The sequence below is a fragment of the Flavobacterium panacis genome, from assembly GCF_024649945.1.
In the GTDB taxonomy this organism is placed as follows: domain Bacteria; phylum Bacteroidota; class Bacteroidia; order Flavobacteriales; family Flavobacteriaceae; genus Flavobacterium; species Flavobacterium panacis.
The window spans coordinates 57,672-173,014 of the sequence record NZ_JANKMS010000006.1 but is presented as its reverse complement, the minus strand read 5'-3'; the positions used below and the strand labels follow the sequence as shown (position 1 = coordinate 173,014).

General features: G+C 34.5%; 82 protein-coding genes (2 of these 82 cut by a window edge). 20 read left to right on the top strand and 62 right to left on the bottom strand.

The features are described 5' to 3' along the window. From NQQ59_RS14290 to NQQ59_RS14165, 26 genes are all read right to left on the bottom strand, one after another. Nucleotides 1–343, bottom strand: partial view of a hypothetical protein gene (locus NQQ59_RS14290; protein ID WP_144219571.1) — the start only. 746 nt of this gene lie to the left of the window's left edge; only the first 343 of its 1,089 coding nucleotides appear in the window; the start codon lies at nucleotides 341–343; the stop codon falls past the left edge of the window. Nucleotides 344–357: 14 nt separating this feature from the next. Then, nucleotides 358–1,926 carry an MGH1-like glycoside hydrolase domain-containing protein gene (locus tag NQQ59_RS14285; protein ID WP_144219570.1) on the bottom strand — a complete coding sequence of 523 codons (1,569 nt, stop codon included), beginning with the start codon at nucleotides 1,924–1,926 and terminating at the stop codon, nucleotides 358–360. Between the two features lie 227 nt (nucleotides 1,927–2,153). Next, the gene (locus tag NQQ59_RS14280; protein ID WP_144219569.1) at nucleotides 2,154–4,604 is read right to left on the bottom strand and encodes a glycoside hydrolase family 95 protein; all 2,451 of its coding nucleotides are present in this window, start codon (nucleotides 4,602–4,604) and stop codon (nucleotides 2,154–2,156) included. A gap of 229 nt (nucleotides 4,605–4,833) precedes the next feature. Then, nucleotides 4,834–6,252, bottom strand: coding sequence for an acetylxylan esterase (locus NQQ59_RS14275; RefSeq protein ID WP_144219568.1), 1,419 nt, complete (start codon nucleotides 6,250–6,252; stop codon nucleotides 4,834–4,836). Between the two features lie 225 nt (nucleotides 6,253–6,477). Beyond that, nucleotides 6,478–9,258 carry a glycoside hydrolase family 78 protein gene (locus NQQ59_RS14270; RefSeq protein WP_144219567.1) on the bottom strand — a complete coding sequence of 927 codons (2,781 nt, stop codon included), beginning with the start codon at nucleotides 9,256–9,258 and terminating at the stop codon, nucleotides 6,478–6,480. A gap of 208 nt (nucleotides 9,259–9,466) precedes the next feature. After that, nucleotides 9,467–11,332, bottom strand: coding sequence for a six-hairpin glycosidase (locus NQQ59_RS14265; protein WP_144219566.1), 1,866 nt, complete (start codon nucleotides 11,330–11,332; stop codon nucleotides 9,467–9,469). 173 nt (nucleotides 11,333–11,505) lie between these two features. Further along, nucleotides 11,506–12,423 (bottom strand): glycoside hydrolase family 43 protein, encoded by a 918-nt coding sequence (locus tag NQQ59_RS14260; RefSeq protein WP_144219565.1) that lies wholly within the window; start codon nucleotides 12,421–12,423, stop codon nucleotides 11,506–11,508. Nucleotides 12,424–12,693: 270 nt separating this feature from the next. Continuing rightward, nucleotides 12,694–14,265, bottom strand: a complete 1,572-nt coding sequence (locus NQQ59_RS14255; protein ID WP_186296652.1) for a glycoside hydrolase family 28 protein — start codon at nucleotides 14,263–14,265, stop codon at nucleotides 12,694–12,696. A 229-nt stretch (nucleotides 14,266–14,494) separates the two neighbouring features. Next, entirely contained in the window at nucleotides 14,495–15,898 is a 1,404-nt protein-coding gene (locus tag NQQ59_RS14250) for a glycoside hydrolase family 140 protein (protein ID WP_144219564.1), read from the bottom strand. Between the two features lie 260 nt (nucleotides 15,899–16,158). After that, nucleotides 16,159–19,311 carry a DUF6298 domain-containing protein gene (locus NQQ59_RS14245; RefSeq protein ID WP_257698334.1) on the bottom strand — a complete coding sequence of 1,051 codons (3,153 nt, stop codon included), beginning with the start codon at nucleotides 19,309–19,311 and terminating at the stop codon, nucleotides 16,159–16,161. A gap of 278 nt (nucleotides 19,312–19,589) precedes the next feature. After that, a complete protein-coding gene (locus NQQ59_RS14240) occupies nucleotides 19,590–21,296 on the bottom strand; it encodes a polysaccharide lyase (protein WP_144219562.1) in 1,707 nt (568 codons plus the stop codon). 44 nt (nucleotides 21,297–21,340) lie between these two features. Next, complete coding sequence (locus NQQ59_RS14235) at nucleotides 21,341–22,030, bottom strand: DUF3826 domain-containing protein (RefSeq protein ID WP_144219561.1); 690 nt, start codon at nucleotides 22,028–22,030, stop codon at nucleotides 21,341–21,343. 205 nt (nucleotides 22,031–22,235) lie between these two features. Further along, nucleotides 22,236–23,948: a polysaccharide lyase gene (locus NQQ59_RS14230; RefSeq protein WP_144219560.1), complete on the bottom strand. Its 1,713-nt coding sequence runs from the start codon at nucleotides 23,946–23,948 to the stop codon at nucleotides 22,236–22,238. Nucleotides 23,949–24,040: 92 nt separating this feature from the next. Next, nucleotides 24,041–26,017, bottom strand: coding sequence for a RagB/SusD family nutrient uptake outer membrane protein (locus tag NQQ59_RS14225; protein ID WP_144219559.1), 1,977 nt, complete (start codon nucleotides 26,015–26,017; stop codon nucleotides 24,041–24,043). An 18-nt stretch (nucleotides 26,018–26,035) separates the two neighbouring features. Then, nucleotides 26,036–29,437, bottom strand: a complete 3,402-nt coding sequence (locus tag NQQ59_RS14220; protein WP_144219558.1) for a SusC/RagA family TonB-linked outer membrane protein — start codon at nucleotides 29,435–29,437, stop codon at nucleotides 26,036–26,038. Nucleotides 29,438–30,157: 720 nt separating this feature from the next. Continuing rightward, the gene (locus NQQ59_RS14215) at nucleotides 30,158–31,144 is read right to left on the bottom strand and encodes a pectinesterase family protein (RefSeq protein WP_144219557.1); all 987 of its coding nucleotides are present in this window, start codon (nucleotides 31,142–31,144) and stop codon (nucleotides 30,158–30,160) included. A 198-nt stretch (nucleotides 31,145–31,342) separates the two neighbouring features. Further along, nucleotides 31,343–33,358 carry an aceric acid hydrolase gene (locus tag NQQ59_RS14210; RefSeq protein ID WP_144219556.1) on the bottom strand — a complete coding sequence of 672 codons (2,016 nt, stop codon included), beginning with the start codon at nucleotides 33,356–33,358 and terminating at the stop codon, nucleotides 31,343–31,345. Between the two features lie 296 nt (nucleotides 33,359–33,654). Continuing rightward, nucleotides 33,655–36,105: a pectate lyase family protein gene (locus tag NQQ59_RS14205; protein ID WP_144219555.1), complete on the bottom strand. Its 2,451-nt coding sequence runs from the start codon at nucleotides 36,103–36,105 to the stop codon at nucleotides 33,655–33,657. Then, a complete protein-coding gene (locus tag NQQ59_RS14200) occupies nucleotides 36,102–38,432 on the bottom strand; it encodes a DUF5703 domain-containing protein (RefSeq protein ID WP_144219554.1) in 2,331 nt (776 codons plus the stop codon). The genes NQQ59_RS14205 and NQQ59_RS14200 overlap by 4 nt, the downstream gene beginning before the upstream one ends. A 254-nt stretch (nucleotides 38,433–38,686) precedes the next feature. Continuing rightward, on the bottom strand, nucleotides 38,687–40,120 hold the full coding sequence (locus NQQ59_RS14195; RefSeq protein ID WP_144219553.1) for a sialate O-acetylesterase: 1,434 nt from the start codon (nucleotides 40,118–40,120) through the stop codon (nucleotides 38,687–38,689). 238 nt (nucleotides 40,121–40,358) lie between these two features. Further along, the gene (locus NQQ59_RS14190) at nucleotides 40,359–43,793 is read right to left on the bottom strand and encodes a glycosyl hydrolase (protein WP_257698330.1); all 3,435 of its coding nucleotides are present in this window, start codon (nucleotides 43,791–43,793) and stop codon (nucleotides 40,359–40,361) included. Between the two features lie 415 nt (nucleotides 43,794–44,208). Beyond that, nucleotides 44,209–47,538: a glycoside hydrolase family 2 TIM barrel-domain containing protein gene (locus NQQ59_RS14185; RefSeq protein ID WP_144219552.1), complete on the bottom strand. Its 3,330-nt coding sequence runs from the start codon at nucleotides 47,536–47,538 to the stop codon at nucleotides 44,209–44,211. Nucleotides 47,539–47,755: 217 nt separating this feature from the next. Next, nucleotides 47,756–48,880: a glycoside hydrolase family protein gene (locus NQQ59_RS14180; RefSeq protein ID WP_144219551.1), complete on the bottom strand. Its 1,125-nt coding sequence runs from the start codon at nucleotides 48,878–48,880 to the stop codon at nucleotides 47,756–47,758. Between the two features lie 270 nt (nucleotides 48,881–49,150). After that, entirely contained in the window at nucleotides 49,151–50,833 is a 1,683-nt protein-coding gene (locus tag NQQ59_RS14175) for a glycoside hydrolase family protein (protein WP_144219550.1), read from the bottom strand. Nucleotides 50,834–51,035: 202 nt separating this feature from the next. Then, complete coding sequence (locus NQQ59_RS14170; RefSeq protein WP_144219549.1) at nucleotides 51,036–53,222, bottom strand: alpha-L-rhamnosidase-related protein; 2,187 nt, start codon at nucleotides 53,220–53,222, stop codon at nucleotides 51,036–51,038. A gap of 359 nt (nucleotides 53,223–53,581) precedes the next feature. Further along, nucleotides 53,582–54,400: an AraC family transcriptional regulator gene (locus NQQ59_RS14165; RefSeq protein WP_144219548.1), complete on the bottom strand. Its 819-nt coding sequence runs from the start codon at nucleotides 54,398–54,400 to the stop codon at nucleotides 53,582–53,584. Nucleotides 54,401–54,500: 100 nt separating this feature from the next. Between NQQ59_RS14165 and NQQ59_RS14160 the strand changes: the two genes are divergently transcribed. Together NQQ59_RS14160 and NQQ59_RS14155 are read left to right on the top strand one after the other, a co-directional pair. Further along, nucleotides 54,501–55,715, top strand: coding sequence for an MFS transporter (locus NQQ59_RS14160; RefSeq protein WP_144219547.1), 1,215 nt, complete (start codon nucleotides 54,501–54,503; stop codon nucleotides 55,713–55,715). A gap of 349 nt (nucleotides 55,716–56,064) precedes the next feature. Beyond that, nucleotides 56,065–57,435 (top strand): phosphatidylserine decarboxylase family protein, encoded by a 1,371-nt coding sequence (locus NQQ59_RS14155; protein WP_144219546.1) that lies wholly within the window; start codon nucleotides 56,065–56,067, stop codon nucleotides 57,433–57,435. Between the two features lie 470 nt (nucleotides 57,436–57,905). Here the strand turns inward: NQQ59_RS14155 and NQQ59_RS14150 are convergent, their stop codons facing one another. The 3 genes from NQQ59_RS14150 to NQQ59_RS14140 all read right to left on the bottom strand — a co-directional run bounded on the left by NQQ59_RS14150 (nucleotide 57,906) and on the right by NQQ59_RS14140 (nucleotide 63,220). Continuing rightward, nucleotides 57,906–59,486 carry a sodium:solute symporter gene (locus tag NQQ59_RS14150; protein ID WP_144219545.1) on the bottom strand — a complete coding sequence of 527 codons (1,581 nt, stop codon included), beginning with the start codon at nucleotides 59,484–59,486 and terminating at the stop codon, nucleotides 57,906–57,908. After that, complete coding sequence (locus NQQ59_RS14145) at nucleotides 59,483–60,547, bottom strand: Gfo/Idh/MocA family protein (RefSeq protein WP_144219544.1); 1,065 nt, start codon at nucleotides 60,545–60,547, stop codon at nucleotides 59,483–59,485. The genes NQQ59_RS14150 and NQQ59_RS14145 overlap by 4 nt, the downstream gene beginning before the upstream one ends. A 153-nt stretch (nucleotides 60,548–60,700) precedes the next feature. Next, nucleotides 60,701–63,220 (bottom strand): L-rhamnose mutarotase, encoded by a 2,520-nt coding sequence (locus NQQ59_RS14140; RefSeq protein WP_144219543.1) that lies wholly within the window; start codon nucleotides 63,218–63,220, stop codon nucleotides 60,701–60,703. A gap of 445 nt (nucleotides 63,221–63,665) precedes the next feature. Here NQQ59_RS14140 and NQQ59_RS14135 point away from each other — a divergent pair, with 445 nt between their 5' ends. Both NQQ59_RS14135 and pelA read left to right on the top strand, forming a co-directional pair. Next, on the top strand, nucleotides 63,666–65,327 hold the full coding sequence (locus NQQ59_RS14135) for a glycoside hydrolase family 28 protein (protein ID WP_144219542.1): 1,662 nt from the start codon (nucleotides 63,666–63,668) through the stop codon (nucleotides 65,325–65,327). A gap of 13 nt (nucleotides 65,328–65,340) precedes the next feature. Continuing rightward, nucleotides 65,341–66,525 (top strand): pectate lyase, encoded by a 1,185-nt coding sequence (gene pelA, locus NQQ59_RS14130; RefSeq protein ID WP_222104896.1) that lies wholly within the window; start codon nucleotides 65,341–65,343, stop codon nucleotides 66,523–66,525. Nucleotides 66,526–66,954: 429 nt separating this feature from the next. Here the strand turns inward: pelA and NQQ59_RS14125 are convergent, their stop codons facing one another. The 4 genes from NQQ59_RS14125 to NQQ59_RS14110 all read right to left on the bottom strand — a co-directional run bounded on the left by NQQ59_RS14125 (nucleotide 66,955) and on the right by NQQ59_RS14110 (nucleotide 70,700). Beyond that, on the bottom strand, nucleotides 66,955–67,791 hold the full coding sequence (locus NQQ59_RS14125; protein WP_144219541.1) for an amidohydrolase family protein: 837 nt from the start codon (nucleotides 67,789–67,791) through the stop codon (nucleotides 66,955–66,957). Nucleotides 67,792–67,797: 6 nt separating this feature from the next. Further along, nucleotides 67,798–68,595 (bottom strand): SDR family oxidoreductase, encoded by a 798-nt coding sequence (locus tag NQQ59_RS14120; protein ID WP_144219540.1) that lies wholly within the window; start codon nucleotides 68,593–68,595, stop codon nucleotides 67,798–67,800. A 218-nt stretch (nucleotides 68,596–68,813) separates the two neighbouring features. After that, entirely contained in the window at nucleotides 68,814–69,827 is a 1,014-nt protein-coding gene (locus NQQ59_RS14115) for a zinc-binding alcohol dehydrogenase family protein (protein ID WP_144219539.1), read from the bottom strand. Nucleotides 69,828–69,845: 18 nt separating this feature from the next. Continuing rightward, a complete protein-coding gene (locus NQQ59_RS14110; RefSeq protein ID WP_144219538.1) occupies nucleotides 69,846–70,700 on the bottom strand; it encodes a fumarylacetoacetate hydrolase family protein in 855 nt (284 codons plus the stop codon). 367 nt (nucleotides 70,701–71,067) lie between these two features. Here NQQ59_RS14110 and NQQ59_RS14105 point away from each other — a divergent pair, with 367 nt between their 5' ends. The 7 genes from NQQ59_RS14105 to fucP all read left to right on the top strand — a co-directional run bounded on the left by NQQ59_RS14105 (nucleotide 71,068) and on the right by fucP (nucleotide 79,062). After that, the gene (locus NQQ59_RS14105; protein ID WP_144219537.1) at nucleotides 71,068–72,216 is read left to right on the top strand and encodes an ABC transporter substrate-binding protein; all 1,149 of its coding nucleotides are present in this window, start codon (nucleotides 71,068–71,070) and stop codon (nucleotides 72,214–72,216) included. Then, the gene (locus tag NQQ59_RS14100) at nucleotides 72,213–73,355 is read left to right on the top strand and encodes a CaiB/BaiF CoA transferase family protein (protein WP_144219536.1); all 1,143 of its coding nucleotides are present in this window, start codon (nucleotides 72,213–72,215) and stop codon (nucleotides 73,353–73,355) included. Before NQQ59_RS14105 ends, NQQ59_RS14100 begins: the two co-directional genes overlap by 4 nt. A 206-nt stretch (nucleotides 73,356–73,561) precedes the next feature. Next, nucleotides 73,562–74,701, top strand: coding sequence for a CaiB/BaiF CoA transferase family protein (locus tag NQQ59_RS14095; RefSeq protein WP_144219535.1), 1,140 nt, complete (start codon nucleotides 73,562–73,564; stop codon nucleotides 74,699–74,701). Nucleotide 74,702: 1 nt separating this feature from the next. After that, nucleotides 74,703–75,926 (top strand): extracellular solute-binding protein, encoded by a 1,224-nt coding sequence (locus tag NQQ59_RS14090; RefSeq protein WP_144219534.1) that lies wholly within the window; start codon nucleotides 74,703–74,705, stop codon nucleotides 75,924–75,926. A gap of 2 nt (nucleotides 75,927–75,928) precedes the next feature. Next, nucleotides 75,929–77,002, top strand: coding sequence for a Gfo/Idh/MocA family protein (locus tag NQQ59_RS14085; protein WP_144219533.1), 1,074 nt, complete (start codon nucleotides 75,929–75,931; stop codon nucleotides 77,000–77,002). Nucleotides 77,003–77,112: 110 nt separating this feature from the next. Next, complete coding sequence (locus NQQ59_RS14080) at nucleotides 77,113–77,556, top strand: MaoC/PaaZ C-terminal domain-containing protein (protein ID WP_144219532.1); 444 nt, start codon at nucleotides 77,113–77,115, stop codon at nucleotides 77,554–77,556. 201 nt (nucleotides 77,557–77,757) lie between these two features. Continuing rightward, nucleotides 77,758–79,062 (top strand): L-fucose:H+ symporter permease, encoded by a 1,305-nt coding sequence (fucP, locus tag NQQ59_RS14075; RefSeq protein ID WP_144219531.1) that lies wholly within the window; start codon nucleotides 77,758–77,760, stop codon nucleotides 79,060–79,062. Between the two features lie 394 nt (nucleotides 79,063–79,456). Here the strand turns inward: fucP and NQQ59_RS14070 are convergent, their stop codons facing one another. The 4 genes from NQQ59_RS14070 to NQQ59_RS14055 form a co-directional block, all read right to left on the bottom strand. After that, nucleotides 79,457–79,951: a hypothetical protein gene (locus tag NQQ59_RS14070; RefSeq protein WP_144219530.1), complete on the bottom strand. Its 495-nt coding sequence runs from the start codon at nucleotides 79,949–79,951 to the stop codon at nucleotides 79,457–79,459. Nucleotides 79,952–80,298: 347 nt separating this feature from the next. Beyond that, a complete protein-coding gene (locus NQQ59_RS14065; protein ID WP_144219529.1) occupies nucleotides 80,299–81,705 on the bottom strand; it encodes an efflux transporter outer membrane subunit in 1,407 nt (468 codons plus the stop codon). Nucleotides 81,706–81,723: 18 nt separating this feature from the next. Next, on the bottom strand, nucleotides 81,724–84,894 hold the full coding sequence (locus tag NQQ59_RS14060; protein ID WP_144219528.1) for an efflux RND transporter permease subunit: 3,171 nt from the start codon (nucleotides 84,892–84,894) through the stop codon (nucleotides 81,724–81,726). Nucleotides 84,895–84,899: 5 nt separating this feature from the next. Continuing rightward, nucleotides 84,900–86,054: an efflux RND transporter periplasmic adaptor subunit gene (locus NQQ59_RS14055; protein ID WP_144219527.1), complete on the bottom strand. Its 1,155-nt coding sequence runs from the start codon at nucleotides 86,052–86,054 to the stop codon at nucleotides 84,900–84,902. 265 nt (nucleotides 86,055–86,319) lie between these two features. Between NQQ59_RS14055 and NQQ59_RS14050 the strand changes: the two genes are divergently transcribed. The 4 genes from NQQ59_RS14050 to NQQ59_RS14035 all read left to right on the top strand — a co-directional run bounded on the left by NQQ59_RS14050 (nucleotide 86,320) and on the right by NQQ59_RS14035 (nucleotide 89,979). Beyond that, nucleotides 86,320–87,366 (top strand): sensor histidine kinase, encoded by a 1,047-nt coding sequence (locus NQQ59_RS14050; RefSeq protein WP_257698323.1) that lies wholly within the window; start codon nucleotides 86,320–86,322, stop codon nucleotides 87,364–87,366. Next, nucleotides 87,363–88,097, top strand: a complete 735-nt coding sequence (locus NQQ59_RS14045; protein WP_144219525.1) for a LytR/AlgR family response regulator transcription factor — start codon at nucleotides 87,363–87,365, stop codon at nucleotides 88,095–88,097. Before NQQ59_RS14050 ends, NQQ59_RS14045 begins: the two co-directional genes overlap by 4 nt. A 19-nt stretch (nucleotides 88,098–88,116) precedes the next feature. After that, nucleotides 88,117–88,410: a DUF3861 domain-containing protein gene (locus NQQ59_RS14040; protein WP_144219524.1), complete on the top strand. Its 294-nt coding sequence runs from the start codon at nucleotides 88,117–88,119 to the stop codon at nucleotides 88,408–88,410. Between the two features lie 342 nt (nucleotides 88,411–88,752). Next, complete coding sequence (locus NQQ59_RS14035; RefSeq protein WP_144219523.1) at nucleotides 88,753–89,979, top strand: PQQ-dependent sugar dehydrogenase; 1,227 nt, start codon at nucleotides 88,753–88,755, stop codon at nucleotides 89,977–89,979. Nucleotides 89,980–90,124: 145 nt separating this feature from the next. On the opposite strand, the gene NQQ59_RS14030 is transcribed toward NQQ59_RS14035, so the two are convergent. From NQQ59_RS14030 to NQQ59_RS13945, 18 genes are all read right to left on the bottom strand, one after another. Next, nucleotides 90,125–90,739 carry a thioredoxin family protein gene (locus tag NQQ59_RS14030; RefSeq protein ID WP_144219522.1) on the bottom strand — a complete coding sequence of 205 codons (615 nt, stop codon included), beginning with the start codon at nucleotides 90,737–90,739 and terminating at the stop codon, nucleotides 90,125–90,127. A 3-nt stretch (nucleotides 90,740–90,742) separates the two neighbouring features. Further along, nucleotides 90,743–91,222 (bottom strand): TlpA family protein disulfide reductase, encoded by a 480-nt coding sequence (locus NQQ59_RS14025; protein ID WP_144219521.1) that lies wholly within the window; start codon nucleotides 91,220–91,222, stop codon nucleotides 90,743–90,745. Nucleotides 91,223–91,323: 101 nt separating this feature from the next. Next, on the bottom strand, nucleotides 91,324–91,878 hold the full coding sequence (locus tag NQQ59_RS14020; RefSeq protein WP_144219520.1) for an SMI1/KNR4 family protein: 555 nt from the start codon (nucleotides 91,876–91,878) through the stop codon (nucleotides 91,324–91,326). A gap of 4 nt (nucleotides 91,879–91,882) precedes the next feature. Beyond that, nucleotides 91,883–92,536 (bottom strand): hypothetical protein, encoded by a 654-nt coding sequence (locus NQQ59_RS14015; protein ID WP_144219519.1) that lies wholly within the window; start codon nucleotides 92,534–92,536, stop codon nucleotides 91,883–91,885. A gap of 47 nt (nucleotides 92,537–92,583) precedes the next feature. After that, on the bottom strand, nucleotides 92,584–93,708 hold the full coding sequence (locus tag NQQ59_RS14010) for a hypothetical protein (RefSeq protein WP_144219518.1): 1,125 nt from the start codon (nucleotides 93,706–93,708) through the stop codon (nucleotides 92,584–92,586). A gap of 14 nt (nucleotides 93,709–93,722) precedes the next feature. Then, nucleotides 93,723–96,206 carry a DUF1963 domain-containing protein gene (locus NQQ59_RS14005; RefSeq protein WP_257698320.1) on the bottom strand — a complete coding sequence of 828 codons (2,484 nt, stop codon included), beginning with the start codon at nucleotides 96,204–96,206 and terminating at the stop codon, nucleotides 93,723–93,725. 42 nt (nucleotides 96,207–96,248) lie between these two features. Beyond that, the gene (locus NQQ59_RS14000; protein ID WP_144219517.1) at nucleotides 96,249–96,899 is read right to left on the bottom strand and encodes an Imm19 family immunity protein; all 651 of its coding nucleotides are present in this window, start codon (nucleotides 96,897–96,899) and stop codon (nucleotides 96,249–96,251) included. Further along, on the bottom strand, nucleotides 96,896–97,429 hold the full coding sequence (locus NQQ59_RS13995) for a hypothetical protein (RefSeq protein WP_144219516.1): 534 nt from the start codon (nucleotides 97,427–97,429) through the stop codon (nucleotides 96,896–96,898). Before NQQ59_RS13995 ends, NQQ59_RS14000 begins: the two co-directional genes overlap by 4 nt. A 3-nt stretch (nucleotides 97,430–97,432) precedes the next feature. Then, nucleotides 97,433–98,020, bottom strand: a complete 588-nt coding sequence (locus NQQ59_RS13990; protein ID WP_144219515.1) for a hypothetical protein — start codon at nucleotides 98,018–98,020, stop codon at nucleotides 97,433–97,435. A 5-nt stretch (nucleotides 98,021–98,025) separates the two neighbouring features. Continuing rightward, nucleotides 98,026–98,778 carry a DKNYY domain-containing protein gene (locus tag NQQ59_RS13985; RefSeq protein WP_144219514.1) on the bottom strand — a complete coding sequence of 251 codons (753 nt, stop codon included), beginning with the start codon at nucleotides 98,776–98,778 and terminating at the stop codon, nucleotides 98,026–98,028. A 10-nt stretch (nucleotides 98,779–98,788) separates the two neighbouring features. Beyond that, the gene (locus NQQ59_RS13980) at nucleotides 98,789–99,703 is read right to left on the bottom strand and encodes a hypothetical protein (protein ID WP_144219513.1); all 915 of its coding nucleotides are present in this window, start codon (nucleotides 99,701–99,703) and stop codon (nucleotides 98,789–98,791) included. A 37-nt stretch (nucleotides 99,704–99,740) separates the two neighbouring features. Beyond that, entirely contained in the window at nucleotides 99,741–100,463 is a 723-nt protein-coding gene (locus NQQ59_RS13975; RefSeq protein ID WP_144219512.1) for a DUF1963 domain-containing protein, read from the bottom strand. A 61-nt stretch (nucleotides 100,464–100,524) separates the two neighbouring features. Then, nucleotides 100,525–101,055 (bottom strand): hypothetical protein, encoded by a 531-nt coding sequence (locus tag NQQ59_RS13970; protein ID WP_144219511.1) that lies wholly within the window; start codon nucleotides 101,053–101,055, stop codon nucleotides 100,525–100,527. Between the two features lie 2 nt (nucleotides 101,056–101,057). Continuing rightward, nucleotides 101,058–101,864 carry a DKNYY domain-containing protein gene (locus NQQ59_RS13965; RefSeq protein ID WP_144219510.1) on the bottom strand — a complete coding sequence of 269 codons (807 nt, stop codon included), beginning with the start codon at nucleotides 101,862–101,864 and terminating at the stop codon, nucleotides 101,058–101,060. Between the two features lie 27 nt (nucleotides 101,865–101,891). Then, a complete protein-coding gene (locus NQQ59_RS13960) occupies nucleotides 101,892–103,244 on the bottom strand; it encodes a DUF6138 family protein (RefSeq protein ID WP_144219509.1) in 1,353 nt (450 codons plus the stop codon). 26 nt (nucleotides 103,245–103,270) lie between these two features. Further along, nucleotides 103,271–103,777, bottom strand: a complete 507-nt coding sequence (locus NQQ59_RS13955; RefSeq protein WP_144219508.1) for an SMI1/KNR4 family protein — start codon at nucleotides 103,775–103,777, stop codon at nucleotides 103,271–103,273. A gap of 21 nt (nucleotides 103,778–103,798) precedes the next feature. Further along, a complete protein-coding gene (locus NQQ59_RS13950; RefSeq protein ID WP_144219507.1) occupies nucleotides 103,799–104,503 on the bottom strand; it encodes an SMI1/KNR4 family protein in 705 nt (234 codons plus the stop codon). 29 nt (nucleotides 104,504–104,532) lie between these two features. Continuing rightward, entirely contained in the window at nucleotides 104,533–105,129 is a 597-nt protein-coding gene (locus tag NQQ59_RS13945) for an SMI1/KNR4 family protein (RefSeq protein ID WP_144219506.1), read from the bottom strand. 287 nt (nucleotides 105,130–105,416) lie between these two features. Here NQQ59_RS13945 and NQQ59_RS13940 point away from each other — a divergent pair, with 287 nt between their 5' ends. Continuing rightward, nucleotides 105,417–106,337, top strand: a complete 921-nt coding sequence (locus tag NQQ59_RS13940; RefSeq protein WP_144219505.1) for a DsbA family protein — start codon at nucleotides 105,417–105,419, stop codon at nucleotides 106,335–106,337. Between the two features lie 133 nt (nucleotides 106,338–106,470). On the opposite strand, the gene NQQ59_RS13935 is transcribed toward NQQ59_RS13940, so the two are convergent. From NQQ59_RS13935 to NQQ59_RS13925, 3 genes are all read right to left on the bottom strand, one after another. After that, a complete protein-coding gene (locus NQQ59_RS13935; RefSeq protein WP_144219504.1) occupies nucleotides 106,471–106,890 on the bottom strand; it encodes an NUDIX domain-containing protein in 420 nt (139 codons plus the stop codon). Between the two features lie 119 nt (nucleotides 106,891–107,009). Continuing rightward, nucleotides 107,010–107,693, bottom strand: a complete 684-nt coding sequence (locus NQQ59_RS13930) for an SMI1/KNR4 family protein (protein WP_144219503.1) — start codon at nucleotides 107,691–107,693, stop codon at nucleotides 107,010–107,012. A gap of 50 nt (nucleotides 107,694–107,743) precedes the next feature. Further along, the gene (locus NQQ59_RS13925) at nucleotides 107,744–108,220 is read right to left on the bottom strand and encodes a CinA family protein (RefSeq protein WP_144219502.1); all 477 of its coding nucleotides are present in this window, start codon (nucleotides 108,218–108,220) and stop codon (nucleotides 107,744–107,746) included. A gap of 195 nt (nucleotides 108,221–108,415) precedes the next feature. Between NQQ59_RS13925 and NQQ59_RS13920 the strand changes: the two genes are divergently transcribed. From NQQ59_RS13920 to NQQ59_RS13910, 3 genes are read left to right on the top strand one after another with little or no spacing between them, the layout of a single operon-like run. After that, the gene (locus NQQ59_RS13920) at nucleotides 108,416–108,886 is read left to right on the top strand and encodes a hypothetical protein (RefSeq protein ID WP_144219501.1); all 471 of its coding nucleotides are present in this window, start codon (nucleotides 108,416–108,418) and stop codon (nucleotides 108,884–108,886) included. A gap of 14 nt (nucleotides 108,887–108,900) precedes the next feature. Beyond that, entirely contained in the window at nucleotides 108,901–109,293 is a 393-nt protein-coding gene (locus NQQ59_RS13915; protein ID WP_144219500.1) for a hypothetical protein, read from the top strand. A 36-nt stretch (nucleotides 109,294–109,329) separates the two neighbouring features. Beyond that, nucleotides 109,330–109,605, top strand: coding sequence for a PrgI family protein (locus NQQ59_RS13910; protein WP_144219499.1), 276 nt, complete (start codon nucleotides 109,330–109,332; stop codon nucleotides 109,603–109,605). 72 nt (nucleotides 109,606–109,677) lie between these two features. Here NQQ59_RS13910 and NQQ59_RS13905 read toward each other — a convergent pair whose 3' ends face one another. From NQQ59_RS13905 to NQQ59_RS13895, 3 genes are all read right to left on the bottom strand, one after another. After that, nucleotides 109,678–110,046, bottom strand: a complete 369-nt coding sequence (locus NQQ59_RS13905; RefSeq protein WP_144219498.1) for a SpoIIAA family protein — start codon at nucleotides 110,044–110,046, stop codon at nucleotides 109,678–109,680. Nucleotides 110,047–110,477: 431 nt separating this feature from the next. After that, nucleotides 110,478–112,409 carry a metallophosphoesterase family protein gene (locus tag NQQ59_RS13900; RefSeq protein WP_144219497.1) on the bottom strand — a complete coding sequence of 644 codons (1,932 nt, stop codon included), beginning with the start codon at nucleotides 112,407–112,409 and terminating at the stop codon, nucleotides 110,478–110,480. Nucleotides 112,410–112,527: 118 nt separating this feature from the next. Then, the gene (locus NQQ59_RS13895) at nucleotides 112,528–113,178 is read right to left on the bottom strand and encodes an HAD family hydrolase (RefSeq protein WP_257698316.1); all 651 of its coding nucleotides are present in this window, start codon (nucleotides 113,176–113,178) and stop codon (nucleotides 112,528–112,530) included. Between the two features lie 183 nt (nucleotides 113,179–113,361). On the opposite strand from NQQ59_RS13895, the gene NQQ59_RS13890 reads away from it, so the two are divergent. Then, complete coding sequence (locus tag NQQ59_RS13890) at nucleotides 113,362–114,531, top strand: DUF4861 family protein (protein ID WP_144219496.1); 1,170 nt, start codon at nucleotides 113,362–113,364, stop codon at nucleotides 114,529–114,531. A 232-nt stretch (nucleotides 114,532–114,763) separates the two neighbouring features. Here the strand turns inward: NQQ59_RS13890 and NQQ59_RS13885 are convergent, their stop codons facing one another. Next, a protein-coding gene (locus tag NQQ59_RS13885) for a LacI family DNA-binding transcriptional regulator (protein ID WP_144219495.1) crosses the window boundary here: on the bottom strand, nucleotides 114,764–115,343 show its 3' portion. It continues 428 nt past the right edge of the window; only the last 580 of its 1,008 coding nucleotides appear in the window; its start codon lies off the right edge, out of view; it ends in the stop codon at nucleotides 114,764–114,766.

Sequence of the window (115,343 nt, the reverse complement as noted above, 5' to 3'; positions counted from 1 at the left end):
ACTCTTTATAGGACATATTGAACTTTGCCGTATGTTCAGTCTTGAAAAAAACTCTTGGAAATACAATATCTTTCCATTCAAAAAATGTCTCATTGAGCTCTATTCCTTCCTGTGAAAATATTATTTTTTTATGAAAATTGGAAAGTGTCCTTATCGCTTTTATACTATAAAAAATGACAAATAAAACTGCTACAACCGGTAACACCAGATGAGAAAACGTAAATGTAATTCTTTCAAAGTTTGTTCGAGAAAAAAGATAAACACCTAATACCACAAAAATCAGATTCCATAGAATCTGAAATACGCCTCCTTTGATTGAATAATTTAATACTGTTTTCTCCAAATTTTATTCTTTAATTAATTTGCTATCACTTTTTCCAATCTTTCAGAAAAAGCAATTTCTTTTCCGTTTTTGAAAACTCTAAAACCTTTTCCTTTTTTATATTTTTCTCCCGTTTTATCCCAAAGAATGGTAATAATATTGCCATGATACAAAACATTATCCAGACAAAACCAATCCCATTTTTCTTGTGGAATCAAAGGATTTACTTCAATTTTTTCATCAGCTCTCGGGCGTAAACCAACCAATCCTGTAATCATTAAGTCATTGAAAGTCGAGTGATTGTAATAACGGCTTCTTTCTCTGTCGCCCATTAACCAATAACCAGTAGTTTCATCCAAATATTCGCCAAGATAAGGTTTTCCTCTATAATACTGCGACTGAACATACAATTCCATTTGTTTGAAATAATCTGGTTTTCCAACAAAATCTTGGTTGTAATCGTTTAGAACATTCGCCATAGCCGTTAAAGTCTGTGAACTTGCAAATGGCCAGATAGCACCATCCCACTCGCAGGTTCCTGTTCCGTGAGTTCTAAAACGCGGACTTCTTCTTTCTGCTGTTGTCAAACCAAACGGAGCCGAAAATCCTTTTTCATCTTTCACTTGTTCCCAAGCTTTTTCAAATCCTTTTCCTTTTTCTGGAAGATTGAAATACCACGGAATAAATCCGATTGCCTCGCGAACTTGTGCCAAAGTATCTTTTTGAGTTAAAGTTTCAAAGAATTCGCTTTTTGAATCCCATAATTTCGTTTCCACTAATTGCTTCAACTCATCAGCTTTAGCTTTGAATTTTGCTTCAACATCTTTATCGCCTTTCATTTCAGCCATTTTAGAAATCGCTACAGCATTTCCATACATATAACTGTTGATCGTTGGTCTTGCATTTTGTACTTTTCGTCCGCCGCTTAAAGATTCTTCCATTCCATCTTTTACATCGTGCTGCCAAAACAAACCATCTTTACGCTGACGGTCCTTTTCCCAAACGGCATAATCTGTAACCATGTCCGGGTACAAATCCAATAAGAATTTCTCATCTTTATTTACCAAATAACGATTGTATAAAGCATCTGCTGTCCAACTGCTGAATTTATACAATTTGTTCATCGGTTTCCCGTCGTTTCCTCGGTACCAAAGTTTCACATCCTGCTCAATGTATTTGGGATCGTGAACCCATCTGAATTCATTGATATGATGTCCCAAAGCACAACTGATCATATTGTATTTATCCGCATACGAACGGTCAACTAAAAACTCCGTAATCGCAAATCCTTGTGGAGTATTTTTGATGTGTTTACGAACGCTCCACCATCTGAAATAATAGATTTCTTCAAAGTTTTGCTGCGGACATTCAAACAACGGAATATTCTTTTCCATCCAAGTCCAAGCACTGTCATTCGGAATGGCAAATTTTAAATTTTCATCTTCCATCGTGTTGAAATAATCAACATAATGTTTGAAATCTTTTTCTTTTAAAATAGCCGATTTTCCTAATTGAGAAGATCCTGCACCAGATTTGCAACTCGTGTTTAAACACGCAATTACGATGGAAAGGGCTATTATTTTATGTTTGAAATTTGTCAACATGATTTTTTCTAATTTATATTTTTTCTCACAGTTTTGTCATTTCGACGAAGGAGAAATCACACTAGTTTGTCTACACAGTTTGGCTTTTCTGGCGAGTTTCGAGTGTGATTCCTCGTTCCTCGGAATGACAAACTAGACTTGCTATTTCATACCTACAAGGTTTTGGAAACCTTGCAGGGACGACCTAACTTTTATATTTTCTTACATCACTTATATGGTTCAAAAAATTACTTTCCCGTAAAAGTATACGTCTGCCCTGCTTTCATATTCACATCGTAAATATTGTAATTAGGCAGTTTTACTTTTTCTAGTTTTGCTTCACTTGAAATAATTGGCTTCTTTACTTCAACATCATAAAACAACGGATTTGTGTTTTTTCCTTTTGCTTTTTTAATTGAAGAACCACTCAAAGTATTTTCTACTTTCAATCGACAGTTTCCACCAATTTTCGAATATATTTTTAAAGTCGAAACTTTATTGTTTTTCCAAGTCATATCAATTACGAAACCACCTCTTGCGACTAAACCTTTTATGCTTCCGTCTTTCCAAACTGTTGGTAAAGCAGGCAATAACTGAATTGCATCTTCCTGACTTTGCATCAACATTTCGGCAAAACCTGCTGTACAACCAAAGTTTCCATCAATTTGAAAAGGCTGATGCGCATCTAACATATTCGGATATGTTCCTCCTCCTTTTCTCTGATCTGCTGTAACTAAATGCAATTGATCTTGAATCAATTTATAAGCATGATTTCCATCTAATAATCTCGCCCACAGATTCACTTTCCAACCCATTGACCAGCCTGTAGATTCGTCTGTTCTGTAAATCAACGATTGTTTGGCCGCTTGAAATAATTCTGGTGTTTTGATTGGCGAAATCTGATTACTCGGATACAAGCCGTACAAATGCGAAACGTGCCTGTGATTGTCTTTAGGATTATCCCAATCATCCTGCCATTCTTGCAATTGATTGTGTTTTCCAACTTTCATTGGAGGCATTTTTGCCAAAGCATCGCTTACTTTTTTTACATAAGCAGCATCTGGTGAAACCAATGCAGAAGCTTCCATAACATGCGTAAACAAATCAAAAATCAACTGATTATCCATCGTTGTTCCTGATGCGATTGTTGCTTTTCCTGTTCCCCCAGCGTGCGTATTTTCAGGAGAACTTGATGGAACGACAACCAAATATCCTGTGTTTGGATCTACAATCATAAAATCCAAAAAGAAATCAGCAGCGCCTTTCATGATCGGATAAATTTCTGCCAAATATTTTTTATCTCCTGTATATAAATATCTTTCCCATAAATCCTGACAAACCCAAGCACCACCTGTCGGCCACATTCCCGAAGCAGCTGAATCTACTGGAGCGGTTACACGCCAAATATCGGTATTATGATGCAAAACCCATCCGCTGGCATTGTACATCATTCTAGCCGTTTCTGCTCCAGTTACACTTAATTCTTTTGCCATTTGAACAAACGGTTCGTGCATTTCCTGAAGATTCGTCACTTGCGCTGGCCAGTAATTCATTTCAGCATTAATGTTTGTCGTGTATTTACTGTCCCAAGGCGGCGTAACCATATCGTTCCAAATTCCTTGTAAATTCGCTGGCTGTCCGCCCGGCTGAGAACTTGAAATTAAAAGATAACGTCCAAACTGGAAATACAAAGCTGCCAATTGCGGATCGAATTGTTTAGAGAAATCTCTAATTCTCTCGTTTGTTGGTTTCTTAATCAAATCATTCGAACCTAAATCTAAAGAAACTCTGTTGAAAAATTTTTGGTAATAATCAACGTGTGCTTTCTTAATCGTCTCAAAATCTTTCACTTCAGCTTTCGCTAAATAATCTTTACTTTTTACAATTTCATCTCCAGAAATATCCTGGTAGTTTTTGAAGTTTGTTGCAATCGAAATATATAAAACCACTTCATCAGCTTTGTTGATGCTCAAAACACCATTGCTTGCATCGATTTCTCCGCCTTTGTTTTTAGCTGTAAGTCTTCCTTGAAATTTTACTTTTCCTTTTACATTTTCAAAGTTCGTTCCTGTTCCAGAAAGTATAATCTGATTTCCTTCTGTTGAAGCCACCGTTTTATCAATCGGACTGTTCATGAAAACATTACAAGTAATCTGACCTGGTTTATTTGCAGAAAGTTTTACCACAATAACTTGATCTGAAAATGCGGTTAGAATTTCTCTTGTAAATTCAACGCCATTTACTTTGTATTTTACTTTAGCCGTAGCATTGCTGATGCCTAAATCTCTGTAATAATCCGTATATTTTTGATGTCCATTGAATGAAATATAAACGCTTCCAAAAGTCTGATACGGCATTCCATCATTGGTCTGCGACATGATATCTTTCGTAGCCAAATCTTGCGCTTCATCAAATTTTCCGTCAAAAATAAGCTGTCTTACTTTTGGCAAAGCTTCAATTGATTTTGTATGTGCATTGCTGTTTGGAGAACCTGCCCAAATGGTTTCTTCGTTCAATTGCAGACGCTCAACCGCTGGATCACCAAAAACCATTGCGCCCAAACGTCCGTTACCTAATGGTAAAGCTTCGTTCCAGATTGCTGCTGGTTTATCGTACCATAATTTTAAGTCGTTTTGTGCCGTTGCAGCAAACGAAAAAATTCCAAAACAGATTGCTATTAATTTAAATTTTAACTTCATACTTATATTTTTTTTCGCCACGAATTACACTAATTCGCACTAATTTCTTTTTTATTCTTTGCCACAGATTAAAAAGATTAAAGGGATTATTTTTATCTACTGAATCTGCGAGAGTAAAAAATTCTCCCGCAGATTTAGGAGATCAAACAGATTTTAATCAGTGGAAATCCTTTAATCTTTTTAATCTGTGGCAAAAAAAACAATTCGTGCCAATTCGTGTAATTCGTGGCTATTTTTTAGTTTCGTAAATCTTCAGATTTTTTTCTCCGAACATTTCATATAATTTGTTGATGTCTTTTAGAGCATTTTTCGGCAGTTTTTCTCCTTTATCTCCAAAAACAAAAAGCTTTTCTTTTGGTTCAATTACACAAGTCGATTCGTCGATTTCGCCTTTTTCGTTCTTTACTTTATTCAAATCTAAATTTAAATATTTTGCCATAAACGGATACAGAGCCATACGTTTTGAGATTCCGAAATCGTGTCCTTCTTTTGCAAAATGAGCATTTTCAACCAAATCTTTCTTACCGTATAATTCATAAGTTCTTTGAATGAACGGAAACTCCAATTCTGGAACTGCTAATGTCCAGTCTTTTCCATCCGAAACAATCAATTGTGGTTTTGGAGCCATCATAGCTGAAATTTCAGCATTGTTTGTTCCGTTTCCGCACAAGTGGATTCCACGTCCGCTTTCGCATGGACATCCGCCTGAAAAGTGAGACGAAACCATTACAACTGGAGCTGAAACTTTTACTCGGTCATCAATCGCTGCTAAAAACATCGTGTGCGATCCTCCGCCAGAACCTCCAGTAACTCCAACTCTTGTCATATCAGCATTTTTTACGGTTGCCAAATAATCCAAGAAACGAATTCCTGTCAATACCTGAACTGTAGATGCAATGCTGTTTCTGTGCGTTTCTTCAGGAAATTGCAACAATGATTCTCCCCAAGCAAATAAGTCATACCCCACCACAATTGCTCCCATTTTGGCCATCATGGCACATCTGTACTGCTCGTCTTTTCTGTATCTTCCGTCGCCAAAATGTCCGTCAGGAGTTAGAATAACAGCTGCTTTTTTATTTAATGGATACGGTTTATAAATCGAACCCGTTGCGTAAACCCCTGGTAAAATTTCCAAAGCTATATTTTCAACACTATAATCTTTGTAAATTCTCTTTGGAGTTAAAAGTGGCTTAGATTTCGGTGTAGGGGGCGCCTTATCCAAACCAAATGATTCAATCATACAAGCTTTTAACTCCATTTTACGTTTTTCCCATTGTTCTTTCGTCGAATAAAGGCTTTCTAAGTAAAACAAGCGTTCTTTTCCTTTATCGACTGAAACTTTATGGTTTTCATATTTACGAATGATATACGTTCCATCCGGCTGTTTGAAATACATCAATTCGAATGGAGCCAAAATATTGGTCAACGAAAGCGGCAGATTTCCTGGTTCAATTCTCCAATCGGCATAATCCAGTTCTTTTCCTTTTAATAAACCTCTGTCATCGTTGATTGTTACTTTAAAAAGCGTTTCGATTTTCTTTAAAGTTTCTGATACCGGTTTTCTAAAATTGGTATCAGAAGTGCTTTGTGCATTCGCAAATGTCAAAGCGAAAATGGAAACTAAGATGATGTATTTTAAATTTTTCATTATTAAATGTTTTTTGAATTGCCTCCAGTTTTAACTGGAGGAAAACAAATTGATTTTCAAAAATTGGCTTTAGCCGAACTTACTCATTTGGCTGAAGCCTTCTGACTTGCTTTATTTTGAAACCTCCAGTTAAAACTGGAGGCAATTGATTTTTATTTTTTCTGAGCCTACCTACAATTCATAACTCATAACTCATAACTCATAACTCATAACTCATAATTCCGATTACAACTTACATTCTATTGTATAAGTTCCTGAACCCAATTCTAAAACCGGTTTTTTATCTTTTTCATTAAAACCTGCTCTAACCTTTTTATCATCGATTTTTATTTCAGAATCTTTAGAAACAGGCAATTTTATTGTTGCTGTTGTATTCACAGGAATTTGAACATTCAAGATAAATTTGCCGTCTTTTTTCTCCCAAGAAGAAGCAATTTTTCCATAAACCGATTGATAATCCGCTTTCGCGAAAGTCATATCGCCAACTACTTCCGGCTGAATGAAGAAATGCTTGAAACCTGGTTTTTCAGGATCAGACATAATTCCGGCTAAACTTTGGTAAAACCATTCTTCAATTTGTCCTAACATAAAGTGATTCCATGAATTTCCTTTTCTCGGATCCCATTGTTCGGTTAAAGTGGTCAAGCCAAATTTAATCTGAAAACCATAACCCGGCGCATCATAATGATTGTGCATTCTGTACATGGTTTCGTTTTCGCCATTTCTTGCTAAAGTTTGAAATAAGTAACGATTTCCAACATCTCCCGTTGTCAAACGATCTCCTTTTTCTTTGATGTCAGCCAGTAAATTCTGCATTACCGCTTCTTTGTACTGCGGTTCTACGATATTCATAAAAACTGGAACCGAATTACTAAACTGACTGTTCGTTCCGTATTGTTTCGTTTCTGGATTGAAAAATTCTTTGTTGAAAGCTGTTTTTATTTCAGAAGCCAATGTTTCGTATTTCTCAAAATCATCGGTCTTGCCTAACAATTTAGCCGCTTTAGCTGTCAAATACGCTCCGTAATAATAATGTGAAGTCGCCGAAAGTGCAATCGGACTGTTTTTTGAATATCCAGCTGCATGGGTTCCGTAATCGTACCAATCGCCTAATCCGTGAGAAACGATGTGATTGGTAGATTTTGTTTCTAGATAATCGACATACTTTTTCATGATTGGAAAATATTTCTCTAATAATGAAGCGTCTCCGTAATATTCGTAATACATCCAAGGCAAAATCACACCTGTAACTCCCCATTCTGGAGAATCTGTAAAATCGCCGCCAAAAATCACATATTCTGGAACAATCGTCGGAATTAAACCGTTGTCTCTTTGTGAATCTGAAATGTTCTGCATTGTTGCAGGAAGAAAAGTCTGCAAGTTATAATTGAACATTAAACCTGGACCATTCAACTGAATTTCTTCTAGCCATCCTAATTTTTCTCTTTGTGGACAATCAGTGAAAACGCTTTGAAAATTACTTTTTATCGAGTTGTTAATCAACTCGTGCGTTTTATTAAAAATCTCGTTTGAACATGCAAAACTTCCCGCTTCTCCAGCTGAATTGTAAATGAAATTCGATTTTAAATCTACTAAAGTTGGAAGATCTTTATTCTTAGTGTCTTTATAATTAATGTTTTCAACTTGAACATATTGATAACCGTAGAAACTGAATTTTGGTGTCCATTCTTCTACTCCATTTCCTTTTAAAGTATAATCGTAATAATAAGGTTTTCCAGATCTTCCCTGCGCAATTGTGCCTTCTTCATTTAATCCTTCCGCAACCCAAACACGAATCGATTGTCCTCTTTTTCCTTTTACTTTGATGGTTGGAAATCCAGAAAGATTTTGTCCCATGTCAAAAACATAGAAATTTGGTTTCAACTCTTTTACGGTTTTAACTTCATATTCTTTTTGGATTGTAACTGGCGGTGCAGTCTGCGGTCTTAAAACTCCTTTTGGAGCTTCTTGAATAACTACTTTTTTCCAATCTCTATCTTTGAAACCTTTTTTATTCCAGTTTTTTTGTTCTAGGTTAGAATTGTAATCTTCTCCACCAAAAATACTATTATAAGTAATCGGACTTTTGCTGTATTTCCAACTTCCATCTGATTTTACAATTTCTTCTGAACCATCATTGTATTTGATTTTCATTTTGAAGAATAAAGTCGGCGGACCAAAACTCACGAAAAATTTGGTATATCTTTCAGCCAGCGTATTGTACATTCCGTTTCCTAACAGAACGCCAATTACGTTATCGCCTTTTTGAAAATCTTTTGCGCTTAATTCGTAAACATTGTAATTAACCGTTTTATCATAATCTGTCCAAAGTGGTGCAAATTGGCTATTCCCTACTTTTTTTCCGTTGATAGTCAATTCGTAATGTCCTAAACCAGAAATATAAACAACCGCTTCTTTGACTGCTTTTTCTACTTCGAAAGGTTTACGCAACATAATACTTCTGCGCGCCAAAGAATCTGAAGCATTGATAAACGAATTCTTTTTTTCTCTGTTGAAAGTCGCTGTATGATACGTTCTTCCTTCAGGCAAATGACTGTCTGCTTTTGTAATCGCACCAATCCAAGTTGGGTTTAAATCTGATACTAACAGCGCTGTTCTAAAAGAAGCATTTCTACTCCATTTAGAAATTTTTCCATCTTGATTCCAAACTTTTACTTTCCAGAAATATTTGGTTTCATTTTTTAATGGTTTTCCGTTGTAAACAATGTGCAAGTTTTTATCGGTATTAACTCTTCCGCTGTTCCAAATATCGCCATCGTCCATTTTTAGTTTTTCTTCCGAAGAAGCTACTAAAATCAAATAAGCGACTTGCGATGCATCAGATTCTTTTGAAACTAATTGCCAGCTAAATTTTGGTTGATTCTCTACAACTGCTAATGGATTTTTAGCCATTTCTGTTGTTAAACGTACAGGCAGAATTTGTCCTTTAGAAACTAAGGTTACCAAAAGAGAAAATGCTAATACAATGTTTTTAAAATTCTTCATCTTTACTTGTTTGTCTGCTAATTTTGTTTCTCGCAGATTTTGCAGATTGAGCTGATTTATTTTTTTTCGCCACGAATTCACGAATTAACTCAAATTCATCTTTGTGTTTAATTTCTCGGATTTTAAACCGAATTATTAATTTGTGAAATCACATAATAAATTACGTTTCTATGGTAAAAATAATTCGTGAATTCGTGGCTATCTTTTTTTATAATTTTTTAGTTACCAAAGATTCGATATTGAATACTGCTTCTGGGATTTGTTTTCCGGTTTGAGGCAAGTCGTCGTAATCGTCTGTGTCTGGCGCTGTGTCTGGATTTGGATTATGTCTTTGTTCTCCTGTTCGGAACATAATTCGCTCGAAACCATCTGTTGGCGCGTAAAATATCTTTGTTGATTCTTTCTCGTCGTTTACTTTTACTGTGTATTGACGGTTTTTAGCATCTAATTTTACAACAACTTTATATGTTTTGTTTGCTTCATATTTAGCTATTGTATTGAAACGAGCTCCGGTTTTTACTTTCAATTGTCCGTCGCTGTCGAAAGTCAATCTTACGGATGGCAAACCTTGTTTATTTTGAAATTCAATCTGCAATAAACCATGATTATTCTGTTCTGGCATTACCGTGAAAACAGCTTCTAATTTTGATGTGAAAGGAATAACTCTTTCCGCACGAGAATAATCAAAATAATCCTGATCTCTTAAAGTCAGCCATTTTTTACCATCGGCTTTCTTTTCGATTTTTGTAGATGCCCAAGAAAGATCGTAGGTATTCCAAAGTTTCAATTCTTCTCCGTTTGGAAGATTATTGAAAACATCATTTGCGTGTTCTGTCACCACCGAAGTAACTGGAACTGGAATCGAAGCTACCCAAATATCTTCTTTGTTCACACTATATCCCACCCAAATTTTTCCGTCTGGCGGAGTTCCGTCTCCTTCTGTGATTCCGCGTACGTATTGAGGACCGGCAGATTTATAGTTTCCTCCATAACGCATCGGACTAACTTCGCCGTGAACTAACAATAAATCTTTATAATTCAATCCGTCATCACTTGTCGAAATTGCCAAAGGCCAACGATATTCTGAAGGATTGTAAAGCGTTGCATAACGATTGTCTGATGTCTTTTGTCCCCAGATTTTAGCATTGCTGTTTACAAAACCTGGCGCACGCAAAGGCATATAATCCCAAGATTTTCCCCCGTCTCTACTGATTGAAGTTAAAGCATGTTTCCATAAACCAACTACATTTCCGTTTGCTAAATGATAATAACTAAATGCTTTGTACGGTTTCTGTAACGGAATCAATTCATCATCGCGATCGGCTTCTTCTACCCATTGCTGTAACATCAACGGATTAGATAAGATTTCTTCGCAAGCTTTTTTGAATCCCTTGTCTTTTGATGTTGTATAAAATGGGAATTTCGATTTCGATTTGTCCCAAGTTTTATTGTATCTGATGAAATAGATCTCGCCAAAACTTCCGTCTTTTTTGATTTCACGAATCACACGTCCAATTCCTTTTCCGTCGTTTGGATCGTCTTTTTCATCCATCGCAATTCCGTAATAAGCTAAAGCAAAAAGTCGTTTGTCTTTTGACGTATAAAAGCCCATTCTTTGGTGCATAATCGCATCCAAATCTTTGGCAACGCCTTCTACTCCATCTTTTTTCCATCCGTCAGGAATTCTGTAAATTAGGAAAATAACTTCTGGTTTTGTCCAAGTTACTCCGTCTTTAGAACTCATAATTAAAGTCTGACTTGGCGGAATATGTTCTCCCGAAGGATCGCTTAAATAATGCAGATAAAATGTATTATTCCAATACGCCATCATCGGCTGGTGATTGTACGTCCATCCAAAACCATCAGCTTTTTCTGGATGTTCACGGCTTGCACGCATGATTTGTGTGGCGTGAACTCCAACTGCTGGACTTAACATTCCGTGATGGTAATCGATGTTTGAAAGTGTTTTACCAACATAACGCACTGTGTCGTTTTGAGCATTTACAGCTGTACCAACTAAAAGAATTGTGGCTGTAGTGATGATGTTGGTTTTTATGTTTTGGAAAGTAATCATTGGTATTTTATTTTTTTGCCACAGATTAAAAGATTAAAAAGATTTTTTTTCTGCTTGATCTGCAAAATCTGCGGGAAAAAAAATTACTCTCGCAGATTTTGCAGATTCATTTTTAATTAAATCCTAAATAAGTGAAAAATCATTTTAATCTATGTAATCTGTGGCTTTATCTTTTATTTCTTTTCAATTATTCCTTTTAAAACTTCGCTTGAAATTGTTGTAATCGTTCCGTGTTTGTGACCTTCTGGAAGGCTTATTTTAGATGAAACATCTTCAAAATGAACAAAATCTGAGGTGCTTAAAGCTTTATAATTTTTTGAGCCGTAATTATCATAATACAACAGCCAGTTTTTACCCACTTTCACCACTGTTGGACCTTCTGATAAGTATTCGGTTAAAGGTTCTGAGCTTTTTTCAAACGGACCTAAAGGCGATTTTCCAAAAGCTACTTTTATGTTTCGCATTGGTCTTGTGTTGTCTTTTAAAACCAAAACATAATCTTTCTTTCCTTTTTTGACAATCACACAGTCAATTACGCTGAAACCTGGATCGTAATATAATTTTGTATCCGAAAAAGTCTTGAAATCCTTAGTCGTTACGTAATACATTCTGTGGTTGTTTTTCTCTTCTTCCACTCCTTTTGGAAATCGGAACGGAATTGTTGATGCCCAAATAATAATGTATTCTTTTTTTACATCATCATAAAAAATCTCCGGCGCCCAAACGTTTATTACTTCTGGCTCGTTTTTCATTACGGGAATATATTGTTGTTCTGACCAATGCATCAAGTCTTTTGAACTTGCGTAGCCGAAACCATTTCCACCTTTCCAATCCGTTGTCCAAACCATGTGATAGGTTCCGTCAGCTCCTTTTGTAATGGATGGATCACGCATGATTTTACTGGCTCCGATTTCTGGTTTTAAAAATGAACCTTCTAAACCTTTCCAATTGTAACCGTCTTCACTGTACGCCAAATATAAACCTTCTGTTGCGGGTTCTCTAAACGATGTAAAAAGATATAATTCCTTATTTTTCTGCGCGTACGATATCGCAAAAAGTGAAAAGGTTAATAAGATGAATATTTTTTTCATGTCTTTTTCTGTTCTCCTGCAAGGTTTTCAAAACCTTGTAGGTATGTTATGTTTAATCCAAAAGCCTACTAATTACAAGAAAGCTATTTCTTTCTCTTTAGCCCCGATCGCAGTGGAAATCCTTTTGTGACGGGGTTCGGTACAAAAGATTGTAACGAAGAGCGGGACGATGTTTCCAAAAATGCCTCTTGTTTCTGCTTCTAAATATTATTATTCCGTTGAAAACTTTGTCAAAGTTTCGAACTTTGACAAAGTTGACTCGACAATTTGTTATTCTATAATCGCTTTTTTATCTAAAGAAGCTCCTTTTTTAATTTTCGTTGTCACGTTGTTTAAAACATTGTTTTTCAAGAAAATATTTTTCGTTTCTTTTCCATCTACTTCGATAAAAATATCGGTTGGATTGAATGGAAAATTATTATTAATCAATACATTAGAAACATTATCTAATTTGATAACCGGAACATTTTTTATTGGTGTTGAAGATCCAACGTTATCTAAAATCACATTTTTTGAATCTGAAATTTTGAAAGAAGAACCTACAGTTGCGTTTACTTTTACATCATGAAATTCAACATCTGTTGCCGTGTTTACCGTAAAACCTTCTTTTCCGTCGATATTGATATTTGAAAAAGTGATGTTTTGAATCGGCATTTCGGTAATTCCTAAAATCTGTCCTGCTTTGTTCACGTTTGAAGCTGTAATGTTGCTCATGTGAATGTTTCTGAAGATCGGCGTTTTTTCTGTTACAGGCTCTACTTGAGTACCTTTATCGTAAAAAAGGCTTAATACAAAAGCTTCTTCTTTGATGTTTTTCATTACGATATTATCAACGCGAATATCTTCTACAACTCCGCCTCTTCCGCGAGCCGATTTGATACGGATTCCTCGATCTGTTCCGTCAAAAACACAGTTTGAAATCGTAATTTTTTTGATTCCGCCTGACATTTCGCTTCCGATAACCACTCCGCCATGACCGCTTAACATCGTGCAATTTGTGATAGTTACATTTTCTGTTGCTTTTCCGTATTTACGACCATCGCCGTCTCTTCCTGATTTGATGGTAATACAGTCATCTCCAACGCTAATATGGCAGTTTGAAATGTGAACATTGGTACAAGAAGAAGGATTGATTCCGTCTGTATTTGGCGAGTGCGGGTTGAAAATTGAAATTCCTGTAACAGTAACATTATCACAGAATTCTGGGTTAATGGTCCAGAAAGGTGAATTTTGAAAAGTTACACCTTCGATCATAATGTTTTTACAGTTGTAAGCCTGAAAGAAAGATGGTCGGAAGAATTTCTTATCAACGGTTCTTTTGTAATACGGTTCTGTGTAAAGTCCTTTGTTTTGCTCTTCCCACATGGTTTGGTATTTTGTTGGAGGCAAAGGTTCTTTTGCTGTTTCGATTCTGTACACTTCATTCCACCATGCTTTTCCTTGTCCGTCGATTACACCTCTTCCTCTGATGGTGATGTTTTCAACGTCTTTGGCATAAAACAAAGGCTGGAAACTTTTCATTACGATTCCTTCGTAACGCATTTCTACATAAGGCAGAAAATCATCGAAGTTTTCTGAGAACTTCAAAAGCGCTCCAGAATCTAAATGAATGGTGATGTTGCTTCTTAATGTTAAAGCTCCTGTTAAGTATTCTCCAGCTGGAAAAAAGATTGTTCCTCCGCCGTTTTTAGACGCTTTTTCGATTGTTTTCTGAATGGCATCGGTGCATTTTTGACCTTTATTGTTTCCACCTTCGTTTAAGATGTTGTACCAGCCGTCGTGTGCGAATGTTGTTAAACTGGTGATGAAGCAGAGTATGAATAGTATATTTTTGATTTTCATGGTTGTGTTGTTTTTTGGTTTCACGCAGATTTAAAAAAAATCAAAGCAGATTAAACAGATTTTTTTATTTAATCTGCGGAGATCTGCTAAAATCAGCAAAATCTGCGTGAAATATTATTCTCATTTTTTGTCACCCTGAGCGAAGTCGAAGGGCGCATGCATTATCACGCATTGTGTCCAATCTTTGCGGTCCTTCGACTTCGCTCAGGAGGACAATACTATACTTTTTTTACTTTGACTTCAAAATCAAAACCCAGTCATTGCCATCTTCTTTTTTGCCTTCTGGTTGAAAGTTTTGAGTTCCTTTATTATCAAAAGTTCCGATTTTGGTTTTCTTTCCGTTTCTTGGATTGTACCAAGTTGCTTCGAATTTATCACCGGCAATTTTTCCTAGTTTTGCTTCTATAATTCTTCCATTGTATGTATAAAACAAAGCATATTTCTCTCCTCTTATTGCTGGAATATAATCGTATTTTTCTCCTTGGTTAACGACTAAAGAAACATCTGGAGTTCCTTCTAAAAATGGAAATTCTTCCATTAATTTCTTGATGTAAACCATTTGTTTTGCTCCAGGCGCATTGATGGCTGATGTCCATAATTCTTTATTTCCATAAGCTGGTTTGTCACCTTTTCTGAACATTTGCATTACAGCGTTATGTCCGTATGTATAACCTGCTCCTCCAGATAAAACTGACCAATATCCGTAACGACGTACATCGCTTGCTGTCCATTTTGGCTGTAAAGTATCGTGTAAGCCGTGTGGAATTCCTTCATAAGAAGGTTCTCCGTCAAGTGTTGGTTTTGTTGGTTTTAATTCGAAATCCCTTAAAACAAATTTGTAATTATCTTCTTTGAAATTCGTTTTGATAGAATCCTGATCGTATCTTCTGTGTCCTGATTGGAACATATTGAAATCTAACCATTTTTCGTTGTGGAAGTTCTCTGAAGAATCGGTTCTTCCAAACGGGTGAAAAGTCACTAACTGGTTTGGATTATTGTTTTTTAAAGTATTTCCGATGACATTCCAGATATCTTGGAATTCGTTTCCGTGTGTGTCTCCACCGTTTAACCAAATTACATTGGTTCTGCTTTTATATCTATTAGCTAAAAACTGAGCGTATTCTGTTGCCTGTTGTTTGCTTACTCTGTCGCCTTTTGCAACATTTGTTCCCCAAACCGGAACCATTGCAACGTAAATTCCGTTTTTCTGAGCCACATCTAGAGTGTAATCCACGTGATCCCAATAATCGTATTGTTTTGGGTCTTTGAAATCATTTCCAGCTGTAATCAATGGTTTTGAAACGTCTTCGTTGATTAAAGCCGAAGCACCATAAACGTTAACCGCATTGATGTTGTGCAAAACCATTACCTGAACAACATTGAATCCTTTGTCTTTTCTGTCTTTAAAGTATTTCTCAATTCCTGGTCTATCCAATTTTCCGAATGCCAGCCAACCAGTGTCGCCAAGCCAGAAAAATGGTTTTTCGTTTTCGGTAACAAAATAATGCTGATTTTTAGAAACTTTGATTTCAGGCAGTGATGCTTTTGTTTTAGCAGATTGCGAAAATCCGCTTTGTGCTGTAAACATAAAGCTTATACAAACAGCGTATAAAGATTTTATTTTCAGATTCATTTTGATATATTTTTGAATTATGTTTCTATTTTTTTTGCCACGAATTTCACCAATTTCTCGAATTTTTATTCTGCTTGCGTTTTTGTTTCACGCAGATTTTGCTGATTTTGGCTGATTTGAACAGATTTATTTTAAAAATCTATTAAATCTGCTTTGATCTTTTTTAAATCTGCGTGAAAATTTACTCTCGCAGATTTTGCTGATTTAGCCGATTTAAAATCAAATTCGTGCCAATTCGTGTAATTCGTGGCTAAACTTTTTTATTTTTTCACTACAAAAAGCAATTTTTCTTTTATTTCGGCTTGTGGAATGGTTACTTGTTTTCCTCCGCTGATATTGGCTTTTTTGGTTGTATTTCCTGTCGAAGCATTGATTGCGAATACTTCAAATGTTCCTTTTTCGTTTGATAAATCGATTGTGATATCTTGATCGTTTTTCAGATAGAAAAGATAGCTTTTGCCTTTGTTTTCTAATTTCCAAAGATTGTCTGAGAACGTATTTCCGTCAACTAATTTCATTTCGCTTAAAGCGAAATAAAACTGAGGCAATTCAATTTTTGGAATATTTGGCATTGAAGCTCCCGCCATCAAAGCTGGCCATCCGAAACGAGAAGAACCATCTGTTGAATATAGAATCACTTTTTCAGGATATTTTTCTCGGTATTCTCTAACGGCACGATAGACTTGATTGTCGGTTTCTTTTCCTGTTTTTAATTTTCTTGCGTGCTGTCTCGGTGCTAAATTAACGCCTCCTTGCGGAGCGTAAGCCGAACCGTCTTCTTTGTAATACCAATAACGAATGTCGATTACATCAACTGTTTTTACTCTCTTGGCATCATTTAAAATCGCGTCCTGAACATCTTTGGTTGCACTTAAACCGATTAAGCTTTTTTTACCTGTTTCGTCTTTCCACTTTTGAGCTTCGTCTAACCAAAATTCCATAAAATGAAGCGGACCTGTATATTCGGCGCTTGTTAGCTGAATTACGTTACTGTTTTCTTGAAAATTTTCGAAAGATTTTCTAATGAAACCTTGGTGTAATTTTCTTCGATCAGCATTGGTAATATCGTAAAACTGCTCTGCCATAAAAATACGTTTGTCTCCTGCGTAAGGCGGCGGCTCAGGAAATCCTGAATTATTAATATTATTTGCTGAACGCCAAGGTGAACTTGCCCAGTGCGCTCCAGCTTCTAAAATATTATGCTGAAAATATTGCTGATTGATTAACATTTGTCCGTTTGGTTCTGCCAAAGTTGCAAACTGCGCTAAACGGCTCCAGTACCAATCGTTGAATTTTGTCAAATCGTATTTGCTCAAATGATCCCAAGCAAAATCTTTTCCGCTTCTTGCAAAAGGCTGTTCATAAAACGGTGGCCAAGTGTCATCATCAATTCTTCTAACACGTTCGTGATCGTCCATTCTGCGGTCGTACCATAAACCGTAATTGTGTTCTAAAGCAATGATGTTATTTGAAGTTAAATAATCAACTGTTTCCTGAACTCTGTCTGTTAATCCGTTTCCTGTTCTTCCTGGCACAAAACGAGTTACATGAGGTAATGATTTGTTTACGAAATCATCTGTAAGATCGCCTCTCCACCAAGCCACATTCATTTGTTTTCCAGCAATAACTTTTCCGTTGAAAGTTAACCAACCGTTTTCTGTGATGACTTTTGATTTATTCTCAACTTTATTTGAAACAGGATTTTTTAAATCATTTGCATTTTTTAAACCTGAATTATTAATGTTAATCGGGTTTTGTTTTGAAACTTCTGCGATCCATTCTGGCAAGCTTTGTTTGGTTGTAACTGAAGCTTTAGTCAATTCTTGCGCTACTTCGATTGTCGGACTTGAAGAGGGTTCTGAACCTAAATCATAAATAAAAGCACGTGTTGGAAGTTTTCCTAATCTGTTTTCTAATTGCGTATAGAACAAACTTCTTGGACTGATATGCCCGTTTACGTCTTTCCAATGACCGTTTCCTCCAAATTGTCCCCAAACTCCAAAAGCCCAGTTTTGAGCAGTTGGCGGGCTATAACATTCAACTTTTGAAGCCGAAGATTCCCAGATTACAGAATTTGCTGCTGTCCATCCAGCTCCTCTTCCGCCTTGTTCTCTATTGTTATAACTTAATTCCTTTCCGTCAATATTAGCAATGTCAAATAAAACTCCAGTTGCCCAGCTTCCAATTGCGCCGCTGTTGCTGAATGGAAGATGCGATTCGCATTGAACGAAAGCATTTGGCCCTGTTGTTCCAAATCCTCCTACAGCGAAATCATGATATCCAAATTCTGAATAACAACGTTGGAAAAGTGTCTGCTGACCTTCTGTATAAAATGTATGTCTTCTGAATGAAGCAATTTCTGAAACGGGTTCAGTTGCAATACAATCTTCAACTGTAATCTGCTGACTTGTTTTTAAAATCGTAACCGCACCACCTGCAAAATGCTTGAAATTAACTTGTTTTACCCAAGCATTTCTAGTGTTTTCTATACTGATTGCCTGCCATCTGTGTTCTTCATCTTTTGCATTTGAAGCATTAAAAGTCGATTTAATCAAGATGTTTTCAACTCCAGTATTTTCAACTCTTCCCGGCCATGAATAAACGGTTACTTTTGAAACTCCGAAAACATCATCTAATGCCATTGTAATTGGAGCATTCAAGGTAACTTCATTTCCGTTGATTTTAGTTACGACTCTATTCCAAGTCATATCCCAAGCGCCTTTTTTCCATCCAATCCAAGAAGTTTCTCCGCCGAAATCCTGCATGTTTACCTCTTTAATGAAATTATCAGTTAAAGGTTTGCTGATTTCAATTTCATCAGAAACTTTTAATTTTGATGCATTTTTCAATTGGATTTTCTGCGTTCCAAGTGGTGTGTAAGCGTTATTGAATTCGAAAGTATCTTTATACACTTTATCGTTTACACCTAAAATTCGAATTAAAGCTTCTCTTTCTAAACCTGTTCCTAAAAGGACAGTTCCGTTTTCAGCATTTCCACTTCCTCTTAAAACAACTCCTGATTTTCTGATGTATAATGTTCCGCTTACTTTGAAAATTCCTTTATCTAAAAGAACAGCTCCACGAAAACCAGTTTTGTCTGGTTTTAATCCACTTACATAATCAATTGCATTTTGAATTTTCTGCGTTGCATCGTCTTCTTGTTTTGAAACAAAAATCTTATTTTCCAGATTCGGAATGGCAACTTCAGAATTTCTATATCCTGCGAAAGAAAAATCAGGAATCTGATTTCCTTGATTGTCAGTTGTAAATGAAAGTTTTCCTTCTTTTGTTTTTACAATGTCTGGGAAAGTGTTTTGGGCTGTGATGTTTAGGCTGAAAAGCACCACTAAGCCCGACAAAACCATTTTATCTTTTTGAAGGGAGATTGTATTTTTTAACTGGGTAAAATTCACCTTATTATTTTTTAGAGTCTTAACCATATAAGCAATATAAGCTCATATAATTTAGGTTTCTCAGTTACTTTTCAAATTTCCTCAATCTTGTTACTTCGACGAAGGAGAAATCTTCTTTACTAGATCGACACTGATTGATACCCTTTGCAGAGTTTTTATGAAGATTCCCCGCTCGTCGTAATGACAAAATATATGGGTATTTTTTACGCTAATTAAACCTGACAGGTTTTAAAAACCTGTCAGGTTTGCGTTGAAAATATTCTTATACAACTAAATCACTATTGTAATAATGATTTTAATTTAGCTAACGTATCTGTGTTATTTTCGATTTTTGTCCAATCTACTTTACTGTTTGGATCTATACCGTTAATATATTTTTCGATATTTGTATAACCGTCACCGTTTAAATCTTTGTTTGCATCTGAAGCATCATTTGGATTTAAACCGTATTTCTTTTCCCAAGCATCTGGAATTCCGTCATTATCAGAATCTTTATAGGCTTTTCCTTTGTAAGTTGGGTAACCTCCAACTTGATCAGGATGTGTTATAATTCCTTTTTTATAAGAATCTGCAGGCAATCTTCTTTTTATAAAATCTTTTCCAATATTGTTTTCTAAACCGTCTTTTACTTCTATTTTCCCTGTACGAACTTGTTTCAAAATTCTTTCATCAACAGCATCTCTTTTTGGAATTGTTGCTCCAACATTTGTTAAAACATATTCGTAAGCTTCTTCTGCACCCATAATTTTGAATGCTGGCATTGAGAATGGTTTCAGCTGTTTGATTGCTGCTAAAAATTCTTTTGTTTCTGCTTCTGGGAAATTTTCCAATTGCACTCCACCATTCCAGTTATCTGCTGTAACCTCAGGAGAACCTACAATAAAATTTCCTGAAACGTAAGCTCTTCCAAATTGTTTTGGCTCAATATATCCAGACTCAGGCTTTACAATTCTATGCGCAATAGGCTCACCTGCTGGTGTTATTGGACCTGGTTTAAAATAATTGTTGATGATGTTCAACATCGAACGATAATCACCTCCATCTAAGGTACGATTCCACCAATTAAATACTACGTTATTCACAAAATTAAAGTCGCCATACATTCCGATAGAAGCATTTCTAGAAATGTTGTCGGCCCATAAGTTACGCATAAAAGTACTATTTAATCCGCCAATTGTACTTCCAAATGCGTGATTATAAGTATCTAAACCTTCTGATGAAATGGTGTTTTGAATCGTGATGTTGCAAGCTGGCAATTTCTCTAGTTTTGATTTTGCATTCGCTGCAAATTGATGTCTGTATAAAGAAATATTTTCGTCTAATCCCCAACTTACAGAACAGTGGTCAATTATAGTATTTCCGATTACATTTCCACCTAAAGCATCATCTCTTCTTGTTACTTCTGTTGCACCACGTCTGAAACGCATGTGTCTGATAATAACGTCGTGTGTATCGATTTCTAAAGTTTCTCCTGCAATACAAATTCCGTCTCCAGGAGCCGTTTGCCCAGCAATGGTTACATAAGGCGCACGCATGCTGATTCTACTTTTTAATTTAATAATTCCTGAAACATTAAAAACGATTGTTCTTGCTCCAACTGCTTCGCAAGCTTCACGGAAAGTTCCTTTTCCGCTATCTTCCAAACTTGTAACTACGAATATTTTTCCGCCGCGTCCACCTTGTGTATACGCTCCTCCTCCTTCAGCACCTGGAAAAGCAGGAATATCTGCTTGTACAAAATCTTTTGGATAGGAAGCCCAAGGTAAATATGGTTTTCCTTGTTTTGCTTCTTCTTTAATAATATGTAGATTGGCATTCCAGATTTCGCTCAATCTTTTTTCATCAGCTTCTAGAAGAGCATCTGCTTTAGCTTGAACGTCTTTTGGAATTACAGGATATTGGGCATATGCTGATGAAACAAGTGAACAAAACGAAAATGCCATTAATGTTCTCTTTAAAGTACGGTTTGGAAAAATATTTTGCATGAATTGTGTAGTGTAGTTAATAGTTGTTAGTAAGTTTCGAGAGCTTATTCTTTGGTTGTAGAATCTTTTACTTTGTTTTTCTCTCTTTGTTCAACACGTTCGTGCCAGTCTTTACTTTCTTTATTTAGATCGTAACCTTGTTTTGATAAATAGTTGTTGATTCTTCCTTTGTATTTACCAAACCAGCCGTGTTTTTCTTTAGAAGAACCTCCGTCCATTGCATGTTCTCTGGCCTCAACTAAAGCTTTGTAGATGTAATCTTTTTGTTCTGCAGTTAAATTTGGCAGCATATCGTTGTAACCTGCAACCGTAATTGGAAGTACGCCGTACGTCATTCCATCTTTAACTTCAGTAATTTTGTCTTCTGATAATTCTTTACCTAATTTTTTAAGGTAAGATTTATGCAATTTTGCAATTGACTTGTCTGCATTTGCTTTCAACTTGTCAATTTTCTCGTTTTGTTTTTCTTTAGCTAAAGAAGTGTCTTCTTTTATTTTTTTGATTTCAGCGTCTCTTCCGTCTTGGATTTCTGTTAAATCTCTGAATTGCTGCGCTATTATATTTGAAACTGCTTTTTCTTTTGCATCATTTTTCAAATCTAATTTTACAACTATTTTAGCAGCTCTTTCGTTTGTAACTTTGATATATTCAGGATCTAAATGCTGTTGCGCATTTAAAGTTGAAAATGCGAAAACGATTGATAATAAGCCTGCGTTTATTTTATTTAGTACCATGATTTTTTACTTTTTTAATTTTAAACATAGAAATATAACTTGAAGGCGGTTTCTTTTTTAATCTCGCAAAGTCGCTAAGACGCAAAGCTTTTTCACTTTTCTTTTTAATAGACTTTGCGTCTTAGCGACTTTGCGAGAAATTTTTCTGCTATCGCGAAAAAATAAAAATAATTCGCAACGCTTTCTATGCTTTCAAAAACTGTTCCTATTTTAAATCTAATAAAGGTCTAACTAATGTTTCTTTGTTATTAGCTAAATCTTTCCAATTTACTTTTATTGCTGGATTTACACCGTTGATGTAATCTTCAATATTTGAGTAACCGTCTCCGTTTAAATCTCCCTGCGCATCAGATGGATCATTCGGGTTTAAACCGTATTTTTTTTCCCAAGCATCTGGCATACCATCTTTGTCTGTATCTACATAAGGTTTTCCTTTGTATTCAGGATATCCTCCAACTTGAGAAATATCTGTGATGATTCCTTTTTTATAAGAATCCATTGGAAGTCTTCTGTGTTCGAATTGATAGAAAGTCTTTTTCTCTAATCCTTTAGCATATTCTGGAACTCCAGTTTTTACTGTTCTTACGATTCTTTCGTCAACTTTATCTCTAATTGGCAAAGTTGCTCCAACGTTTTTAAGTACGAACTCATAAGATTCTTCAGCAGTCATGAATTTATTGAACCAAGGCATTGGGAAAGGTTTGTCTGATTTCATTTTTGCGAAGTAATCTTTTGCTTCTTCGTAAGGCATTAACTCCCCTTTTTTGTTTTCGATTTGAATACCACCGTCCCAGTTGTCTTTAGTTACTTTTTCGTTTCCGTTAACTACGTTTCCGTTTACGAAAGCTCTACCAAAAACCATATAAGGTAATTTACTTCTTCCTGATTCTGGTTTTAAAATTCTATAACTGATTGGTTGTGTTAAATCGGTTACAGGACCTGGTTTATAGAAGTTGTTGATGATATTGTAATTTGCAGTGTAATCTCCACCATCTGTAGATCTGTTGTACCAGTTGAAAACCACGTTGTTTACAAAGTTGAAGATTCCGTTCCATCCAATAGAAGGGTTTCTTCCTGCATTGTTAGCCCACATATTTCTCATAAAAGAACAGTTTTCTCCACCAAGAGTACTTCCGAAAGCGTGGTTGTAAGTATCTAAAGCTTCTCCAAATAAACTGTTTTGGATTGTAATGTTTACTGTTCCAACTTTAATATCTGGATATCCTGGTCCTGGATTGTACATATGTCTGTAGATTGACATATTTTCGTCTAATCCCCAAGTTGCAGATACGTGATCGATCATAATGTTTCCAACAGGATTTCCTCCAATAGCATCATCACGACGTCCAACGAAAGTTTCTCCACGACGGAAACGTACGTGTCTGATAATTACATCATGCGTGTCAATCCAAGTCGATTCTCCAGCGATACAAATACCATCTCCAGGAGCAGTTTGTCCTGCAATTGTAATGTAAGGCGCACGAATAATTAATGGACTTTTTAATCTGATAATTCCAGCAACATTAAATACCACAATTCTCGCTCCTCCTTGTTCGCAAGCTTCACGTAAAGTTCCAGGTCCACGGTCTTCTAAACTTGTTACCGTATAAACTTTTCCTCCACGACCACCAAAAGTGTACATTCCTCCTCCTTCTGCACCTGGGAAAGCTGGAATTTCAGCCTGTGGTAAATCTGTTGGTCTTGAAGCCCAAGGAATGTATGGTTTTCCATGTCTAGCTTCTTCTTCAATTACAACTAAAGCTTTTGTCCAAGCTTCATCAGAAAGTCTTTGAGCCTCTTCTTTAATTGCTTTTTCTTGAGCCTGAACTTCTGGGCTAATTTTTGGATATTGAGCAAAACATTTTGCGCTTCCTAAAAAAAGCAGAGATGATGCGATAAATAATGCGGAATTTTTCATGTTAATTTCTGTTGTGGTAATTCTTTTTAAACAAATCACCTGTATCTTTTGACGGAATACAGGTGAAAAGTTTTATATTAATTTAAATAAATTTATTCTTGGTAATTGAACGTACCCGCTCCACCAAAATTATCATTCCAACCTATAGTTTGTAACAACCATGGGTTTGAAGTTAAAGCTGTTGTATTCAAACCATTAATATAATAGTTAGGATTAAACTTAATATTAACAGCAGCTCCATTAAAATTATCCATAGGAGTAACCAATGCTGTACGAATAAAGTTTGTGTTGTAGAATGTCGCCAAAGTTGCTAATTGAGCATTAAAATTTGCTGCATCCGGATCCGCTATTACACTTGCACGAGCAGTTGCCAAAGGATCTGTCGTTGCAGATGTTGTTGCAACTCTGTATTGTAAGAAGTTACCAGTACGTTTTGTTCCATTAATTGGAGTTAAACCTAATTTACTTACAGTACCTCCTGTAACTCCAGGTAAAACTTCATTATCATATAACATCCATCTTTGAACATCCCAAAAACGTTTTCCTTCGTAAGCTAATTCTACTCTTCTTTCATATAAAACAGCTTCAATAGCCTGATATTTATCAGACAATGTACCTATTCCATAATTGTTTGCAGCAGGAATACCAACACGATTTCTAATTCTTCCTAAATAATTTAAAGTATTACTTGTCTGACCTAAAGCTGCATAACATTCTGCAATATTTAATAATAACTCAGCATAGCGGTACTCAAAAATATCTGTACCAGAATACTGGAAGTTAGTTTCTTTACTAGCATTAGTATTAGTCATTTTTCTAATAAAAGCAGGGCTTGATATTGCAGTGTTTCCGTCTGAAAAACCTGCTTTATTAGCTCCATCTACCCAACGATATGCCCAAAGAACACTGTTTGGAGTTTCTTTACTTCCCCATTTAACTCCAGAAAAAGCAAAAGTTCTGTAGAATCTTGGATCTCTGTTAACGAAGAAAGTAAAATCGTTGTAACCATTTGCAGCGGTTGGCCTTCTACCATCTGCCATTGGAAATAAATCAATCATTTCTTTAGGAGCAGCAACTCCTCCTCCTGTACCTCCTAAGCTTAATAAACGAATTCCCTTTTCCCAAGAATTATTTATAGCCTGTGATGTAACACCAACTCCACAAAGTTGCACTGTGATAGCTTCTGAACAAAATGCATTATCAATCAAAAACATTTGTTCCCATTGTTTTGCAGTACTTCCATATAATCCATAACCATCAGCAGTCAATTGAGCTTCTGCTTCTAATCCAGCTTTTAAAGCAGCTTCCCAACGCTCGTTTGAACTATCCCAGCTTTTATTAAATAAAGGACTTGCAAATGTTAGAAGTACTCTCGATTTTTGTGCCATAGCCGCACCTTTAGTAAAACGACCATAAGCCCCAGAAACCCAGTTTCCAGGTAATAAACTTGCAGCCATATCTAGATCTTTTACAATTTGTGCTACAACTTCAGAAGGTTTAGCTCTTGGAATCTGAATAGATGGGTCATTAGCTGAAGCAGCCTGAACACTTGTAACTATAGGAACTCCTCCATAAACACGCATCAAATCAAAATATTGCATAGCACGCATGTAATACATTTGACCTTTTGCCTGATCACGAAATGTTTTATCCAAATTAGCACCTTTTACATCAATGTCTTCCAAGAAAGCATTACATTCTCTAATTCTATTGTATGGATGGTTGTTAATACTTGTTCCTAATTTTGCTCCATAATAACCACTTGCATCTTGTGAATTTATAATGGTTTTATTAGGATTTATAAAATCCTGTGTTCCCCCCAATTCCTCAGTCAATCGAGAATTGGCATCTGTATATGAGCCAATAATTGTTGAAGTTGGCGACTTGTACGCATTATAAAAATCGTAATATTGATTATCTACATATGCTTGTGCACGCTCTTGGGTCTGGTAGAATGTATCATCGTAAAAACCATAACCTTTCTTGTCTTTTAGAAAATCATCACTACAAGAAGCAGCACCTACAGCAAGTAATAGTGATAGTGTTATATATTTAAATGGTGTTTTCATAGTTTTTTTTTAGTTTGATTAGAATGATACGTTAAAATTAAGCGACCAAGTTCTAAGTGTAGGATAATTCACAGAAGAGTTATCATACATATTTCTATAATGATCTGGATAAGGATTGTATAAATCCCAAAGATTATTACCTGTAACACCTAAAGTTATAGCAGCAATTTTTGTATCTGCAAAAACTTTCTTAGGAATATCATAATTAAGGCTTAAGTTTCTAACAAAGCATCTGAAAGTATTCAACTGCCAAAAATCTGATGGGCTAGACATATAAGTCCATTGTGCAACGTTAGGATATTTACCATTTGGATTATCATCACTGTACATATCCTTCCAGAAACTCTCACGAGACCACATATTGTGTGCCGATGATGTACCTTGATTTACTAGGTCAACAAAATTAGCTCCTCCCCAAGAAGTTGATATTTGAGTTCTTAAAGAAAATCCGTCATATTTGAAACCTAAGTTTGTGACAATATTATAAGTTCTACTGCTGTTCGCTAATTTCACATAATCATTTTCTTTTATAATTTGACCATCAGCCCCTGACATTGTTCCATCTGGATTAAGCTGACCTGCAACATCCTGATAAGCCAAAGATCCTTTTCTCATTCCGGCAGCAGAATTAATATCAAAATATCTAGGTACACCTCCAACTGCAGTAGCACGCTCTGTTAAATATGCCCAATAATTTGCAATATCTTCATCTGTACGCAAAATACCATCTCCTGTAGATGTTCCTTTCCAAACTGCAAATCCCCATACTGGATTAAATGTTGAATAGCTCTCTCTTTTAGTTTGGTTAGATGGAACTAAATTTCCTTGATCAGGATACAACTTAATTTCATTATTGTCATAGCTAAAGTTGAATCCTACATTATAGCTCATATTACTTTTAATCTTATCACTCCAAGTAAGGCTAATTTCATGTCCCCATGCATCAATCCTACCATAGTTTTGTTCAGCATAAGCTCCTCCTACAGAAATTGGCACACCTACAGCACTACTCATGTCTGTTAACATTTCTTTATTTTTGTCATAATAGAAATCATAAGTCAGACTTAATCTGTTTTTCAACAAGTTAATATCAACTCCTACGTTATTTTTTATAGTAGTATCCCAAGTCACATCTCTATTTGGATTTACTCTAGGAGTTAAACCATTTCCATTCCATCCTCCACCACTAGTAGGGGTACCAGGACCGAATTGAAAACCTTTATCTACGATAAGATCATAATACTGCTCCCATCTCCATGGCATAATATTGTCTTTACCAGTTTTACCAATAGAGTAACGAACTTTAAAGAAGTCAACCCATGGTAAACTTTTTTCAAACCAATTTTCTTTAGACATTACCCAACCCACTTGAACAGATGGGAAAGTTCCCCAGTAATTTTCTGGTGCAAATTTTGTCGAAGCATCACTACGTAAAATAAATTGGAACAAATATTTTTGTTTGAAACTATAATTCAAACGTCCAAAATAAGAAAGCGTACCTCCTTCCACTTTTGTTGCCTGACTATTAGACTGACTTAAAGTACCAGCTGTACGATAGTCTCCTAAATAATCTTTCCCTGTTTGTTCGTATGCCAAACGTGTAAATGTACTATATACTTCTGAAGCTTCTCCACCTACCATTGCTCCAATTTGGTGATCTCCAAAAGTTCTATCATAGTTAATCAAGAAATCGCCTTGAGTACTCTTGCCATCAGTATTATTATAATAAACTCTTGAGTTTCTTACATTGGTTTCAAGAACATAACTTCCTGTTGGATTAGTAGTTGCATTATAGAAACTAGGATTAGCTGCACTTGCTAAGTGTCTATCCTGAAGTTGATAATCTCTAATTCTAACTAAATCGTATGGCAATTGAATTTGCTCATTATAAGTTGAGCTTTGATTTCTAGAATAGCTTACTTTGAAAGACAATCCTTTAACTGCTGCTACTTTATAATTTAATGAAGCATTTACATTAAATGTATTATCATCTGTAGTTTGATGTGAACCATTATTTAAATTTGCAAAATAGTTCCAACCTGCAATATTATTATTTGCATTTGCACTTCCGAAGTTTTTGTTTGAATTAGGAAATGGAGATACATAATATTGTTTTCCATCGTTTAAATTAACCTGCCAAGGCACATGTTGTGGCATGTGTAACAAGAATCCATAATCAGCTTGTTCTCCACCTGCAGCAGAACCATAACTACCATCACTAATATTAGACGATGCTTTAGTAAATGATTTATCGATAAATCCAACATTTCCAGAAACTGAAGCAGAAAAATCTAAATTCTTAGCAATTTTTGCATTAATTCCTGTACGGAAATTCCATTTCTCATACTTTTGATATCCTAAATTAGCATCTTGAGTTAAATATGTCGCACCAGCAAAATAGGTAATATCCTCACTACCACCACTCACGTTAAAAGAGTGCTTTTGTTGAATTGCAGGTCTCCAAGCTTCTTTCAACCAATTATAATTTAAACCTTTCATTTGCTCCAGTTCTGCATCTGAATATATAGTAGCTGGATCAATTACAGCCGGAGCTGCTATTCTTGACTTAAAATATCTATTACTAAAAACACCAAACTCATAAGCATTTAATACTTTACTATGACTAATAGCATCGTTTATTGCAAATTGGCTATTGTATGAGAATTTTGCTTTACCAGCTTTACCTCTTTTAGTTTTCACCACAATTGCTCCTTGTGAAGCACGTGAACCGTAAATAGCTGCAGAACCATCTTTTAAAACAGTAATACTTTCAATTTCAGAAGGATCTAATCTGTTAAACTGCTCTAATGTAGGCTTACCATTAGCAGGATCAATCTGAATCATATCATCAATAATTATCAAAGGAATACTAAAACCTCCATCTTTAGATAAACTGAATGTTTGACGAATTTCAAGACTCGCTGCCTCCCCTGGACGTCCAGATCCTCCAAGTACTTTAAGATTGGGAACTAATCCTTTTAATGCATCCGATAAATTGGTTACTGGCAAGTCCATTAAGTCATCGGCCTTAATAGTGGCGATAGCTCCTGTAAGCTCCTTTTTCTTCTGACTACCATAACCAACTACAACAATATTTTCTAATTGATTAAAATCGTCTTCCATTTTTGCATTAACGATAGAACGATTATTAAGAGGAATTTCGATTTTTTTCATTCCGATGAAAGAAAAAACTAATGTTCCTCCACTCTTAACTTTAATCTGGTATTTTCCATTGTAATCTGTAGTGACTGAATTTTTGGTCGACTTTTCAGTTACGTTAACTCCAGGCAATAGTCCTCCTAAATTGTCGGTAACTGTTCCTGTAACTGTAACTTGATTACTTGAGTTTTGAGCAAAACTCAGCACACTCATCAGTGTAAACAAAAGAAAACTACATCTTTTTATAAGTGCTTGTTTCATAAATGTTTTTTTTGGTTAGTTTATTAATTGTTAGTTAGTCATGTTAAACATGTTCCTTTAATATAATAAAATTTAACTTAAAGAAATCTTAAAGAATTTTATTAAATGTTTAAAACACATTTATTTTTTGTCTTCCAAAAATATAACGATGATACATTACAACCGTCCTGCTCTATCCTGTTTTAATCATATAATCTCAAAAAAAAAGACATAAAAAAAACAATATTAATAAAAATAAGATTGAAAAAGTATATGGAATAGAATATTCGAAACAAAAGTTTGCATAAAAACAAATTTAATATCCTATTTTGATTAAAAAATAATAAGATTTTTATCAAAAATAAACATTACTTAGTTATTCTGCAAAACCCCATACATGTTAACTGATTCATAACTTCTTACAAAAAAGCCATTTTTTACGAAAACGATAGAGTTAATTACTTAAAACTATTTTATTTTACACTAAAAAGGCTACAAAATCAATACAGGATAGTACAGGAATGTTTTAAAATAAACTAAAATTAAATCTGAATTTTTAAAAGTAATTTCTGATAAACAGAAAAAAAAGAAGCTTTTTCTATTTCTCTTTCTTTATTATAGTAAATAAAAATGCCTACTAATAGTAGACATAGTCTTTAATAGTAGGCACTTTAAGTGATTTATTTCTGTTTTCAAAAGCTATCGGAACTTCTTTTGATAAGCACTAAAACATGGAAGTTATTATTTATCATTCGGATTCCATCCATTCAAAACCAAATTTCTATCATATTTCTTAATGCCTTCTGTCATTAATTGATGCGACCATGATACACGCTGAGCCACATATTTAGCACTAGAACCTTTACTTCCATATTCAGCATAATAAGCTGTTTTATCTTTATCAGGAAATCTGGTATCAATCCATGCATTCCAACCTTCAGGAATAATATGCGAACCTATATCGGTATTGATGAAAACCGTTTGCGCATAAGGTCGCCAAGGTCTTCCCAAAAACACTTTGTCTACCGATTTGTCTTTAGCGGTAAGCTTACAATCTGTGAAAACAAAACCATAAGCCTGTCCTTGCGGAGTCGAAGCTGCTGTGATATAAGAATTTACTAAACTTTCAATTGTACATTTATAGAAGTAAGCTGTTGCAGCACCAAAAATAAAATCAGTTGTTCCATTAATGAAACAGTTTTCAAAATAAATTCGGGTATTTCCTTCTGATAAATAAAGTGTGTCCTGATTGGCTAATAGATTGCAATTCTTCACCATAACTCTATCACCTTTAATGTGAAGTGCAACCGCTTGTCCTACTCTTCCTGCTGTATTTTCAACAGTTAGATTTTCAAGTGTACAATCATTTCCCTTAATCATGAAAGAATACGAAGTTCCTGTTCCAAATTCTTTTTTCCCTGAAGGATCAGGTTCGCGAAGAGGTTTTCCAGAATAATCATCAAATGAAATAATAGTTTTATTTCTATCTGTTCCTTTTAAAGTAATAAAAGGTTTAGAAACCGGAATTTCTAACTTTTCAATATACTTTCCTGGCTTTATAGTGATTACAACTCGTTTTTCTGAATTGTCTTTTACATTATTTATCGCTTCTTGAATGGTTTTAAAATCTCCTGAACCATCCTGAGCCACGGTTAATGCCAATCTGTTATCTAGCGTTTGGGCTGATACAGAAAATGTTATTAAAAATAAAGCTAGAATATATTTCATAGTTTTTTATTTATTGATTTTGTTTTGTCACCTTGACGAAGGAAAGATCACACTAGAGATTCCGCTATCTTAATCGCCAATCTTTGTCGAGTTACGAGTGTGATTCCTCGTCCCTCGGAATGACAAACAGTACGATTAAAATCCGTTTTAATCCGCGTCTTTACGAAATAAATCCGTCCAATCCGCGTCCAAAAAAAATTAATGTGACATCCAAACCGTCATTTCACCTTGTCCTTTATTTCCCCAAGCAAAATACGGAACCAATTTTACATTCAACGATTTTCCGTCTTTTGAAATCGGTTTGTAAAGCATATGTTTCCATAAATTACTGTCTTCTTTTACAATCGAATTAGCTTCAATTGTAACTAATTTTCTGTTTTTCAATTCTGTAAAATCAGTTTTGAAATCAGAATTCAAGTTTAAAATCACATCATTTACACTTGTATTCGCTGGAAGCTGATCTGATTCTAAGCAATAAACCAGCGGTCCTCTTTTTACTGCAACTTGATTTTTAACTTCTTCCACTAATGGATTTGCTTCCATTAACTCAACTGGCATCGGAAGGTTCAATTCAATCACATCACCTTTTTTCCATTTTTGGTTTACTTTAAAATAAGAACCCGAAAAGATTTTACCCATAACCTGTGAATTATTTACAAAAATCTGGGCTCCTGAACCCCAACCTGGAATTCTTAAAAGAAAAGCATAATCTTCCTTTGGTGCTTTTACAATTTTCAAAGTTACTTTTCCATCCCAAGGATAATTGGTTTGCTGTTCAATTTCTAATGCTTCACCGCTTAATGTTTTTGTATTCAAATTATTACTTCCGTATAAATTCACATACAAACCTTCTTTCGAAAGATTGTAAGCGTAATTTCCAACTTCGGCAACAGTTCTCGTTACGTTGGGTGCACAGCAGTTTGATAAAGCAATATAACCTTCACGAACATTTCCCCATCTTTGGTGAAAAGGCAAATCATTTGAAACATTCAACGGATTGTTGTACAAGAATTTATCTCCTTCTAAATTCATTCCCGAAAGTACGCTGTTGTAAAGCGCCAATTCTACAATATCAGCATATTTGGCATCTCCCGTTATTTGAAGCATTCTCCAGTTCCACAACACATTTCCAATATTAGCACAAGTTTCTGTGTGAGCTGTTGCGTTTGGCAATTGGAAAGGTCTTCCATAAGCCTGATGAATCTTCTGAACCACAGTAGGATCATAAGAAGTTCCGTCTGGCGAAACTCCATCATACAATGAACCACAACCACCTGTAATGTACATTTTACGATACGTTACATCATCCCAAATAGATTCTAGATTATCTAATAATTTTTTTTCTCCCGTTTCTGCGTATAAATCAGCTACTCCTGCGTATAGGTAATTTGCTCTTACAGCGTGCCCCATCGCCGTTGTCTGTTGTCTGAATGGAACTCTATCCTGATTGTCGTCGGTTCCATCATTTGTGGTTCCTTTAATATCAATCAGATTATTAGCCAATTCTAAATATTTCGGATCTTTTACAGTTCTGTACATTTCAACAATTCCCATATAATGAGACGGACAAATCGCATTTCTAGCCAATTCTGGCGATGCTTTTTTGTAGAAATCATACAAGAAATCAGCAACTCCTTTAGCAATATTCAGGAAATTCGTTTTTCCTGTTGCACGATAATGAATACAAGCTGCAGTCATTAAATGTCCCATATTGTATTTTTCGAAACCCAATTGTTTTTTAACTTCTTCTGGACCTAAAGTTCCCCAGCGTTCGTCAATTAAAACTGGTGTATGAATATAACCATCTTTACGTTGTACTTTCGCGAACAGCGCAATGGCTTTATCCATTTCGGCATCCAGTTTTTTGTCTTTTGTAACGGCATAAGTTGCTGCCATTCCTTCAAAAATCTTGTAGAAATCACCATCATGAAAAGAAGGTCCTTTGAAAGTTCCTTTGTCCAATCCTGCTGCAATTTCGAAGTTTTTGTATGCATGAGAAGTTTCGCTATGATACAAATCCCACATGTAAGGTAAGGTATTTTTCGTTTCTACATCAAATTGTTCTTTCCAGAATCCATTGGTCCATTTTACGTCTTGCAAACCAACGCTTTGCAATTTAGAATAAGGACTTTGTGAATTCGCAACCAAACCTTTGTTTTGAGCAAAGATTACAGTTGAAAGAAATAAAGAGGATAGGATGATGTTCTTTTTCATTTTGAATGTTTTTTTGGTACGCGGATGAAACGGATTTACTTTGTAAAGACACAGATTAAACGCGGATTTTTATTTTCTAAATTTTGTTTCACGCTCCCGATAACTATCGAGATAAAAAGATTTAAGCTGATGGTCACAGATTTTTTTAATTGAATCTGCTTGATCTGCTAAATTTGCGAGAGATCTAATTTTTCCCGCAGATTCCGCAGATTTAACAGATATTTTTTATTTCTTCCCTTTTAGAATAAAATCTGTGCAGATCTGCCTCAATCAGCTAAATCTGCGTGAAATCATTTTTACTTCACAAAGAAATTAATAGTTCTGCTCATTGAATCTCCTTCAGCATCTTTTACTGTTACTACGAATGATGCAAAACCTTTATTTTCAGCTGTGAACTGAATTTCTTTTCCTTTTAAACTCACTTTCCCATTTTTAACTTCAGAGAAAGTGTAAACTGGTTTGTTGTCGTATCCTTTGAAAAAATCGGAAACTACTAAAGATTTTTTGTCTTTTAAATTGATGAAATAATGAGGCTGAGCTAACCAATCTAAATAATTATCCAATTGTGTAAATCCGTCTTTATCAACATCTGAATTCGCATCTGAGAAATCTCCCACTGGTGAATTTTCGTTTAAGCCAAAAGCTTTCTCCCACCAGTTTGGCAATCCATCATGATCTGTATCCCAATCTGATGAACGAGTTTCTGACGGAAAGTTTGGCCAACCTCCAGCATCTTCTTCGTTATCGATCATCCCGCCGTAACCGCTTTTACTTCCTTTATAAGTGAATGTTCCTTTTAAAGTTTCATCGATAATTCGGTTATCGTGTTTATCAAAATACGGCTGATTCGCACCAACATCAGAAAGTACATTTTTATAAGCTCCTTTAGCCGATTGCGTGTTTACATAAGATTCGAAAAATGGTTTTTCCACAAACGTTTCATAATTAACCATTTCTTTGTTCGTAACAGTCATTTTTCTTCCTTTATCTTGAGATTTCTCGTCAAAATAACCTGGCATTACATTTCCATTAAAAAAATAACGTTGCATACCTTTTCCAACACCTTCGTGTTGTGCATTCAAAGCCACAAAAATCTTAGTTGAAGCTCCTGGCTTGTAGTAGTTGTTTACGAAGTTTACTTCGTTTGCGCCACCATCAGTAGCTCTTTTTCCCCAGTTGTAAACTACGTTATTACGAATATCTAATCTTCCTGTATAAAATCCATCGCCGCTTAAACCACCGCCAATACTCCAGTTGCGGCCTTCGTTGTGTGCTAATAAATTGTGGTGAAAACTTCCAATATCACCACCAATTGTTGCCGCATATCCATGCATTTTTCCTGCTTCATATTTATCATGTCCAGCAACGTTTAAAGCCTCAGAAATTAAAGTTCGCTGTAATGTAATATGATGTGCACCACGCGAACTAAACGATTCATCAATCGTCCAGCTGATTGAACAGTGATCGATAATACTGAAATTAGCTCCCGTTAACCCCATTCCATCAAACGTTTTTCCTCCTCCAATTCTCACTTTCAAAAAGCGGATAACCCCTTCATTTCCTGTCAATCCAATCGGCGCTCTTGTAACTGTAATTCCTTCACCCGGCGCAGTCTGTCCAGCAATTGTAATATAAGGCTGATTTACCACCAATCTCGAAGCCAGTTTAATATTTCCCGAAACATTAAAAACAATTGTTCTAGGGCCAATTTCCTGATTAATAGCATCACGTAAACTTCCCGGTCCATCATCGTTCAAATTCGTAACCTCGATTACTTTTCCACCACGACCTCCAACAGCATAACGTCCGTAACCTTCTGCACCTGGAAAAGCTAATTGAGCAGGCTTAAACGACCAAACATTTCCTAAAGTTTCTTGTCCGTTATTATCTACTTCATCCACTCTCCAATAATAAGTTGAACCACTGTACAAATCAGAAACTGAGAAACTTTTATCAACTAATTTTCCTTTAAATTCTTTTGACGATTCTGTTGCATTTGCAACCGCATTTTGATCTACACCAAAATACAATTTATGAGCGACAACATTTTTTGGAGCCTCCCATTTTAGAATCACATTTTTAGATACTTCAACATGTTCATCTCTGTTTGCAGGTTCTGGAGTACGCGCCTGATTCATTAAGTTTGGCGTATCCAATTCAAAACCATTCACAACGATTTGTTTTACAACATCTGGATTGTTTGTTGGATCAATTTCAAAACGAACTACAACATCTTTTCCTTTTTCTGCATTGAATGTAATATAAGCCATTGCAGCATCAACTTTTGCATTAGCTCTCTGGCTCGCATTTACAGTTTCCAGAAGTTTTCCGTTTACGAAGATCTTTATCGGAGAAAAAGTTTTTCCAGTAATGACATCAAAAGCATTATGAAACGTCAAAAGTGTATGTTTTCCTGCTTTTAAACCGCTAATTTTCAGTTCTAAATTTTCAGCTGTAATCAAACCATCACTTCCTAATCTATTGTAATAAGGAGCGCTCATTCCTACCTTGTACCATTTTGAAGTGAAGTTTCCTTTTAACTTAAAAGTCACTCCGTTAAAAGTTTTCTGATCCTCTTTATTTTCATTGATCACCCACGAATCGTAACTTGGATCGTGAACTTCTTCCAATCTTCTCTGGAAAAAGTCAAAATCGACTTTTACAACCTGTTTATCGGTATTTTGTGCGTGCCCATTTGCTGTCAAAAGCATTGCCAAAGCAAAAGAGCTAACTAATTTCTTAATCATTTTATGGTAATTTTTTCAGTTTCTGATTTTCCAATCAGGTTTATAATGTCCTTTTTTCTTTCTTCAGGAACTACTTTTAAAACCTTTACTTCTCCATTAATCAATTCAGCTTCAATCGTAGTGTTTTGTTTCGCATGTAATTTAAAATGAACATTCCATTCTTTTGGCCAAGCTGGGAAAAGATAGATTTTTCCGTCTGCTTCTTGTAAAAGCATTTCCTGCATGCCAATCATTCCCGAACCGCCCCAATTATGATCTGGAACCCAGTCAAAACCTGGTCCCCAAAATGCTGGAAAACGTCGGTCTGAATTGGCCATTTTTAATTTATTGTATTTTGCTGCTTCATTGGTCAATCCTAAACGAGCTGCGAAAATATTATCTTGTTTCCAACCCACGTGACTTCTGAATTTCAAAGCATCCGGATCGTATTTCCATGTATTTAAAGCCGTTTCTAAATCTGGTTTTCCAATACCATAAATTCCCCACGGATAAACAGGATATAATTGTGGTACTTCCGTATTATTAACACGTTCCCAAGTTTTAGCAGGAAGCAATACTTTATGATTTTCAATTTGCCCAAAATTCAAAGGCGGAATTCTCGTTTGAAATGCTTTTAAATATTCAACGTCTTCTTTTGACAATTCATTCGCTGAAAGGTTTAAAAGACTTTCTGTAATAACTTGTAAAGCCGAAATCGTACTATTCGAGTTATTTGTCATTTTGTAAGTTTCAGCAGCTGAACCTGGAAAAAGAACTAATTTTCCGTTTCCATCCAAAGCTTTTCTACCTCTTTGCTTCGCTAAATATTGATAATGCTCGTCAAAAAAACGAAGACAACTTATGATAAATGGATTGTATTTCTGAATATCTTCTTTAGCATATTCTTTCTGCTGCAACATCATTTGGCAGAACTCTAAAACGGTATCCCATTCGTATTCCAACCAAGCATTGTATTCCATTCCCGGATCGTAATCTGCAGGACGTTTCCATTCGTATTCAGCAGGATTTGGAAGTCCGAAATTTTCTAATTGTTCTGTGAAAGATGCTCCGTTATGTTTCCAATAGACTTTACTGCGTAATTCGGCATTTTTTTGCAAATCCAAATAAAAGCTCAATTGCGATTTCATCATATCAAAATCACCGCTTTTTATCATCGGAAAATAAACCAATCGCTGATTCTGAGCGGTCATCGTTCCTCCTCCCCAATTTCTGAAATCGGGTGTAAAATTCAGGTCTTTATTCGTGTAAACAGGATCAACTGTAAAAAGTCCACCGTTGAATTTCGTTGGATATTTTCCGTACGCATTACATCCCAACATGTATCGGAACAACTGATAATTTTGTCCAATTTGATAAACCGAATCTTTCTCAATCGATTGATTTTTTTGTGTAAAAATAAAACTGCGGTTCCAGAAATTATTCCACCACTTTATAGTGTTTTTCTCGGCTTGTTTCGCTGTGTTTTTATTTTCAGCAATTAAATTTTTCAATCCGTTATTCCAAGTTGGAAAATCAGATTGATCAGTGTTTAAATAAATTTCTAACGAATGCTTTTTTGAAGGTTTAATGCTCGTTAAATTAAAACCTTTGAAATCGGTATCTTGATATTTTCCTAAATAAGTTCCATCTGGTTTTAAGTTATCGCCTTTCATGAATCCACCGAAAGTTAAATTGGCAATCGGATTCATCATTTGATCTTTAACCGATTCCATTTTCTGTTGTTTTACAGCAACATCAAAGACGGTTTGTTCACGGTTTCTGTGATAAAATTTAAGTCCGTTATTTTCAAAAGCAATCGAATCTTTAAAATTAATTAAATCTCCCTGAGGCGCCCATTTATAAGAATTGGCATTATTTTCTTTTCCTTTTGAAATACGATTCTGATAACGCCAGCTTTCATAAGAAGCCGTCATTTTTAACGGATTTTTACTTTCTAAATCAACATGAATAATCGGTTTAAAAACATCCACCCAAAGTTTGATTTTGGTATCAATTTGTCCAACTAAAACGTAACCGTCTTTTAGTTTCAATTCCTGACGAAAACCCTCTGTCCCTTCAAATGGATTCGGACTTAAAGTGATTTTCACACGACCTAATTTCAATAAAGTATTGTGTTCATCAAAAGTGCCGCTTCGAGAAAAATAGAAATATAAATCTCCTTTTTCTACCCAGACATTCATACCAATATCACCGCCACCCAAAGGCATAGATTCGGATGAATTTGTGCTTTGAGTTGTCCAGACTTGATTGTAAGTATCAAGTACGGGAATCTGCGCTTTAAGGCAAAGCGTTGTGAAGAAAAGTATAAATAGTATTTTATTTCTCATCGTTTTCTTTCCTGCAAGGTTTTAAAAACCTTGTAAGTATTAATTTTTATTTTTCTCTCGCTCCCGATAACTATCGGGATGACAGATTCAGCTGATTATATTTTATCTGCAAGATCTGCTAAATCTGCGAGAGCTATAATTCCAATCTTTGTAGAGCTACTTGCGGAGATTTGCTTCGCCTATTCGCTATTGCTCGGGTCTCGTTCCTCGAAATTACAAACTGTATGTCAATTCACAATTAACCATTATAAAAATTACCACTCGTCTGTTCTAAACGAAGAAACCGGCAACCCTCCTGCGCTAAACAATTCCGCTTTGGCGAAATCTTTCCATAAATATCGTATTACAACTGGTTTCTTTACTTTATCAGAAGTTAAAACCACCGATTTTCTTCTTACAACTGTTTTCGCTGGATAAAAAACTTTGTCTTCGCCTGCTATTTCAAAGCCTGTCACTTCTTTTTCATAAGAAGTAATGCCATTTGCCACATCATCAAAAGAAACCGTTACAGCACCGTCTTTTATCTCCATCGATTTGTATTTCGGGCTTTCGAATTCGAAACCTTCAATTCCATATGTTCTTGCCAAAGCCTGAAAAGCCAAACGGTTTCCTCCTTTTTCTTTGTCCATTGGGTGAATGTTATTTTCTTCTCCAACGTCCATTAAAACTGCCATTGCCGAATTAGAAATTTCTTTTGAAGCCTTAAACTGCGCCTCTCTCAAATAAGCTGAATTGTATTTTTCTAGATAATCTTTTGGATGAAATGAAGCATAATTAAACGGCGCAATTTGAGCGAAATAAAAAGGAAAATCTCCCTGATTCCACATCGTTCTCCAACTGCTTACCATTTTTTTCATTAAAGCGGTGTATTCATTAGCTCTTTCGTAATTCGATTCTCCCTGATACCAAATACAACCTTTGATTCCGTAGCCAATTACAGGCGAAAGCATTCCATTAAACAAAGTCGTTGGAACACGATTTGGATCTTTGGCTAATTCTTCTTTTGTAGTCGGAATTTTAGCGCTTGCGAAATCTTTAAGCATTTCCTTGTTCATCCATGCTTCCATACTTGAACCTCCGTAAGAAACATGAATCAATCCAACCGGAACATTCAAAACTTCCTGTAAAAGTGATCCAAAATACCAAGCCGTCGCACTAAAATTGGATGTCGATTTTGGAGAAGCTTCTTCCCATTTTCCTTCAAAATCGTCTTTTGGTTCTAAAACCGTCGCACGCGGAATCGTAATTAAACGAATATTTTTATTGGTTGATCTTACAATGATTTCGTTTCCGTTTCTAACAGGTTGCCCTTGAAAACCTTTCAAAGGCATTTCCATATTCGATTGTCCGGAACAAAGCCAAACTTCTCCAATTAAAATGTTTTTAATCGTTACTTTTTCAGTTCCTTCTGTTACTTCAATTGTAAATGGTCCGCCTGCAACTGGTGTTTGCAATTCTGTTTTCCATTTACCCGAAGCATCGGCTTTAGTTTTGTAGCTTTTAGAATTCCACGATGTTTTGATCGTGACGTTTGCATTCTTTTCCGCCCAGCCCCAAATTGGTGCGTTTGATTTTTGCTGTAGCATCATGTTGTCTGTAAACAATGCAGGCATTTTGATTTTTGCATTGATTTGGAGACTTGCTAAAAATGCAATTACAATAACAGAAATGTGTTTAAAATTTTTCATTTTATTTATCCTTAAATTTTCAAAAGATGTGTCGCTCCTCTGGAGCTTAACTACTCTTCTTTTATTATTTTCTATAAATATTTCGCTCTTCCAGAGCTTTTCTATCTCTATTATTATTCTTAAAAAAAATGTCTGTATTTTCTATATATATTCTATCCTGCACAAGTCCCAGAGGGACGAAATATTTATAGAATAAACAATACCATCATACAAAAGCTCCAGCGGAGCGAAATATGAATTATTTTTCTTTCAGAATCGTTATCGGCCTCAATAATCCCGCTTTCAACAATGGATTTACTTCCAGCCTAAATGGTGCTGTCGTCCAAGTTAACCTTTCTTCTTTTGGTAAATTTTGATCACCAATTAATCGGTTTGCCCACGTATTGGTCACTTTTATTACAATTATATTTTTTCCTTTTTGTAAGGCATTCGAAATATCTGTTTTGAAAGGGAAAGTCCATAGCGTTCCGCAATCTTTTCCGTTGATTGAAACTTCGGCAATATTGGCAATTTCACCTAAATCAAGCCAGATTTTATTGGTGTCTTTTCCTTTCCAAACAAATTCTTTTTTATAAATAACAGTTCCTGAATAATGCTTAATTTGATCATTTTCAGAAGTACTCCAATCAAAAAGTTTATTTGTTTTTATGACTTCTTTTGGACCTTTAAATTCTGGATCAAATTGAAGTTCCCAGTTTTCATCTAAAACCTGAACTTTTTCAAATTCAGCTGTTTTTCCTTGAGCTAAAACTTCTTTTGCTTCTTCTTTAAAAATTACAAAACCAGATTCGTTTGCCTCTAAAGTTAAAAAAACAATTGTTCTTCCGTTTTCTATTTTCCAATTGGTTACAGCCGAAGTTTTGTCCGTAACAGGATTGTACCATTGTGGAACTTTTCCAGCTATTCTGAAAGAAGCATCAAATGTTCTTTTTTGTTCTTTTTGATTCGAAAGAAAATATACCTCTTCTTTATCTGCTTTTCTGTGCGCCCAAGCAATCGTTTCTGAATCGGCTCTATTTAAATTTGGAAAATAAACATCTTGAGTGATTCCGATTGAAGCAAAATCGTTTCCTAAATAAGGTAATTTGACAACTGTTCCTTTTCCGATTTTCCATGAAGATGAATTGGCGTTATTCCAAATTTCATCAATCACATGCTGCCATTTCTTTTGATCTGATTCTGATTGAATTCCCGGCTGAATCGTTGGTTTTTCATCTACAAAAATCGTAGCTCCGTCTTTTAGCAATTGCAGGATTTTTTCGGCGGAAGCCAAAGATAAAATTTTATTCGGCGCCATTTTATGACTTCCCGGAAACAGTAAAGCTCCGTATTCGATTCCGCCTTCAAACGTTACTTTTCCGTTTACGACTTTTGCTCGGTTGATTAAAACATCTGCATTAAAAGAATCGTATTGATAACCATTTAAAGCGTTAATCCATTGTGATAAATCAGTAATGTTTTTAGAATAAGTGACTTCTTTTGGCATTTTTGCTGTTGGTTGACCATCATTTTCTAAACGGATTTTCTCGCTTTCTAACCTTTCCTTTCCAAAAACATTCGGAATAAACTGCACCAAACGATCTGGAACAAAAGAACGCGAAGGAAAATCTTCTCCAATAAAAACCGCCAAATCAATTACAGGTTTTCCTTTCTGCAATTGAAATTGTACTCTTTGGCAATAATCAAACCAAGCTTTTCCGGGTTTCCACCACGTTTGATCTCTCTGAAAAAAAGTTCCGATATCGTCTAAAGTCATTCCCGGCTTTCTGTCCGTCCACGGATTATGTACAAAAACGTGGTAAAATAAACGATTGATTCCTAAAGCATAATTTCGGTCAGCGGTTGTTTTTAAATTTCCAGGATGTTCGTCCCAATCCATGCGCAAAGCCGTGAAAGATTCTGCCTGAATAATGTCTTTTCCGTAAATATGTCCGCCCGAAATCGCATCCACCATATCAAAAGGTTTGTCGTGTGTTGGACTTTTCAGCCAAAATTCACCGCCCGGATAATCTACATATTTGTAATGTAATAAAGCATCGCTCATCATGGTTGGAGCGACATTTTCAGAACTTAATTTGACTTTATATTCTTTGGCAATTTGAGCGACAGTTCCGTAGAAATTATCTGCTACTAAATCGCCAATTGTTTTTCTAACATCGTATAAAACTTTCTCTGAAAAATCGGCACTTTCTAATGGAATTCCAGCCATTACAGGCAAATATTCCAAAATATCATAACCACGTCTCTTTTTAAATTCAGTCTGAAAAACCGAAGACCAGTTTTGACTTCCGCATTCCCAACTATCAAAATGAAGAATTGCCAAAACTCTTGAAGCCAATTCTGGACCAGCAGAACGAACCGCTTCTCCAAACCAATGATCCAATTGAAAACGAATTAATTCGGGATTAAATTTATCTACTTCTAATCCTTTTCCTGCTCCACCTGTTGCATTTTCGTGTCCTGTCGAAGTATGTCCCATTCGGATAATTTTCCATTTTCCTTTTGGGGCTTTCCAATTCAGGTTTCCGCCAGCATCAACAAAATTGGAAATATTGATTATTTCTGATTTTTTGAATGCATCTGTATTCGGAATTTGTTTTTCTGTAGTTTCTGGAGTCAAACGCCAAATCGCGCCTGATTTTCCTTCGTAATTATTGATTAAGGACTGATTTGAAAGTGTAATTTTACTCACTTTCAGATTTTGTTTCCATTTCGCAAAATCCAAATCTTCTGCTCCTGGTTCTGTTCCTACTGGATCATAAACAAATCTGAAATATTTTGCTGTAACTGGTGTAATTGTATGTGTATTTGGAAAATCCATATCCTGCCAACCGTGACGAGGTGCAATCAATCTTTCGTGGAATTTAAAATGAACTCCGTCATCACTTACTTCGACAATTAAGCGCTGCGCTTGATAATCTCTTCCTTTGGTTTCAATTACAATTGATTTACAGGTAAAAGGCTGTGCAAATTCGTACTGAATCCAACCTGCATCGGAAAATTTGAAGTTTTCATCTTTTTTAGGATCAGCCAAAAACGAAGCATCTGTATTGTTTGATGTCGTTACTTTTGGCAATTGAATCTGAGAAGTCTTTTGATATTCTTTTATCGGAAGAGCAAAAACTGCAATGTCTTTATAATAATCTTTATAATGCTCTGGAACAGGAAGTTTTGAAACGACTTTTTTTCCACCTAAAATTTCTGTTGTTGACCAAACTACTCTCTGCATCGACATTTCAGGCTTAATCCACGGACCACCTGCAACAGCAAATCCGTCTGCTCCGTGAAAAGCGAGTTTTAAACCTAAACGATCTGCTTCTTTGAAAGCCCAGTTAATCATATCCCAAAATTCGGGTGTCAACTGTAAAACAGGCGGATCAATCAATGGCGGATTTGCTGGACCTTTGATGGTCATTAAATAAGCGCCTGCAATTCCGTTTTGTTTCATGGCTTCTAAATCGGCTGTGATTCCTGCTTTAGAATACGCCGATTTCATCCAATACCAATACACCCAAGTCTTTGAGGATTCTAATGTTGGCTGAAAAGATTCTTTTTTATGGAATTCCTGCGCAGAGACGATGCTTGCGAGAAGCAAAAACATTGCAGTCCAAAGTTGGAAAGCCAAAAGTCGAAAGTCCTTTGCAAAAAGAAAAAATGGTTTACGGTTAGACATTTTTATATTTTAATTCAATTTAATCTTCTTTAATTTTTTAAAATCTGCTTGATCTGCAAAATCTGCGGGAAAATTTTACTCTCGCAGATTTTGCAGATTTAAGGGATTTTTTTCTCTTAGTAAACCCGACAGGTTTTAAAAACCTGTCGGGTTTGATGTATTTATAACATAGCCAATGGTTTCAACCATTGGGATTCAACGTAATTACACAATACGTTTCCCAAGGTTGAAACCTTGGGCTATGTTTTGATAATCAGTTACTATTAAGCTTTTTTGTCATTTCGACGTAAGGAGAAATCACACTAGAAACTCCTCAAAGTTTGTCTTCAATCTATGTCGAATCCCGCGTGTGATTTCTCCTTACGTCGAAATGACAAACTATATCTTTAATTTTTACTTGTCAATTATTAATTTCTTAATACTTAAACTTCTTCAAACTACTCTCTAACTGATTTTTAGAACCGCTGAAAGGCGTTAAATAAAAACTATATTGATAATTTCCAGATTTAATCTGATATTGTTCAATTGGCTGTGCTACAATCGTCCAACTGTCATTTCCTCCTACTCCCATTTGTATTAAATCGATGTTTAGAGTTAAAAATCCTGGATCTTTTAAATCATACGTATGACTTGATGCACTTAGGTTTTCTTGTGTGTAAGGCCAAGCGCTCATGCTTAAAACTTTATTATCATCAACTACCATAAAACCTTGATTTTTCTGAGGCGTTGTCAATGCCATCCATCTTACATCACATCTATTTCCGTTTTCTTGCGGTTTTGGATAATGTTCGATAAAGTCATTAATTGGAAGCGAATATTTCCCAACAAACGAGCCAAAACTTCTGTCGCTGTAGTTTTCCAATTCCCCTTTTCCGTACCAAGAAATCTGATCGAATTTTCTTTGAACTCCCATCTGCATTCCGATTTTTGGAAGGTTTGGCAGTTTGTCTGAAGCTTTCAAACTATAATCTACTTTTATTACTCCGTCTGGACTGATGTTGTACACTACATTTACGCTTGCACTGTCTTTTATAATTTCGTAATCGCTTGTGATTTTTACTTCAGAAGCCGATTTATCGATTTTTACATTCACCAATTTTGGTTTTGCTTTATACCATTGTTTCAACAACTTTTGCGATTTCCATCCGCGTTTGTCGTTGTCTGTAAGCGGTCTTACGAAGTTAGGCAACAAAGGCGCAAAAACTTGTTCTTCACCGTTGAAAATATACGAACTCAAAGCTCCGTTTACTTTTCCAATCGTAATATCAAAAGTTTTTCCTTTGATTTTAAATTCTGAATCCGATTCTGAAATATTTAAAGCTTCTTTTTTAGCATTTAAAACTAAAGCTTCTTTCTTTTTTAACTGAAATTGATCTTCGGCAACTACATATCCTTTTGAAGCCCAAAGTTCATCTGCCGTAAGCTGAAATTCAATATTTAAAAGATATTCAGCATCGTTTTTCATTTTTGGAAGATATGCGCTGATATCTATTGTTGTCGATTGTCCTGCTTCTACTTTTAATGGTTTTAAAATTTGAGTTTTAATTACGTTTCCGTTTTCCAACACTTTTAAAACCGGAATATAACCTTCTAAAGATTTAACCGCCTGACGATTTTTAATTTCTAATTGATTTCCGTTTAAAGTTGAAATCGCTGGCTGATACACCCATTTATTCTCAAAAATCGAACCTTTCGGTTTTCCGTTAGAATCGACAATTCCTTTTGTATTAAAGTTTCCATCATGGTATTTTTCGCCAAAATCTCCACCGTGAGCAAAATAATTCTGTCCAGATCTTGAATCAAATTTTACTAAACCTTGATCTTTAAATTCCCAAATACAGCCTCCAATAACTCTTGGAAGCGAACGGAATTCATCCCATAATTCTTTTAAATTCCCAACTGAATTTCCCATTGCATGAGAATATTCAACGAAAATAATCGGACGCGTATCTTTTTTTTGATCTACTAAAAATTTTGGTGTAAAAACGCCTGGATAAAAACGGCTAACCATATCGACATACGAATCGTCCTGTGGATTTTCGAATCTATAAGCGTGATCGATTGTTTTTGGATAACGTGGATCAAGCGGATCAATATAACCGTCTAATTTTGCATTTCCTTGCGCTGGTTCGTAATGTACGGGACGCGTAATATCGAAATCGTGAACCCAACCCGACATTGCAGCGTGATTTGGTCCTTTTCCTCCTTCGTTACCCAAACTCCACATTACCACTGATGGATGGTTTTTATCGCGTTCTACCATTCTGATCATACGCTCCGTATAAGCATTTGTCCACTGTGGATCGTTGCTTAATTTACCGCCAATTCCATGAGTTTCTTGGTTCGCTTCATCCATCACCATGATTCCGTATTGATCGCATAATTCGTAGAAATAAGGATCGTTTGGATAGTGGCTCGTACGTATAAAGTTGAAATTAAACTTCTTAATCGTCGTAATATCTTGTTTGATATCTTCTCTCGTAACCGCTTTTCCTCTTGTTGGATGATGATCGTGACGGTTTACACCATACACATAAGTTTCTTTTCCGTTGATTAGCATTTTTCCGTTCTCCTTGGAGAATTCAATTGAACGGAAACCAACTTTACAGCTTTTGGCTTCTGTAACGTTTCCGTTTTTATCTTTTATCGAAATCACCATCGTGTATAAATTCGGTTCTTCTGAACTCCATTTTTTTGGATTTTTAATGTTTTCTTGGAAGAATCCAAAGCGAACATTGTCTAAACGAGGATAACTTTCATTAATCAAATCAATCACAGGTCTTTGAAGTGGTTCTTTGAACATTGCCGTATTATTGGCATCGTACAACTGAACATTCATCGTATAATCTTTGATTTTTTCTCCTGTAAGATTTTCTACTTTTGGTCTCAGTTTGAAAATCGCGTCTTTGTATTCTTTGTCCAATTTGGTTTGAAAAAAGAAATCTTGAATACGTAATTTTGGTTCAGCCATAATGAAAACTTCTCGCTGGATTCCGCTCATGCGCCAGTGATCCTGATCTTCTAAATAAGAACCATCTGTCCAACGAATTACGCGAACTGAAACTACATTTTCGCCTGCTTTCAAATAAGGCGTAACATCAAATTCAGAAGGTAGAAAACTGTCTTCTCCGTATCCTAAAAATTCTCCGTTTAACCAAACTTCAAAACCTGAACTTACGGCTCCGAAATGCAAAGTAACTGTCATATCTTTCCAGTTTTCCGGAACGGTAAAACTTCTTTGGTAAGAACCAACCCCGTTATAATCTTTAGGAATATAAGGCGGATTTATAGGTCTAAATGGATAAACGGCACTTTTGTAAATTGGGTTATCATACCCTTTCATTTCCCAGTTGGAAGGCACTTCGATTTTATCCCAACCTGAAACGGTGTTTTTATAGAAATCTTTAGAAGCTAAATTTAAATTTACTGCATATTTAAAGTTCCAATCGCCATTCAGCATTTGGATTCGGCTTTTGGTTCTGTCGCCTTTTAAAGCGTCTTCAACACTTGCATACGAATACGAAGTCGCTCTAGATGGCTGTCTGTTGATACTTGTAATCGTTGGATCTTCCCACGGCGCAAATTCATATTTTTTGTGAAGTTCTGGAACTCCTGCTGGCTCTCCTGTTACGGATTGGGACTGTATTGTGTAAGATGTTAATAGGAAGATGTAAAATGTGAATACTGATTTTGGTATCGAAAATCGAAATCTTGAAAAGTGATTATTTTGAATTGGTTGAAACATTATTTTATTTTTAGTTTTATTTGTCATTTCGAGGAACGAGAAATCGCACTAGAAATTCCGCAACTATAATCGACAATCTTTGTGGTTACGAGTGTGATTTCTCGTTCCTCGAAATGACAAAACTGTGTCTTTATTTATCTTTGTAATTAAACCTGACAGGTTTTAAAAACCTGTCAGGTTTAAAACGTACTATATCTTAATTCTTTGTACTTTGTACTTAATTCTTCTTTTTCTTCTCCGGCGGAGCTACAAAATTCAATTTGCTTTTTCCTAAATCTTTCGAAGTTGCTATCGCGATTCCTCTTTGCTCTGCTTTGTTAACAGCACAATAGAAATGATACACAACACCATCATGTTTCACCACAAATGATTTATGTGCAAACATATCATCGTAAGGTTCAGATGATTTTACTAAATCGTCGCCTTTCCAATCGGTCCAGTTTACTAAATCATTTGAAACGGCGAAACGATTAAATGCACCTTGATTCCAACCTGTCCAGAAAGCTCCGAAATAAAACATTACCCAAGTATCATTAATACGCTGAATATAAGCATCTCCAGAAATTCCTTTATGATGATTGATTAAAGGTTTATTACCATAACGCTCCCAATGTTTCATATCGTTTGATACTGCCATAGCAATGCGTTCAGCACCTTTCGCTGGATTGATACTATCTCCACGGGCATTGTAATACATGATAAAATTGTGTCCTGTCAATTTATCTTTATCACGAATTACACTGTTTTTATACATTGTGCTATTATCCCACCATTTAGCGTCTTTGTCTTTTGGCGTTAAAACTGGACTTTCTAATCTTTGAAATTCATGTGGTTTTGTTGGCGCTTCTTTCGTATAAGCCATTCCGATTGATAGAACTCCTGCTTCGTACCCTTTGCTGTCTCCACCAAAATAACTCATCCAGTATTTATCATCGTATTTTTCCCATTCGTAGCTTCCGCCCCAAGTCATGTCTTGCAACGAAATATATCCTGCTTTTTGGTTGACATCCCAGTGTTTTTCATTTTCTGAAAACGACATCACTTTTCCTAGATATTTCCAGTCTAAAAGATTATCACTTTCTGCTAACCAAGTTTCATAACCTCTTCCATCATAAATTAAATATGTCATGTACCATTTTCCGTCTTTTCTAAAAACACTCGGGCAATCCATTTTATAAGAGTTGTCCGTTGGCACCATCACCAAACCGTATTTATAAGGCGTTTTTACTTCTTCGTAAATTTCCTGCATTACGTTGTCGGTAATTTCTCTTTTCTTGTATTTGGTTGCACAGCTTGTTATGGCAAGCGCTGAAATGGTTAGGATTAGATACTTAATTTTCATTTTTTGGTTATGTTTTGTTTGCTTTTGCCACGAAGGCGATATCCCGATAGCTATCGGGACTAAGTTTATTTTTTCTTTGTGACTTTATGTCTTTGCGAGATTAATTTTTAAGTTTAGTTTTTTTAGCTCTCGCAAAGTCGCTAAGGCGCAAAGTATTTTATATTTTTTGTTTCACGCAGATTTAAAAGGATTTATGCAGATTTAATTTGGATTTTTTTTATATAAATAATCTGTTTTGATCTGCTAAAATCTCATAAAATCTGCGTGAAATTATTTTTTCAATTCTTTTAACTTCGACTCCATTACATCTTTGTTCAATTTGACTTTTACCATTCCTGTTGGATGAAATCTTCTTTTTAAATCGATTGCATTATAAACTATCGTATAAACGTCATTTCCTTCTGGGATTAAGCAAAGTGGTGTTCTCATAATATCCCACCATTTGTCTACTTTGGTTTCGATTGGCAAATAATGTGCTTCTGCCCAATTAACGCCATCTGCTGATAATGAATATGCAATCATATTTGGTAAATGATGTCCCCAGCCGTCTGGGCCTCCGTCGAAAATTGCGATATACAGACCGTTTGGTAATTGACTCACAATTGGATTTTCAACAAAAAGTGGATGCATGGTTTTAATCGGTTCCAAACCTTTATTCATTCTCAACCACGGACCTTCTAAACTTTTGGATTCGGCTAAAGCCACAAACCAGCCTTTTCCTGATTTCTTAGGATAATCTGCCCAAGAATTAAATGGATACGCACCGCTGTAAAATCCGAAATATTTGTCGCCAACTTGGTATGGAAAAAAAGAAGCCACACCTTGACGACCTTCCCAAGGTTGAGAATCCAATCCTGGTTCCATAATGATACCCAAATCTTTATAAGGACCACCGATTCCATTGATTCCTTCAACAGTCGATTCGCAACGCCAAATTCTTCCGAATGAGTGATTTGGTTCTATTTCTTTACTAACGGTATACGCTAAATAATAGCCATACCATTTGTTTGCTTTTTCATTGAAAACAGGCATATATGACCAAATTGCAGCACGACGATCGTTCATCGGATTATCATCTTCAGTTACGGCATAAGTTCCACTTGCTTGATAGATGGTAGATTCTCTTTTCCAATGAATAGCATCCTTACTTGTCCAATGTCCAATTTTAGTTTTTACACGATCGTAGTAATAATCAACACCTTTTTCACCTGCTCTTTCCGTTGGAAACATATGATACGTATTACCCACTTTTACTACACGTCCACCTTCAAAACCTCCTTGGATTCCATCAGTTCCAGACATTCCTTCATCAATAACGGGTTTGTTTTCTCCGCCTATAACTTCGAAAAGCGGTTTTTCATCTGAAAATCCTTCTACAATAAATGTTGGATTCCATAATTTTCCGTCTGGTAGTTCGGCATTTCTTGATTTTAGATTTTCAGAAGCTTTTACAACTCCTAAAATCGCAAATAAACCTTTTCCTTGTGGATTTATAGTTTGAGTTCCTTTTGGAAATGAAAGTGCATAAACATTTACTGGAGGTAATCCTGTAATGGTAACTCCATTTTCTAAAACTAATTTAGCATCTTTGAAATTTTCTAGTTGACAATAATCTGCATTTTTATCTTGAAAAACGCCTATTAAAACCGTAACTGGTTCTTTAAACTTCAATTGTAGCGGAGCATTACTTCCGTTTTTATATTTATCTAAAGGAAGTTCAATTCCGGTCAATCCTTGCAATTCTGGAGCTAAACGAACAATATTGTGTTTGCTTCCTGAAAAAACATGAGCGTATTGAGCTGTTTTGAACGTTTTGTAATTTGATTTTACGATTTCAAATGAAGCTGGTTTCCATGCGTTTTGGGCTGTTACTGAAAATTGTAAGCAGATCGTAAACAATGCTAAAAAAGCAGTTTTTAATTTGAAATTGGTTTTTGTGTTTTTTGAAAACATTGGTTTTTATTTTTTATTGATTTCAGCATTTCCACAATCTTGTCATTTCGACATAGGAGAAATCTTCGCGAGAAACTCTACAACGATTGGTGACATTCTGTGCGGAGCTACTTGTGGAGATTTCTCGTTCCTCGAAATGACAAATTGAACGTTATAAACTATGCGCTAATCACTAATTACTAAGAGCTAATTACTAAGAACTTTAAATCGCTTTATAACTCACGATATACTCCACATTCGGTTTTACAACCAACTGATATTTATTTTTTGTTAATTCTGTAATTGTTCCAGAGTTTGATTTTGGTTTGCTTGCACTTTTGAAAATTAATTTTCCTTCTCCTTCGCCTGCTTTTACTTTAATTTCTTTCGTACTGCAATACACAGCAACTTCTCCGCTTGGTGTTGGGACTTTTCCTTCCATCCATTTTAAACCGCCTAAATTTGGTTTGATTTCATATTCTGAATATCCTGGAGCGGTTGGTTTCACACCTAAATAATATTTACCTAATAAATAAATCGGACTAGCTCCCCAAGCGTGGCAAAGGCTTTTCCCGTAAGGGCGACCATACATTTCTAAATGATCTTTTCCGCTTTGTTTTGGATCGTATTTTTCCCAAAATGATGTTGCGCCAAGATTTAACATTCCGCCCCAATAGTCACGAATTTCATTTAAAACAAATTTCTGTTCGTCCATGGCGCACAACGCTTCTAACTCATAAAAACGCATGTACGGTGTTGTAATTTGAAGAACATCTTTATTTAACAACACTTTATTTTTTACACTTTGTTTTTGTTCTTCCGTAAAATAATTGAAGAAAATACCGAACATATTAGCGTATCTGGTTACAATATTCTGCATTTTTCCGTCGATACGCTGATGTTTCATCACGTTTTCTTTCTTATCCCAAAACACATCAAATAGACTGGTTTTTAAATCAGCGGCTAATTTTTGATATTGTTTTTGATCTTCATTTTTACCAGCGATTTCAGCACTAACAGCCATGGCTTCTAAACTTCTTGCTAAAAGCATTTGCTCAAAACTAACTTCGCCTGTTTTTGGTAATCCGTCTGCCCAATCAATGAAAACCCAGTCACCTTCTAACGGTTCTAAGAATCCGTTTTTGTTTCTTCTTTCTAAACAGAAATCCATCAGCGACTTCATTCTTGGATAATAGGTTTTGATGAATTTCGTATCGCCTGTATGTAAGTAGTAATCATAAACACCCACAAACCAATACAGCGAATAATCCATAATGATATTTACATGAGCCGTTACAGGATCTTTTCCACGAAGCGCTGACATTGTTCGTTCTACAGAAGGCGAATCAAAGAATAAATAATAATTCATTAAGTAACTTTGATACGCATCACCAGACCAAACCCAACGGTCGCGTTTAATTCCATCAATAAAAAATTCGCGAGATGTTAAATGCATCGTGTAAGCTGACACATCCCAAATTTTATTCAATAATTGATCTGAAGATTTGAATGCACCACGATAATCTAATGGCAAATATTCGTAGAGCATGGAAATAGAATCGTATTTTACACCTGCACCTGCTTGAACCTGAACATAACGAAATGCTTTTGATCCGTCGTGTGTATAAGTTTCAGACTGTTTTCCATCAAAAGATAAATGATCTAAAGTTTCACATTTCGCAGAATCCAAAGCTTCTTCGCGAGCTTCTCCGTAATAAAGCGCTACTTTACCTTTTCCTTTTAAACCATGAATTTTGATGTAACCAAAAGTTTCTTTTCCAAAATCTACCAATTCACCACCTGCTATTTTTTCTGTTTTTTTTGCACTTAGAGGTTTTGTTGTTAATTTAAATTCCGAAGGTTTATTTTCTGCCGAATCAAAATTCCAAGAACCAACAGGAACCCAAGGCGTACCCGATTGTTGTGCTTTTCCAGCTTCATCAATCCAAAGTTTATCTTCGTTGGTTACTTTCCAAGAAGCATTAGATTTCACGTATTGACCAGAAATATAAATAGCTGGCAAAACTTCCTGATTGTAAACTTTAAATGAAATTTTATGTTTTCCAGCAGGAATTGTAATCGATTTAGGCTGTCCGTAAATTTGAACGCCATCTAAAAGTAATTGAAAAGGTCCCTCTGAGAAAATTTTGACCTGATCTGGTTTTGGAATATCTACTTCGGTTTGAAAAGTTACCAAAGCATAAGGGCTATAATATTGCCAAAGTGGCGGAAAAACGGCTTCGCGTTCTGTGCGTCTTACTTGCATTTTGTTGCTTAACCAAACTTCGAAATCGCCTGGGTACCAAATCCATGTCGCTTCTTTTGATTTCTCTTGCGCTGACAAAGAATCGGAAGGACAGAAAATAATAAGAACCAATAAAAGTTTAAAAATGGAAAAGCGGTTTAGCATAGTAAGTGTATTTTGGGACTAAAGATAAGTGTTATCTTTACATTTGACAACCTGTACTATCCTGCTATTTCATAAAAAACACTACTTTTTGATAATTTTTTAAGGGAAAAATTATGGGTTATCACTTTTTTAGTATTAAAAAAAATGATGTCGCGATTTTTATGGAACGCAGATGAAACTGATTCGCTTATTGCGAAGACGCTGATGAAAACGGATTTCTTTTTTTGTTCATCATCAATAGCTTTGTCAAAGCTAAAAACTTTGACAAAGCTTCCTACGTTGATATAATTAAAATCCGCACAAATCCGCGTCTTTACGAAGTAAATCCGTTTCATCCGCGTTCTAATCGAGCAAATGATCTAAGCAATCATCTTTTCAGATTCATTTTCGTCTTCTAAAATATAGTTAGAAGGCGTTGTTCCTAAATGCTTCTTAAACATAAAAATAAAAGCACTCGCCGTTTCATAGCCTAAATCTAAAGCGATTTCTTTTATAGATTGTTTTTCGCCTAATCTTTTAATCGCTTCCAGTAATTTCATTCGAGTACGCCAATCGCTGAAATTCATCCCTAATTCTTTTATGAACAAGCGCGATAAAGTTCGACTGCTCATAAAAGAAAGTTCGGCATAATAATCAATCGTTTGTTTGCTCGAAACATCGCTCATTAAAAGTTCCACTACTTTCTGCAGTCTTTCATCATTTGTAGTTGGCAAAAAAGTGGCGCTTGGCGTAATTAAAGCTAATTCATCCAAAAAAACATAAATGATTCGTCGTTGCGAATCTGATAAGTTTCCACTTGTTCCAAAAGAAATTATTTTGAAAACCAATTGCTTTAAAAACATCGGAATATCAAACGAAAAACTATTTTCTGGTAATCCAGCAATTGCAGAAGGATCGATAAAAACACTGTAATAATTTACGTCTTTCTGAAAAGTAACCTGATGTTCTACTCCGCTTGGAATCCAAAGGCCTTGTAACGGATTTACAACCCAAATATTATTTCCTACCACAACGTTCATTACACCACGTGTCGCGTAGATTAATTGCCCTCTTGGGTGTGAATGCGAAATACACATCTCATTGGTTACCGTCTCCGTATAACCTATAACTGGGATTGAGGAATCTACCTTATATCCAAAATCTGTTGCTACCCTATATGTCCGATATTGACTATTCATTGTCCAAATATAGCAATTTTGACATTCTTATTTATTTCAATTTTGTAAAAAATTAGTGCCACTATAATTTCTAAAATTAAAATTAATCTAAAAACAACTCATGGAAACCGTTAAAGTACAACCAGAAGTAATAAAAAAAACGACGTATTCGATACTTTTTATAATCAGCTTTTCGCATTTAATTAATGACCTTTTACAAGCTGTTGTTCCGTCAATTTATCCACTTATCAAAGACAATTTCGGACTGAGCTTTACTCAAATCGGAATCATCACTTTTACTTACCAAATCGTAGCTTCTATCCTGCAGCCGTTTGTTGGAATGTATACCGATAAAAATTCTAAACCCTATTCGCTAATTATCGGAATGTGTTTTACAATGACTGGATTATTCCTAGTTTCAATTGCTACTAGTTTTGTTTTCTTGCTGTTATCAGTAAGTTTAATCGGAATTGGATCTTCTATTTTCCATCCAGAATCTTCTCGTGTAGCGCATTTGGCTTCGGGTGGTAAAAAAGGATTGGCACAATCTATCTTTCAATTAGGAGGAAACGCAGGAAGCGCCATCGGACCTTTATTAGCCGCTTTTATCATTATTCCAAACGGACAAAGTTATGTAGCTTGGTTTTGTATTATTGCTTTAATTGGCGTTTTTACTTTGTACAGAATTGCGATTTGGTACACAGAACATTTATCTGAAAGAAATGCGAATAAAGCAGCGATGAAAATCGAAACACACCATTTATCTAAAAACCGTGTCATTGTTTCATTAGTGATTCTATTGATTTTGATTTTCTCTAAATACTTCTACATGAGCAGTATTACGAGTTATTATACTTTCTTTTTGATTGATAAATTCCATATTTCAATTCAGCAGTCACAAGTATACTTATTCTTGTTCTCTGGCGCTGTTGCCGCAGGAACTTTAATCGGTGGACCAATTGGAGACCGTTTTGGAAGAAAATATGTAATCTGGGTTTCAATCCTTGGAGTTGCGCCGTTTACTTTGATGTTGCCTTACGTTTCTTTATTCTGGGTTGGAACTTTATCTGTAATTATCGGATTGATTCTTTCTTCTGCTTTCTCTGCAATTTTGGTTTACGCAACAGAATTAATGCCCGGAAAAGTTGGATTAGTAGCTGGTCTTTTCTTCGGATTTGCTTTCGGAATGGGCGGATTAGGTTCTGCTGTTTTAGGAAAAATCGCCGATGCAACGAGTATAGAATATGTATTTAAAATTTGTGCGTTCTTGCCGTTAATTGGTGTTATTACTGGGTTCTTACCGAATATTGAAGGGAGAAAAAAGACTGAGAAATAATTTAATCTCGCAAAGACACAAAGTCGCAAAGTTTTTTAATAAAATTCAAATTAATTGTATCCAACTTTAGCTGGATGAAAATTAATAAAAAGCTTAAAAGGCTTTAGCCGAACTACACGTTTTTTGGCTAAAGCCTTTTTCTATTCTTGCTTTGTACCTCCAGTTAAAACTGGAGGCAATTCATAAAAAAAAACATTTCATTTAAATAAAAATTTTCCTATACCGAAAGTTTTTGGTTTCCTAACTATAATACTGGCTTTTCATAACACAAAAACAGGCTTTCGTAACTAATTAAAATTTTCAAATTATTTTCTGAAATACCTTAGTTATTAATTTAACCTAAAAAATTATGGAAACAACTACATTTATCAAAGCAAAGCAATTATTGGGAAGCTGGTTACCCCAAGACCCGCAAATTATTGAAAATTGGACACAGAAAATTAGGAAGTTTACCAAAAAATATCCAACATTCCTTATTCCTGAAATTGCCGAATTTCAAAATCTAGTATATTCAGACCCTGTTTTGTATGCGAATGTGCAGGGAATGTTTGCCGAAGCTCATTTTCTAAAAAAACAAACTCCTTTGGATTGGGAACCTGAGCCTATGACTTTTGAAGATTTTCTTTATTTACTAAACGGAATCATGAGAACTGCTCCAGAAGCTTATCAAACTGGTGCTCCCGGAAATCAAACTCCTGCAGGTATGATTGGTTTTCCAATTAATGCCCTTTTAGCGTGGCCAATGGCAACCAGTTTTGGTTACGATGTTTTTTCAAATGCATTGGTTAATCAACAATTAAAAAAAATATTAAAGTACTGGTCTAAGTTCTTGACTTCAGAAGATTCTAGATATGTTTTAATAGACAATGATGCTTCAGAAAACGTAATTGCATGGTTGAGCGAATTAGCACAATCTGAAATGATGCAGGTTGCTAAAGGTGCTTTAGGTTTAGAACCAAATCCAATTCCTGCCAATGCTACATTTTCTGATGTTTTTCAGTCCAATCCTTCAGATCCGTATTACGGATTTAAAAGCTGGGATGATTTTTTTACCAGATTGTTTTGTACAAATGTACGTCCTGTAACTGCACCTAATGACGATTCGATTATTGTAAACGCTTGTGAATCGGCGCCTTTGCAAGTGGCTAAAAATGTGGCTTTGTCAGATCAATTTTGGTTAAAAGGACAGCCGTATTCGTTAGAAAACATGATGAATTTTGATGAATTAGCACCTCAGTTTGGTGGAGGAACAGTTTATCAGGCTTTTTTGAGTGCTTTGAGCTACCATCGCTGGCATAGTCCTGTAAACGGTAGAATCGTAAAAACCGAAATTGTAAACGGTACTTATTATTTAGAAAATCTATATCAAGGTTTCTACAATCCAGAAGGACCCGATTCGAGTGCGCCTAACAATTCACAGCCTTTTTTAACAGCAGTTGCCACCAAAGCGCTTATATTTATTGAGGCAGATAATCCAGCGATTGGACTTATGTGCGTAATACCTGTGGGTATGGCAGAGGTTTCAAGCTGTCAAATAACAGTTAAAGCCGGCGACATTGTAAAGAAAGGTGACGAACTGGGAATGTTTCATTTTGGAGGTTCAACACATTGCCTGATTTTTAGACCGGGTGTTAATTTAGATTTCACTACTTATGAAAACCAAGGTTTGGATGCTCCTAATAATATTCGTGTAAACACACAAATAGCAAGAGTGTTTTAGAAAGAGTCTTAGACAATAAAATGGTTTCATTTTTATGGACACACAAAGCTATTTTAAGTAGTATAATTCAATTGCATCCAGCTTTAGCTGGATGACAGATTGATGCAAAGCTCAAAAGGCCTTAGCCAAACTGATTTTTTTTGGCTAAAGCCTTTTTCTATTCTTGCTTTATACCTCCAGTTAAAACTGGAGGCAATTCATAAAAAAACAGATAGTTTTCTAGATTGAAAATTATCTGTTTTTTATTTATAATCCTTTTCAGAACATAGCTCAAGGTTTCAACCTTGGGAAACGCATTATTGCGGATTTGTATTGCGTTCCCAAGGTTGAAACCTTCAGCTATGTTTTAGGTTCTTTGCTAAAAAGAACTTATTTTTTTAATCTCGCAAAGTCGCGAAGTCGCAGAGTTTTTTGAATTAAAACTTTGCGACTTCGCGACTTTGCGAGCAATTTTTAATTTCTTTGAATTATTAATTGAAATTGAAAATTAGATATAAAACAAAGATTGTCAATCCCAGTAATCCAAACAACAACTTCACTTTCTTACTAGTTTTAGGAATATCAGTTTCATCTGAAACATTAACCTCAGGATTTTTATCCACTAAAGAAATAATTACCGCAGCAATTAAAAGCACCGCAAAAATGTAAAACGAAATCAACAAAAAGTGAGGCCAAACTGGGTATTTATCGGCTGGGAAAATCCATAAATATAAAACTCCAACAAATAAACTAAAAGCAGAACCCCAAGAAAGAGTTGCATTTACGGCTTTTTTAGTGGTGCGTTTCCAGAAAACACTCAAAAGGAACACAACAGATAACGAAGGCGCCAAGAAACCTAAAACCGCCTGAAAAATGTTGAATAAATTCTGTCCTTTGATATTGTCAATTGCAACCGCAATCAAGATCGCAAATACACAACCTGCAGCAATAGTTAAACGACCAATTCTAATTTGATCTTTAATAGTCGCTGTCGGATTGATTTTCTTCACATAAATATCATTCGTAAAAACGGTGCTCAAAGCGTTAAGCGAAGAACCAATTGTTCCTACCAAAACGGCAATCATTACACAGATTACCAAACCGTTCATTCCGCTTGGGAAAAGGTTTGTAACCATTGTCATATAAGCCAAATCGGAGTTGCTTCCTAATTCCGGATATAAAGCGTAGCACAAAATTCCAGGTAAAATAAATAACGGAAGTGCCATTACTTTCAGCCATCCAATAAAGTTTACTCCAAGTTGTCCTTGTTCTAGATTTTTAGCTCCTAAAACACTCTGCACCATCGATTGATCGGTACAGAAAAAAGCAACTGCAGCAACTGGATATCCTAATAAAATAGCCGGCCACGGATAACTTGCATCATCTGAAGGGCGAACTAAATTCCAAAAATTAGATGGTGTTTTTACTGCTAAAGCTTCGATTCCGCCAACCTTTTGCAATCCTAAATACGAAAGTGTTAATGAAACGACAATCAACAGAATCATCTGAAAAACGTTTACTTTAGCAATCGCTTTTAATCCTCCTGCAAAAGTGAAAATTCCAGAGAAAATCACTAAAACGGTAACGCTCTGCCACATTGGAATTCCTAGAATCTGACGCACTAAAACGCCTCCGCTGAATAATCCTAAAGACAACCAGCTTACCAAGATTTTTACCAAAGCGTACCAAGCTAAAATGTTTTGTGTACTGTCGCCGTAACGTTTTCCCATATATTCGGGCATGGTGCTTACTTTACTCGCAATATAACGCGGTGCAAAAACCATCGCCAAAAGCAGTAAAAAGACAAAGGCATACCATTCAAAATTTCCTGCTACAATTCCCGTTGCATAACCAATACTCGCAAAGGCTAATAAAGACGACGGACCAACATTGGTTCCCCACATATTAAACCCGATGCTGTACCAGTTTAATGAATTTCCAGCCAAGAAAAGCGTTTCGTCTTTCTTTCTCTGCTTGACACTTACCACATAACCAATGATTAATAATGCGACTAAATAACCAGCCACAATTACAAAATCAAGTGTTGTTAATTTATCGTAGATACTGTTCATAGTCCGTATTCGTTAAGAATATCGACAATTTTAACCGGCATTCCAGTTTGCAGCGATTTGTCCATTGCTTGTAATAAAGCTACAGTTCCAATTCCTTCTTCCATATTTGGATACGCTTCGAAACCTTGTTCGATACTGTCTACAAAATATTCTAAATAATTTTGATATTCTCCACCATGATGACTTTGTCCTTCAAAACGGAAATAATATTTTAAAGTGCTATCACCCCAAGTAACCACTTTTTCTTCACCTGTTTTATCTGTAACCGCATAACGCAATTCATGATAATCGGCCTGACTTGCTCCTTCTGTTGCTCTTAAAATGGTACTCATTCCGCTGTCGCGTTGGGCAGGCTGCGTTGGTGATGTATAAACGCCACTTACACGTGCAATTCTTCCGTCAGTTGCTTTGAAAATAAAGTGCATCGTATCCTCATTTTTCAATCCAGCCGATTGTCCGTTAGCACTTATCATTCCGTAACCCATTACTTCCTGAATATTTGGCAAATACCATCTGATAAAATCTACAGGATGGCTCAAACCTCCGTACAACCATTTAAAAGATTGCAATAAAGACCATTCTTTCTTTAAAAACCATCTGTGATCGGCGTGATATTGTGCTTCAATTGTAATTAAATCTCCAATTAATCCCGCTTCGTAATCGGCTCTTTGTCTTTTGGCTGGTTCGAAAAAACGCGAACTTTGTCCTATGAAAACCTTTTTTCCTGTTGATTTACTTAATTCTAAAAGCTCTTTCGCATCAGATAAATCATCGATGAACGGTTTTGTACAAACGACATGTTTTCCACTTAATAACGCTTGTTTTACGTGTTGAGCGTGCAAATGATCTGGCGTATAAATCGCGATAATATCAATTGATTCATCGTTTAGTAAATCATCGTAATTGGTGGTGTACGAATGAAAATCGAATTCTTTTGCTCTCTGCTTGCAGATTTCTTCGTTTCTGTCACACACTTTTACAAGTTCTAATTTTGAACTTTCTAAAGCCGCCGACATTGTGCTTCGTCCTTCTCCAAGTCCCAGAATGGCTATTTTTAACATGGGGTTAGTTATTTTAGATTGTTAGTTTTTTTTCGCCACGAATTCACGAATTTTCTTTTTATATACTTTATCTAATATTATTCATTCGAATTAATTCGAAAAAAAAATCGCAAAGATTTTAAAAAAGAAAATTCGTGAATTCGTGGCTATCTTTTATTTTTTTGCTTCTACTTCTACTTTGTTTAAGAAAATCCAAGTTTCATCTGGTTTTGTGCCATCGATTCCGCTTTGGTATTTTTTCATTAAAGCATTCCAGTCGTCTACGCGAGGATTATTTTGTGTTGTTTTCGGATTTAGTTTATCCAGATTTTCACCTTTCGGAATACTGATTACCAAGATTAGTTGTCTGTCTTTTTTGAAAACTTGCAATTGCTGAAAATCGGCGTTACAGAAACCTTTTGCAACTTCTGGCCATTTCTCAAATTGCGTTTTGTGATATTCTACATATTCTTTCTGCAGTTTTTCATCGGCAGGAAGATTCGCAGTTAAAACAATATTTTCCCAATCTGATGCTGGTTTAGAATCTTTACATCTTTCGAAGTTTTGGAAATCGTAAACTAAATCTTCATAGATTTTAATTTCTAAAGAAGGAAAAGCTCCTGCCAGTTTTCGTTTTGTTCTTTCCGGCTGATTCATTTTTCCGTAAATCACCAAATGATTTTTCCATTGGTACAATTCCTGCCCCACAATTCTGAATCCTGTCAAAGTCGATTTGATTTTTTCGATGTCAAAATCAGAACCTATCAATTCGATTGCGTATGGTTTTGGCATTTCCTGCAATCCCCATTTTTCGTCGATTACAACTTCTTTTTCTAAATCTTTGTAAGGCGCTCTAATTCCGGCATCATCTTTAATTTTTGTGCTTACATACGGATCGTTGTGTTCCCAGATATTTCCTTTTGGACCGTTATGATTTTTTAAGATTTTCTTTTCAGCAATCCAGTTATTTTTAATCGTAAAACCTTCAGAACCTTCATCGGTATACAAATACAACCATAAAAACGGGTCGTGTGCATACGGACTGTTGTAAACCTTGTCAATATAATTTTCTTCAATTCGGCTTCCTGGCTGTGCAGAAAGCGTGTAGATTCCAGCTACATCGTGTAAATGTTTTGCGTAATGATGAATTTTATTTCCTAAAATTTTGTTGTTCTGCATCACGTTTGGCGTGTGTGTCCAACCCCATCCCATTGCCATTCCAGAATACGATACATCTGAAATTTCGTTGTGTTCAATCGTAATATTTCGAACAAAACCAGCGCTGATTCCTAAAGTTCCCCAATCTTCATTGGTTACGTTTGTTATTAAGTTATCAGCAATTATTTCATCAGAACACATTTCTCTTTCATCTTTTATGATTAAAGGCAAATGCGCTTCAAAAGCTTCTTCCGAAAAAATCCCAACATTAATAGCGCTTCCGCCAATATCTTTAAATAAATTTCCTTTTATTGTATTGTGATTTGTTCCTTTATTTAAATCCAAACCAGTCGAAGCCAAATGCTCAAAACGGCAGGATTCAAACTGAATATTATTCGAATAATTGACTTCAACTGCTGCACGAGGTCTTCCAACCCAAGCTTGATTTTCTAGATTCGCCTGATTTGGAGTTCCCGGCTGTTTCAATTTATAAGCGTCTAACAAATACAAACCTGATTGCAACGGCACGTGACCTTGCTGCGAAGGACGAAGCCAGTTGCTGTATTGAAACGAAATTCCTTTAAATCTGAAATGATGCACAGGAGAATCGATTGTTCCTTTTACTTCAACCAAATTTTCTAAAACTGGAGCAGTAATTGTTACTGAATTAATCTCTTCACCAGCTCTTGGAATATAATAGATTTTAGCATTTTTCTTGTCTAAATACCATTCTCCAGGTTCGTTTAAAAGTGAAAAAGCATTGTTTAAGAAGTAAGCAGAGTTTCCATTGTTTTTAGAAATCCACGGTGCAGGCCAAGGATGTTCGCTTTGAATACGGCTTTCTGGTTCTTCAAACGAAAGTTTTGCACTGTCTTTTTTTACTTCAATATTTTTGATACGCAAGTTGGCATTCGACCACCATTGTACAATAAACATTTCCATTCCCGGTTCATACTTAACAGATTTATCTTTAAACGGAATCCAACACGTTTGCTCTTCGTGATTCCATGATAAAATACGTTCCATTGTGGTTCCAGCAGTATTTTTGGCTCTTACAGCTTTTTTACCATTAACCCATAATTGTCTGTAATCGATAATGCTTCCTGCTTTTTTTGGAGCATCAGCTACCCAAACAGCACCTTTTTTAAGTCCGTTGATAACAGTAGTTGATTTTGTCCAGTTTTTGATTTCAATTCCGCCGCTGATTATTGGTTTTGCATTTGCATCGGCTTCAATTGTAGTCGGGCTTTCTGCTGTTCCAGAATCTTCAGGTCTTACAAACAAAGGTTCGTTTAAGTAATACGTTCCGTTCATTACTATAATTCTAATTCCGTCTTTTACTGATGCATCTTTTAAACGACGAAGTTCTCTGGCTTTTCTCATTGCCATATGAACTGTTGCCAGTGGACTTTCTTTTGTTCCCGAATTTTTGTCATTTCCTTTTGGAGAAACCCAGATTTCAGCGGCACTCATCGAAAATGAAGTGAGGATTAACAAAAAGACAACGAATATTTTAGTAACTGAATTTAAACGCATTATTTAGATTTTTGATTTTTTTCTTGGAATAAAATTACGAGGCATTTAATTAAAAGAGTATTTATTTTACAAATAAATGTATTTTTAACACTTTTACCAAATAATTCGTCTAATATAAAGGAACATAAAATTACGACCATCCTGTACCCTCCTGTATTCTTTAGACATAGAACGTTTTTTGATGATATTAAAAACTTCTTTAGCAAAAATTAATTTATCTTTTTGATTCCAACTAATTGGTAAAAAAATCAATTTCATAAAAAATCTGTTATAATTTAATCAAAATTATAGTTTCGTAATATTTTTTTAATAGATTTGTGTAATCGATTACATTATTAATTTATTGTTATTTATTGAAAAAATTATTCATCAAATAAAAAAACTTCAAATTAAAAATTGACTTTACATCAACTATCATTAAAAAAATAACCAAAATAGAATTAGAATGAAAACTAACTTAACTAACTTTTTTTGCACAGCCCTAAGCGTTTTGGCATTGAGTTTCTGTAATCCAATTACCGCCCAAAAAGCAAATGACTACAATGTCGAGTTTACTATGTCTAAAATTAATGAACCTGTTATTCCTAATAACACTGTAAACATTAAAGATTTTGGAGCAGTAAATGGCGGATATGTATTAAATACAAAAGCATTTGCAGATGCCATTGATGCTGTTTCAAAAAAAGGTGGCGGAAAAGTGATAATTCCTCCAGGAATCTGGCTTACGGGCCCAATCATTCTAAAAAGCAATATCGAATTGCATGCTGAAAGAGGCGCTTTGATTAAATTCTCTACTGATAAATCACTTTATCCGCTTATAGAAACCAACTTTGAAGGATTAAATACATGGAGATGTATCTCTCCTATTTATGGTAAAAACCTTGAAAACATTGCTTTTACCGGAAATGGTGTTTGGGATGGCTCTGGAGAAGTTTGGAGACAGGTTAAAAAAGGTAAATTGACAGAAAGCCAGTGGAAAAAAGTAATATCTCAAGGCGGTGTTTTAAATAAAGAGAAAACGAGCTGGTATCCATCTGAGACTTTTATGAATGCTTCTAAAGGTGCCGATCAAAATGTTCGTCCTGATTTGAAAACAAAAGAAGAATTTGAAACGATTCATGATTTTCTTCGCCCTGTAATGGTGAGTATTCAAAACAGTAAAAGAGTTTTATTTGACGGTCCTGTTTTTCAAAATTCACCTGCTTGGAACATACACCCTTTTATGGTCGAAGATTTAATTGTGAGAAATACAACAGTACGTAACCCTTGGTATTCTCAAAATGGAGATGGTCTTGATGTGGAATGTTGCAAAAATGTATTGGTTGAAAACTCAAGTTTTGATGTGGGAGATGATGCCATCTGTATCAAATCTGGAAAAGACAAAGATGGACGCGAAAGAGGTGTTCCATGCGAAAATATTATTGTGAGAAACAATATCGTATACCACGGTCACGGTGGTGTAACAGTTGGCAGCGAAATGTCTGGTGGTGTAAAAAACCTTCACGTTTCAAACTGTACTTTTATGGGAACTGATGTTGGTTTACGTTTTAAAAGTGCCCGAGGAAGAGGTGGTGTTGTAGAAAATATCTTTATTTCTGATGTTTTTATGACTGATATTCCTTCTCAAGCTATTTCTTTCAATTTGTATTATGGAGGAAAATCTATTGCTGAAACTTTAGAAGAAGGTGGAGATAAAATCGTTAACAAAGCAATGCCTGTTACAGTTGAAACCCCTCAATTTAAAAATATTTCAATTAAAAACATTACCATTAAAGGTGCTCAGCAAGCTGTCTTTTTACAAGGTCTTCCTGAAATGAATTTAGAAAATATAGAAATTTCAAACCTAACGGCTACAGCAGAAAAAGGCTTTTCTATTATTGATGCTAATAAAATCAAAATTGAAAATGTAAAACTAGATGTACAAGCTAAAAATGCATTTGAGATTTACAATGCTCAAAACCTTTCTCTAAAGAATGTAGAATTTAAACCTACTTCTGCAAATACCATTACAATTAACGGTGGAGTAACTAAAAATGTCGATTTAAGTGGTTTATCTAAAACGACTACGGTTGGAAAAGATGTTCCTAAGAAAGCGGTAAAATTCTAAAATCTGAATTGATATGTTCAAAGTAAATTCCGCGATGAGTTCAAAATTGCTTTTATCAGCTTTTTGTACACTTTCATTTGTATGTTCGAATGCACAATCAAATGAAATCAGTACAAAACCTTTTACAGACGGCACCAATCATTGGTATTTTATTAAAGACAAAACCAATATCATAAATCCAATCCCAAATCAGCCGAAATATGCTGAAACGGATTATGCTAAAATCGCCGATAATATTCTGTATTTCCAACGTGATAATGGTGGATGGCCGAAGAATTATGATATGAAAGCCATCTTGACGCCACAACAGATTGATAGTGTCGTTAAAACAAAATACATTGAACATACGACTTTTGATAATGAAACAACTTACACACACATTCATTATTTAGCGCAAGTTTACACGCTTACAAAAGATTCTAAATATAAAGATGGCTGTCTACGCGGAATTAATTTTACTTTAAAAGCGCAATATTCAAATGGTGGCTGGCCACAATATTTTCCTTTAGAAAAAGGCTACAGCCGTCATATTACTTTTAATGATGGAGCTTATATGGGAATCATGAATCTCTTTAAAAAGATTGTAAACAATGATCCAGATTATGCTTTTATTGATGTCAAAACCAGAAAAAAAGTAGCGAAGTCTTACGAAAAGGGTTTGGAATGTATTTTAGAAATGCAGATTAAAGACAATGGACAACTGACAGCATGGTGCCAACAGCATGACGAAATAACGCTTCAACCTGCTTGGGCGCGTAAGTTTGAACCGCCAAGCATCTGTAATGCAGAAAGCGTTGATATTGTTTTGTTTTTAATGGACATTAATAATCCGAATCAAAAAGTTATTAATGCGGTGCAAAGTGCTGTAAAATGGTTTCAAGATTCTAAAATTTACAACACAAGAGTTGAAAGTTTTGAAGCTCCAGAAATGGATTCTAAATACAAGAAAATCAAAAATGATGTGAGAGTTGTAAATGATCCATCAGCACCTCCGATTTGGACGCGTTATTATGAATTAAAAACTCACAGGCCTTTATTCAGTGATCGCGACAGCGAGTTTTTGTATTCACTCGCAGAAGTAAGTCGTGAACGAAGAACGGGTTACGCTTGGTATACGGATAAACCTGAAAAAGCTTTGAAGAAATATCCAGAATGGCAGAAAAAATGGGCGCCTAATGCGGATGTTTTGAAGAAGTAAAATATTAGCTCTAAAATTTTTAGCCACAGATTACAGGATTAAAAGGATTTAAAAAAATTCATGAAATCCTTTAATCTGTGGCTATTTTTTTTGTCATTTTGAAAACATAGCCCATGGTTTCAACCATGGGAACGCAACGTTTTCCAATCTTTGTCTCCCCATGGTTGAAACCATGGACTATGTCTGATCGTGTCATTTGTCATTTTGACTAAAAAAAAACAAATAAATTCTAAAAACTCAAAATTCAAACTTTTTTAGTGCTCCAGCGGAGCAAAATATTTATAGAATATTAGCAACAAATAATAAAAAAAGCTCCAGCGGAGCGACATATAATTATAAAAAATATGTCGCTCCGCTGGAGCTTTATATTGTAAACGGGTATTTCTTGCTATAAATATTTCGCTTCTCTGAAGCTTACAAAATTAAATACTAATCATTCAGATTGTAAAATGAAATTGCATTCTCAAACCAAATCTTATTCTGATCCTCAATCGAAAATTTAGCAATATAATCTTCTAAAGTTTTCACCACTTCATTATAATTAGAAGCTACGTTTAAAACCGGCCAATCTGATCCGTACATTAATTTATCTGTTGAGAAGTTTTCAAAGATTACATCCAAGTATGGTTTTAAATCTTCTGGTTTCCAGTTTTTCCAGTCTGCTTCTGTGACCATTCCTGAGATTTTGCAGTAAACGTTGTCATATTTTGCGATTTCTTCGATGCCTTTTTTCCAAGAATCAATACTTCCTGATTTGATATCTGGTTTTGCAATATGATCAATCACAAATCGCTGATTTGGAAAATCTTTTACCAAACTAATTGCAGCTGGTAATTGACGTTCGAAAATCAAAATATCGTACGTATAATCAAATGATTTTAAAGCTTGTATTCCGTTTCTAAAAGCTTCTCCAAACATAAAATCGTTTGGTTCACCTTGAACAACGTGTCTAAAACCTTTTAGTTTTTTTTGATTGGAAAAGAATTGTAAACGCTCTTCGATATTTTCATTTCTTAAATCTATCCAGCCGACAACACCTTTTATAAAATCATTTTTTGATGCTAAATCCAATAAAAAACTTGTTTCTTCTTCAGACTGACTTGCTTGAACAGCCACACAACCTTCAAATTGATTTTCTTTTAAAATTGGATGTAAATCTTCAGGAAGAAAATCTCTCTGAATATTTTGCATCGTTTCATCAATCCAGCTGTCTCTAACGGGATCAAACTTCCAAAAATGCTGATGGGAATCAATTCTTTTACTCATAATTTCTTAGTTAACATCGCTGATTAATGCGCGGTCTAAATGTACGTAACCTCCATCCACAAAAACAAATTGTCCTGTAGTATGCGATGATTTTTCTGAAATGATGAAAAGTGCTGTATCTGCAATTTCTTCTGTTTTAGTCATTCTGCTTTCTAGCGGAATGCTTTTATTGATTTTATTCAAAACCGTTTGACCGTCTGGCAATGTTTTAATCCAATCTTCGTAAGCTGGCGTATAGCTTTCAGCAATAATAATCGCATTCGAACGAATTCCAAACTGGATCAAATCTACCGCCCATTCTCTTGTCAAGCCTAAAACTCCACCTTTTGCAGCAGCGTAACCTGAAGTTCCACCTTGTCCTGTTAAAGCGACTTTTGAACCAATATTTAAAATATTCCCTTTTGATTCTTTCAAAAACGGCAACGAATATTTCGCTAAAAGAAAATAACTTACCACATTCAATTTCAAAGAATTCATGAAATCTTCATAGCTAGAATCTAATCCTGCTCCGTCATTTACTCCGACATTATTGATTATGGCATCGATTCTACCGTATTTCGCTCCGATTACTTTTACTGCGTTTTCTATTGCAACAGGATCTGTTACATCTGTTTGTACGAATAAAGAATTAACGCCTCTTTTTTGAAGTCTTTCTACATATTCAAAACCTCTTGCATTTCGGTCAACCAAAACCGGAATCGCGCCTTCATCCGCCAATCTGTTAACGATTGTTTCTCCGATACTGCCTTCTTTTCCAGCCGAACCAGAAACGACAACAATTTTATTTTTTAAGTTTAAATCCATTTTTGTGGTTATTTAAAGTTATCTAATCTTATATAGTTAAACCTGACAGGTTTTAAAAACCTGTCAGGTTTCGTAAGCTTTAACTATGTGTTAGAAACTAGTTTCTTTCAATTCTCTTTCGCAAAACAAAAAATCTATGTTTCTATGTGTTTAAAAAAAAATCGTAACGTTTAATAAAACCTAACAGGTTTTGAAAACCTGTTAGGTTTCTATAAGATCTACTCAATTTCAATCAACGCTTTGATCACATTATTTTTAGGATCAATTAGATTCCTGAAATCATTAATCATTTCAGAAAAACTTGTTCTATGAGTGATATATTTTTTCGGATCGATTTTTCCTTCTTTCAAACATTTCATTACATATTCGAAATCTTCAATGGTTGCATTTCTACTGCTCATCAAAGTCGATTCTCTTTTGTGGAAATCAGGATGACTAAAACTTAATTCGTTTTTTTGAAGTCCAACCAAAACAAATCTTCCGCCATGCGAAATATAATTGAAAGCACTGTTCATCACTTTCTGATTTCCAGTCGCATCAATTACTACGTTTGCCATATCTCCGTTAGTCAATTCAGCCAATTTTGCCGCAACGTCATCATTCAAAGGATTGATTGTTTCATCTGCTTGCAATTGCTCTTTACAGAAATTCAATCTGTAATCGTTGATATCCATTACGATCACTTTTGCACCAGCGATTTTAGCAAACTGAATCAAACCAATTCCGATTGGTCCTGCTCCCATTACCAAAACGGTATCTGTAGCTTTTACAGCCGCTCTTCTAACGCCGTGCGCTGCAATTGCCAAAGGTTCAACCAAAGCCAATTCATCATAATCCAAACCTTGACCGTGCAATAAATATTGCTCTGGAATAGAAACATATTCAGCCATTCCGCCATCAATATGCACTCCAAAAACTTTAATATTGACACAGCAATTTGTCAATCCATTTCTGCACGCAACACATTTTCCACAGTTAAAATACGGAATAAAAGTTACTTTATCTCCTGGTTTAAAACCTTCAGCATTTCCTTTTACATATTCTGCAGCCAATTCGTGACCTAAAATTCTAGGATATTCAAAATAAGGCTGCGTTCCGCCAAAAGCGTGAATATCAGTTCCGCAGATTCCGATTCTTTTAATTTTCAATAAAACTTCACCTTCTTTTGGTTCTGGAATATTCGTTTCTTTTAATAGAAATTCCTGCGGTTTTTCGCAAACAATATATTTCATTTTATACTTTCTTAATTTTTATTTTTGATACGCTACAGCTTTCTGTTTGCTCGTTCCTAAACCTTCAATTCCTAATTCTACAACATCTCCCGCTTTAATGTAAATCGGATCTGGTTTGATACCTAAACCAACTCCCGGAGGCGTTCCTGTACTAATAATATCGCCAGGAAGCAATGTCATAAATTGACTTAAATAATGCACCAAATAAGGAATTTTGAAAACTAAATTCAACGTGTTGCTGTCTTGGTATTTTTTACCGTTTACTGTCAGCCACATTTTTAAATTATCAACATCTGCAATTTCGTCTTTCGTTGCCAAAAACGGTCCAAGAGGCGCAAAAGTGTCGCTTCCTTTTCCTTTTGCCCATTGTCCGCCACGCTCTAATTGAAAAGCTCTTTCGCTATAATCATTCAACAAAGCATAACCAGCAACATAATCTAATGCTTCAGCTTCTTCCACATAACTCGCTTTTTTTCCAACGATGAAAGCCAATTCAACTTCCCAATCTGTTTTTTCACTGTTTTTTGGAATAATCAAATCATCATCTGGACCACACAAAGAAGTCGTTGATTTAAAGAAAATAATAGGTTCTATTGGAATCGGAGCATTGGTTTCTTTACAGTGATCGATGTAATTCAATCCAATACAAATAATTTTTGAAGGTCTTGCCACAGGCGAACCCAAACGTACCGAAGCATCAACTTCTGGCAAAGTCGGATTGCTTTCTAAGGCTTTTTGTAATTTCTCCAATCCATTTTCTTCAAAGAAACTTTCGTTAAAATCGGTTACAATCGAAGAAACATCGTATCTTTTTTCTCCAATTAAAACTCCTGGTTTTTCTTTTCCGATTTCTCCAAAACGTATTAATTTCATAATCGTATATTTTTAATTGTTAGTTTATTTTTAAGATTTTCAAACATATATCAATTTCAAAATTTGCCAAAAAAAGCTGCATCAAAATTAATAAATGTAAAAATCACAATTACAAAAATACTTTTAAAAAATTAATATTCGAGATATATTTCATTTAACTCTTATAAAAGTGACCAAACTTTAAAATTTTATAACATTTTTTAGACAGTTTGTAAAAATAATATCACTAATTATCGATTTATGTAAAAAAGATTTCTTAAAAAGAAAACGATTTCTTGTTCATATCAATCTTATTCCTACTTTTGTAATTGTATTTTCTACATTTATTAATACAATCGATTACATTACCAAAAATTCCTATATAAAAATGATAAAATTAAAAGGTATAACTTGGAATCACACAAGAGGTTTGCTTCCAATGGTTGCCACATCTCAACGTTTTACAGAACTACATCCTGAAGTTGAAATTTCTTGGGAAAAGAGAAGTTTACAAGAATTTGCCGATGCTTCAATCGAAGACTTAGCCAAAAGATTTGATTTATTGGTAATCGATCATCCTTGGACAGGTTTTGGAGCGCAAACCAAAGCAATTCTTCCTTTATCTGATTATTTATCAAACGAATATATTAAAGATCAAGAAATTAATACCGTTGGAAAATCATACGGAAGTTACGTTTTTCACGATAAATTATGGGCACTTCCTATTGATGCGGCAACTCCAGTTGCTTCTGCCCGCTTGGATCTTTTAGAAAAAAACAACTTAGAAGTTCCTAAAACATATGATGATTTATTGGCTTTAGCGAAAAAAGGTTTAGTCGCTTTCGCAGGAATTCCGGTAGATGTTTTAATGAGTTTTTACATGTTTTGCTGTAGTTTGGGAGAAGCTCCTTTTCTTTCTGAAGAAAAAGTGATTTCTGAAACTACAGGAAAAAAAGCGCTTCAAATGTTTAGAGAACTGGCGCAATTGATTGATCCGGCTAACTTTAACCGAAATCCAATTCAGGTTTATGAGGCAATGGTAAATTCTGATGAAATTGCCTACTGCCCTTTCGCTTACGGTTATTCTAACTATTCTAGAAGTGGTTACAGCAATAAACTTTTACATTTTTATGATTTAGTAAGTTTGAATGATAATCCAATGATTTCTTCTTTGGGCGGAACAGGATTAGCTGTTTCTTCATTCAGCGAACATACTGAAACGGCAATAAAATATGCTGAATTTACATGTTCATCACAAGTACAGCAAAATATTTATACGGATAACGGCGGTCAGCCAGGACATTTACAAGCTTGGAAAAGCGAGAGAATTAATGGTGTAACGCACGATTATTTCAAAAATACGTTACCAGCTTTAGAACGCGCTTTCCTTCGTCCGAGATATTACGGACATATGTATTTCCAAGATCACGCAGGTGATGTGGTTCGTAATTATTTGATGAATGGCGGAGACGAATTGAAAGTATTAGAAGAAATGAATGGACTTTACGCAGAATCTTTAAAAATCCAGACTGTATGAGACCTTTAGAAGGACTAATTGTTCTGGAATTCTGTCAGTTTTTGGCTGGACCATCCGCTGGTTTAAAACTAGCCGATTTGGGCGCGCGCGTCATCAAAATCGAGCGTCCCATAAAAGGTGAAGCTTGCAGACAATTAAGTATCAAAGATTTATTTGTAGACGACAGCAGTTTGCTTTTTCATACAATAAACAGAAATAAAGAATCTTTTGCAGCCGATTTAAAAAATCCAGACGATTTGGTTTTGATTAAAAAACTAATCGAAAAGGCTGATATTATGACGCATAATTTCAGACCTGGTGTGATGGAAAAAATCGGTTTGGATTTTGAAAATACGCTTTCTATAAATCCGCAAATTATTTACGGAACGATTACAGGTTACGGAAATGAAGGTCCGTGGGCTAAAAAACCGGGGCAGGATTTATTGTTGCAATCGCTTTCTGGTTTAAGCTGGTTAAGCGGACGCAAAAGTCAAGGGCCAGTTCCGTTTGGATTGGCAGTTGCCGACTTAATGTGCGGGAATCATTTTGTACAAGGAATTTTAGCAGCACTTTTAAAAAGAGCCAAAACCAAAAAAGGAGTTTTGGTTGAAGTGAGTTTATTAGAATCGATTTTAGATGTACAATTTGAAGCGATTACTTCTTTCTTAAATGATGGCGGTCAATTGCCTGAACGTGGTGATATAAAAGGAAGTGCGCATGCTTTTTTAAGTGCGCCTTACGGAATTTACCAAACGCAAGACGGTTATTTGTCTCTTGCGATGGGCGATTTGATTTTTATCGGAAAAACATTAGGATTGGATTTAAACGCTTTCGCGGATAAGCATTTGTGGTTTGAAAAACGAGATGAAATCAGAACGATTTTGAGCGAAAGAATTCAAACTCAAACTTCTGATTATTGGATTGAAATTTTACAGAAAGAAGGCATTTGGTGCGGAAAAGTTTTCAATTATGAAGAACTGGACAATCAGCCTTTTGTGAATGAATTACAGTTAAAACAAACTGTAAAAAATACAGAAGGAGAAACGTTGGTTACAACAAGAAGTCCGATTCAATTGGATGGTGAGATTCTGCTTAGCGAAAAAGCAGCGCCAAAAGTTGGTCAGGATAATTTAAGAATACAAGAAGAGTTCATTCAATAATTTGAATTAAATCTGTATAAATCTGTATAAATCTGCTTTAATCTGCTTTAATCTGTGTAAATCTGCGTAAAAAATCTATGCTCAAAAAAAGGATTTCACGCTCCCGATAGCTATCGGGATTAAAAAGATTTGAGCAGATCAAATTAGATTTTTAATTATTGAATAAAACGATTAAACATATAACCTGTTAAACGGTTAAACATAATATGAAACCATTAGAAGATTATTTAATTGTAGATTTCAGTCAGTTTCTTTCGGGGCCTTCAGCCAGTTTACGATTGGCCGATTTAGGTGCGCGTGTGATAAAAATTGAAAAACCGGGAACGGGAGATATCTGCAGAACCTTATATACTTCTGATTTGATTATGAACGGCGAATCGTCTGTTTTTCATACCATCAACAGAAACAAAGAATCTTTTGCGATTGATTTTAAACAACCTGAAGAACTTCAAAAATTAAAAAAATTATTGGCCAAAGCCGATGTTGTCATGCATAATTTCAGACCTGGAGTTATGGAACGCATTGGTTTGAGTTATGAGGACGTGAAAAACATTAATCCAAATGTAATTTATGGATCCATTTCAGGTTTTGGAGAACATCCAGATTTGAAAGATTTACCGGGTCAGGATTTGCTTTTACAATCTTTAACGGCTTTAACTTGGCTCAGCGGTAATCAAGAGGATGGTCCTGTTCCGATGGGATTGTCGATTGTAGACATGCTTGCAGGAGCGCATTTGGCACAAGGAATTTTAGCTGCTTTATATCGAAAAGCAACGCATAATATTGGAGCGCAAATTCAAGTCAGCATGTTGGAATCGGCATTTGATTTTCAATTTGAAACTATTACGACCTATTTCAATGATGGTGGCGAATTACCTGTTAGAACCAAAACCAATAATGCACACGCTTATTTGGGTGCACCATACGGAATTTACAAAACCAAAAACGGTTATTTAGCCTTAGCAATGGGTTCCATTCCTGTTTTGGCTTCTTTGCTGAAATGCGATGCTTTATTGCAATTTCCTGAAAATAAATTTACGCTTAGAGACGACATCAAAAACATCTTGGCTGAGCATTTGCAAACACAGGAAACACAATTTTGGTTGGATATTTTAGAACCTGCTGACATTTGGTGTGCTGGAGTTTTAAACTATCAACAGCTTTTTGAAGAAGATGGTTTTAAAATTTTGAATTTCATGCAACAAGTAGAAATGCTGGATGGTTATACGTATAAAACAACGCGTTGTCCAATAAAAATTGACGGCGAATATTTGACCTCTGAAAAAGGTTCTCCAAAATTAGGTCAAGATAACGAACGCATTATTAAAGAATTTATAGACTGCTAAAATGGATAAAATTAGAATCGCCGTTCGAAAATTCGATCCCTTCGAAAGTACATTGCAAAAGTTGTGGGATGCTTTTTGTCTTCAAAACAATATTCAAATTGAAGCCGAAATGATTCCGATGGAACTTCATGAATTGTATGAAACCACGATTTCTAAAAAAGGTTTAAAAGAAGGAAAATGGGATATTGCACACATCAACACCGATTGGATTTTTGATGCTGTACACGAAAAAGCGGTTCAAGATTTATATCCTTTTATTGCAGAAAATCCTCCAGAAAATTATCCTTATGGTTGGCATAAATCGCTTCTTCATTTACAAAAACTGGATAATGGAACATACGGACTTCCTTTTCATGACGGTCCAGAATGTCTGATTTACAGAAAAGATTTATTCGAAAACGAAACCGAAAAAGAGAACTTCAAAAAGCAATTTGGTTACGAACTTTCTACACCAAAAACTTGGAAAGAATTCACTGAAATAGCCACTTTTTTCAATAGACCGGAAGAAAATCTATACGGAACTATTTTTGCGAATTATCCAGACGGACATAATATGGTTTTTGACTTTTGTTTGCAATTATGGACACGCGGAGGTTCTCTGATTAATAATAAAAATCAAATTTCAATTTATAGTGAAGCTGGAATTCAAGCTTTGGATTTCTATAGAAAAATAGTAACTAATAAAGATGCTGTTCATCCAAAATCGAAAGACTTTGGTTCGGTTGAAGCCGGTTTGGCTTTCGCCGATGGACAAGCTGCAATGGCAATCAATTGGTTCGGATTTGCTTCGATGGCGCAAGTAATTGAAGAATCGAAAATAAAAGGCAAAATTGATATTACTTCCCTTCCATCCGATCCAAATCATAAAACGGCTTCTTTGAATGTGTATTGGTTGTATACAATTGGTTCTGGAAGTAAACATAAAAAATTGGCTTACGATTTTCTGCGTTTTGCCACAACTGCCGAAAGCGACAAATTGTTGACAAAAGAAGGTGGAATTGGCTGTAGAAAATCAACTTGGAAAGATGAAGAAATCAATAACTTGATTCCGTTTTATCATAAATTGGAAATGCTGCACGAAAATGCTTTGACTTTGCCACAAACCCCAATTTGGCCAAAGGTTTGCGAATTTATTGATCACATGGTTTTAAAAGCCATTAATAGCGATATTCCTTCGGCACAATTATTAGAAGAAACACAGATTAATATTCAAAAAATAGAATAAATATGAATATTCCATACAAACCTTTATTACCCGAAACAGAACAGCCAATCATCATTATCGGCGCAAGTGGCATCGTAAAAGACGCGCATCTTCCTGCTTATGAAATGGCTGGTTTTAAAGTTTTTGGTATTACCAATAGAACAATTTCAAAAGCATACGATTTACAAAAAGAATTCAAAATCGATCATGTTTTTGAAAGTGTTGCCGATGCGGTTAAAAATGCGCCTTCAAACGCCGTTTACGATATTACGGTTTTACCTGATCAATACATCGAAATTTTGGAGCAATTGCCAGACGGCGCTGCGGTTTTGATTCAGAAACCAATGGGAAATGACTTAGCGCAAGCTCGCGAAATTGTAGAAGTATGCGAAAGAAAAAATCTGGTTGCTGCTATAAACTTCCAACTTCGTTTTGCTTCGTTTGTAAGCGCAGCTAGATATTTGATTGATCAAGGTATTATTGGCGAATTATACGATTTAGAATTTAAAGTAACTGTAAATACGCCTTGGGAATTATTTCCTTTAATTAAAGAACATCCAAGATTGGAAATTCTTTTTCATAGCGTTCATTACATTGATTGTATTCGTTCTTTCTTAGGAAATCCGAAAAGCGTTATGGCTAAAACGGCTAAACATCCGCTTAAAAAATTATCGTCGAGCAGATCTACGATTATTTTAGATTATGGCGAAGATAAACATGTTGTGATCAATACGAATCACGATCATCATTTTGGGCCAAAACACGAGGAAAGTTACATTAAATGGGAAGGAACAAAAGGTGCCGTTAAAGCAAAAATGGGCTTATTGATGAATTATCCTGACGGTCTTCCGGACGTTTTTGAGTATGCTCTGCCAAAAAAAGATAATGAAAAGGAATACGAATGGACAGAAGTTAAACTAGAAGGTTCATGGTTTCCAGAAGCTTTTATTGGCGCAATGTCCAATCTAATGCGTTATAAAGAAGGTTCTGACGCCATATTATCTGCTAGTGTTCAAGATGTTTTAGGAACAATGAAAGTTGTAGAAGCTTGTTATGCGAGCAGTAAAAATGGCGGAATTTATTTTGATGAAGTGTAATTAAAACACTATATTTCAAAACCAAAAAAAAACAAATTTTAGTCCTCTTCAAAATAAAGATCATTTTGATATTTATTTGAAAGAGCTGACGAATAAAAAGTATCTAAATTATGTATTTTAAATCGACTTTTTTCGAAGATTATACCATCGACGATAAACGAGTAACCGTAGGCAGGACAATAACAGAAACTGATTTTGTAGTTCACGCCGGACATACGGGAGATTTCTTTCCTCACCATATGGACGAAGAATGGTGTAAAACACAACCTTTCGGACAAAGAATTGCACACGGAACCATGGTTTTCAGTATTGGAATTGGTTTGACTGCATCAGAAATAAATCCAGAAGCTTTTTCAAGAGGTTATGACAGAATGCGTTTTGTAAAACCTGTTCACATTGGCGATACCATTCATTCTGAAATCACTATTTCTGAAAAAGGCGAAGCAAAAAATCCCGAATTGGGCGCTGTCACAGAACATGTAGAAATCATTAACCAACGTGGAGAGGTAGTTCTTGTTTGTGATCACCTTTTATTTGTCAAGAAAAGGTCCTAAGATGCTAAGATTCTAAGGCACTAAGTTTTATCTACTTTGTAGCAAAACAAAAAGCTGTGCCCTTAAGTCACTTTGCGAAATCATTCTAAGTTTGCTTTTTGATTTCTCGCAAAGACACAAAGTCGCTAAGAAAAAACTTAGAACCTTAGCAACTTAGTACCTTAGTCACTTCAAAAAATAACCTAAAAAAACTATCAACTAATGCAAATTACAAACCAAGCTGGCGATCAACACAACGTGCCGACAGAAGGCGGAAATCAAAAACAATATCTTTTGCCTTTTATTCTTGTTACCTGCCTATTTTTCCTTTGGGGAATGGCCCATAATCTTGATTCTGTTTTGATTCCACACTTGAAAAAAGCGTGTGAATTAAACAATCGTCAATCTACACTAATCGATACTTCTGTATTCTTTGCTTATTTTATTATGGCAATTCCTGCAGGGATGCTTATCAAAAGATTTGGATACAAGAATAGTATTATTACTGGATTATTAGTTTTTGCAGCAGGAGCATTTTTGTTTGTACCAGCAGCAAATACAAGAACTTACGAATTATTTTTATTTGCCTTATTCGTAATCGGATGTGGTTTGACCATATTAGAAACCAGTGCAAATCCATATGCTGCAATTTTAGGACCTGCAGAATCTTCTTCAAAGAGATTAAATTTAGCGGCTTCTTTTAATGGATTAGCAGCGATGGTTGCTCCAATTGTAGGATCGTTGTTTATTCTTTCAGGAACAAACCATACGCCAGAACAAATGGCAGCAATGCCTGAGGCTGAAAAAGCGGCTTATCTTTTAGGCGAAGCAGCTTCTGTTAAAATGCCTTATATCGTGTTAGGAAGTATTTTGGTTTTAGTAGCTATTATATTTTATTTTGTACAATTGCCTTCAATGAAAGCCACTCATGCTGAAGCTGAAATTAAACCAGGATTTTTCTCTGTTTTAAGATTTAGACACTTAAGCTGGGGAGTTGTAGCACAATTTTTCTATGTTGGTGCACAGGTTTGTATTACGAGTTTCTTTATTAGAATTGCACAGCAAGGTGCAGGATTAGATGAAAAAACAGCTGGATATTACTTAGGAATCTATGGTTTCCTTTTTATGGCCGGACGTTTTATTGGGACTTTCTTTTTACGTTTTGTAAAAGATTACGTTTTATTATCAATTTATTGCATCATGAGTGCTGTACTTTGTTTAGTTGCTATTTACGGTTCAGGAATCGTGGTTATTTACGCACTTGGAGGAATCGGGTTCTTTATGTCAATTATGTTCCCAACTATTTTCTCTTTAGGAATTAAAGGCCTAAAATCGAATACAGAAACAGGTTCTTCTTGGCTAGTAATGTCAATTGTTGGTGGAGCGATTATTCCTTACGGAATGGGAACTTTGATTGATATGAATCATGATGACATTCAATCAGGATATATTATTCCTTTGGTTTGTTTCCTTATAATTCTTTCTTTCGGAGCTTTTGGTCACAAAGTAAAAACAGTCACTGAATAGTTTTTCAGCCACAGATTATTTGGATTAAAAAGATTTTTTTGCCACAAATTGCACTAATTGGCACAAATTAATTTTGATTTAAAATATTTAAATATCAATTGCCTCCAGCTTTAGCTGGAGGTTTTTTATTTATAGGAAGCAAAAAGGCTTTAGCCAAACTTTACGCTTAGTTCGGCTAAAGCCCTTAAATCCATAATCTATCAACCTTCAGCTAAAGTTGGAGGCAATTCCTTTTATACTTTTAGACATGAATTACACTAATTTCTACTAATTATAAAAAATCTATTTTGTAAAAAATCAGTGTAATTGCTTCACCTGTTCTTTATCGCTCGCGTCGTACTCATAAAAAATGCCTCCAAATTGGAGGCATTTTCGTTTAGTCAATGTTCAAGAATTAACGGTATTTGCCGTTATGATCGTGGTCTTTGTTTGACTGTTGTTTGGAGTTGTAATTTTTGTTGTTGTTTCTACTATCCGATTTTTGTTTTCCTTTTCCGTTATTGCTTTTTACCGGTTTTTCTCCTCTGTTTTTTTGAGGTTTTCCAACATAACCTTGCGGATAAGCTTTTCTGTGATTTGTATGATAACTATAAGGAGAATCTCCTCTATAATCGGTCAAAACCACTTTGTAACCTGAATACAAATCATAGTTTCTGTATCTTGAAGGAAGTCTTTTTTCACGAATCCATTTTCCTCCGTTATCGTAGATAAATACGCTTTGATTTACATCATAATATACATCGATATCTGGCAAGTAATAATATCTGCTGTCATCGTAACCTTGTGGTCCCCAATTTGGAGGAGTTCCAATATTTACATTAATCGAAACTTGCGCATGAGCAAAAAATACACTCATAAAAAGCACTGAGGCGAATACTAACTTTTTCATGTCTTTTAGATTTAAATATTAATTTTAGTAGATATGAATCTAAAGTAATGCCAATATTTAACGCAGTCGCATTCATTATACAGAACCTTAAAACTAATCGACGAATAGTACTTTTCAACCGACATACATTTCAAAAAAAAACGCCCCATTTCTGAGGCGTTTCTTAGTCATGTTTTTATTTAAATTAAGCGATCGATCAAAACAATTATGATCATAGTGGAACTTAATAGACTTTAATTATTTTTAACCGTTTCAAAGGTATATCCAATTCCCTATTACTTTTTAATTTATTAGACGAAAGGTATAATTTTTCCGACAAACGACTATTTTTTCTAAATTCTAGTTTTTTATTTCCATCCTCCACCTAAAGCTCTGTATAAATTAACCACTGCTTGCAATTTTTGAAGATTGTCGTTAATTCCGCTCAATTGTGCTGCCAAAAGATTTTGCTCAGAAGTCAATACATCAGTATAATTAGTAGCTGAACTGTATTCTAAAAGCTGTTGTGTAAAATCAACCGCCTTTTCTAAAGCTTCAATTTGTTTTTGTCTAGAATCTTCTTTTTCAACAGCCATTTCGTAAGAATACAAAGCATTTGATACTTCCTGTCCTGCTACTAAAAGGCTTTGCTGGAAATTATTATAAGCTTGTAATTGTTGTGATTGAGCTGTTGTCAATCTCATTTTATTCAACCCTTGATTAAAAATTGGCTGCGTTAAACCTCCAATAATTGAATAAAAAATAGAGTGACTAAAAAAGTCATTTAATTCTAAATTTGAAAATCCTGTACTTGCTGTAAGCGTCAAACTTGGATAAAAATAAGTCTTAGCCAAATTTGTAGATTCAAAAGCAACTCTGAAATTAAATTCTGCCTGACGAACATCAGGACGATTTTGTAACAATTGAGCTGGCATACCAACAGCAATATTTTCAGGAATAATCTGTGCCCCTAATTCACCTCTATCAATCGGTCCTGGCGCTTGTCCTAATAAGATATTCAAAGCATTTTCAGTTTCACGGATATTTTGTTTTAAATCCGGAATTAAAACTTCGGCTGCATGTTGATTGGCTTCACTTTGAACAACCGCTGCTCCTGTCACAATTGCACCTTCTTTTAAAGCTTTAATTGTTTCTACATTTTTGATTCGGCTTTCTAATGTTTCCTGCGTGATTTTTAACGATTTATCGTAAGCCAGAAGCATGAAGTAATTATTAGCAATATCAGAAATCAATTGGGTCTGAACGGCTTGTTTTGCAGCATCAGTTGCTAAATAAGTCGCTAAAGCTGCTCTTTTAGAACTGCTCAATTTTCCCCAGATATCCAATTCCCAAGACGTACTAACTCCTAATTTATAAGTAGTCGTCAAAGTATTGATATTAATTCCTGCTGGAAAGTTTAAACCTGCTTGAGATTGTTTGTTATGCGTTGCACTTGCATCCAATTGTAAAGTTGGATAATATGCTAGTTTACTTTGACGCAAAGAAGCTCTTGCCTGTACAATATTCTCAATCGCATTTTTCAAATTAAGATTTTGCTCTAAACCTTTTTGAATTAATGCATTCAATTTTTCATCTTTAAAAACACTCTGCCAAGGCATATCTGCAATTGTAGTCGAATCTGTAGAAGACTGATCACGATACAACTGATCTGTTTTTAATGTTGTGGGACGTTCGTATTTCTTGGTAACAGAGCACGCACTAATTAGTGCGGCTGTTATCACCAATAAAATATATTTATTTGAACTATTCGTCATCTTTGTTGTAATTAAATTTTACTCTTTGTGAGCTTCTATTAAATGAATTTCGTCTTCATCGTCATCTTCATCATCATAACCTTCTTTTGCTGGTCCGCTGATTTTTTCCTGTAAATTCTGGAAAATGATAAACAGAACCGGAATCACGAATACTCCTAAAATAGTTCCGATTAACATACCTCCAACAGCTCCAGTACCAATCGATTTGTTACCAACAGCACCTGCACCAGAAGCAAACATCAACGGAACAAGTCCGAGAATAAAGGCGAAAGAAGTCATCAAAATAGGACGTAAACGTGCTACTGCTCCTTCGATTGCTGCTTGTACAACCGGAAGACCTTTACGTCTTCTATCCAAAGCAAATTCGACAATCAAAATACCATTCTTGGCCAGAAGTCCAATCAACATGATTAAAGAAATCTGTAAGTAGATATTACTATTCAATTTGAAAACAATCGAGAATAAATAAGCTCCTGCCAATCCAAACGGAATCGATAATAATACAGCAAATGGTAAAATATAACTTTCGTACTGTGCACTTAATAAGAAGTAAACGAAAACCAAACACAATACGAAAATGAATATCGTTTCACCTCCAGAAGCTAACTCCTCACGTGTTAAACCTGAGAACTCATAACCATAACCTGCAGGAAGATTTTCTGCTGCCACTTCTTGAATTGCTTTAATTGCATCTCCAGAACTGTATCCTGGTTTTGGCGCTCCTGTAATCGAAATTGACGTAAATAAGTTAAATCTAGAAATCGATTCTGGACCAAACACTCTTGTCATTTTTACGAACTCTGTAATTGGTGCCATATTTCCAGCACTATTACGAACAAAGATTTTATTTAATCCCTGTGTATTTGCTCTAAATTCTGGAGAAGCCTGAACCATTACACGGTATTGTTTTCCGAATTTATTGAAGTTAGAAGCATACAATCCACCATAATATCCTTGCATTGTCGAAAGAATCGTATTTACAGAAACTCCAGCATCTTTCGCTTTCGCTAAATTAATATCCATCATATACTGCGGGAATCCAGGGTTAAATGGAGTTGTCGCATATTGTATTTCTGGACGTTCTGCTAATTTTGCAAGGAATTCATTATTTACTTTATAAAACTCAGCAGTTGTATGTCCTCCTTTATCTTGCAATTGGAATTCGAATCCACCACTTTGACCAAAACCTTGAATGGTTGGAGGTGAAATAAAGAAGATACTTGCCTCGCGAATACCGCTTGTTTTAGCGAAAAGTTGTCGGATTACATCATCAACACTAAGATCACGCTGATCCCAAGGATATAATTTCACGATAACCATACTGTACGCACTACCTGCTCCAGCGGTAAAGTTTTGTCCAACGATACGAAGGGTATTTTTAACTCCCGGAATGGTTTTCGCAATACTATCAACTTTTTTAGCCATAATATCCGAACGTTCCATAGAAGCTGACGGTGGCAAACTAATGTTGGCGAAAACAGTCCCCTGATCTTCCGAAGGAACGAAAGCCGAAGGAGTAGTCTTCATCATATAAACTAATGCTACACCAGCAATTATAATAGAAGCCAATGCAATCCATTTTTTCACAGAAAGGAAACTTACCGAACGCTTGTATCTTTGTGTAACGTTATCAAACGCAACGTTGAAAGAAGTATAAAAACGCTGTAAAAAACTTTTATGTTTATGATCGTCTGCGTGTGGTTTTAGTAAAAGCGCGCACAAAGCAGGACTCAAAGTCAAGGCGTTCACCGCCGAAAGGATAATCGCAACAGCCAGTGTAATACCAAACTGCTTGTAGAAAACTCCCGTAGATCCTGTAATAAAGGTTACCGGAATAAATACGGCAGCCATTACCAAAGTAATCGAAATAATCGCTCCAGAAATTTCGTCCATCGCGTGAATTGTCGCTTTCTTAGCCGATTTATATCCGTCGTCGAGTTTGGCGTGTACCGCCTCCACGACTACAATCGCATCATCGACGACAATACCAATGGCGAGAACCATCGCAAAAAGCGTCAAAAGGTTAATCGTAAATCCGAATAAATTCAGGAAGAAGAACGTACCTACAATCGCAACTGGAACTGCAATTGCTGGAATTAATGTCGATCTAAAATCTTGAAGGAAAATAAATACTACGATGAAAACTAATATAAAGGCTTCAACCAAAGTGTGAATTACTTTCTCAATAGAAGCATCTAGGTTTTCGTTAACGTCCACCATAATAGTGTACTTCATCCCTTTAGGGAAACTTTTCGCTGCTTCTTCAATCAGCTTTTTAGAATTGATGATTACGTCACGTGCATTAGATCCAGGAGTCTGGCTGATTGCCATCGCAGCCGATTCTACACCATTTGTTTTAATGGTTGAAGAATAACTTAAAGATCCTAATTCTACTTTAGCAACATCTTTAAGTCTCAACATCTGTCCATTTCCAACAGATTTTATAATGATATTTTCAAATTCTTGAGCACTTGTTAAACGTCCTTTGTATTTAATTACATATTGAAACGCTTGATTTCCGTTTTCACCAAATTTACCTGGTGCAGCTTCGATATTCTGTTCTGCTAAAGCAGCCGAAATATCACTCGGAATCAATTTGTATTGCTGCATTACATCTGGTTTTAACCAGATTCTCATCGAGTAATCTTTTGCACCAAAAACGGTTACATCTCCCACCCCAACTACACGCTGAATTTGTGGTACAAGGTTGATTTTTGCATAGTTTTGAAGAAACGTTTGATCGTATGCTTTATCATCACTATATAAAGAGAAAATCAATAAGTTACTACTCTGGCTTTTCGTTACTGTAACCCCTGCCTGAGTTACCTCAACAGGAAGTAAACTTGTAGCTCTTGAAACCCTGTTTTGAACGTTTACCGCTGCTAAGTCAGGATTGGTACCTACTTTAAAGAAAATTTTAATAGAGGCATTTCCATCATTGGTCGCTGTAGAAGTCATGTACGTCATGTTTTCTACACCATTAATTTGCTCCTCTAACGGAATTACGATACTTTTCAGTACCACATCCGCATTGGCTCCGGTATAACTTGCTGCCACGTTTACCGTTGGAGGGGCAATATCCGGATATTGAGAAATCGGTAACTCAATTAGGCCTAAAACACCTAAAATAACGATAATAACAGATATTACCGTTGAGAGTACGGGTCTTTGTATAAATTTTTTAAACATTTTTTTTATTTTAAATCGGCGTAAACTGTTTCTGGGCTTTGATTTTGGGCTTTAATCTCAGTTCCTTCTTTTAAAGAAGCTACTCCTTCTAATACGATTTGGTCTCCCGCTTGTAAACCACTCGTTACTACATAATAATTTCCAGCTGTATTTTCAAGTACTGTGATATTAGCATTTCTTGTTTTTCCATCTTTTCCTAAAACTACTGCAAACATTTTATCCTGAAGTTCAAATGTTGCGCTCTGAGGAATAATAATACCGTCTTTTACATCTTTTGGAATACGAACTGTAGTACTACTTCCGCTTCTGATAATTCCTTTTGGATTTGGAAAACGAGCTCTTACATTTACTGTACCTGTTTCAGTATTAATCAGTCCGTTTACGGTTTCAATATTTCCTTTTAGATCATAAGCAGAACCGTCTGAAAGTAATAATGAAACAGCTGGCATGCTTTTTAATTTTTGATTTAATGAAGCTCCTGAATCTTTAGTAAAATTCAATAAAGTTTTTTCATTCATTGCAAAATAAGCATACACGTTACCAATACTAGAAACCGTTGTTAAAGGTTCAGTTGTATTAGAACTTACTAAACTTCCTAAACGAAATGGAATTGAACCAACAACACCATTTACAGGACTTGTTACTGTAGTATATCCTAAATTTACTTTTGCATTTACTAAAGCTGCGTTTGCTTGAGCCAAAGCTGCCAAAGCTGACTCATACGTATATTGTGCAGACTCTAAATCGTACTTACTGATAATTCCTTTTTCAACTAGTGGCTTTACTTTATTTACAGCCAATTTTGCCGCACTTAAATCTGCCTGAGCACTTTTAATACTCGCTGTTGCGGTTCTAACTTGCTGCTCATATTCTGGAGCACTAATTTTAAATAAAGGCTGTCCAGCTTTTACAACTGCTCCTTCATCTACAAAAATTTTATCAATATAACCCTCAACTCTTGGGCGGATCTCTATATTTTGCTGTCCCTGAATACTAGCAGGAAAATCGCTGTTTAGTGTAGCAGATTCCGGCTGTAATGTCACAGTCTTATACTCTTTTACTTGTGGCGCGCCGCCAGCCTGAGCCGACTTGTCATTTTTACCGCAAGAAGCGATAACAATTGATGCTGCCAGAATACTTAAAAATGATTGCTTATTCATTGTGAAAAATGTGTGATTATCTATTATATGACAACAAAAGAACTAAAATATTACAAACGAAAATTTTCAAATAGACGAAAACCCTAAGAGAATCGATAAAGGTAACCTTAGAACCGATGGAGTTTTTTAAAATATTAAACAAGTGTTTAATTTTTATCTTATCGGCTCTAAAATGCTTTTTAGAGATTCTAAATCGGAGTTGGACGATTGCTTAAAATTCGAACGTAAATAAAATGTAATATTGCCTTTAAAATTATAAATTATAATGACACCCACCTTTTTCAGACCTTACTTATTCACCGGAATCCACATTCTTGGATGGTTGCTTCTAGGATATTTAATGTTGTTTTACATTCCTTTAACCTGGAATGTTGCACTTCCTCAAACATTTTGGATTTGGCAAAGCATCATATTGGTCTTGTTAATCATTACTTTTTATTCTACAGCAAAAATTGTTGTCCCAAAAACCATTATTAACGACAATACTTCTTTATACTTACTTTGGGCTTTTCTTGCCATTTTTACACTGCAGTTAATCGCTTACTTTTATACTTCTCAAACAGATCTTCATAACCAAATTAGTAAAGCTATTGGTTTTAGAAAATACAAAAATCCTTATTTCGACAATTACGTTTTTACACTGACTTTATTGGTTTTAGGAATCAGTACAAGCTGGGCCATGCTACAACATTGGCAAAAAGCAGCGCAACACAAACAGAAATTAGAACAAGACAAAACCATGGCCGAATTGGCGATGTTAAAAGCACAAATCAATCCGCATTTTTTCTTTAATTCCTTAAACAGTATTTATTCGCTGACTTATACTGATATTGAAGATTCGCGAAATGCGCTTCATACTTTAAGCCGAATGATGCGCTATTTACTGTACAGTACAGAAGAAAAAACAACATTACTGAAAGAAGCCGAATTTATGCGTGATTTTATTGCGCTAATGAAACTTCGTGCCAATAGTAAACTCACCATTATTACAGACATTCCTGAAAACATACACGATTATCCAATTGTTCCAATGTTATTATTACCTTTAGTAGAAAATGCTTTTAAACATGGCGTTCATGCTACGGATAAAAGCGAAATTCATATTAAGCTTACACAAAATGAAAGCAATCTGGAATTTGAAGTAGAAAACACTTTCTTCGAAAAAACAGCTGTTTCTGATGTAGGCGGAATTGGTTTAACTAATACCAAACGAAGATTACAACTGATTTATCCAGATCAGCATTATATCACATTTGGAGTTACCAATCACGGAACATATAAAGTTAAATTAAAAATAAATCTAGAGCAATGACGGTATTAAAATGTATAGCAGTAGATGATGAACCATTAGCTTTAAAATTGGTAGAAACGTTTATAGAACAAACTCCTTTTTTAGAATTAATAACCACTTGTGACAATGCTGTTGAAGCAATGGGAATCATTCGCGATACCAAACCCGATGTCGTTTTTTTAGACATTAATATGCCTAATTTAACGGGAATGGAACTTGCGAGACTTTTACAAGACCAGCCTGGTCCTCTTCCAAAAATCGTTTTTACAACGGCTTACAATCATTACGCTATTGAAGGTTATAGAGTAAATGCAGTAGATTATCTTTTAAAACCTTTCAGTTATGAAGAGTTTCTTCGTGCTTCAAGTAAAGTTTTACAACTGCATGAAGAAGCCAATAACAATCAAATCCAGAACATTGTAGGAGATGATGAATTTATCTTTTTAAAAGTCGAATATCAATGGGTTCGAATTTCTTTAAAAGACATTTGTTACATCGAAAGTTTGAAGGATTATGTAAAAGTACATTTGGAAGATTCACAAAAAGCTTTGTTATCATTGATTTCTCTGAAAGCATTAGAAGAAAAACTTCCTTCATCAAAATTTATGCGTGTACATCGCTCCTTTATAGTTGCATTAGATAAAATAAGTGCCATTAGTAAAAATTCGATTTTCATCGATAAAATAGAGATTACAGTTGGCGAACAATACAAAGAAGCCTTTAAAGTCATGGTTGACAAATGGCTTAAATAAAATTTAACATACAAAAATTATGGAAAAAAGATCAAACAAATATTACTTAACCTTAAGTCTTAAACAATACGCAAACGGAGAAACCGAACCTGCAAGAGAATTAGGAATCGAATTTGACAATCACGATGAGATTTTCGGAATCATAGAAAGAATCAAAGAAAAGAACATTTTTGCAGATGAATCTGAGGCTGTTCAATTTGCTTTAGGATTAAAATTATTCAGTGAAATCAAAATTAAAAATCGCAAAAATCCACTTTTTGACGAATTAAATGAAGTTTTTCCTGTTTTTATGAAGAAGCTAAAAAGTCTCTAAAAATCCCTTTAAAATTAAGACCTACGCCTATTTTTTATTTTCATTTTCAATAGTAAGTTTCCTTAAAAAGGACATTATCTGATTTTTTTCGGCAATATTTTGTAACAATTTTCCGTTAAAATTAAGCATGTCCCACTAAATGCTTTCCAAAAAGAAGTTTAATTTCTATTTTGAAATTCTTTTACTTGTGAAAACCTTTAGGCAATCTTAACTGAAAATAGAATCTAGAATTTCATTTGAAACTGACCATTTCATTTTTAATGAATTTCTAAAAAATAATTTTCATTTTCGAGACATTCGGGAAGGCAAAATCTATTTTTTAACCATTAAAATGAAAGCATTATGATATTTCAAAAAAGTATTTTTCTTCTTGTTGGCGTTTTAGCTTTAAGCAGTTGTTCCAACAACGATAACGACGACAATGTCAACACAGGACCAACAGGACCACCTGTAGAAACAGGTACTGCCAATACAACATATCAACCAGCTTTTGCTGGACAGACACGTGCCGGAAGCATTCAAACAACTACAGAAATTGAATCTAAAGTAATCACCAGCGGTTTAAGTGCTCCTTGGGGAGTTGCTTATCTTCCGGACGGGCGTCTTTTGGTAACTGAAAAAGCAGGTAAGATAAAAATTGTAACTCAAGCTGGAGTTATTGGAAATGCTTTAACAGGCGTTCCTGCAGTAAATCCTGCTGATCAAGGTGGATTACTCGGAATTTGTCTTGATCCCTCTTTTGCTACAAACCGAATGATTTATTGGGCATTTTCTGAAGCAGTTGCTGGTGGTAATATTACCGCTGTAGCGAAAGCCAGAATATCAGACAATGAAACTGCTCTTGAAAATGTAACCGTTATTTATCGTTCTAACACACCTAATGCAAGTACACTTCATTATGGAGGCCGCGTGTTGTTTGATAAAACTGGGAATTTATTTGTAAGCATTGGTGAAAGATCTGTATTAGAAACTCGTCCTTTAGCACAAGCCGTTACGAGCAGTTTAGGTAAAATTGTCCGCATTACAACAAGTGGACAAGCAGCACCAGGAAATCCTACATTTACGCAGACTGGGGCTTTATCAGAACTTTATACTATTGGACATAGAAATCCACAGGGAATAGCAATTCACCCAACATCTGGAGAATTGTGGCAAAGTGAACACGGTCCAAGAGGTGGTGATGAAATTAACCGAATTAAAGCTGGAGCTAATTATGGCTGGCCAACAATTACGTACGGAATTGAATATGGCGGAGCAAAAATTGGTGAAGGAATTACACAAAAAGAAGGAATGGAACAGCCTGTTTATTATTGGGATCCAGTAGTTTCTCCAAGTGGAATGACTTTTTACGCAGGAAACCGAGTTCCAGAATGGCAAAATAATTTATTCATTGGCGCTTTAAGTGGCATGCATATTGTCCGTTTAGCTTTTAAAGACAATAAAGTATCTGGAGAAGAACGATTATTGGCCGGAGAAGGACAAAGATTTAGAGATATTACACAAGGAAAAGATGAAGCATTATACGCCGTTACCGATCAAGGAAGACTTTACAAAATTGATAAAAAATAGAAAGTAACTTGTTCATTATATTAGCCAAAAACGCCCCAAGCAATTGGGGCGTTTCGTATTTTATATTATTTTTTGTTTCAGGTTTCAGGTTTCAAGTTAACATAACGAAATAAAACTTGAAACCTGAAACTTGAAACTAAAAAAATTAAGCTTTTGCTTTTCTTTTCACTGTACATCCAATTTCTTTTGTTTGCGTTACAGTTGGTTTTTGACCACTTTTTAAAGCTGCAATAACATCCTCAGCATATTTTACTTTATCTGCTTTATTGCCTTCCGGATCGTTGTCGATTGCGCCTACATATTCTACCACATTTCCTTTTGAAGTTTTAGAGATAATGAAAACATGTGGTGTACGTTTTGCTCCGTATTCATCAGTGATTTTTTGTCCCGGATCAAACAAATATGGGAAAGGGTATTTTTTTTCTTTTGCTAAATCCTGCATTTTAGAAAATGTATCGGCTGTAGAAGCTTCAGGATCATTTGGATTAATTGCGATTACAGGATATCCTTGTGGTCTGAATTTTTTATCTAAATCGATAATTCTCTGTTCGTAACCAATTGCGTATGGACAAGTATTACAAGTAAAAACTACGATATACCCTTTTGCATCTTTAAAAGTTCCAAAAGAAACTTCTTTATTATCTACATTTTTTAGTTTGAAATCTGGTGCTTTGTCACCTGCTTTTAGGGTTGTAGCTGTTTGCGCCTGAGCCCAAAAAGCAGAAAATGCCAGAGTCAGTAATAAGATTATTTTTTTCATGATTTACAGTTTTTTATATTCAGTTAATAATTGTTCGTAGGTAAATTCACTTTCAACAAATTTTCGTTTATCATTTTTAATAAAAAGCGTTGCAGGAATACTTCCTGACCATGACGGATCAATTCGGTCAATAAACTGCTGTGGATCGCTTTCGTTTAAAAGAAAAACTTCATTCTTAAGACCTTTCTTTTTTACAAACGGAACTACATTCGAAGCCAATTTAGATTTAAAATCCAAGCTTACCAATAAAACAGCCAATTTCTCCGATTTGTGTTCTGCTGCTAATTTCTCGAAATGAGGCAATTCTTTTATACAAGGCGCGCACCACGTTGCCCAAAAATTGACCACATAAGTACTGTCTTTTCCGTTTTTAATTCTTTCGTTAAGCTGATCGATATTCAAAAGCTTCACGTTTTGATTGTATCCTTTTATAGAAAAAAGTAGAATAAGTAAAAAAGAGATTTTTAAAAGTTTGATTTTCATAGGTTCTAAGACTCTTAAAATTAATTTGTTTCCTACAAATATAAACCAATGACCAATCACATTTTGTTAATAAAAGTTTAATGTAGTAAGATGCATTTAAATTAACTAACAATAAACTTCTTTGGATATCCTTCTATATTTTCAACTTCAAAATATTCATCAAAAGCTGCAGTTTCATTCTTTTCAAAATAAGAATTTAATTGAGAAAGAAAGGCTTCAAGATTTGGAGCTATGATATTCCTGTCATTATCTGCATGCCAAAATTCAATAATTTGTCCAGCGTTTCCTGTGAAAGTACCACCACAGTCATAACAGATGTAATCTCCTCCTCCATTATGAAACAAAGGAATCCATTTTGCGTTCCACCAATTTTCAATTTCAAAATCAAAACCAATCATTGAGGTATTTTCAGATGCGATATCAAGAGCTTCATCCAGAGCAATAAACATGGAATTATTTACAAACGATTCAAAATTACTATTTTCCTGTCCGTTTTTCCATTTATAAAGTGCTTTTAGATCTTCTGGTAAAACGATATTGTATTTCTTTTCTAGAGAATCTATATCTGTATCGTTTACTGGTTCCTGTAAGGTTTTATAAAATTCTGATCTTAGAGAAGACAAATTTTGATCTAATTTTTGAAGTGTGTTTTCCATAATTCTAGTTTAACTTTTCAATAACGATTTGAGGTGCATAATGAATTTCATATCCCTTTGCAACTGCTTCATCTACAAGTTTAAAATAAGCTGCCCATGTATTCTCTTGATCTGAATATTTTGTAGAAGTTGTTTTGCAAAACACTTCTGTCTCATTTCTGATTTCAAAAATGTCATATTCTGAATAGTTGGATGGATTCATAAAACAAGAAACGGTTTGAGGTCTCAGTGCATTAATAAATTCATCAAGCGTACAAATCTCTTTTTCCAGTTTATATTTCATCCACTCCGAATCAAAAACATCCTGTACATGAAAAATATGGATCGTATTACGAATTTTATTGAGAAGAACTATTTCTGTTACTTCATACAGATTTCCAATCTGAATAAATTCATCTGGAACATCTTCCCTAAATTCACTTTCAAAAGTATCAAGTTCATCTTGCCCCGAAAGAAAACGAAATGGTTTTTCAAATTCTTCATCATCTCCTTCCATTATTAAACTTGCAGGAATCGCTAACAAATTACTTCCAAAAATTTTATAAGAATGAACTTCTTGAAACTCTTTAGGAAAAACTAAAAGGTTATTTCCAGTCATATTAGAATCTACTGCAAAAGGCTGTAGACTTTTTTCTAACTCTTCTAATTTATTTTTCATATTTAAAATATTCTTTAAGGCAAAATCGATTTACAGTCAATAGTTATCTATGTAATTTTTACAAACGTCAACTCTATAGAATCATCTCTGTACAATTGCTCCAAAGCCAATTTATCTTCTTCTTTTTGATAAAAAATCTCCTGATAATGATATCCTCCTATTGTGCAAGGACAAAAGTTTTTTGCAATCAATGAAGCTAAATACTTGAATAGTTTTTCATTATAGATTTTGTCAAAGTAAATGCTGCCCTTTTCTAAATCTTCATCTGTTATAAATATCTTTTCATCTTCATTAACTATTTTAAAGTAACTATTAATCGTTATTGAACTATCTTTTTCAACAACCACATCAATACACTCCATCCGTTTGTTACTATTAAAATCTGATGATAAAAACTCACTCACCATTTCAGTTAGATTATGACAACCATTCAAAACCACTTCAAACTTATAAAATGACTTATGCATGGGTTGAAACGCTGTCAATAGATGTGTGAATCCCTCTCTATTCAAAGAAACAGCAACTTCATCAAGCTTCTGTATACAAACATCTAATGTTATATCATAATAAAAATTGTCTTCACTTTCTGCTGAAAAATATTCTTGCTCCAAATTATAAAAACCATCAGACTGTGTATGATTATTAAAAGTTATTATAGCGTAGTTTTCTATAAACAGTTTAATTTCCCAATATTCTTTCCAATTTTTAAATTGATTTACCAGTTGCGTTATATAAGCAGAAATATGACTAATTTCAAGCACATTGACATAACAATAATTTCCTTTCCCATTCCATCTTTCCATATTTTGTGGTGTACAAAATGGTGTCTCGCCTTCACAAATCAAAGTCAATTCTTTTCCGAGATAAGTTAATATTATCAAGAGATAATATAATCTAGAAGTCATAAAAACAGCCTGTATCTTGGTTTGGTCTGTCAAAGCATCATACTTAAATTTTAATTGTTCGCTGCCTTTTTCTAAAAAAAAAGAAGAATCCTCTGATTTAATTGTTAGGACTAATTCCTTGCCTTCTATTAGATTTATTCCTAACCAATCGCCAGTCAAATCATTTTCCAATTCTCTGAAAAGATCTGCTATTGTAAAAGCTGATCTTTGATTTTCTTTGTTTAAAAAATCACCTCGAAAAAGACTAAGGCCAAAAACTTCACCCATATTTCACCAATAAATTAACTCGTTTCTAATCCGCAATACACATTTGAAAAATCTTTCTTAGCAAGATCACTTTTATGAATGACAAAATAAATTTCGCCTGCATCCCAAAATGAGAATCCTGTGTTATTATCACTGCTTACTCGTAATAATACCATCCATTCTTCTGGTTTTCCTTTCAGTGTATTTACTGCTTCTATTTCAGGCGAATCATGTTGCTTGAAAACATAACTATTAATTCCGTGAGAAGAGTTTGTTTTAAAAGGCAAAAGTACCTTCTGCAAAGCCTCGGTTTCATCGTATTGTTCTTCTAATTCTTTTAATTCGGGTGCAATGTTTTCATAATAATGCTCATCATTATAGAATGATGGAAGACTTACACATTTTGCCGAATCAGTTTTAAATGGTTTATAAATACCACCTTCATCATAGATAAACTCTTCATCGAAATTTAATTCTTTTGCTGATTTTAGATGATCCTTTTCTCCATCATAATAAAGAACTTTCGGAGTAAAATCCTCTTGATCATTAATAAAGAAATAAAGCACTCCGGTTCGAGGCAAATAATCTTGTAAACTCGCTATAGATGCGCAATTCATCTGAGCAATAAATTGATAGCCTTTCTTTTCTTCATCGATTGTTACCGTCGGATACTCTACATTTACAGGTAAATCTGGAAGACCTCCAAATCGGGTATTCCCCAATTCATTATAAGAATCTGGAGTTGTAGTAACAAAATTTACTGCATGACGTGCTATTTTAGAAAGTCCATTTTCATATTCCTGAAAATCTGTTTTTTTAATAGCTTTTTGAAGATTTGAATTTAAGTCCGAATCATTTCGAGCATAAAACAATTCGTCGTTATAAGGTATGACGCCACTATTGTCAGCTCCTTTATAAGTATAATCCAGTAAAATCATTTTCTTCTCTAATTCCAAATCGAGTTCTGGAATATTTTCAAGTCCCGCAGGAAGTGATTTAAGAGGATTATTTCTAATATGCAGTTTTCTGAGATTTTCTAATTGAATATAAGAACTTGGAATATCTGTAAGCTGATTGCCCTCTAAATGCAAAACCTCCAAATTATCTGGTATTGACTTAGGCGCAGATTCTAAACTGTTGTTTTCAAGATAACAATATTTAAGCTTTGAAAGATATTGTAAGGTATAGGGATGAATTCCTTCAACTTTACTTCCTGTTAATAATAAATGCTCCAATTCACGAAGATCTCCAATCCATTCTGGGAACTTCGTAACTGCTGAAATTCCCCAAAGATGTAGACTTTTTAAATTCTTAATATATTTTATTGGTGTTGGAATTTCAGTAAAAGCTTCGGCTTCTTTGCTATCATTTGAAAACTGAATAGAAAGTGATTCTAAATGAACTAATGAATGAAGTTCTTCTCTTAATTCAATTGGATCTGGATCTTTCAATTTCAGTTGGCGTACGATTTTAGGTGATGTCTTTTCTAATTCTTTAAGCAACGTAAAATCATACTTCTCCCATTCTAATTCTTCTACATTTATTTTTTTAGCTACACTTATTTTATATCTTTTAGGATCCCATTTATCTTCCAGATAACCTGTTAATCCTACCCATCCTTCTTTTAAAGTAACATGGCCAGTAAAAGCTACCGAATAATTAAAGCCTCTATCCCATAAATAATGATTGTAACTTTCGTCCCTGCCCTTTTCAAAAGGAATTATTCCAGTAGGCATTCCTTGATTGTATATTTGACTAAGAGAAAAATTTAATCCTACAGCTCCATTATAGGAATCAATTATATAACTGTGTTTTTCTTCATCAAATTCAGGAATAATCCCTTCTAGATTAACATACAAAGTTCCATTTACAGAAGCACTGCATTCTGGTAAAAACTGTAATTCAATATCATCTATTTTCCAATATTCTTTGCCGTCTTCTGGAATAGAAAATTCTTCTATAATTGGGGGAATGTCGTTTTCTTCTTCATCATCAAAATCTAAATTTTTATCTGATTCTGTATGATAATAAAGATCAAGTAAAAATTGAGGAAGTTTATTTATTGCTTCTTTAGGATTTCCAAAATATTCAAGACTTTTCCATATTTCTTCAAAAAGAGGTTCATAAAAACTTCTATTTTTTATTTTACAATCGCCTTTAAAAATATAGCAAAATTCATCGCTTATTTGGACAATTGCATAATAATAGAAGAGACCATCGTTTGATTTCAACATCTGAATATTTGATGTATGCCCTGCTAATTGAATTTCCTTTTCCTCTAACAGCTTCGTTTCTTGGTCTTCGTGTTTACAAGATTCCCAGTAGCGTAAAACAAGAGTATCTCCAGTAAATTCATTAAAAAATGCTACAGGAATAAGCGTTGTCGTTGCATACGACAAAAAATCACTCTTGGGCAGTTCGTGAGCCGCTCGAATGCTTTCCCAAACCACCTGCATATTGGTGTAAACAGAAGGGATTAAAAGAGAAAATGTTTCGGCTTCAAATTTTTGATTTTCCATAAAAAAAATATTTTGGCTTATATTAATAATTTTAAAAATCAGTTATTCCAGCGTAGTAAGAATTTTATTTAGTGTTATTACATCTTCTTTATAACGTGCATAATCTGTTATATTTCTGATGCTATGATTTTGATTGTTGGTTAAACCAATTTCGACTGTTTTCTGAAATGGAGATTCCATCATTAAACCATTTAAAATGCAATTTGCAATATATTCTGAATGCATTTCGAACAACGGAATCGAGTTGAAGTGTTTTGCTATAATTGGCTTCAAAATATCTCTTTGATCTTCTGTAATTCCTGTCATTGGTAAAAAAAGAAGAAATAGGTTTGGATATTTTTCTAAAGCCAATAATTCATCTAAAGTAAAAAACCAAGCTTCAAAATGACCTCCTAAATTGCCAATATAAATATCATTTAAGAAAAAGTTGATTTCATATTCGGCAAACTCAACTGCAAAATTTAAATGATCATTAATTTTTCCTGTTACGTATCTTGGGTTTTCTTCGATATCTTCCTCGTTAAAAAATGTTCTTTCCCAAGTGTAAGCTTCTTCTTCATTTGTCTCTACAACTTCTAAAACCTCATCAATATTTATTTCTTCTTTTTCATCGTAACCTCTTGACCAGCAGAAATAATATTTCCAGAAAAAAGTGTTATTATTGAGTTCTTCTATTTGTATTTCTTTATTCATTTTATTTTATAATTACCATTATTCCAAAGAGTTACTACAGTTTCTTCTATTGAATACTCAAAATAACCTCCGTTTTTATCTTTATTTCTTTGGAATAAATTATGCTTAAACGTCTTGAAATTGATTTTTAGCCATTTCTCGAAATAACTATTGCTGTAAACTGTTCTCATATAAAACATCGCAACAAAATCAGAAGCGTTTTCATCGGGTTCTTCAAAGGTTTTCAATCTTCTGACTACTTCATATAATTCATTTTTTGTAATATTCTCCACCACTATAGGATCTGGTAAAACGATGTCAAATGCTAAATTTTCAGCGCCATCAGCTTCCCACCATTCCCAGAGATTAAACCGGGACATTTCTTTTCCTGAAATCCGATGCAGTTTATCTTCTAGCTTTTGATATTCCAAATTCTCTTCATCCCCATTTTCATCACAAAAATCGGTATAATCCAAAATTAGTTTTAGAACTTCGGAATACCGTTTTTCTGCTACATCAAATTGAGGCTCTATTTCACTTCGCAATTTCATACCTTAAAATTCTATTCTAAACGGATATGTAAAATCAGCGGTGAAATCTGGTTTTTCTGCTGATGGTTTTATAAGAAATTCAAAAGTAGGTTCCATGTCTTCTACCTCTTCTATTTCTCCAGATTCTGTTTTGATTTCCAACGTTTGTTTGGTTAAACCAGCTAAGATAGAAACGCTGTAAAAACCATTTGGAAGCTCTATCGTTGCGTGTTTGTATTTTTTCAGCAAATCGATTTTCTCTTTTGTAAAATCTTTTAAATACGGAATCGTGTATAAATAAATCCTACCGTTTACAACCGTCAGGCAATACCCATCGCGTTTGTGCTGGAGTTCATTACCTGGTTTTAATAATTCGGGAACATCATCTGAAAGATTAAAATAAACAGTATACGGATAATTTACTATTCCGATCATGGGCACAATTACGCCCTCTTCTACCACCTGATCCCCTGTTTCTTCTGTTGTGAATTCCGTCAGAAGATCATCAGGCAAATCATTTTCTATTTTATATTGCATTAAACAATCGACATCTCCTAGAATAAAATAATCCATTAGATCGTTTAAAACTTCATTAAATTTATGTATTGCCATAATCTTTATAGTTTGGTTCGTTTGCCCATATAATAACTGTATTCTTTGTCGAAAGCATAACCTCTTTCATCAATAACTTTAAAATGAAAATCGTTTAAACTTTTAGTTTTAATCACTTTTACCTCATCGTTGATTGTTCTGATAAAATATGCGTATCGATCATCTTTTGCATAAAAAGCATTATCGCATTCCAGATAATAAGTTCCATCTAAACATCCTTCCAAAACTTTAAACGTCTTTGGATTTGCTTCTGGAACTATTTTCCCTTTAAAGAAAACGTGGTCTTTATCCTGAGCCAAATTCTCAATTAATTCTGGATACGGAATCACAAAAGATTCCAAATCGACATTTTCGATCAGCCTAACATCTCCAAAGTATAATTGGTCTTCTACTTGAATATGATACTCATTAAGACGTTTTCCTTTACTCAAATCAAAAGGCATTTTATCATCGTGGCGGAAATAATTTCCGTTAGAAAAAGCATATCCTTTTTTACTATCTACTACTTTAAAATCGTCTGGTTTTGCCTCTTCAATAATCGTAAAACTGGTAAAAGCACTTTGAATATAAACATGGTTTTTATCTGTAAAATAAATTGTTGAAGCAAAACCATCTCTGTCGTGCTCTTCGTTTGTTGCAGCGATTTTAAAAGTTTCAAAATCTATTGTTTTATAAAACTTTTTAAACACTTCGCTATCGTAACACAAAATAAATTTGTTATCAATGATTTTGTAACCGTGTCCTAAATCTTTTATCATATTACATATTTTATCTTATTATCTCCAATTCATCAGAGTTTTTAGGCTTATGCAAATAAATAGTGTGCACTTTTGGCATTGCATTTTTTGCAGTCTTTGAAATTAATGGAGAATAACCAAAAATTGTTATGTCCTTACAAATCAAGGTTACAATTTTTCCATTTGCATAAAATTTCAATTCAGCATTTTCGCAAGGATAAATAAAGTTTCGTTCGTCGTTTGCATATTTTAATATTTCATTAGACAAATCTTTTTCAAAATTTACTCCAAACCACGGTTTCGACAATGCTTCTTCATGTAAACTCGTTTTTAATAATTTAAGATATTCTTCCTGTTTTTTTGATGCTAAAATGTTTTTGAAATTTTCATAAAAAGCATCTACTTGTTTTCTTAAATCAGTTTCGTTTCTTAAATCTTTGCTTTCAATCCAACCTTTTATTTTCCAGGTAATGTCTTTATCATTGACATTAAAAGAGGTTTTAAATTCATAAAACGAGCCATCAGATTCTATTTTTGGCGTCTCAAACGATACAACATCCCACTCGGTTTGAATGCCTTTATCTCTTGCATTTGCAATATCCAGTAGTGATAAAGGTTCTGTATTCTTTTTGATGCTAATTTTTACTTTTGCCGTCTTACTCACAGTTGCCTCAAAAGAAGTTTCAGTTTTCTTTTGTGGATAAATTCTAATAGTAATTTCTTGTTTTCCTGATTTTAGAATGTATTGATTCAATTCTTTTTTCAAAGAAAATCCACTGCTTAAACCAAAGTTAGTCGCTACAGGTACGTCATTTAGCAATATCTCGTACGAACAATCCTGATTTTCATATTTTAATGTATACAACATTCCTTTTTTCGTCTGAGCAGTTATCGGCATACTTGCAAAACACAATAAGATTACGACAATTAAATAGCCTTTTTTCATTGTTTTTATAATACTAAAATTTTCATTTAATGGATTATTATGATTGTCCCCAATGAAATTCACAGTTAGTAAAATCCAATGCTTTCAAATCGTCTTTGTCAATTAAAACACTAAAAACGCCTTCATCATTAAATCCGTTTTCTCCAATCTGTAAAAGCACCAATTTGTTGGAATTTGCAATTTCTAAAATCTCAGCTTCCTGCCACTGGCAATGTGTAAAAATTCCGAAGATTTTGGAAGTCTCGCTTCCTGCAAAGAAATCCCATAAAAGTCCATCTTCGTTGGCATCATCTTCCTCATATTCATCTTCTGGATCACGGTAACGGCTTGAAATTTTTTCAGTATTTGCAAAAACTTCTTTTATTAATACACCTTCAAAAAAATTATCATCGTGGTCTTTTACTACTCTTACCAATTCACTGTTCTCAATATCTGCATAAACGACCAAACCTCTATCCTCTATAATATCAGCAAAAAAGAAAAGATGTCCTGTTTTTGGCAAAAGTTCCGATTTGTCATGCGGTGCAATTTGTTTTAAATCCAACTGACCAGCAAAACGCAAATCATCTGGATAGGAAAAATCTTTTGGCAAATCGGCAATGGGTCCGCCATAACGAGAATGTCCAAGCGGAATATCGATTGTGCTAGCTTTTACCAATAATCCGTCCTCCAATAATATATCCGGCATTTCTATACTATCACCATAATAGTGTTTTGTTCCGGGACGTAATTCAATAATGTCAAATGTTTCCTGTTTCATTTGGTTTTATTTTTTATTTAAATGAATATGATTTGATACCTATGAAATATTTCAATAAATCTTAAATCTCAAAAGGATGATTGCTCAATAAAAGACTACTTATTTCCTGTAATCTTTCTTTGTATTCTGTTTTTATCTTCTCTGCTATTTCATTTTCGGTTTCATAGATTTCGTCGAGTTGTTTATTGAGATAAGCGAATTGAAGCCATTTTTCAAAATTCAATCCTAAATCTGTAAAATTTTCTCGTCCCATTTCTTCCTGATTATGATCGTAGAAATAGACTTTGTTTTCATTGTCAAATAACCAAAGATCACCTTGTCCATTTTGAGCAAAAAACCAGAAGTCTCCAATTATCTCTTTCGAATTTTCTAACCAATAATCGGAATTTGAAAATTCTTTTGTTTCATTATACGCTTCAACACTATCGAACAAAACGCATTCTGATGAAATCTCAACCGTTTTTATTTGAGTAGCAATTTCTCGATACAATTCATCAAACGGAAAAGAAACCGATTTTGGAAAATTCCTAATTGATTGTTTATTTGATAAAAGATTATTTTTTATATCGTTTACAGTTTTTAAAATCAGCATGTTTATCCTTTTTTAATATCAGTAATATATTTCAATTCTTCATCAATTGTTTCTTTGAGCTCTTTATGCGAAACGGTATTGTGACAGATGTATCCTGAATTTTTGTCTTTTGCATAAGGCTTTGTTCCTAATTCAGGAATTGATATAATTTCGAAAGTTTCAGGATCAGTATTTTCTAAGAGATTCTGCGTAAAATAGATTCTGTTTTGATCCTGTGAAAAATAAGTTTCTTCGTGCAGTCTTTTCCATGTAAGCGGATTTGCTTTTGGTAAACGAGCGCCAATATAATACACGTATTTATCATCTTTCGAAAAAGAATCGTCTATTCGCTGAAAGGTATTTTTATTAGTTCCTTTTATTAAAACGGGTTTTAGTGAATAATAATCCATCCACCAAATTCCCGATTTATCACTACTGAATGATACTGTTGCAGATTTCTTACCGAAATGGTCCATTTTATAGCCTGAATCTAATGTTTCAAAAGTTTCGTGATCGACTTTTTTGGCTATTCCATCCAAAGAATAAATATGATTTTTGTCTTTTGCAAAATGAAAATTGAGAACTTCAAATGTTTCTGGATCGGCTTCTTTATATTTTTGAGATCTTCGGTAACAACTATTTTTGTCTTTTGCAAAACCAAGACAATAAACAAAACTTTCAAAATCGGCCCCTTTAATCACATAATCATCACAGAAAACATTTTTCCCATCGAGAGAATAGTAACGTTCGTCATCTTCTCTGTTTCCAGGGTTTCCAAACTTTGGAAGCTGTACAATTCTAACCTTTTTCCATTCAGTATCTTTATTCATTTTCTTCCAGTTTTGGTTACACTAGTTTTATTCTTTCTGTTGTAATTTTTCAAAAATTGTTCTTTCTTCATCACTAAGCGTTTCCCTAATTTTAGCAAAACCTTTATTTTGCCCAAACGTTGTGTACATGACACTTGCCCAATAACAATCTACCATTTCCTGAACGTCGGTATCTCCATCTGAAAACTCTTTTAAATCTTCTTTGGTAAAATAGTACTTTGCAAAATTTTCCTTGCTTTCTAACAGTAATTTCAAACTTTTTTCATTGGAGAAATAAGAAACAAATACTTTATCATGCAGATGTTCCTGCATCGATGAAATTGCATGTATATAAACTTTAATCGATTTTTCGTTGATACCAAATTTTTCCAAAAACACAGGTGTAAATTTCTCTTGAACAGATTGATGTTCTTCATCTACTGTTTGATAATAATCAATCAAAGTCTCAAAATATTTTTCATCTTGTAATCCTAAAGCGAAAACAGCAAAAGTCGAAGGCATAGCACAATTTTCATCTTCAAGATTTTTGTACCATTGGTATTCTTTTTTAGCAAGATGAATATATTCTAAAATGCTTTTATGAAGATTTGGATATTTTACTGCTCCAGCAAAAAGGTAATTCTGTCCGCATTCTGGAAGTCCTTTTATTGGCAACAGTTCTTTTCCTTCGGAAGAAAAATTAATTTCGAAACTTTTCGGAAAATCCGTCTGCAATACTTTATTGATAAAAGTTAAAGCTTTTCCATAACTTTCTTCGTTATCATTTGCCAATTTTATCTCGATCGTAGCAAAAACATCATTGGCTTTGGCGGTTAAATCACTGTCTTTGTATTCGGTAAATTCTTTTGGAAGTTCTCCTGTTCCGTTTTTCTTTAATTCTGCTACTTCATTAGAACCTAATTCGGTTACCATGTCAAAATATCGGTTTGCGGTAACAGATTCGTAACTTGCTCCGTATTTTATATGACAAACTGCTACATAACAAACAAACGATAAAATCTCTTTTTCTTCTTCAGATATCGAGGTTTCTGAGTTTGTTTTTTTGGTTATAATTTCTTCCCAATGTTCTTTTTTTACATCAAAAAACTTGTTCGTGACATGCTCCTTGATCCATTCTCCAATGGTATAACTGATTTCTTTAAAACTGCTCAGTTTTCTTAATTTTTCAAAAAAATCAACATACAGTACTTTTGAAAATTGTCGTGTCTGAAAAAAGTATTTTATTACAGAACTGCCTAAGAATCGTTCACCCGAATCCAATACATACGGATTTGGATAATCTTCGCCTATTTTAATGGTGTCATTATTAATCGCTTCAATGAATTTCTCTAAAAGCGCTTCATTCCCTTCTATTTTTACTAAATAGTTTAATTCTCTCATTTTTTATTCTTTTACGGCTGAACTAGTTAATCCAGCACATCTTCAATATTGTTTGTATTATTTAAAACCTCTTTTAATGTATTTCCGAGAAATCCCCAGCAGTCATCTTCGTAACCTATATTTCCTGAAGAAACGACAAGAATTTGAAGTGTTTTTTCTTTTCTAAAATCGTACACATAAAACTTTCCTCCGCCGTTTAAAGCAACAGGAAGAAAATCTGGCGCCCAAAACGGAAAACCATAAGCGATATACATTTCACGAATGTCTGTCATCGAAAAATATCCAAATTCACGTTCACCATTTATAATCCCGCCTCCATTTGAATATTTTAAAAGTTCGACATATTCTTCGGGAATTATAATCTGTTTTGGAATCTCCACAATATCCGGAGCCGTTCCCTCAGGATATAATTTTCTGATATTGTTTAATGTCTCTAATTCTGTTTCTGAATACGGTTTTGTAAATAAATCTTCTGGAATCGGTTCTGTTAATCCTGGCTGTTTGTCGAAAAACTCAAATTTATCAAACCACATAATTATTTGTTTTTAATTGAATTAATCTTCATCTTCCTCGTCTTCATCATATTCTTCATCATCGTATGAAAGATAAGACCAATCAATGTCTATTACATCCAAAATTGCATCAAAACGTTCTTGATCGCTGCTTCCAATAAAAGCAGCCGTACAATTGTTATTTTTATCGAATGATAAACTAATTACATCATAAAAATCGTCAGTATATATTTTTTGATTGTCTCTACTGATTTCAGGAATTAAAGTCCATTTTTCTTGAACTTGTTCTACCATTTCGGTATTTATTTTTCCAATAAAATTTCCGTTGTATTGTAGTCCTCCAAAAGTTCCATTATAAATAGCCATCATTAAAAAGAAGTCTTCTGTTGTCTGGGTTTCCAATTCCCAATCTGACTTTTCAATCGTATCATAATTGCCATAAACGGGAGGATTATCTTTCGCTAAATCTTCCTTTTTGATTCCCCAAATCACTACATTTTGGTTTTCTTCATAAAAAACTAAAAAATCATCGTCTGAAAATTCAATTTCATCATAAGGTTTTAAAAGGCGGTTATAAACATAATTTACGTTTTCTTCTTTCCCTAATTCCTCATAATACTCCTTAAATTTCAAAGGTAATTTTACCTCTAATTGTTTTTCAAGAGCAATCATATCTTCTTTAGAAAATCCGTAATTCTCTGTTTCAGACAGTTTGTAAAGACGTTTTATCTTGTTTATATAATTCATTAAAATTCTTTTTTCTCTATTTTAGAAAATTAATATCTCCATTTTTTAACTGTTTTTTCTCCTAGAAGTTCCATCACGATTTCTTCTGTCCAATGGTCTGCTTTGTTATCTGGAGCCAAATCGGCTTGCGCAAAAATTAAACAGCCTTTCAGATAATCATCAACAGAATTAAACATTTGGGTCAGATAAGGCGTTTCATCGTGATCGTAATAATAGATTTCTTTTGTCTCGCTGTGAAAACAAAACATATTGCCATTACCCAAATAATCGCTGAAAGAAATCAAATACGGCAAAACTACTTTGTCCTCATCTGAAAAATCAGGACCATATTGCGGCGCATCTGCCCAGATGTCTTTAATCCAGTCTACTTCTGCAAACTCTTGAAGTTGTTCGCCGATGTCAGCAATTCCGAATGTTTCGTAAAATAATTTTAGATTTTCTGGTAAGGTAGTTCCTAATTTTGTTTCAAGAGCCAGAATCTCTTCTTTTGAAACAGGCTTTTTTAAATCGTCTCCAAAATTATCAGCAATGGCTTCAATAATTTTTCGAGTATTTGTCTCCCAATTCTCGTCTCCGATTTGGTTAAACGGAATCAGAATATCTTCTTTCTTCTCAATATCAATCATAACTTCGGCATATATATTTTACAAAAATGTGAAAATACGGAAATCTTTGTAAGATTGCAATTACTTTATGATTCATCCGTCTGATTTTTGAATAAAATGATGATTCCTTAAAATTAGAATTATATCTAGTCATGTTTTTTTGACTAATTGACTCACGTAGAAATTCGAATGACCTTTGTAAAATAAAAATCCGAGAGTAAATTTTAAAAAACATTTTCATGAAAATACTGTCGTTGTTATTAATCCTGATTTGCAGCGCGAGCTGTCAGTCACAAACTAATTCAAAAATGAGCGAGAATACAACAAATCCGTTATTATGCGATCCTGAAACGGGAATGTGCGAAATGCCAGTTGGCGAAAAATCAAATGAAAAGGTCTCTATTCCAACAGAAAATAAAGTGGTTAAAATCATTTATTACACAGATCCAATCTGTTCTTCGTGCTGGGGAATTGAACCTCAACTTAGAAAATTAAAACTGGAATACGGCGATTATTTTGAAATCGATTATCGAATGGGCGGTTTATTACCTAATTGGAGTTATAATAGTGGCGGCATCAGCAAACCATCTGATGTAGCACATCATTGGGATGAAGCAAGTCTCTATTACGAAATGCCAATTGATGGTAATGTTTGGATTGAAGATCCATTGGATTCGTCTTATCCTTCTTGTATTGCTATGAAAGCCGCACAGATTCAGAGTAAAGAAAAAGCAGTAAAATTTATGCGAATCCTGAGAGAAGGTTTGTATTTAGATAAAAAGAATATTGCGAAATGGGAAAATATAGCCGAAGCAGCAAAACTGGCAGATTTAGATGTTAAGAAACTAAAAATCGATTATGATGGTGATGCTAAAAAACTTTTCGAGGAAGATTTAAAACTTGGAAAATCACTTGGAGTGAGAGGATTTCCAACTTTGTTTTTCTCCGATGGAAACAACAATCAATTGACTGTTTACGGTTCAAAACCTTATGCTTCTTATGAAAATGCATTGTTAGCCATTTTCCCAGATGCTAAAAAGACAAGTATTCCAAATACAAATGCGTTGGCTTTATTTGATGTTTTTCCAACGTTGGCTCCTAAAGAATATGCAGTGATTTTAGACATTTCGAATACACAGGCAAAAGATATTCTGGAAAAATTACATAAAGAAGGAAAACTGGATAAAAAGACCATTAAGAATGGTTCGATTTATATTAAAAAGTCCTAATTACAAAATAGTTCTTTAAGGACGTTTGATTAAAATTTCTATGTCTTTAATCAAACGTTCCTGCGGAACGTAAAAAAACTGCCTGATTCTGATTTTACGGACGAATTGTTCCTAAAGAAAATGAATATTTACTTTAAACTTTGATTCTTTCTCTATATTTGGCCAAAGCTATTTTATCAATTGGAAGTACAAAAGGATTTTCGTTTACATCAATCCATTCAAATCTTTCAATATCAGGAGTACTGATGGCCATTTCTTCGATGTTGTTAATTTTGACTATATAATAAATCAAAAGCAATTGTCTTCCGTCATCCACAATTGATTCGACGAAATGTTCTTGTGTATATAAATGTTCAACAATTTCGATTTTGACATTCAGTTCTTCTAAAAATTCTCTGTAAAGACAGTCTAATATTCCTTCTCCAAATTCGACACCGCCACCTGGAAGTTTGCAGTAAATTTTTCCTTTGTGATATTCGTAAAGTGCTAAGATTTTATCGTTTTGTTCGCAGATTGCGTACGTTCTAACACTAAAATTATTGAGGGGTTTCATAAAAAATCATTTCAATTCCTGAGATGCAAATTTAACTAAAATTAAAAGCTGCAAAGAATTAAACTTTACGGCTTTTTTTATTTTATAAATAATTGCATTTATCAATGAGTCATTCATAATTAGAATTGAAATAACTTTATAATTTTATCTGCTTCTTCTTTAAACTGTTTTTGATATTTGACTCTAACAGCACTTTTTCCAATATTGTCAAAATACACCCATCCTCCTATTTTTTGAATTATATACTTAGGCTGAAGTTCTGCATTATACAATTTATCAAAAGAAATTGTATTTAAAAAAGTGGATTGAATGCTATCAAACAAAACTTTATTTAAGAAACCATCTTTCACAAAACTTATATATTCCTGTTCAAAATTATGATTGGGATCAAAATACAGATCATTTTTTAAATCATATTTAGTATCATAATAGTCGATTACTTTCTCAAAATTCGCCAAATAAACAATTTCATCTGAGTGTCGCGGTAAAATCACAATTGGATCTTCGATATCATCAATTGCAGTAATGATATCGCCATCAATTGTTGTGGCAATGGTAAGCGAATTGAGGAGTAATTGTTCTTCCTTTTCGGTTAAATTCCAAAAATCCATATCATCACCGAAATTAGATCTAATGTAATCTTCATCAGGTTTTTGAACCATTAGTAACTCGTTGATGGAACCTGTACCGTAAATTGATAAAAACGTTGTATAATCAACAGGTAAAGACCCAAGTTTTTCGCAATCGTCAATTTCAATTTTAGATAATGGTTTTAATTCTCCAATACGATATAAATTCTTCATAAATAACCTCTTAAAGTCTAATTACACAAAACTATAAATTTACATTTTTTCTACTTAATTTTATGTAAAATCATTTCAGCAACAGCATTAATAGCCTGATCGATTATACTTTCTGCATTTCCTTCAAACTCAAAACGTTTGGCTACTTCTTTATCTGGAAAAATGATATGAATAAAAATAGTTCCTACTGGTTTTTCTTCACTTTCACTTCCGCCAGGTGTGGTCAGACCAGTTAAACCAACGCAAATGTCAGACTGAATATATCGTGAAAAATGCTGCGCCATAAGTTGCGTCACTTCGGCAGATTCTGCACTGTATTTTTCAATTGTTCCCCACGGAATCTGCAATAAATCTTCTTTCATGGAAGAATGGTAGCAAATAATTCCACCCATTAAAATTTTCCCCGAATTCATAACAGTCGAAAATTCATAACACATTTTTCCTGCAGAAGCACTTTCAGCAAAAGATATCGTTAAATTTTGCTCTATTAAAGCTTGACAACATTCGGTAACTTTATCTGATGTCATATTCATTTTCATTTAATTTCTTAACTTTATGTAATCAAATTTAGAATGTTTAACGGTCATTCATTTACATAATTTCTGACAACGCTTACAATTTAAGTAACTGTTAATTATGCAACTATAATGAGTTTTGTTATAAGAAAAAACAGGTTATCGCTTGGTAAATTTGTAAAAATACAAACTTTAAAAAGCATGATTATGGAAAAGCGTCACGAACATGATTACGGACAATTTGATCCGGATCATATAGATCAAAATACTCTTGTTGATGGTACATATTCTGTTGAAGATGAATATAAACAAGAACTAAAAAAGCACAAGGAATTTGGCGAAAGCGACCCTGACTATTATGAACAAAAAACTCTTATTGATAACGACAATTATGCAAGAGATGAAGATCCTTATCAATATCAGGAAGAATTTGTTGAAGATTTAGCGCATCCGAAACAAGATTTCGAAAAAAATTCAACTGTAAGAGCAGAGAATATTCCAAATCAGGAAAGAGTGATAAATGAAGATGATGCCATTACAAACGACGATACCGAAAGTGATCTCAACGAAGATTATGATCCCGATTTAGATGATGATCAAGACCGCGATTTAGATGAAGACGAAGAACTTGATGATTTTGATGCTGAACATTATCCTGAAAATCATCCGAGAGAATAATCTGAAATTAGAACATGGAAATTGTAACACAAATTATTTGGCTTTTTGTTTTAGCTGTGCCTATTGCCTGCATTAGCTGGACTGTTACGCACGAAGAAATTTTTAGAGAGCCTCACGAATGGTGTGTCAGACATTCCAAAAATGACAGGTTTTTATTGTCACGAAAATTTTTCTATCTGCTTACTTGCGAATATTGCTTTAGTCACTACGTTACAATCGGCTTTTTGATCCTTTGTGATTATAAACTTTTGTTAAATGATTGGAGAGGCTATATTTTGGCAGGGTTTTCTCTGGTTTTTGTAGCAAATGTATATATGAGTCTTTTTGCATTATTGCGTCAGGCTATTAAAAAAGAAAAGGTTGAAATCGAAAAAATCGAGAGTGAAACTGAAATAGAAAAACAATAAGAATTAAAATAATTAACAACTAAATAAATTAACATTATGGACAATTTAAATTTCATAGACCCATTATTACACGGAATCACTCCTGAGTCAAAGAAATCACTTAATCTTTCTGTAAAACAAATGGTTTTTGCGGGTGTTGGAGCTCTTGTTGCTTCGGCAGTGCTAAAAAAAACAGGACATCCAAAAGCCAGTGCAGTTGTCGGAAGTATCGCTTTACCCATTTTAGCATCTGCTTGTTATAAAAAATACAGCGAAGTAGCTAAAGAAAAAATCGATGCTAAATCAAGCAGCGGTATCGAATACAATCATTAATAATCAATATAAATTCATAAAAAAAGAGCATTCAGTTTTGAATGCTCTTTTTTGTTATCTCCTTGAAATATTTTAAGAAATGTTTCCTTCTACCCAATTTAAAGCTTTATTAAACTCTACCTTTTTATAGCCTCGAAATTCACCTGGAACTATAACACTAAATCCGTTGGTAAACGATATTATTTCATCTGTATCTGTAACAATTGCTGCCCTGTTCCACTTTCCGAGATGTTTTAATCCTAAGAGAGCATCCTGAATCCAGGCTCCTGTTGTAAAATTCTCAATATCTGTATCCAAGACCAACAAAAAATTGATTTCGTTTGTTTGTTTAACCAAATGTTCAACTGCAGGAATTACTGCTGTCAAAAAATCATCTTTTGTTACTTCTGCTAAAGCTCTAAAAGCTACAATATTATCGGTAGTGTCAATTTGATGTATCATGATTGTATTTTATTTGAGTTGTTTTATAAAGTTCTGAATTCAAGTATTTTAAAAACTAAAACACTAACTCAAATTTAATAATAATCAATGAAATTAAATTATATTTAACTATTCTGAAATTATATTTTTTAAAGGTTCTGAGGTTTTGAGATGCTAAGGTTCTAAGGTTTTTATACAGATGTGTAAAAATGATCCATTAAATCTGTGTGCCTAATGTTTTTTTAACGCAAAGCACGCAGAGATTTTACGCCAAGTACGCTAAGATTTTTCGTGAGATTTATAAATAAAAAAGTTCGCAAAGCTTTATCATTTGGCTTTGAGAAATTGCTTTTAAATTGCTCGCAAAGACGCAGAGTCGCAAAGTTTTTTATATTCTTTGCGACTCTGCGCCTTTGCGAGATTAAAAAAATTTGTGTGCTTGGCGTAAATTCTTAGCGCTCTTTGCGGTTAATCTCTCCCGTTTTCAAATCAACAGTAAAATGATCTGCAGGAACTTCGTGCATAAATTTATTGAAGATTATAAAGAATAATTTCATTTGCTTCTGCAAAGGCTTAATATTCTCCTCTTTAGCGTCCAAAAATAGTTTTGACAACACTTTATAAGATATCGCTCTTTTCTCTGAAACATCTGTAAAAGCCAATTCATCTGCACTTCTAAAACGATAAAAATCAATTAAAAGATCATTTCCTGTCCAGTTAAAATCTGTCTCTTTAAGTTTATTTTGAGTTAGAATTTGTTGAGATTTTAATTCCGCATCTTTCCATTCTTTTTGAAAATGTTCTTTATTGTTTAGAATAAAATCATAATCAAAATTACTATTTGATTGAATATTCGCCAAAACCAATAAATCTTTTGCAGAAACATTCAGTATAAAATCTTTGAACACATTTGGCCAATCGTCTTTTAAAAAACGAAGTCGCACTAATTCTTTCAAATGAAAATCGGTAAAATCGTGATAATTTTTGGTTTTTAAAATATCAATATTCCAAATGTCTTTCGTATTCTGACTTTCCAAAAACTGATATTCTGTTTTATACAAATCAAATAACTCGTCATATCTTGGAACATTGTCAATTGTAATAGTCTGAATATCTATTACATTATCTTTTTTTAAAGTCAGTAGCTTATAGGCCGGAATATAAGCGGCAAGCGAAGGTGTCTGAACATTTACTAAAGTGTTTCCTTTTGGAGTCGTTCTTACTCCTGTGTCATTAATATGCATATGACCTCCAAAATGAATCTTCAAACCTGCATCAGCAAAAACTTGTGCTACTTCTTCAACGGGAACTCTGTTGAGCTGCCATTTGTTTGGACCAAGCAATTCTTTTATTTCTGCAGAAGCATCATCATTAAAATCAATCATCGGAAAATGACTGAAAGCAACTAAAGTTTTGCCGTGTTTTTTAGCTTCTGCCGAAATAGTGGAAACCCATTCAATCAAATGTTTTTTGTTTGAAAGCACATTATTATAACCTGTACTGGCTTCTGAATAACTTTTAGAATCTCTTGGATCACCATCGGTTTTCTTTGGAATATAAACATTTCCATCAATTGCCATAAGCCAAAGTCCATCAATTGGTTCTACTACATAACTAACGTCTGGAACAACATAACCAGGCGCAACTTCATAAATTCGTTTAGATAACTTAGCGCTTTCTGAAGCTTTTTCAAACGAATAATTTTCACTAGAATAATTCGAAAATGGAGTTGCCCAAAATTTATTCTTATGACTTGGATGAAAACCGAATTCTTTCAGATTATCAGTAATCCCTAAATAACCCATTTTAGCAATATCGGCCGTTATGACGAGGGGCTGTTCGATGTTTAAATTGGGCTTATACATGCCGTCTTTGCTATAAATGGGCTGACTTTTACCTTCTTTTCCTAAGAAATCTTCTTTACCAGATTCTTGTGCAAAAGGTCCAACGGGATCGTGATTTCCGGTTGTAATAAAGAATTCAATATTATATTTTTTACTGTATTGTTCTAAAATTTTGGCTAATCCTTTAACATGAATGGGCTGACCATCATCGGTATAATCTCCAGGAAGTGCTACGTATTTTATTTTTCGTTTAGCGATATCTTCTAAAGCCGCTAGAAAAGCAAAATAATTTTCATTAAAAATTCTGGTAGAATGCAGCTGAGACGCCATTGTTCTGACTAGTACATATTGACCTGTTTTTGGATTTAAAACGCCTTTGTAATCAGAATCTGAAAATTTGCCAAATAAGTCCTGCAAATGAACATCGGACAAAAAAGCAATTTGTGTTCCGTTTAGATCTTTAGTTTTTTGTGCCGAAATGGAACTATTCAAGACAACAAAAAATGACACTATAAAAAGTGAAGTAAATTTTAAATTCATAGGTTTTTAACTTTAATAAACTGGGGACTTATCAGAAGTTTTGAAATTTTTAACTGACCGCAATTTTATCAATTTAAACCTAAAATTAGTTTATCTAAGTGTTATGGAATGATAATCTTTATAAATCAAGTTTTTTACTCAATTCCTCATAACTACCAAAAAGCTCTGCTCCTTCTTCTTCCAAATCAGTATTATTGAAACCATTTGCAAAACCATAAACTTTAAATCCGCCTTTAAGACCTGCCCGTACTCCAGCAACACTATCTTCTATAACAATACAATCTTTAACTTCAAACCCCATTTCATTGGCTGCGTGTAAGAAGATTTCAGGATCTGGTTTCCAACTCTTAATTATATAAGAACTAAATATCCTTCCTTCGAACTTATCAAGTAAACCTGCTAATCCAAGATTAAGTCTTATTTTTTCAAGAGGTCCGCTAGAAGCTGTACAATATGGAATTGTAAGTTTATTTAAAAAATCAAAAATTCCATCCATTGGTTTTGCTTCTTTTTTAAAAGCTTCAAAACTTCTTTCTCTATAATTCTCTTCAAAATCTTCAGGAAGTTTTTTACCAATAGCTGCTTCAATCTGTAAAAAGCAATTCTTCAAACTTACTCCATTAAAATAATGATATGCATCTTCAATTTCCATTTTAAAACCATGTTCTGACGCCATCTGAAGTAATACTCCATTACCAATTTTTTCTGTATCAACTAAAACTCCGTCACAATCGAAAATAATACACTTAACCATTTTATTGATTTTCATTTAATTACAAAATTATACCTACTAAAAACAAGGCGAATGTAAAGTACAAAAAATAATTCACTACTTCATTTTCAAACTTTTGTACAAAATTACTCCGCTTTTGTATTTCCATTCATTTTATGATTCGTACTTTTATAAAATACTATTAAATTGATTTCTTTTAAAAAATTAAAACTATAAATTTTGAAAAAACATCTTTTACTCACTGCAATTCTGGCTGGAAGTTTTGCCATGCAATCACAGAATAAAATCGTAACAATTAGCAATAATTTAAAAGTTGACCGCGAATTTGAAACCATAGAATTAACTAAAAAAGTACTTGGTTTAGCCTCAGATTCAAAACTTGAAAATTATGTTGTAAAAGATTTAAGCAATAATTCATTTTTAGAAAGTCAAACTGTTGATAATGATGGTGACGGAATCATGGATGTTATTTTATTTCAACCTAAAATTAAAGCTTCTTCTAAACAAGATTTTGAGGTTTTGAAAGGGACAAATCCCTCAGCTTCAAAAGTAATTAGCTGTTATTCTCGTTTTGTTCCCGAACGTACAGACGATTATGCTTGGGAAAACAACAAAGTTGCCTTTAGAACTTACGGACCTGTGGCACAAAAAATGGTCGAAGACAAAGTTCCTGGAGGTACTTTAACCAGCGGAATTGACGCATGGCTAAAAAAAGTGGAATATCCAATAATTAACAAATGGTACGAAAAAACCGTAAACGGAACTGGAAGTTACCATAAAGATACAGGAGAAGGTTTAGATAATTTTCAGGTTGGAGACAGCCGTGGTATTGGTGGAATTGCAGTAAATGTAGATGGTAAATATTATTTTTCTAAAAATTTCATCAGTTGGAAAACCATTACAACGGGACCAATCCGAACTAGTTTTATTTTAACTTATGCCGATTGGGACGCAAAAGGCAATAAAATAACAGAATCTAAATTAATCAGTTTAGATTATGGAAGCCAGCTTTCTCGTTTTGAAGTTACCATTACAGGAACTAAAACTGTTTCTGCTGGATTGACATTACACGACAAAAAAGGAGTTTCAGAAACAAATTTAAAAGAAGGCTGGGCAAGTTATTGGGAGCCAATTGACGATTCTGAAATTGGAATGGGCTTAGTTATTCCAAAAGCTTCTGTAGTTAGTTTTGATAATCACATTACTGATGAAAAAGAATTAAGTAATCTTTACGGAAATATTGCCGTTAAAAACGGAAAAGCACTGTATTATGCTGGTTTCGGTTGGAAAAAAGGAAGTCCGTTTCAGACTAAACAAGAATGGGAAAAATATTTAAGTTCTTTTGCTGAGAAGATTAATAATCCTTTGATTGTGAAGGTTAAGAAATAATGGGTTTTGCCACTAAGGCGCTAAGACACAAAGATTTTTTCTTTCCTAAGCTTCATTTTTAGTCTCGCCATCCCGATGGCTATCGGAACTGAGATGCTTTTTTTTGTTTCACGCAGATTTAAAAAGATTTAAGCAGATTTGCTTTAAATTAAAATCTTAATTAAATCTGCTTCAATCAGCAAAATCTGCGTGAAATAAAATCATTTTAATCCTATAATCTGTGGCTAAACAACTATCGCTTAGCAGGAAAATAATTCTCCTTCAAAATAATCTCCAATGGAATATAATGTGTCTTTTCTGTTTCTTCTTGAAGGACCAATTTCTTGTATAAATAATTAATCCCCATGTAACCTTGATCTTCGGGTCTTTGGTTGATCAAAAAATCAATTACTCCTTTGTTTAGGTATTCTATATTTTCTTTCAACAAATCATAACCAATTATGCGCACGCCTTTTATATTGTTTTTATCTAAAAACTCAGCAACAATATAAGCTCTGGAATTCGGTACAAAAACACTGTTTACACCAGAAAACATTTCCAAACTCAACTGATCTATTTTGGAATCTTTTAAAGTAACTTCAGAAAACTTGAAATTGGTCAATTCATCGTGATCTTTAAAATAAGAATAAAAACCATCAATTCGTTGTAAATAAACTGAAGTACTTTCTATTTCTCTGGTAATTTTAAAAATCAAAACCTGTCTTTCATTTTTAACAGCAAAACTGATTAATCTTCCCGCCAGATATCCACTCTGAAATGCATCCTGTCCTACATAAGCGTGCTGATTTTCTTCAGAAATATTAGAATCAATC

Excerpts from the sequence above, each read along its gene's own strand:
- NQQ59_RS14285 (WP_144219570.1), bottom strand. The coding sequence starts at position 1,926 with ATGTTGACAAATTTCAAACATAAAATAATAGCCCTTTCCATCGTAATT.
- NQQ59_RS14280 (WP_144219569.1), bottom strand. The coding sequence starts at position 4,604 with ATGAAGTTAAAATTTAAATTAATAGCAATCTGTTTTGGAATTTTTTCG.
- NQQ59_RS14275 (WP_144219568.1), bottom strand. The coding sequence starts at position 6,252 with ATGAAAAATTTAAAATACATCATCTTAGTTTCCATTTTCGCTTTGACA.
- NQQ59_RS14270 (WP_144219567.1), bottom strand. The coding sequence starts at position 9,258 with ATGAAGAATTTTAAAAACATTGTATTAGCATTTTCTCTTTTGGTAACC.
- NQQ59_RS14265 (WP_144219566.1), bottom strand. The coding sequence starts at position 11,332 with ATGATTACTTTCCAAAACATAAAAACCAACATCATCACTACAGCCACA.
- NQQ59_RS14260 (WP_144219565.1), bottom strand. The coding sequence starts at position 12,423 with ATGAAAAAAATATTCATCTTATTAACCTTTTCACTTTTTGCGATATCG.
- NQQ59_RS14255 (WP_186296652.1), bottom strand. The coding sequence starts at position 14,265 with ATGAAAATCAAAAATATACTATTCATACTCTGCTTCATCACCAGTTTA.
- NQQ59_RS14250 (WP_144219564.1), bottom strand. The coding sequence starts at position 15,898 with ATGAATCTGAAAATAAAATCTTTATACGCTGTTTGTATAAGCTTTATG.
- NQQ59_RS14240 (WP_144219562.1), bottom strand. The coding sequence starts at position 21,296 with ATGCAAAATATTTTTCCAAACCGTACTTTAAAGAGAACATTAATGGCA.
- NQQ59_RS14235 (WP_144219561.1), bottom strand. The coding sequence starts at position 22,030 with ATGGTACTAAATAAAATAAACGCAGGCTTATTATCAATCGTTTTCGCA.
- NQQ59_RS14230 (WP_144219560.1), bottom strand. The coding sequence starts at position 23,948 with ATGAAAAATTCCGCATTATTTATCGCATCATCTCTGCTTTTTTTAGGA.
- NQQ59_RS14225 (WP_144219559.1), bottom strand. The coding sequence starts at position 26,017 with ATGAAAACACCATTTAAATATATAACACTATCACTATTACTTGCTGTA.
- NQQ59_RS14220 (WP_144219558.1), bottom strand. The coding sequence starts at position 29,437 with ATGAAACAAGCACTTATAAAAAGATGTAGTTTTCTTTTGTTTACACTG.
- NQQ59_RS14215 (WP_144219557.1), bottom strand. The coding sequence starts at position 31,144 with ATGAAATATATTCTAGCTTTATTTTTAATAACATTTTCTGTATCAGCC.
- NQQ59_RS14210 (WP_144219556.1), bottom strand. The coding sequence starts at position 33,358 with ATGAAAAAGAACATCATCCTATCCTCTTTATTTCTTTCAACTGTAATC.
- NQQ59_RS14205 (WP_144219555.1), bottom strand. The coding sequence starts at position 36,105 with ATGATTAAGAAATTAGTTAGCTCTTTTGCTTTGGCAATGCTTTTGACA.
- NQQ59_RS14200 (WP_144219554.1), bottom strand. The coding sequence starts at position 38,432 with ATGAGAAATAAAATACTATTTATACTTTTCTTCACAACGCTTTGCCTT.
- NQQ59_RS14195 (WP_144219553.1), bottom strand. The coding sequence starts at position 40,120 with ATGAAAAATTTTAAACACATTTCTGTTATTGTAATTGCATTTTTAGCA.
- NQQ59_RS14190 (WP_257698330.1), bottom strand. The coding sequence starts at position 43,793 with ATGTCTAACCGTAAACCATTTTTTCTTTTTGCAAAGGACTTTCGACTT.
- NQQ59_RS14185 (WP_144219552.1), bottom strand. The coding sequence starts at position 47,538 with ATGTTTCAACCAATTCAAAATAATCACTTTTCAAGATTTCGATTTTCG.
- NQQ59_RS14180 (WP_144219551.1), bottom strand. The coding sequence starts at position 48,880 with ATGAAAATTAAGTATCTAATCCTAACCATTTCAGCGCTTGCCATAACA.
- NQQ59_RS14175 (WP_144219550.1), bottom strand. The coding sequence starts at position 50,833 with ATGTTTTCAAAAAACACAAAAACCAATTTCAAATTAAAAACTGCTTTT.
- NQQ59_RS14170 (WP_144219549.1), bottom strand. The coding sequence starts at position 53,222 with ATGCTAAACCGCTTTTCCATTTTTAAACTTTTATTGGTTCTTATTATT.
- NQQ59_RS14165 (WP_144219548.1), bottom strand. The coding sequence starts at position 54,400 with ATGAATAGTCAATATCGGACATATAGGGTAGCAACAGATTTTGGATAT.
- NQQ59_RS14160 (WP_144219547.1), top strand. The coding sequence starts at position 54,501 with ATGGAAACCGTTAAAGTACAACCAGAAGTAATAAAAAAAACGACGTAT.
- NQQ59_RS14155 (WP_144219546.1), top strand. The coding sequence starts at position 56,065 with ATGGAAACAACTACATTTATCAAAGCAAAGCAATTATTGGGAAGCTGG.
- NQQ59_RS14150 (WP_144219545.1), bottom strand. The coding sequence starts at position 59,486 with ATGAACAGTATCTACGATAAATTAACAACACTTGATTTTGTAATTGTG.
- NQQ59_RS14145 (WP_144219544.1), bottom strand. The coding sequence starts at position 60,547 with ATGTTAAAAATAGCCATTCTGGGACTTGGAGAAGGACGAAGCACAATG.
- NQQ59_RS14140 (WP_144219543.1), bottom strand. The coding sequence starts at position 63,220 with ATGCGTTTAAATTCAGTTACTAAAATATTCGTTGTCTTTTTGTTAATC.
- NQQ59_RS14135 (WP_144219542.1), top strand. The coding sequence starts at position 63,666 with ATGAAAACTAACTTAACTAACTTTTTTTGCACAGCCCTAAGCGTTTTG.
- pelA (WP_222104896.1), top strand. The coding sequence starts at position 65,341 with ATGTTCAAAGTAAATTCCGCGATGAGTTCAAAATTGCTTTTATCAGCT.
- NQQ59_RS14125 (WP_144219541.1), bottom strand. The coding sequence starts at position 67,791 with ATGAGTAAAAGAATTGATTCCCATCAGCATTTTTGGAAGTTTGATCCC.
- NQQ59_RS14120 (WP_144219540.1), bottom strand. The coding sequence starts at position 68,595 with ATGGATTTAAACTTAAAAAATAAAATTGTTGTCGTTTCTGGTTCGGCT.
- NQQ59_RS14115 (WP_144219539.1), bottom strand. The coding sequence starts at position 69,827 with ATGAAATATATTGTTTGCGAAAAACCGCAGGAATTTCTATTAAAAGAA.
- NQQ59_RS14110 (WP_144219538.1), bottom strand. The coding sequence starts at position 70,700 with ATGAAATTAATACGTTTTGGAGAAATCGGAAAAGAAAAACCAGGAGTT.
- NQQ59_RS14105 (WP_144219537.1), top strand. The coding sequence starts at position 71,068 with ATGATAAAATTAAAAGGTATAACTTGGAATCACACAAGAGGTTTGCTT.
- NQQ59_RS14100 (WP_144219536.1), top strand. The coding sequence starts at position 72,213 with ATGAGACCTTTAGAAGGACTAATTGTTCTGGAATTCTGTCAGTTTTTG.
- NQQ59_RS14095 (WP_144219535.1), top strand. The coding sequence starts at position 73,562 with ATGAAACCATTAGAAGATTATTTAATTGTAGATTTCAGTCAGTTTCTT.
- NQQ59_RS14090 (WP_144219534.1), top strand. The coding sequence starts at position 74,703 with ATGGATAAAATTAGAATCGCCGTTCGAAAATTCGATCCCTTCGAAAGT.
- NQQ59_RS14085 (WP_144219533.1), top strand. The coding sequence starts at position 75,929 with ATGAATATTCCATACAAACCTTTATTACCCGAAACAGAACAGCCAATC.
- NQQ59_RS14080 (WP_144219532.1), top strand. The coding sequence starts at position 77,113 with ATGTATTTTAAATCGACTTTTTTCGAAGATTATACCATCGACGATAAA.
- fucP (WP_144219531.1), top strand. The coding sequence starts at position 77,758 with ATGCAAATTACAAACCAAGCTGGCGATCAACACAACGTGCCGACAGAA.
- NQQ59_RS14070 (WP_144219530.1), bottom strand. The coding sequence starts at position 79,951 with ATGAAAAAGTTAGTATTCGCCTCAGTGCTTTTTATGAGTGTATTTTTT.
- NQQ59_RS14065 (WP_144219529.1), bottom strand. The coding sequence starts at position 81,705 with ATGACGAATAGTTCAAATAAATATATTTTATTGGTGATAACAGCCGCA.
- NQQ59_RS14060 (WP_144219528.1), bottom strand. The coding sequence starts at position 84,894 with ATGTTTAAAAAATTTATACAAAGACCCGTACTCTCAACGGTAATATCT.
- NQQ59_RS14055 (WP_144219527.1), bottom strand. The coding sequence starts at position 86,054 with ATGAATAAGCAATCATTTTTAAGTATTCTGGCAGCATCAATTGTTATC.
- NQQ59_RS14050 (WP_257698323.1), top strand. The coding sequence starts at position 86,320 with ATGACACCCACCTTTTTCAGACCTTACTTATTCACCGGAATCCACATT.
- NQQ59_RS14045 (WP_144219525.1), top strand. The coding sequence starts at position 87,363 with ATGACGGTATTAAAATGTATAGCAGTAGATGATGAACCATTAGCTTTA.
- NQQ59_RS14040 (WP_144219524.1), top strand. The coding sequence starts at position 88,117 with ATGGAAAAAAGATCAAACAAATATTACTTAACCTTAAGTCTTAAACAA.
- NQQ59_RS14035 (WP_144219523.1), top strand. The coding sequence starts at position 88,753 with ATGATATTTCAAAAAAGTATTTTTCTTCTTGTTGGCGTTTTAGCTTTA.
- NQQ59_RS14030 (WP_144219522.1), bottom strand. The coding sequence starts at position 90,739 with ATGAAAAAAATAATCTTATTACTGACTCTGGCATTTTCTGCTTTTTGG.
- NQQ59_RS14025 (WP_144219521.1), bottom strand. The coding sequence starts at position 91,222 with ATGAAAATCAAACTTTTAAAAATCTCTTTTTTACTTATTCTACTTTTT.
- NQQ59_RS14020 (WP_144219520.1), bottom strand. The coding sequence starts at position 91,878 with ATGGAAAACACACTTCAAAAATTAGATCAAAATTTGTCTTCTCTAAGA.
- NQQ59_RS14015 (WP_144219519.1), bottom strand. The coding sequence starts at position 92,536 with ATGAAAAATAAATTAGAAGAGTTAGAAAAAAGTCTACAGCCTTTTGCA.
- NQQ59_RS14010 (WP_144219518.1), bottom strand. The coding sequence starts at position 93,708 with ATGGGTGAAGTTTTTGGCCTTAGTCTTTTTCGAGGTGATTTTTTAAAC.
- NQQ59_RS14005 (WP_257698320.1), bottom strand. The coding sequence starts at position 96,206 with ATGGAAAATCAAAAATTTGAAGCCGAAACATTTTCTCTTTTAATCCCT.
- NQQ59_RS14000 (WP_144219517.1), bottom strand. The coding sequence starts at position 96,899 with ATGAATAAAGAAATACAAATAGAAGAACTCAATAATAACACTTTTTTC.
- NQQ59_RS13995 (WP_144219516.1), bottom strand. The coding sequence starts at position 97,429 with ATGAAATTGCGAAGTGAAATAGAGCCTCAATTTGATGTAGCAGAAAAA.
- NQQ59_RS13990 (WP_144219515.1), bottom strand. The coding sequence starts at position 98,020 with ATGGCAATACATAAATTTAATGAAGTTTTAAACGATCTAATGGATTAT.
- NQQ59_RS13985 (WP_144219514.1), bottom strand. The coding sequence starts at position 98,778 with ATGATAAAAGATTTAGGACACGGTTACAAAATCATTGATAACAAATTT.
- NQQ59_RS13980 (WP_144219513.1), bottom strand. The coding sequence starts at position 99,703 with ATGAAAAAAGGCTATTTAATTGTCGTAATCTTATTGTGTTTTGCAAGT.
- NQQ59_RS13975 (WP_144219512.1), bottom strand. The coding sequence starts at position 100,463 with ATGAAACAGGAAACATTTGACATTATTGAATTACGTCCCGGAACAAAA.
- NQQ59_RS13970 (WP_144219511.1), bottom strand. The coding sequence starts at position 101,055 with ATGCTGATTTTAAAAACTGTAAACGATATAAAAAATAATCTTTTATCA.
- NQQ59_RS13965 (WP_144219510.1), bottom strand. The coding sequence starts at position 101,864 with ATGAATAAAGATACTGAATGGAAAAAGGTTAGAATTGTACAGCTTCCA.
- NQQ59_RS13960 (WP_144219509.1), bottom strand. The coding sequence starts at position 103,244 with ATGAGAGAATTAAACTATTTAGTAAAAATAGAAGGGAATGAAGCGCTT.
- NQQ59_RS13955 (WP_144219508.1), bottom strand. The coding sequence starts at position 103,777 with ATGTGGTTTGATAAATTTGAGTTTTTCGACAAACAGCCAGGATTAACA.
- NQQ59_RS13950 (WP_144219507.1), bottom strand. The coding sequence starts at position 104,503 with ATGAATTATATAAACAAGATAAAACGTCTTTACAAACTGTCTGAAACA.
- NQQ59_RS13945 (WP_144219506.1), bottom strand. The coding sequence starts at position 105,129 with ATGATTGATATTGAGAAGAAAGAAGATATTCTGATTCCGTTTAACCAA.
- NQQ59_RS13940 (WP_144219505.1), top strand. The coding sequence starts at position 105,417 with ATGAGCGAGAATACAACAAATCCGTTATTATGCGATCCTGAAACGGGA.
- NQQ59_RS13935 (WP_144219504.1), bottom strand. The coding sequence starts at position 106,890 with ATGAAACCCCTCAATAATTTTAGTGTTAGAACGTACGCAATCTGCGAA.
- NQQ59_RS13930 (WP_144219503.1), bottom strand. The coding sequence starts at position 107,693 with ATGAAGAATTTATATCGTATTGGAGAATTAAAACCATTATCTAAAATT.
- NQQ59_RS13925 (WP_144219502.1), bottom strand. The coding sequence starts at position 108,220 with ATGACATCAGATAAAGTTACCGAATGTTGTCAAGCTTTAATAGAGCAA.
- NQQ59_RS13920 (WP_144219501.1), top strand. The coding sequence starts at position 108,416 with ATGGAAAAGCGTCACGAACATGATTACGGACAATTTGATCCGGATCAT.
- NQQ59_RS13915 (WP_144219500.1), top strand. The coding sequence starts at position 108,901 with ATGGAAATTGTAACACAAATTATTTGGCTTTTTGTTTTAGCTGTGCCT.
- NQQ59_RS13910 (WP_144219499.1), top strand. The coding sequence starts at position 109,330 with ATGGACAATTTAAATTTCATAGACCCATTATTACACGGAATCACTCCT.
- NQQ59_RS13905 (WP_144219498.1), bottom strand. The coding sequence starts at position 110,046 with ATGATACATCAAATTGACACTACCGATAATATTGTAGCTTTTAGAGCT.
- NQQ59_RS13900 (WP_144219497.1), bottom strand. The coding sequence starts at position 112,409 with ATGAATTTAAAATTTACTTCACTTTTTATAGTGTCATTTTTTGTTGTC.
- NQQ59_RS13895 (WP_257698316.1), bottom strand. The coding sequence starts at position 113,178 with ATGAAAATCAATAAAATGGTTAAGTGTATTATTTTCGATTGTGACGGA.